General features: G+C 67.5%; 109 protein-coding genes, 3 tRNA genes and 3 pseudogenes (2 of these 115 only partly in view). 43 read left to right on the top strand and 72 right to left on the bottom strand.

The window, feature by feature from the left end:
* The 3 genes in view from ACZYZE_RS02180 to ACZYZE_RS02170 are tightly spaced (at most 40 nt apart) and all read left to right on the top strand, a layout consistent with a single transcriptional unit that may run on beyond the window.
* Positions 1–399, top strand: partial view of a gamma-glutamyl-gamma-aminobutyrate hydrolase family protein gene (locus tag ACZYZE_RS02180; RefSeq protein WP_463905971.1) — the 3' portion only. The gene continues 351 nt to the left of window position 1, outside the view; only the last 399 of its 750 coding nucleotides appear in the window; its start codon lies beyond the left edge, outside the window; it ends in the stop codon at positions 397–399.
* Positions 396–1769: an aldehyde dehydrogenase family protein gene (locus ACZYZE_RS02175; RefSeq protein ID WP_463905969.1), complete on the top strand. Its 1374-nt coding sequence runs from the start codon at positions 396–398 to the stop codon at positions 1767–1769. The genes ACZYZE_RS02180 and ACZYZE_RS02175 overlap by 4 nt, the downstream gene beginning before the upstream one ends.
* 40 nt (positions 1770–1809) lie before the next feature.
* Positions 1810–2592, top strand: coding sequence for a 3-oxoacyl-ACP reductase (locus ACZYZE_RS02170; protein ID WP_463905967.1), 783 nt, complete (start codon positions 1810–1812; stop codon positions 2590–2592).
* A gap of 67 nt (positions 2593–2659) precedes the next feature.
* Here the strand turns inward: ACZYZE_RS02170 and ACZYZE_RS02165 are convergent, their stop codons facing one another.
* Positions 2660–3793: an acyl-CoA dehydrogenase family protein gene (locus tag ACZYZE_RS02165; RefSeq protein ID WP_463906165.1), complete on the bottom strand. Its 1134-nt coding sequence runs from the start codon at positions 3791–3793 to the stop codon at positions 2660–2662.
* Between the two features lie 253 nt (positions 3794–4046).
* Between ACZYZE_RS02165 and ACZYZE_RS02160 the strand changes: the two genes are divergently transcribed.
* From ACZYZE_RS02160 to ACZYZE_RS02150, 3 genes are all read left to right on the top strand, one after another.
* Positions 4047–5798 (top strand): AMP-binding protein, encoded by a 1752-nt coding sequence (locus ACZYZE_RS02160; RefSeq protein ID WP_463905965.1) that lies wholly within the window; start codon positions 4047–4049, stop codon positions 5796–5798.
* Positions 5799–5831: 33 nt separating this feature from the next.
* Positions 5832–6338, top strand: a complete 507-nt coding sequence (locus ACZYZE_RS02155) for a MarR family winged helix-turn-helix transcriptional regulator (RefSeq protein WP_459317764.1) — start codon at positions 5832–5834, stop codon at positions 6336–6338.
* 109 nt (positions 6339–6447) lie between these two features.
* A complete protein-coding gene (locus ACZYZE_RS02150; RefSeq protein WP_463905964.1) occupies positions 6448–7302 on the top strand; it encodes a helix-turn-helix transcriptional regulator in 855 nt (284 codons plus the stop codon).
* Between the two features lie 79 nt (positions 7303–7381).
* Here ACZYZE_RS02150 and ACZYZE_RS02145 read toward each other — a convergent pair whose 3' ends face one another.
* The 5 genes from ACZYZE_RS02145 to ACZYZE_RS02125 form a co-directional block, all read right to left on the bottom strand.
* Positions 7382–8791, bottom strand: coding sequence for an MFS transporter (locus ACZYZE_RS02145; RefSeq protein WP_463905963.1), 1410 nt, complete (start codon positions 8789–8791; stop codon positions 7382–7384).
* Between the two features lie 273 nt (positions 8792–9064).
* Positions 9065–9841, bottom strand: coding sequence for an enoyl-CoA hydratase (locus ACZYZE_RS02140; RefSeq protein ID WP_459317769.1), 777 nt, complete (start codon positions 9839–9841; stop codon positions 9065–9067).
* Positions 9842–9889: 48 nt separating this feature from the next.
* Entirely contained in the window at positions 9890–10837 is a 948-nt protein-coding gene (mmsB, locus tag ACZYZE_RS02135; RefSeq protein WP_463905961.1) for a 3-hydroxyisobutyrate dehydrogenase, read from the bottom strand.
* A complete protein-coding gene (locus ACZYZE_RS02130; protein ID WP_463905959.1) occupies positions 10830–11903 on the bottom strand; it encodes an enoyl-CoA hydratase/isomerase family protein in 1074 nt (357 codons plus the stop codon). The genes mmsB and ACZYZE_RS02130 overlap by 8 nt, the downstream gene beginning before the upstream one ends.
* Positions 11903–13402 carry a CoA-acylating methylmalonate-semialdehyde dehydrogenase gene (locus ACZYZE_RS02125; protein ID WP_459317772.1) on the bottom strand — a complete coding sequence of 500 codons (1500 nt, stop codon included), beginning with the start codon at positions 13400–13402 and terminating at the stop codon, positions 11903–11905. Before ACZYZE_RS02125 ends, ACZYZE_RS02130 begins: the two co-directional genes overlap by 1 nt.
* Positions 13403–13677: 275 nt before the next feature.
* Between ACZYZE_RS02125 and ACZYZE_RS02120 the strand changes: the two genes are divergently transcribed.
* Together ACZYZE_RS02120 and ACZYZE_RS02115 are read left to right on the top strand one after the other, a co-directional pair.
* Positions 13678–14484, top strand: a complete 807-nt coding sequence (locus ACZYZE_RS02120) for an exodeoxyribonuclease III (RefSeq protein WP_463905958.1) — start codon at positions 13678–13680, stop codon at positions 14482–14484.
* A gap of 31 nt (positions 14485–14515) precedes the next feature.
* Complete coding sequence (locus ACZYZE_RS02115) at positions 14516–15430, top strand: DUF8083 family protein (protein ID WP_463905957.1); 915 nt, start codon at positions 14516–14518, stop codon at positions 15428–15430.
* A gap of 2 nt (positions 15431–15432) precedes the next feature.
* Here the strand turns inward: ACZYZE_RS02115 and ACZYZE_RS02110 are convergent, their stop codons facing one another.
* The 12 genes from ACZYZE_RS02110 to ACZYZE_RS02055 form a co-directional block, all read right to left on the bottom strand.
* Positions 15433–16548: a LacI family DNA-binding transcriptional regulator gene (locus tag ACZYZE_RS02110; protein WP_463905955.1), complete on the bottom strand. Its 1116-nt coding sequence runs from the start codon at positions 16546–16548 to the stop codon at positions 15433–15435.
* Positions 16549–16642: 94 nt separating this feature from the next.
* Positions 16643–16897 (bottom strand): hypothetical protein, encoded by a 255-nt coding sequence (locus tag ACZYZE_RS02105; protein WP_459317776.1) that lies wholly within the window; start codon positions 16895–16897, stop codon positions 16643–16645.
* Between the two features lie 10 nt (positions 16898–16907).
* Positions 16908–17795: a carbohydrate ABC transporter permease gene (locus ACZYZE_RS02100; RefSeq protein ID WP_459317777.1), complete on the bottom strand. Its 888-nt coding sequence runs from the start codon at positions 17793–17795 to the stop codon at positions 16908–16910.
* A complete protein-coding gene (locus ACZYZE_RS02095; RefSeq protein WP_459317778.1) occupies positions 17792–18829 on the bottom strand; it encodes a carbohydrate ABC transporter permease in 1038 nt (345 codons plus the stop codon). Before ACZYZE_RS02095 ends, ACZYZE_RS02100 begins: the two co-directional genes overlap by 4 nt.
* Positions 18830–18836: 7 nt before the next feature.
* Positions 18837–20132: an ABC transporter substrate-binding protein gene (locus tag ACZYZE_RS02090; protein WP_463905953.1), complete on the bottom strand. Its 1296-nt coding sequence runs from the start codon at positions 20130–20132 to the stop codon at positions 18837–18839.
* 283 nt (positions 20133–20415) lie between these two features.
* The gene (locus ACZYZE_RS02085) at positions 20416–21027 is read right to left on the bottom strand and encodes a hypothetical protein (protein WP_463905952.1); all 612 of its coding nucleotides are present in this window, start codon (positions 21025–21027) and stop codon (positions 20416–20418) included.
* Entirely contained in the window at positions 21024–21587 is a 564-nt protein-coding gene (locus ACZYZE_RS02080) for a hypothetical protein (protein WP_463905950.1), read from the bottom strand. The genes ACZYZE_RS02085 and ACZYZE_RS02080 overlap by 4 nt, the downstream gene beginning before the upstream one ends.
* Positions 21588–21691: 104 nt before the next feature.
* A complete protein-coding gene (locus tag ACZYZE_RS02075; protein ID WP_459317782.1) occupies positions 21692–22075 on the bottom strand; it encodes a hypothetical protein in 384 nt (127 codons plus the stop codon).
* Complete coding sequence (locus ACZYZE_RS02070; protein ID WP_459317783.1) at positions 22072–22263, bottom strand: hypothetical protein; 192 nt, start codon at positions 22261–22263, stop codon at positions 22072–22074. The genes ACZYZE_RS02075 and ACZYZE_RS02070 overlap by 4 nt, the downstream gene beginning before the upstream one ends.
* Positions 22260–22724 (bottom strand): Asp23/Gls24 family envelope stress response protein, encoded by a 465-nt coding sequence (locus ACZYZE_RS02065; RefSeq protein WP_459317784.1) that lies wholly within the window; start codon positions 22722–22724, stop codon positions 22260–22262. Before ACZYZE_RS02065 ends, ACZYZE_RS02070 begins: the two co-directional genes overlap by 4 nt.
* 116 nt (positions 22725–22840) lie before the next feature.
* Complete coding sequence (locus ACZYZE_RS02060; protein WP_463905948.1) at positions 22841–23377, bottom strand: hypothetical protein; 537 nt, start codon at positions 23375–23377, stop codon at positions 22841–22843.
* Positions 23378–23502: 125 nt separating this feature from the next.
* Positions 23503–23958 (bottom strand): hypothetical protein, encoded by a 456-nt coding sequence (locus ACZYZE_RS02055; protein WP_463905947.1) that lies wholly within the window; start codon positions 23956–23958, stop codon positions 23503–23505.
* Positions 23959–24229: 271 nt separating this feature from the next.
* Between ACZYZE_RS02055 and ACZYZE_RS02050 the strand changes: the two genes are divergently transcribed.
* Positions 24230–25084 (top strand): lipase family alpha/beta hydrolase, encoded by an 855-nt coding sequence (locus ACZYZE_RS02050; RefSeq protein WP_459317787.1) that lies wholly within the window; start codon positions 24230–24232, stop codon positions 25082–25084.
* Between the two features lie 135 nt (positions 25085–25219).
* On the opposite strand, the gene ACZYZE_RS02045 is transcribed toward ACZYZE_RS02050, so the two are convergent.
* From ACZYZE_RS02045 to ACZYZE_RS02025, 5 genes are all read right to left on the bottom strand, one after another.
* Positions 25220–25295 (bottom strand) — tRNA-Phe (locus ACZYZE_RS02045).
* 48 nt (positions 25296–25343) lie between these two features.
* Positions 25344–25417: transfer RNA gene (locus tag ACZYZE_RS02040), tRNA-Asp, on the bottom strand.
* Positions 25418–25513: 96 nt separating this feature from the next.
* A tRNA-Glu gene (locus tag ACZYZE_RS02035) sits at positions 25514–25586 on the bottom strand.
* A gap of 159 nt (positions 25587–25745) precedes the next feature.
* A complete protein-coding gene (locus ACZYZE_RS02030) occupies positions 25746–26384 on the bottom strand; it encodes an FMN-binding negative transcriptional regulator (protein ID WP_463905946.1) in 639 nt (212 codons plus the stop codon).
* A 46-nt stretch (positions 26385–26430) separates the two neighbouring features.
* Positions 26431–27033, bottom strand: coding sequence for a LysE/ArgO family amino acid transporter (locus ACZYZE_RS02025; protein WP_463905944.1), 603 nt, complete (start codon positions 27031–27033; stop codon positions 26431–26433).
* Positions 27034–27102: 69 nt separating this feature from the next.
* Between ACZYZE_RS02025 and ACZYZE_RS02020 the strand changes: the two genes are divergently transcribed.
* From ACZYZE_RS02020 to ACZYZE_RS02010, 3 genes are all read left to right on the top strand, one after another.
* Entirely contained in the window at positions 27103–27984 is an 882-nt protein-coding gene (locus ACZYZE_RS02020) for an ArgP/LysG family DNA-binding transcriptional regulator (protein ID WP_459317790.1), read from the top strand.
* A 98-nt stretch (positions 27985–28082) separates the two neighbouring features.
* Positions 28083–29075, top strand: a complete 993-nt coding sequence (locus tag ACZYZE_RS02015) for a DMT family transporter (RefSeq protein WP_459317791.1) — start codon at positions 28083–28085, stop codon at positions 29073–29075.
* Between the two features lie 21 nt (positions 29076–29096).
* Positions 29097–29558, top strand: a complete 462-nt coding sequence (locus tag ACZYZE_RS02010) for a metallopeptidase family protein (protein ID WP_463905943.1) — start codon at positions 29097–29099, stop codon at positions 29556–29558.
* A 150-nt stretch (positions 29559–29708) separates the two neighbouring features.
* Here ACZYZE_RS02010 and ACZYZE_RS02005 read toward each other — a convergent pair whose 3' ends face one another.
* From ACZYZE_RS02005 to ACZYZE_RS01980, 6 genes are all read right to left on the bottom strand, one after another.
* A complete protein-coding gene (locus tag ACZYZE_RS02005) occupies positions 29709–30488 on the bottom strand; it encodes an ABC transporter permease (protein ID WP_463906163.1) in 780 nt (259 codons plus the stop codon).
* Positions 30489–30591: 103 nt separating this feature from the next.
* Positions 30592–31608, bottom strand: a complete 1017-nt coding sequence (locus tag ACZYZE_RS02000) for an ABC transporter ATP-binding protein (RefSeq protein ID WP_463905941.1) — start codon at positions 31606–31608, stop codon at positions 30592–30594.
* Between the two features lie 19 nt (positions 31609–31627).
* Entirely contained in the window at positions 31628–32776 is a 1149-nt protein-coding gene (locus ACZYZE_RS01995; protein ID WP_463905940.1) for a LolA family protein, read from the bottom strand.
* A gap of 115 nt (positions 32777–32891) precedes the next feature.
* Entirely contained in the window at positions 32892–33644 is a 753-nt protein-coding gene (locus ACZYZE_RS01990) for a hypothetical protein (protein WP_459317795.1), read from the bottom strand.
* 13 nt (positions 33645–33657) lie between these two features.
* Positions 33658–36393 (bottom strand): PEP/pyruvate-binding domain-containing protein, encoded by a 2736-nt coding sequence (locus ACZYZE_RS01985; protein ID WP_463905939.1) that lies wholly within the window; start codon positions 36391–36393, stop codon positions 33658–33660.
* A 51-nt stretch (positions 36394–36444) separates the two neighbouring features.
* Positions 36445–37479 carry a universal stress protein gene (locus ACZYZE_RS01980; RefSeq protein WP_463905938.1) on the bottom strand — a complete coding sequence of 345 codons (1035 nt, stop codon included), beginning with the start codon at positions 37477–37479 and terminating at the stop codon, positions 36445–36447.
* Between the two features lie 493 nt (positions 37480–37972).
* Here ACZYZE_RS01980 and ACZYZE_RS01975 point away from each other — a divergent pair, with 493 nt between their 5' ends.
* Positions 37973–38599, top strand: a complete 627-nt coding sequence (locus ACZYZE_RS01975) for an NAD(P)/FAD-dependent oxidoreductase (protein WP_459317924.1) — start codon at positions 37973–37975, stop codon at positions 38597–38599.
* 77 nt (positions 38600–38676) lie between these two features.
* Here ACZYZE_RS01975 and ACZYZE_RS01970 read toward each other — a convergent pair whose 3' ends face one another.
* Positions 38677–39273, bottom strand: a complete 597-nt coding sequence (locus ACZYZE_RS01970; protein ID WP_463905937.1) for a copper resistance CopC family protein — start codon at positions 39271–39273, stop codon at positions 38677–38679.
* 111 nt (positions 39274–39384) lie between these two features.
* On the opposite strand from ACZYZE_RS01970, the gene ACZYZE_RS01965 reads away from it, so the two are divergent.
* A complete protein-coding gene (locus ACZYZE_RS01965; protein ID WP_463905936.1) occupies positions 39385–40827 on the top strand; it encodes an NCS2 family permease in 1443 nt (480 codons plus the stop codon).
* A 74-nt stretch (positions 40828–40901) separates the two neighbouring features.
* Here ACZYZE_RS01965 and ACZYZE_RS01960 read toward each other — a convergent pair.
* Positions 40902–41183, bottom strand: a pseudogene (locus tag ACZYZE_RS01960) (DUF1540 domain-containing protein); the annotation flags it as partial.
* Positions 41184–41652: 469 nt separating this feature from the next.
* Between ACZYZE_RS01960 and ACZYZE_RS01955 the strand changes: the two are divergent.
* From ACZYZE_RS01955 to ACZYZE_RS01935, 5 genes and pseudogenes are all read left to right on the top strand, one after another.
* On the top strand, positions 41653–44292 hold the full coding sequence (locus ACZYZE_RS01955; protein ID WP_463905934.1) for an AMP-binding protein: 2640 nt from the start codon (positions 41653–41655) through the stop codon (positions 44290–44292).
* A gap of 238 nt (positions 44293–44530) precedes the next feature.
* Positions 44531–44702 (top strand): annotated as a pseudogene (locus ACZYZE_RS01950) (YnfA family protein); the annotation flags it as partial.
* Between the two features lie 99 nt (positions 44703–44801).
* Entirely contained in the window at positions 44802–45113 is a 312-nt protein-coding gene (locus ACZYZE_RS01945; RefSeq protein WP_463906160.1) for a thioredoxin family protein, read from the top strand.
* Between the two features lie 346 nt (positions 45114–45459).
* Entirely contained in the window at positions 45460–46902 is a 1443-nt protein-coding gene (merA, locus tag ACZYZE_RS01940; protein WP_463905933.1) for a mercury(II) reductase, read from the top strand.
* A 1135-nt stretch (positions 46903–48037) separates the two neighbouring features.
* A complete protein-coding gene (locus ACZYZE_RS01935) occupies positions 48038–48205 on the top strand; it encodes a hypothetical protein (protein ID WP_463905931.1) in 168 nt (55 codons plus the stop codon).
* A gap of 271 nt (positions 48206–48476) precedes the next feature.
* Here ACZYZE_RS01935 and ACZYZE_RS01930 read toward each other — a convergent pair whose 3' ends face one another.
* From ACZYZE_RS01930 to ACZYZE_RS01900, 7 genes are all read right to left on the bottom strand, one after another.
* On the bottom strand, positions 48477–49928 hold the full coding sequence (locus ACZYZE_RS01930) for a multicopper oxidase family protein (protein ID WP_463905930.1): 1452 nt from the start codon (positions 49926–49928) through the stop codon (positions 48477–48479).
* Entirely contained in the window at positions 49928–50200 is a 273-nt protein-coding gene (locus ACZYZE_RS01925) for an SHOCT domain-containing protein (protein ID WP_459317804.1), read from the bottom strand. The genes ACZYZE_RS01930 and ACZYZE_RS01925 overlap by 1 nt, the downstream gene beginning before the upstream one ends.
* Before the next feature lie 131 nt (positions 50201–50331).
* A complete protein-coding gene (locus ACZYZE_RS01920) occupies positions 50332–50742 on the bottom strand; it encodes a four-helix bundle copper-binding protein (RefSeq protein ID WP_463905928.1) in 411 nt (136 codons plus the stop codon).
* A gap of 120 nt (positions 50743–50862) precedes the next feature.
* The gene (locus ACZYZE_RS01915) at positions 50863–51327 is read right to left on the bottom strand and encodes a hypothetical protein (protein WP_459317806.1); all 465 of its coding nucleotides are present in this window, start codon (positions 51325–51327) and stop codon (positions 50863–50865) included.
* 7 nt (positions 51328–51334) lie between these two features.
* Positions 51335–52219 (bottom strand): F510_1955 family glycosylhydrolase, encoded by an 885-nt coding sequence (locus ACZYZE_RS01910; RefSeq protein ID WP_463905926.1) that lies wholly within the window; start codon positions 52217–52219, stop codon positions 51335–51337.
* 78 nt (positions 52220–52297) lie between these two features.
* On the bottom strand, positions 52298–52939 hold the full coding sequence (locus tag ACZYZE_RS01905; RefSeq protein ID WP_463905924.1) for a DUF305 domain-containing protein: 642 nt from the start codon (positions 52937–52939) through the stop codon (positions 52298–52300).
* A gap of 135 nt (positions 52940–53074) precedes the next feature.
* The gene (locus ACZYZE_RS01900) at positions 53075–53551 is read right to left on the bottom strand and encodes a hypothetical protein (protein WP_463905923.1); all 477 of its coding nucleotides are present in this window, start codon (positions 53549–53551) and stop codon (positions 53075–53077) included.
* A 204-nt stretch (positions 53552–53755) separates the two neighbouring features.
* Between ACZYZE_RS01900 and ACZYZE_RS01895 the strand changes: the two genes are divergently transcribed.
* Both ACZYZE_RS01895 and ACZYZE_RS01890 read left to right on the top strand, forming a co-directional pair.
* Entirely contained in the window at positions 53756–54214 is a 459-nt protein-coding gene (locus tag ACZYZE_RS01895; RefSeq protein ID WP_463905922.1) for a universal stress protein, read from the top strand.
* A 49-nt stretch (positions 54215–54263) separates the two neighbouring features.
* Positions 54264–54698, top strand: coding sequence for a hypothetical protein (locus ACZYZE_RS01890; RefSeq protein ID WP_463905920.1), 435 nt, complete (start codon positions 54264–54266; stop codon positions 54696–54698).
* A gap of 70 nt (positions 54699–54768) precedes the next feature.
* Here ACZYZE_RS01890 and ACZYZE_RS01885 read toward each other — a convergent pair whose 3' ends face one another.
* On the bottom strand, positions 54769–55113 hold the full coding sequence (locus ACZYZE_RS01885) for a heavy-metal-associated domain-containing protein (RefSeq protein ID WP_463905918.1): 345 nt from the start codon (positions 55111–55113) through the stop codon (positions 54769–54771).
* A 222-nt stretch (positions 55114–55335) separates the two neighbouring features.
* Here ACZYZE_RS01885 and ACZYZE_RS01880 point away from each other — a divergent pair, with 222 nt between their 5' ends.
* The 10 genes from ACZYZE_RS01880 (at position 55336) to hutG (ending at position 64579) form a co-directional block, all read left to right on the top strand.
* Positions 55336–55584, top strand: a complete 249-nt coding sequence (locus ACZYZE_RS01880) for a DUF2933 domain-containing protein (protein ID WP_463905917.1) — start codon at positions 55336–55338, stop codon at positions 55582–55584.
* Positions 55574–56233 (top strand): methyltransferase family protein, encoded by a 660-nt coding sequence (locus tag ACZYZE_RS01875; RefSeq protein WP_463905916.1) that lies wholly within the window; start codon positions 55574–55576, stop codon positions 56231–56233. Before ACZYZE_RS01880 ends, ACZYZE_RS01875 begins: the two co-directional genes overlap by 11 nt.
* A 48-nt stretch (positions 56234–56281) precedes the next feature.
* Positions 56282–57388 carry an ABC transporter permease gene (locus ACZYZE_RS01870; RefSeq protein ID WP_463905915.1) on the top strand — a complete coding sequence of 369 codons (1107 nt, stop codon included), beginning with the start codon at positions 56282–56284 and terminating at the stop codon, positions 57386–57388.
* Positions 57385–58113 carry an ABC transporter ATP-binding protein gene (locus ACZYZE_RS01865; protein ID WP_463905912.1) on the top strand — a complete coding sequence of 243 codons (729 nt, stop codon included), beginning with the start codon at positions 57385–57387 and terminating at the stop codon, positions 58111–58113. The genes ACZYZE_RS01870 and ACZYZE_RS01865 overlap by 4 nt, the downstream gene beginning before the upstream one ends.
* Before the next feature lie 79 nt (positions 58114–58192).
* Entirely contained in the window at positions 58193–58561 is a 369-nt protein-coding gene (locus tag ACZYZE_RS01860) for an LOG family protein (protein WP_463906159.1), read from the top strand.
* Positions 58467–58697 (top strand): LOG family protein, encoded by a 231-nt coding sequence (locus ACZYZE_RS01855; RefSeq protein WP_463905910.1) that lies wholly within the window; start codon positions 58467–58469, stop codon positions 58695–58697. Before ACZYZE_RS01860 ends, ACZYZE_RS01855 begins: the two co-directional genes overlap by 95 nt.
* 148 nt (positions 58698–58845) lie before the next feature.
* Positions 58846–59106: an SHOCT domain-containing protein gene (locus ACZYZE_RS01850; protein ID WP_459317818.1), complete on the top strand. Its 261-nt coding sequence runs from the start codon at positions 58846–58848 to the stop codon at positions 59104–59106.
* A 175-nt stretch (positions 59107–59281) separates the two neighbouring features.
* The gene (locus ACZYZE_RS01845; protein ID WP_463905909.1) at positions 59282–61870 is read left to right on the top strand and encodes a heavy metal translocating P-type ATPase; all 2589 of its coding nucleotides are present in this window, start codon (positions 59282–59284) and stop codon (positions 61868–61870) included.
* Between the two features lie 12 nt (positions 61871–61882).
* Positions 61883–63244: a phenylacetate--CoA ligase family protein gene (locus ACZYZE_RS01840; RefSeq protein ID WP_463905908.1), complete on the top strand. Its 1362-nt coding sequence runs from the start codon at positions 61883–61885 to the stop codon at positions 63242–63244.
* Positions 63245–63619: 375 nt separating this feature from the next.
* Positions 63620–64579 (top strand): formimidoylglutamase, encoded by a 960-nt coding sequence (hutG, locus tag ACZYZE_RS01835; protein WP_463905907.1) that lies wholly within the window; start codon positions 63620–63622, stop codon positions 64577–64579.
* A 6-nt stretch (positions 64580–64585) separates the two neighbouring features.
* Here hutG and ACZYZE_RS01830 read toward each other — a convergent pair whose 3' ends face one another.
* The 18 genes from ACZYZE_RS01830 to ACZYZE_RS01745 all read right to left on the bottom strand — a co-directional run bounded on the left by ACZYZE_RS01830 (position 64586) and on the right by ACZYZE_RS01745 (position 82542).
* On the bottom strand, positions 64586–65461 hold the full coding sequence (locus tag ACZYZE_RS01830) for an HAD family hydrolase (protein ID WP_459317822.1): 876 nt from the start codon (positions 65459–65461) through the stop codon (positions 64586–64588).
* Positions 65458–68133 carry a phosphoribosyltransferase domain-containing protein gene (locus ACZYZE_RS01825; RefSeq protein ID WP_463905904.1) on the bottom strand — a complete coding sequence of 892 codons (2676 nt, stop codon included), beginning with the start codon at positions 68131–68133 and terminating at the stop codon, positions 65458–65460. Before ACZYZE_RS01825 ends, ACZYZE_RS01830 begins: the two co-directional genes overlap by 4 nt.
* A complete protein-coding gene (locus ACZYZE_RS01820) occupies positions 68130–69311 on the bottom strand; it encodes an HpcH/HpaI aldolase/citrate lyase family protein (RefSeq protein WP_459317824.1) in 1182 nt (393 codons plus the stop codon). The genes ACZYZE_RS01825 and ACZYZE_RS01820 overlap by 4 nt, the downstream gene beginning before the upstream one ends.
* Positions 69312–69345: 34 nt before the next feature.
* Positions 69346–69801, bottom strand: a complete 456-nt coding sequence (locus ACZYZE_RS01815) for a hypothetical protein (RefSeq protein ID WP_463905902.1) — start codon at positions 69799–69801, stop codon at positions 69346–69348.
* 406 nt (positions 69802–70207) lie between these two features.
* The gene (locus tag ACZYZE_RS01810) at positions 70208–70750 is read right to left on the bottom strand and encodes a TerD family protein (protein ID WP_459317927.1); all 543 of its coding nucleotides are present in this window, start codon (positions 70748–70750) and stop codon (positions 70208–70210) included.
* Positions 70751–70758: 8 nt separating this feature from the next.
* Entirely contained in the window at positions 70759–71292 is a 534-nt protein-coding gene (locus tag ACZYZE_RS01805; RefSeq protein ID WP_463905901.1) for a hypothetical protein, read from the bottom strand.
* Between the two features lie 34 nt (positions 71293–71326).
* Complete coding sequence (locus ACZYZE_RS01800) at positions 71327–72523, bottom strand: toxic anion resistance protein (RefSeq protein WP_459317827.1); 1197 nt, start codon at positions 72521–72523, stop codon at positions 71327–71329.
* A gap of 33 nt (positions 72524–72556) precedes the next feature.
* The gene (locus ACZYZE_RS01795) at positions 72557–73138 is read right to left on the bottom strand and encodes a TerD family protein (protein WP_459317828.1); all 582 of its coding nucleotides are present in this window, start codon (positions 73136–73138) and stop codon (positions 72557–72559) included.
* 69 nt (positions 73139–73207) lie between these two features.
* Positions 73208–73789: a TerD family protein gene (locus ACZYZE_RS01790; protein ID WP_459317829.1), complete on the bottom strand. Its 582-nt coding sequence runs from the start codon at positions 73787–73789 to the stop codon at positions 73208–73210.
* 33 nt (positions 73790–73822) lie between these two features.
* Positions 73823–74413 (bottom strand): TerD family protein, encoded by a 591-nt coding sequence (locus ACZYZE_RS01785; protein WP_459317830.1) that lies wholly within the window; start codon positions 74411–74413, stop codon positions 73823–73825.
* A 27-nt stretch (positions 74414–74440) separates the two neighbouring features.
* Positions 74441–75577: a DUF475 domain-containing protein gene (locus ACZYZE_RS01780; protein ID WP_463905898.1), complete on the bottom strand. Its 1137-nt coding sequence runs from the start codon at positions 75575–75577 to the stop codon at positions 74441–74443.
* A 311-nt stretch (positions 75578–75888) separates the two neighbouring features.
* Positions 75889–76125, bottom strand: coding sequence for a hypothetical protein (locus ACZYZE_RS01775; RefSeq protein ID WP_459317832.1), 237 nt, complete (start codon positions 76123–76125; stop codon positions 75889–75891).
* A gap of 150 nt (positions 76126–76275) precedes the next feature.
* Complete coding sequence (gene hutH / locus ACZYZE_RS01770; protein ID WP_463905896.1) at positions 76276–77868, bottom strand: histidine ammonia-lyase; 1593 nt, start codon at positions 77866–77868, stop codon at positions 76276–76278.
* Between the two features lie 8 nt (positions 77869–77876).
* Positions 77877–79598, bottom strand: coding sequence for a urocanate hydratase (gene hutU, locus ACZYZE_RS01765; RefSeq protein ID WP_463905895.1), 1722 nt, complete (start codon positions 79596–79598; stop codon positions 77877–77879).
* A 250-nt stretch (positions 79599–79848) separates the two neighbouring features.
* Complete coding sequence (locus ACZYZE_RS01760) at positions 79849–80736, bottom strand: IclR family transcriptional regulator (protein ID WP_463905894.1); 888 nt, start codon at positions 80734–80736, stop codon at positions 79849–79851.
* Between the two features lie 182 nt (positions 80737–80918).
* Positions 80919–81890 carry an NAD(P)-dependent alcohol dehydrogenase gene (locus tag ACZYZE_RS01755; protein ID WP_463905892.1) on the bottom strand — a complete coding sequence of 324 codons (972 nt, stop codon included), beginning with the start codon at positions 81888–81890 and terminating at the stop codon, positions 80919–80921.
* Positions 81887–82120, bottom strand: a complete 234-nt coding sequence (locus ACZYZE_RS01750) for a helix-turn-helix transcriptional regulator (RefSeq protein ID WP_459317837.1) — start codon at positions 82118–82120, stop codon at positions 81887–81889. The genes ACZYZE_RS01755 and ACZYZE_RS01750 overlap by 4 nt, the downstream gene beginning before the upstream one ends.
* Positions 82114–82542, bottom strand: coding sequence for a hypothetical protein (locus tag ACZYZE_RS01745; protein WP_463905891.1), 429 nt, complete (start codon positions 82540–82542; stop codon positions 82114–82116). Before ACZYZE_RS01745 ends, ACZYZE_RS01750 begins: the two co-directional genes overlap by 7 nt.
* Before the next feature lie 122 nt (positions 82543–82664).
* Between ACZYZE_RS01745 and ACZYZE_RS01740 the strand changes: the two genes are divergently transcribed.
* Entirely contained in the window at positions 82665–83318 is a 654-nt protein-coding gene (locus ACZYZE_RS01740; RefSeq protein ID WP_459317839.1) for a LysE family translocator, read from the top strand.
* 235 nt (positions 83319–83553) lie between these two features.
* Positions 83554–83796, top strand: coding sequence for a helix-turn-helix domain-containing protein (locus tag ACZYZE_RS01735; protein ID WP_459317840.1), 243 nt, complete (start codon positions 83554–83556; stop codon positions 83794–83796).
* Between the two features lie 78 nt (positions 83797–83874).
* On the opposite strand, the gene ACZYZE_RS01730 is transcribed toward ACZYZE_RS01735, so the two are convergent.
* Entirely contained in the window at positions 83875–84624 is a 750-nt protein-coding gene (locus tag ACZYZE_RS01730; RefSeq protein ID WP_459317841.1) for a 3-hydroxybutyrate dehydrogenase, read from the bottom strand.
* 139 nt (positions 84625–84763) lie between these two features.
* Here ACZYZE_RS01730 and ACZYZE_RS01725 point away from each other — a divergent pair, with 139 nt between their 5' ends.
* On the top strand, positions 84764–85681 hold the full coding sequence (locus tag ACZYZE_RS01725; protein ID WP_459317842.1) for a LysR family transcriptional regulator: 918 nt from the start codon (positions 84764–84766) through the stop codon (positions 85679–85681).
* A gap of 28 nt (positions 85682–85709) precedes the next feature.
* Here ACZYZE_RS01725 and ACZYZE_RS01720 read toward each other — a convergent pair whose 3' ends face one another.
* The gene (locus ACZYZE_RS01720; protein ID WP_459317843.1) at positions 85710–86630 is read right to left on the bottom strand and encodes a spermidine synthase; all 921 of its coding nucleotides are present in this window, start codon (positions 86628–86630) and stop codon (positions 85710–85712) included.
* A 317-nt stretch (positions 86631–86947) separates the two neighbouring features.
* On the opposite strand from ACZYZE_RS01720, the gene ACZYZE_RS01715 reads away from it, so the two are divergent.
* From ACZYZE_RS01715 to ACZYZE_RS01685, 7 genes and pseudogenes are all read left to right on the top strand, one after another.
* Positions 86948–87853, top strand: coding sequence for a hypothetical protein (locus ACZYZE_RS01715; protein WP_463905888.1), 906 nt, complete (start codon positions 86948–86950; stop codon positions 87851–87853).
* Complete coding sequence (locus ACZYZE_RS01710; RefSeq protein ID WP_463905886.1) at positions 87850–88263, top strand: phage holin family protein; 414 nt, start codon at positions 87850–87852, stop codon at positions 88261–88263. The genes ACZYZE_RS01715 and ACZYZE_RS01710 overlap by 4 nt, the downstream gene beginning before the upstream one ends.
* An 18-nt stretch (positions 88264–88281) precedes the next feature.
* On the top strand, positions 88282–88878 hold the full coding sequence (locus tag ACZYZE_RS01705; protein ID WP_463905884.1) for a DUF3618 domain-containing protein: 597 nt from the start codon (positions 88282–88284) through the stop codon (positions 88876–88878).
* A gap of 83 nt (positions 88879–88961) precedes the next feature.
* The gene (locus ACZYZE_RS01700; RefSeq protein WP_463905882.1) at positions 88962–90071 is read left to right on the top strand and encodes a YihY/virulence factor BrkB family protein; all 1110 of its coding nucleotides are present in this window, start codon (positions 88962–88964) and stop codon (positions 90069–90071) included.
* Between the two features lie 95 nt (positions 90072–90166).
* Positions 90167–90265, top strand: a pseudogene (locus ACZYZE_RS01695) (universal stress protein); the annotation flags it as partial.
* Between the two features lie 441 nt (positions 90266–90706).
* Positions 90707–90856, top strand: coding sequence for a hypothetical protein (locus ACZYZE_RS01690; RefSeq protein ID WP_459317930.1), 150 nt, complete (start codon positions 90707–90709; stop codon positions 90854–90856).
* A gap of 143 nt (positions 90857–90999) precedes the next feature.
* A complete protein-coding gene (locus ACZYZE_RS01685; RefSeq protein WP_459317848.1) occupies positions 91000–92001 on the top strand; it encodes a zinc-dependent alcohol dehydrogenase family protein in 1002 nt (333 codons plus the stop codon).
* Position 92002: 1 nt separating this feature from the next.
* Here ACZYZE_RS01685 and ACZYZE_RS01680 read toward each other — a convergent pair whose 3' ends face one another.
* Together ACZYZE_RS01680 and ACZYZE_RS01675 are read right to left on the bottom strand one after the other, a co-directional pair.
* Positions 92003–95191: an HAD family hydrolase gene (locus ACZYZE_RS01680; RefSeq protein WP_463905880.1), complete on the bottom strand. Its 3189-nt coding sequence runs from the start codon at positions 95189–95191 to the stop codon at positions 92003–92005.
* Between the two features lie 95 nt (positions 95192–95286).
* Positions 95287–96312 carry a polysaccharide deacetylase family protein gene (locus ACZYZE_RS01675; RefSeq protein WP_463905879.1) on the bottom strand — a complete coding sequence of 342 codons (1026 nt, stop codon included), beginning with the start codon at positions 96310–96312 and terminating at the stop codon, positions 95287–95289.
* Between the two features lie 167 nt (positions 96313–96479).
* Between ACZYZE_RS01675 and ACZYZE_RS01670 the strand changes: the two genes are divergently transcribed.
* On the top strand, positions 96480–98393 hold the full coding sequence (locus ACZYZE_RS01670) for a heavy metal translocating P-type ATPase (protein ID WP_463905877.1): 1914 nt from the start codon (positions 96480–96482) through the stop codon (positions 98391–98393).
* Here ACZYZE_RS01670 and ppsA read toward each other — a convergent pair.
* The 7 genes from ppsA to ACZYZE_RS01635 form a co-directional block, all read right to left on the bottom strand.
* A complete protein-coding gene (ppsA, locus tag ACZYZE_RS01665) occupies positions 98341–100743 on the bottom strand; it encodes a phosphoenolpyruvate synthase (RefSeq protein ID WP_459317852.1) in 2403 nt (800 codons plus the stop codon). The two genes, ACZYZE_RS01670 and ppsA, sit on opposite strands and share 53 nt — an antisense overlap.
* Before the next feature lie 96 nt (positions 100744–100839).
* Positions 100840–103473, bottom strand: coding sequence for a cation-translocating P-type ATPase (locus ACZYZE_RS01660; RefSeq protein ID WP_459317853.1), 2634 nt, complete (start codon positions 103471–103473; stop codon positions 100840–100842).
* 152 nt (positions 103474–103625) lie between these two features.
* On the bottom strand, positions 103626–104420 hold the full coding sequence (locus ACZYZE_RS01655; RefSeq protein WP_459317854.1) for a glycosyltransferase family 2 protein: 795 nt from the start codon (positions 104418–104420) through the stop codon (positions 103626–103628).
* 4 nt (positions 104421–104424) lie between these two features.
* Positions 104425–105867, bottom strand: coding sequence for a PIG-L family deacetylase (locus tag ACZYZE_RS01650; protein WP_459317855.1), 1443 nt, complete (start codon positions 105865–105867; stop codon positions 104425–104427).
* Positions 105861–106967, bottom strand: a complete 1107-nt coding sequence (locus ACZYZE_RS01645) for an acyl-CoA dehydrogenase family protein (protein ID WP_459317856.1) — start codon at positions 106965–106967, stop codon at positions 105861–105863. Before ACZYZE_RS01645 ends, ACZYZE_RS01650 begins: the two co-directional genes overlap by 7 nt.
* A gap of 158 nt (positions 106968–107125) precedes the next feature.
* Positions 107126–107803 carry an O-methyltransferase gene (locus tag ACZYZE_RS01640; RefSeq protein ID WP_459317857.1) on the bottom strand — a complete coding sequence of 226 codons (678 nt, stop codon included), beginning with the start codon at positions 107801–107803 and terminating at the stop codon, positions 107126–107128.
* A 54-nt stretch (positions 107804–107857) separates the two neighbouring features.
* Positions 107858–108226: a thiamine-binding protein gene (locus ACZYZE_RS01635; protein WP_459317858.1), complete on the bottom strand. Its 369-nt coding sequence runs from the start codon at positions 108224–108226 to the stop codon at positions 107858–107860.
* A 132-nt stretch (positions 108227–108358) separates the two neighbouring features.
* On the opposite strand from ACZYZE_RS01635, the gene ACZYZE_RS01630 reads away from it, so the two are divergent.
* The gene (locus ACZYZE_RS01630) at positions 108359–108991 is read left to right on the top strand and encodes a TetR/AcrR family transcriptional regulator (protein ID WP_459317859.1); all 633 of its coding nucleotides are present in this window, start codon (positions 108359–108361) and stop codon (positions 108989–108991) included.
* Between the two features lie 80 nt (positions 108992–109071).
* On the opposite strand, the gene ACZYZE_RS01625 is transcribed toward ACZYZE_RS01630, so the two are convergent.
* The 4 genes from ACZYZE_RS01625 to ACZYZE_RS01610 form a co-directional block, all read right to left on the bottom strand.
* Positions 109072–109263 (bottom strand): hypothetical protein, encoded by a 192-nt coding sequence (locus ACZYZE_RS01625; RefSeq protein ID WP_459317860.1) that lies wholly within the window; start codon positions 109261–109263, stop codon positions 109072–109074.
* A 172-nt stretch (positions 109264–109435) separates the two neighbouring features.
* The gene (locus ACZYZE_RS01620; RefSeq protein WP_459317861.1) at positions 109436–109915 is read right to left on the bottom strand and encodes a DUF805 domain-containing protein; all 480 of its coding nucleotides are present in this window, start codon (positions 109913–109915) and stop codon (positions 109436–109438) included.
* A 189-nt stretch (positions 109916–110104) separates the two neighbouring features.
* A complete protein-coding gene (locus ACZYZE_RS01615; RefSeq protein ID WP_459317862.1) occupies positions 110105–110416 on the bottom strand; it encodes an AzlD domain-containing protein in 312 nt (103 codons plus the stop codon).
* Positions 110413–111015, bottom strand: the 3' portion of a protein-coding gene (locus tag ACZYZE_RS01610) for an AzlC family ABC transporter permease (RefSeq protein ID WP_459317863.1). 144 nt of this gene lie beyond the right edge of the window; the window shows 603 of its 747 coding nt (coding positions 145–747); the start codon falls outside the window, past its right edge — the gene reads right to left on this strand; it ends in the stop codon at positions 110413–110415. Before ACZYZE_RS01610 ends, ACZYZE_RS01615 begins: the two co-directional genes overlap by 4 nt.

The raw sequence follows: 111015 nt of genomic DNA, 5'->3' as shown, positions 1-111015 counted from the left end.
CGTGGGGCCCAGATTCTGAATGTTGCCCTCAACGGCAGCCTGAACCAGCACATCCCGGACATCAACCCGGCGGCGAACTATCAGCCAGCGCCGGGAGTGTTTGGTGAGGCCACCTTCACCACCGCGCCCGGCAGCCTGATCCAGTCGCTGCTGGGGGATGCGGCGGTGGCACCCTGCTACCACCACCAAGGCATGGACACCGTCCCGCCGGCGTTGCGCGTCACCGCGTCCTCCGCCGATGGAACCGTCCAGGCCCTGGAAGCTGCCGACGGCTCCGGCTGGGTCCTGGGTGTGCAATTCCATCCGGAACAAAACCCGGCAGACCTGCGGCTGTTCCGCGGCTTCGTAGAGGCCGCCAGTCGTTACCGCGCCAATCGAAATGAGATGTCCACGATATGACCGCAACAACTTTTGACGTCATCAACCCCTCCACCGAGGAGGTCATCGAGACGGTCGCGCTGGCCGGGCTGGCCGAAGTTGATGATGCGATCGCTCGCGCCGCCGGCGCTTTCGAGTCCTGGCGGGCAGTCGCACCCGCAGACCGCTCACTGCTGTTGCGGCGCTTTGCCTCATCGGTTGACGCCGACCTCGAGAACCTGGCCCGGCTCGAAGTCATCAATGCCGGCCACACCATCGGCAACGCCCGCTGGGAAGCGGGCAACGTCCGCGATGTGCTCACCTACTACTCCGCAGCACCGGAGCGTCACTTCGGCAAGCAGATCCCGGTGGCGGGAGGCGTAAACATCACCTTCCACGAGCCCCTCGGCGTCGTGGGGGTCATTGTTCCCTGGAATTTCCCCATGCCGATCGCCGCGTGGGGCTTCGCCCCGGCCCTGGCCGCCGGCAACACGGTGGTGCTCAAGCCCGCCGAGTTGACGCCCTTGACAGCGATCCGTCTGGCTGAGCTGGCCCGTGAGGCCGGCATCCCGGAGGGTGTCTTCCAGGTGGTACCCGGCAAGGGCTCCGTGGTGGGCGAACGCTTCGTTACCCACCCCGCCGTCAGGAAGGTGGTCTTCACCGGATCCACTGGCGTCGGCAAGAAAATCATGGCCGGCTGCGCGGACCAGGTCAAGCGGGTGACACTGGAGCTCGGCGGCAAGAGCGCGAATATCGTGTTCGACGACGCCGATCTGGAACTGGCCGCCGCTGCCGCTCCCGGCGGCGCGTTCGACAATGCCGGGCAGGACTGTTGCTCGCGCTCGCGCATCCTGGTCCAGCGCAACGTCTACGACCGTTTCATGGAACTGCTCGAGCCCGTGGTCAAAGCGCTAACTGTCGGGGACCCGTCCGATGAAGCCACCTCAATGGGACCGTTGATCTCGGCCCAGCAGCGCCGAACGGTGGCCGGTTTTGTGCCGGACAACGCCCCCATCGCCTTCCAGGGGCAGGCTCCTGCGGGTGCCGGGTTCTGGTTCCCGCCCACGGTGCTGACGCCGGATCTGGACTCGCCGTCGTTCACGGAAGAGATCTTCGGCCCGGTGGTGGCCGTGGTGCCGTTCACCGACGAGGCCGATGCGATCCGGATCGCGAACAACACCGAGTATGGGCTCTCCGGCTCCATCTGGACCTCCGGCGTGGACCGCGCGCTGCGCGTAGCCAGGGGAGTTGAGGCCGGAAACCTTTCCGTTAACTCGCACTCGTCCGTTCGGTACTCCACGCCCTTCGGCGGTTTCAAGCAGTCCGGGCTGGGGCGTGAGCTCGGGCCCGACGCCCTCGATTCCTTCACCGAAACCAAGAACGTCTTCATTTCCACGCCGTCCCTGGCCTAAACAATCCCCCGGCTCTCACCGCCGTACATAAGGAGTTCCCATGCAGACAGTAGTATCCAACCGCCTGGCCGGCCGCAGCGCAGTCATCACCGGTGGCGCCAGCGGCATCGGGCTGGCCACCGCCCGCCGGATGGCCGCGGAAGGCGCCAAGGTCGTCATCGCCGACATCGAGCCCACGTCGGGACTCGCCGCGGCAACCGAGGTGGGCGGCCTCTTCGTCAAGGTCGATGTCACGAGCGAAGAGGACGTCCGGAACCTCTACGCCCAGACCAAGGAAACCTACGGCAGTGTTGACATCGCCTTCAACAACGCCGGGATCTCCCCCGCCAACGACGGCTCCATCCTGGACACCGGCATCGATGCCTGGCGCAGGGTCCAGGAGGTGAACCTGACCTCGGTGTACTACTGCTGCAAGTACGCCATCCCCTACATGCAGGAGCAGGGGAAGGGCTCAATCATCAACACCGCTTCCTTCGTGGCAGTCATGGGCGCGGCGACGTCGCAGATTTCCTACAGCGCATCCAAGGGCGGGGTGCTTTCCATGAGCCGGGAACTCGGCGTTGAATTCGCCCGGCAGGGCATCCGGATCAATGCCCTGTGCCCCGGCCCGGTGAACACCCCGTTACTCAAGGAACTGTTTGCCAAGGATCCGGAAAAAGCCGCCCGCCGGCTGGTCCACGTACCGCTGGGCCGCTTCGCGGAACCTGAGGAACTCGCTGCGGCCGTGGCGTTCCTCGCCAGCGACGACGCCTCGTTCATCACCGCCTCCACCTTCCTGGTCGACGGCGGGATTTCCGGCGCGTACGTCACACCGATCGACTGAGCCCGGAGCGCAAGCATGGCGTTGAGGTGCCGGCCGGGATAAAACCCCGGCCGGTACCTCCGTACGTTTACACGAACGCGGACTTCCCGGTCACGGCCCTGGCCACGATCAGCGAATTGATCTCATAGCTGCCCTCATAGGTGTACAGGATTTCGGCGTCTCCGAAGAGCTTGCCCATCTCGTAGTCGCTGCTGATCCCGTTGCCGCCCATGAGGGACCGGCCCATCGCCACCGAGGCCCGCGCCAGCCGGGTGGTGGTGGACTTGGCCATCGCGGCCTGGACCATCTCGAGTTTGCCCTCCGACTGGATCCTGGCCAGCTGCGCCATCAGCGACAGTGAGGCCGAGGCGTTGCCCAGGATCTCGGCCAGCTGCTGCTGGATGAGCTGGAAGCGGGCCAGCTCCTTGCCGAATTGCTTGCGCTCCAGCGAGTAGGAACGCGCGACGTCGAACGCCGCCAGCTGGATGCCGGCAGCCTGCCAGCCCACCCAGGCGCGCGAATCACGGAGCAGCTCGTTGGCCTTGGAGAAGTCCGTGGCTCCGGGGAGCAGGTTGGATTCCGGGATGCGGACCTCGTCGAGCACGATGTCCGCGTTCTGCATGATGCGCAGCCCGATCTTGTTCGCGATCTTCGTGGCGGTGTAGCCGGGCCGGTCCGTCTCGACGATGAAGCCTTTGATCTGCTGGTCCGCGACGTCACGCGCCCAGACCAGGGCGAAGTCCGCTATGGTGCCGGCACCGATCCAGCGCTTGGCGCCGTTGATCACCCACTCGCCGCCCTCCAGCCGCGCCGTTGTGGCCAGCCCGCCGGCGATGTCCGAGCCGTGGTCCGGCTCCGTGAGGGCGAAGGCTCCGATCTGGGTGAAGGCGGTGAGCCCCGGCAACCAGCGCGCCCTGTGCTCGTCCGAGCCGAGCTGGTCGATCATGCCCACGATCAGCTCGTTGTGGATCCCCACGAGGGCAGAGAGGGACACGTCGGCGCGGGCCACCTCGACGTACATGAGGCCCTTGAAGAGCTTGGAGGTGCCGTCGGTCTGCAGCCCCCCGAGGCCGTACTTTCCGAGCTCGGCGAGCAGCCCGAAAGGGAACTCCTCGCGGTTCCAGTAGTCGATCGAGGCCGCACGGATGCGGGACTGGAGGAAGTCCCTGATCTCCTGGTAGCGGATCTGTTCGTCCGGGGGCAGCAGGTCGACGATGTACATCAGATCGGCGTCCGGGAAGGGCGGCTCTGCCGCACGCCCAACCCCGGTGGCGATCTGTCCGCTGGCACGTCCTTGTGGCTGCACGGGCATGTATCCCTTCGTAATGGTCCGCTCAGGAACCGAGTCGGCTCTTCCAAACCCTTGGATGTCCTAGTATATTGCACAGTGATGGGGATCACTAGCTATCTGGTGATTCCCGGGCAACGGCGCCGGGCCCGAAACGGCTGCGCCACCAGACTTCGAAAGGTGCACCATGACAGTCACTGAGGAATTCCGCGCCGCACGCAACCGCCTGCTTGACCTTCGCAAGGACTACGGCGCGGCCCGCAACGAATTCGAGTGGCCGCGCTTTGACGAGTTCAACTTCGCCCTGGACTGGTTTGACCAGATCGCGGCGGACCCGGCCAAGGCCGACAGGCCGGCCCTCGTAATCGTCGAGCAGGACGGCACCGCCACGCGGCGCAGCTTCTCGGACCTCTCGCGCCGCTCGGCCCGGGTGGCAAACTGGCTGCGCGGCCAGGGCGTCCGCCGCGGTGACCGCATGATCATCATGCTCGGCAACCAGGTGGAACTCTGGGAACTTATGCTCGCCGGCATCAAGCTGGGCATCGTCATGATCCCGACCACCACGCTGATGGGTCCGGCGGACCTGAAGGACCGGGTGGAGCGCGGCGGGGCGAACTGGGCCGCCGTCGGGAGCGCCAACATCGCCAAGTTTGCCGAGGTCCCGGGCGACTACACCCTGATCGAGATCGGCGGCAGCGAGGCCGTCAATACGGATGCGCTGCAGTACACCGAGTCCGCCGGCTCCTCCGAGGACTTCACCCCGGACGCCCCGACCCTGGCCGACGAAACCCTGCTGCTCTATTTCACCTCGGGGACCACGTCCAAGGCCAAGCTCGTGGAGCACACGCACACCTCCTACCCGGTGGGGCACCTGTCCACGATGTTCTGGATCGGGATGGAACCGGGCGATGTCCACCTCAACGTGGCCTCGCCGGGCTGGGCCAAGCACGCCTGGTCCAACGTGTTCACCCCGTGGATCGCCGAGGCCTGCGTTTTCATCTACAACTATGAGCGCTTCGACGCCAAGGCCCTTATGGAGCAGATGGACCGCGAATCCGTCACGAGCTTCTGCGCCCCGCCCACGGTCTGGCGCATGCTCATCCAAGCCGACCTGACCCTGCTCAAGACCCCGCCCACCAAGGTGGTGTCCGCCGGCGAACCGCTCAACGCCGAAGTCATCGACCAGGTCCAGCGCGCCTGGGGCCAGACCATCCGCGACGGTTTCGGCCAGACCGAGTCCACCGTGCAGATCGCCAATACCCCCGGCCAGCCGATCAAGATCGGCGCCATGGGCAAACCCCTGCCCGGTTACGACGTTGTCCTCGTGGACCCCGCCACCGGAGCGGAAGGCGACGACGGCGAGCTCTGCCTGCGCCTCGACCCCCGCCCCGTCGGGCTGATGAAGGCCTACTACGGGGATCCCGAGAAGACGGCGGAGGCGTTCCGTGACGGCTATTACCACACGGGTGACATGGCGAGCCGGGACGAGCGCGGCATTATCACCTATGTGGGCCGCGGCGACGACGTCTTCAAATCCTCCGACTACCGGTTGTCCCCGTTCGAACTGGAGAGCGTGCTGATCGAGCACCCTGCAGTGGCCGAGGCCGCCGTCGTCCCCTCCCCCGACCCGGTCAAGCTCTCGGTACCCAAGGCCTTTGTGGTCCTGGCCGCCGGGCACGAGGCGGGCCCGGAACTGGCCGAGGACATCCTGCGCTACTGCCGCGACCGTCTGGCCCCGTTCAAGCGGATCCGCCGGCTGGAATTCGCCGAGCTGCCGAAAACCATCTCGGGCAAGATCCGGCGCGTAGAGCTTCGGCACAGCGAGGAACTGCGCCACGGTGGCGGGACGGTCCCGGCCGGTCTCGGCACGGAGTACTCCGAGGCCGACTTCCCCGGGCTGAGGAGCCCCTCGGTTCCGCAGCCTGAAAAGCTAGGCTGAACCTCATGAAACCTGAACAGAGCTGGGAGTGTTGTGGGAACGCCGCTGCCGCGTGATCCGATTGCCGATGCCCGGCTGAACTGGGAGCGGCACGGCTGGTCCGACGTCGCCGCACCGATGGCCGCCATCACCGCCATCATGCGGACTCAGCAGATCCTGCTTGCCCGGATCGAGGGCGTCCTCAAGCCGTTCGGGCTGACGTTTGCCCGCTACGAACTGCTGGCACTGCTGAGCTTTGCCCGCGGCGGCGCGCTGCCCATGAACAAGGCGAGCGCGCTGCTGCAGGTCCATCCCACCTCGGTGACCAACGCCGTCGACCGGCTCCAGGGCGCGGGGCTGGTGCTGCGATCGCCGCATCCAACGGACGGGCGCACCACCCTGATCGAGCTCACCCCCGAGGGGCGTACGCTTGCTAAAAGGACGACGGCGGTTCTGAACTCGGAGGTCTTCGGCCAGTCCGGCTTCGCGGAACAGGACGTCGACCAGCTGATCGGGATTCTGGGAACCTTCCGACGCAACGCCGGCGACTTCAGCGACTGAGTTCCGGGGCCGGACTTCAGGGACTGATTCGCCCGGCCGAAGCGACTCAACGAGACTGACGGCCCGTCACAATGCGGTGGCGGGCTTCCGCGGCACCAGGAGACGACTCATGCAGCCGAACGCCTATTCCCGCCCCGATGATCGGGAGCTGCTCCGCGCCCAGTTGCGCCTGCTGTCCGGCAGGTTCCGGCCCGCCGTGCTGTTCGCTGGCCTGGCCAGCGGAAATTCGCTCCAGCTGACCGACTTCCTCGGCACCGCGACGTCCAGCCTGCACCAGATGGTGGTGGTTCCGGGGACGGGTCTCGGCGGCCGGGTGTTCACCCAGCGCCGGCCGTTCCTCGTGCCCGACTACATCGCCTCCGAGGGCATCACGCATGAATACGATTTGGCGGTCAGCCGGGAGCGGCTTACCTCGATGGCGGCCGTCCCGGTGGTGGTCCGCGGTGAGCCACGGGCGGTGCTGTACATCGCGAGCCGGGACCGTGCGCCACTGGGCGAAAACGCCCTGCGCGAGGCCATGGACGCGGCCGCGGAGATCGCCGCGGAACTGCTCGTCCGGGACGAAGTGGACCGCCGGGTGTCGATCATCGACGGGGCCCGGGCCGAACCCGCCCTGGTCCTGGACCGGAGCTGGCTGGAGCACGTCAGGGAAGCCCACGCCCAGTTGCGGTCGCTGGCCGGAACGGTAGCCGATCCCCAGCTGGCCCGGCAGTTGGACCTGATTGGCAACCATCTGGCTCCGCCCCCGGCGGACGGTGTTCATCCGGCCGCCAGGCTGGCCCGCCGCGAACTCGATGTGCTGGCGCAGCTTGCCCTGGGCTGCTCGTACCAGGAAACCGCGGACCGGCTGGGCCTGAAAGCCGTGACGGTAAAGAGCTATCTGCAGAACGCCATGGCCAAGCTGTCCGCCCACAACCGGCTTGAGGCGGTGTCCGCGGCGCGGCGCCTGGGCCTCATTCCATAAAGAGGGGCCGCCGGATAACCGGCAGCCCCTCCCCCAATCACGGATCGCTCCGTCTCGAATCCCCGGCTGCCGAATCCCTTTAGTGCCGGGAGACGGGCTCGGTGGTTGCTGTGCCGTCTGCGGCCTCCGCCGCGGTGTGCGGCTTGCCGTCGTCCAGCCCGTGCTTTTCCCGGTTGGGCAGCGCCAGCGTGCACAGCACGCTGAACACGCCGATCCCGGCGAGCAGGTACCCGACGGACCATGCGCCCGATGTGCCGGCCAGCTGGGCGGCCACAAGGGGAACAATGCCGCCGCCGACGACGCCGGCCAGGTTGTAGCCCATTCCGGCGCCGGTGTAGCGGTACCGGGTCTCAAAGAGCTCCGGAAGCAGGGCACCGGCGGGGCCATAGGCGATGGCGAAGATGACCAGGGTGACGGTGAGCCCGACACCGAAGGCGAAGACGGTGTTCGCGCTGAGGATCGGGAAGAGCGCGAGGGACCACGGCACGGCGAGGATGCACGAGGTGGCGATGACCTTCTTGCGTCCGAAGCGGTCCGAGAGGATGCCGGAGGCCATGGTGGCGGCGGCAACAAACAGCGAGGCGACGATGCCGGTACTCAGCACTTCCACCCGGCTCAGGTGCATGCCGGTGGGGCTGGTGGCATAGCTGGTCAGGTAGGCGGTGCCGATGTAGAAGAAGGCGAAAAGGAGCGTCAGGGAGCCGCCGGCGAGCAGGATTTCGCGCGGCTGGCGCTTGATCGACTCAAGGATGGGAAGCCTGGTGGCGGTCCCGGCACCCTTCGTGGCATTCGCAGCGGCATTCTTGAACACGGGGGTTTCCTCGATGCTCAACCTGACCCACAGGCCCACGAGCACCAGCACGGCGCTGAGGATGAACGGCACCCGCCAGCCGATCGTAATGAAGGCCTCGGACTTGTCGCCCAGCGTAAGGTTCGTGATCAGGAATGTTCCGCTGGCCAGGGCGAACGCGAATGACGGGCCAAGCTGCGGGAAGGATCCGAAGAGGCCGCGCTTGCCCTTGGGTGCGTATTCGGCCACGAGGAGCGTGGCACCGGCCCACTCGCCGCCGACGGCCAGGCCCTGGACGAAGCGGAGCACCACCAGCAGGATAGGTGCTGCGACGCCGATGGTGCTGGCATCGGGGATGAATCCGATCATCACGGTAGCGATGCCCATCATAAGCAGCGTGGTGATGAGGGTTTTCTTCCGGCCGATCCGGTCACCGTAGTGGCCGAAGATGATGGCACCGACAGGACGGGCGAAGAAGGCGACGGCGAATGTGCCGAAGGAGGCGATGGTCCCGGCCGCGGCGCCGAGGGCCGGGAAGAAGACCACCGGAAAGACCAGCGCGGCGGCGGTGCCGTAAATGAAGAAGTCGTAGAACTCGATGGTGGTTCCGGCGGCACTCGCGAAGGCAACCTTCCGCAGGGTCTTGCGGCTCGGCGGCGCTTGCAGTCCGGCCGGCGAAGTCGGTGAAACTGAGGTCATGGCAATCTCCCTTGATGTCAACCCTGGTACACGGCTGTGTGACTCACATCACCGTAACGAAAAGCATGGACATCCAACTACCTCCCAAAAGAGGTAGTCCGCAAAAAGCGGTAGTCGCCGGCGCCGTCCCCTCGACGTCGGGAAGAACCACCCCTGGACCTGGGACGCTGACGCGGCGCGTCCTGCCTGGTGACGCGCAAAAGCCCTGGCGCTACTGGCATTGCAGTAGCGCCAGGGCTTTTGCGCGTCACGGGAAGGTTTGCGCGTCCCTGTCTAACGGTGGGTGAAGTCCGGCTGGCGCTTCTCGCTGAAGGCCGCCATGCCTTCCTTCTGGTCCTCGGTGGCGAACAGCGAATGGAATACCCGACGTTCAAAAAGCACACCCTGGGCCAGCCCGGTCTCGAAGGCGGCGTTGACGGCCTCCTTGGCCACCATCGCCACCGGCTTGGACTTGGAGGCGATCACCCCGGCGGCCTTCAGCGCCTCCTCGACCACGTCCGCGGCCGGCACCACCCGGGACACCAGGCCCGAGCGTTCGGCTTCCTCCGCGCCCATAAACCGTCCGGTCAGGATCATGTCCATGGCCTTGGCCTTACCCACCGCCCGGGTGAGGCGCTGCGAGCCGCCCATCCCCGGCAGCACGCCCAGGTTGATTTCCGGCTGGCCGAACTTGGCGTTATCGCCGGCGATGATGAAATCGCACATCATCGCAAGTTCGCAGCCGCCGCCGAGGGCGAAGCCGGACACGGCCGCCACCACGGGGATGCGAAGCCTGGTGAAGTCTTCCCAGCCCCGGAACCAGTCGGCCGCATACATGTCCATGTACCCCTTGGACTGCATTTCCTTGATGTCGGCGCCGGCGGCAAAGGCCTTAGCGGAGCCGGTCACCACCACCGCGCCTATCCCCGGGTCCGTATCCATGGCGGTCACGGCAGCCACGAGTTCGTCCATGGTGGCCTTGTTGAGGGCATTCAGCGCCTCGGGCCGGTTGAGCGTCACGAGGCCTACCCGGCCGCGGCGCTCCACCAGAATGTTCGCGTAGTCAGTCATGCCTGTCCCCTCAGCTGATGTTCGGATGTCTGTGATGTCCGGATGTCCCTAGTGTCCGGACTTGGCACGGATGTCGGTGATGATGCCGGAGAAGTCCCGGCCAGCACCGCCTTCCGCGGCAAAGCTATCGTAAATTTCGGAAGCCAGCGGCCCCAGCCTGGCCGCAACTCCGGTGCTTTCGAGGGCGTTGAGTGCCAGCTTGAGGTCCTTGGCCATCAGGGCTCCCGCGAAGCCGGGCTGGTAGTCCCGGTTGGCGGGGCTCGTGGGGACCGGTCCCGGCACGGGGCAGTTGGTGGTCAGCGCCCAGCACTGTCCGGAGGCCGCCGAGGCCACGTCGAACAGGGCCTGGTGCGTCAGCCCCAGCTTTTCGCCGAGCACAAAGGCCTCGCTCACGGCGATCATCGACACGCCGAGAATCATGTTGTTGCAGATCTTCGCTGCCTGCCCGGCGCCGTGCTCCCCGCAGTGGACCACTCGCCTGCCCATGACCCCGAGCATCGGTTGGACCGCCTCGAAGTCTTCCGGAAGCGCCCCCACCATAAAAGTGAGGGTGCCCGCCTCGGCACCGACGACGCCGCCGGATACCGGCGCATCGACGGCCCGGTGGCCGGCGGCGACGGCAAGGTCGGCAGCCTCGCGGGCCTCGTCCACGTTGATCGTGGAGCAGTCGAGGAAAAGCGTGCCCGGCGACGCAACGTCCAGCAGGCCGGGCTGGCCGCCCGTTCCGCGGTAGGCGTCCAGCAGGTGCTTGCCGCTGGGCAGCATGGTCAGGACGACGGCGGCCCCGGTTACGGCTTCGGCGGCCGCGCCGGCGGTGGCGATGCCGTGCGTGCGGGCGGTCTCCAGCGCCGCGGGCATCAGATCGTAGCCGGTGACCGTGTAGCCGGCCTTGACGAGGTTGACCGCCATTGGGCCGCCCATGTGGCCAAGGCCCAGGAACGCGATGGTGCCCGCCGGGGCGTCAGGCCGGGGTGCTTCAGAGGGTGCTTCAGACATTGTCGTGCTCCTTCGAAAGCTTCAGTTCACGGTCGCCCAGCGGCGCAAAGTAGGACTCGATGTCGTCCCGGCCGACCTCCGCCAGGCTGGCCGGCTGCCAGCGGGGGTTGCGGTCCTTGTCCACCACCTGGGCGCGGATGCCCTCGCGGAAGTCGGGGCCGGCGAGGAAGCGCAGGCCCACCCGGTACTCCTGCTCGAGGGCTTCCTCAAGGCTCAGCCCGCGTACGCGGCGCAGGGATTCCAGTGCCACCTTCACGGCGGTCGGCGACTTGGCCAGGATCGTGTCGGCCGCATCCGCGGCCTCCCCTCCGACGGTCCGGAGCCGGCGCAGGATCTCCCCGGCGTCGTCGCTGGAGTAGCACGCATCAATCCACTCGCTCTGTGCCGCCAGGATGGACGGCGGGGCAGTTTCGGCAAAGCGTGCGACGGCGGCGTCCGCCGGCTCGCTCTCCAGCGCCTCGGCCAGCTCTGCGAGCCGGCCGGACGGCACGAAGAGGTCCGCGAATCCCAGGAACAGCGCGTCGGCGCCGCTCAAGTGCGCCCCGGTCAGGGCGGCGTGGGTGCCGGATTCCCCGGGCGAGAGTGAGAGCAGCAGGGTGCCGCCGACGTCGGGCACCAGCCCGATCGTGGTTTCCGGCATCCCCATCCGGGTGCGTTCGGTGACAATCCTGACCGAACCGTGCGCCGAGATCCCCACACCGCCGCCGAGTACCAGACCGTCCATAAACGCTACATACGGCTTGGGATAGCCCGAGATAAGGGAGTTCAGCCGGTATTCCTCGGCCCAGAAGTCAGCCGTCGCGTCACCGCCGTCGATCATGTCCCGGTAGATGGCCACGATGTCGCCGCCGGCGCACAGCCCCCGCTCGCCGGCGCCGCGGACCAGCACGGCAGCCACGGCGTCGTCGTCGGCCCAGAGCCTGAGCTGCTCCAGCATGGCCGAAGCCATGCCCGCGGTGAGCGCGTTCACGGCCTTGGGCCGGTTGAGCGTGACGACGCCCAGCCGGCCGCGCCGCTCGAACAGTACTTCGGCCGACAGGGCTTCGTCCGAGTGCTCCCCCGCCATCAGCTGCCTTCCGGCATCACGAAGCTGGTGCCGCTGCGGATGCCCGAGGGCCAGCGGGTGGTGACCGTTTTGGTCTTCGTGTAGAAGCGGAACGCGTCGGCTCCGTGCTGGTTGAGGTCGCCGAAGCCGGAGGCCTTCCAGCCGCCGAAGGTGTAGTAGGCGATCGGCACCGGGATGGGAACGTTGATGCCGACCATGCCGACCTGGACCCGGCTGGCGAAGTCGCGGGCGGAGTCGCCGTCGCGCGTAAAGATGGCCACGCCGTTGCCGAACTCGTGCTCGCTGCACAGGCGCAGGGCTTCGTCGTAGTCTTCCGCACGGAGCACGCTCAGCACCGGGCCGAAGATCTCTTCCTTGTAGATCGTCATGTCCTTGGTGACGTTGTCGAAGAGCGTGGGGCCCACCCAGAAGCCGCCCTCGTAGCCCTCGACCTTGAGGCCGCGGCCGTCGGTCAGCAGGCTGGCGCCTTCGTCGATGCCGGCCTGGATGTAGCCTTCGATCCGTTCCTTGGCGGACGCCGCGACGACGGGCCCGAAGTCCGAATCCTTGGCCAGGCTGTGGCCGACCTTGAGGTCCGCGATCCGCTCCTGCAGCTTGGCGACGAGGGCGTCGGCAGTGGCCTTGCCCACCGGGACTGCCACCGAGATGGCCATGCAGCGTTCCCCGGCGGAGCCGAAGCCGGCGCCCATCAGGGCATCCGCAGCCATGTCCAGGTCCGCGTCCGGCATGATCACCATGTGGTTCTTAGCGCCGCCGAAGCACTGGGCGCGCTTGCCGTTTGCGGCGGCCGTGGCGTAGATGTACTGGGCTATGGGGGTGGAGCCGACGAAACCGATCGCCTGGACCCGGGAGTCCTCCAGCAGCGCGTCGACGGCTTCCTTGTCACCGTTGACGACGTTGAATACGCCATCCGGCAGGCCCGCCTCGGTGAAGAGTTCGGCGAGGCGGAGCGGCACGGAGGGGTCCCGCTCGGAGGGCTTAAGGATGAAGGAGTTGCCCGCGGCGAGCGCCGGGCCGGACTTCCAGAGGGGGATCATGGCCGGGAAGTTGAAGGGAGTGATGCCGGCGACGACGCCGAGGGGCTGGCGCATCGAGTGGACGTCGACGCCGGTTCCGGCGCTGTCCGAGAACTCACCCTTGAGCAGGTGCGGGGCACCTGCGGCGAATTCCACGACCTCGACGCCGCGCTGGATGTCACCCTTGGCATCCAGGAAGGTCTTGCCGTGCTCCGAGGACAGCAGGGTGGCGAGTTCGTCCAGGTTCTGGTTGACCAGGTCCACGAACTTGAGCAGGACCCGGCCGCGGCGCTGCGGGTTCATGGCAGCCCAGGCCAGCTGGCCCTTCTCCGCGCTGGCGATCACGTTGCGGACTTCCTCGACGCTGGCCAGCGGGACCCTGGCCTGGACCACTCCGGTGCAGGGATCGTACACATCGCTGAAGCGCCCCGAGGTGCCTTCAACATGCTGTCCGTCGATGTAGTGGCTTAGCTCACGAACCATGGTCGAATGCTCCTTTGCATAGTGATTGCCGCGGTGACGGCCGGACCGTCTGTGACCCACGTCATCTCCCTGCTGAATATACTCGGACTTCCTACTAATTTCCAGAGGGACTCTCTTCGCCGGGCAGTGCAGCACCGCCGCCGGGGGCCACTTTCGGCGCTGGCCCGGCTGGTAGGGGCTTTGCCGACGGCGTGTCCGCGCCAAAGTGCCCCGCGTGGGTGCCAACCTGCGCCGGACAGCTTCTTCCGGCAGCCAAGTTCGGTAAGTTAGGGGGTGTGAAGATTGCTACCTGGAATGTGAACTCGCTCCGTGCCCGTGCCGACCGTGTTGAAGCCTGGCTTCAACGCACCGACTGTGATGTCCTGGCCATCCAGGAAACCAAGTGCAAGGACGACAACTTTCCCTGGGAATTGTTCGAGAGCATGGGCTACGAGGTGGCCCACTTCGGCCTGAGCCAGTGGAACGGCGTGGCAATCGCCTCCCGGGTGGGACTCGACGACGTCGAACGCACGTTCACGGACCAGCCCGTCTTCGGCAAGAACGGCAAGGACGCCGTGCAGGAGGCCCGGGCAATCGGCGCCACGTGCGGCGGCATCCGGGTCTGGAGCCTCTATGTCCCCAACGGCCGGGCGCTCGACGACGAGCACATGCCCTACAAGCTCAGCTGGCTGGACACGCTGAAGTCCCACGCCCAGGACTGGGTCAAGGACGATCCCCGGGCGCAGATCGCACTGATGGGCGACTGGAACATAGCCCCGCGGGACGAGGACGTCTGGGACATCGACTACTTCCGCGCCGAGGGCCTCACCCACGTCAGCGAGCCGGAGCGGGAAGCCTTCCGCGCCTTCGAAACCGCCGGATTCCAGGACGTTGTCCGGCCCCACACCCCGGGCCCCGGTATCTACACCTACTGGGACTACACCCAGCTGCGTTTCCCCAAGAAGGAAGGCATGCGGATCGACTTCGTCCTCGCCTCCCCCGCGCTGGCCGCCCGCGTCACCGGCGCGTCGATCGACCGCGAGGAACGCAAGGGCAAGGGCGCCTCGGACCACGCCCCCGTTGTCGTGGAGCTGGGCGACTGATGACCGACGCCCAGGGAAGCACCGTGATCCGATGACGGGGAACCTCTACCGGGGACAGGCCGGGCTGCCGTTCTCCTCGGCGCTGCGGATCTACGAGCCCCTGGAAGCATTCCCGGCGGACGAGCGGGCGGCGCTGCTCGCGGCCGGCGGCCGGGGCACGTCCCGCGCCGCCGTCGAAAACGAAGAACTGCTTGCCTCTCTGGGCCGCATCACCCGCTCCGGCGGAGATCCGTTTCCCACCGGACGGACCGATCTGGTGCGCGTCGTCGTGGCCCCGCGTGGGGCCGCCGGCACCCCGCCGGCGCCCCCCGCCGGAGCGCCCGCCGCCCCGGCCGACGCCGGGCAGCCGGCGAGACTGTTGTATTGCCCGAGCCAGCTGGTCCTCCGGGCCGGTCTCGCGGCGAATGCCCTGCTGGAAGGAATCCACGGGCCCCTGGCCCAGTTGCTGATCCCCGAGGAGCAGCGGGACCGGCACCAGGGACGCATCAACGAGGTGCGGGCGCACGCCGGACTGGGCCGCGTCCACACCCGGGCGTCCACCTGGGGCATCCCGTTCAGCTGGTTCTGCCTCTTTCAGGAATCGGACCCCACCGAAGTGGTGGAATCAGAGGGACATATCGTCACGGTGCGGATCCGCGCGACGACCGGCGAAGCCCTGGACCGGGTCCGCTTTGCGGTGGCCCATCTTGCCCTCGCCGCGCCGGATCTGGACATGCTCGAGGACCTGACCCAGCTCACGGAATGGCTGGAGCTTTTCCACCCGGAGTCGGCGGTGGAACTGGATTACGGCGCAGTGGCGGACAAGGTCTACCCGGACGATTCCCCACTTGACGTGAGGCTGGGGATTGAGTGCCTCGCCGAAGGCGACATGACCGGTGCGGCCGCCGCCTACCGCAGGCTGGCGTCCCGCTGGATCCCGATCCGGCAGCTCGCCCGCGCTTCCTGACATCAGCCGACGGCGTGTGGCCGGCCGGCAGGCTCCCCGGCGACCTCCTCGCCGGCGAGTGAGTCCGCGGCGCGGGGCGGCGCCGTCGTCCGGCGCACGATCAGCCGGTGCTGCGCGACCGTTGAGCGCACGGCCCCGGCCATGCCGTCGAGTTCGTCCAGCAGCATCTTGGTGCCCAGTTCGGCCTGCTCGTCCGGCCGCTGCCCGACGGTGGTGAGTCCCATAGCTTCGGAAAAATCGTGGTCGTCGATGCCGATCACGGAAAGTTCCTCAGGAACCCGGACGCCGGCCTTACTGGCTTCGAAAATGATCCCCATGGCCATCTCGTCCGAGGCACAGAAGATGGCAGTGGGATTCGGTCCCGGACTGTCCCAGAGCCGGTGGAAGGCCGCCTGGCCGCTCGGGACGGTGAAATCTCCCCATTGGTCCCACTCCGGCCGGACATCCAGCCCGGCTTCCGCCATGACGTCCTGGAAGGCCTTGATCCGGACCCGGGGGACGTCGAAGTTCAGGTCGGTTTCGTCGTCGCCGTGAAGGAGGGCGATGTCCTTGTGTCCGAGGTCGATCAGGTGGCGGACCGCCGTGGAGGCGGCCGCATAGTCGTCAATGCCGATGTATGGGCATTCCTCCACATGGCCGCCGACGACGACGAGCGGGATGTCAATCTTCTGGAGGTGTTCGATTTCCTCATGGGTCAGCGCCATACAGAGGACCAGAAGCGCGTCAATCTGCTTATAGACCATGGTTTTACTGAAGAGCCGCTCGCGGTTGCCGCCGTGGCCGCCCAGATTGAAGAGGGAGAGGTTGTACTGCCGGGCGTGCAGCTCCCGGTCCGCGCCCTCAATGGCCTTGGAGAAAAACCATCGGCTGACGAAGGGCGCCAGCACCCCGATGGTCTTGGTGCGCCCGGTGGCCAGGCCGGAGGCCGAGGATGAGGCCACGTAGCCCATGGTTTCGGCGATGCCCAGGATTTTTTCCCTGGTGGCCGGAGAAACCCGGGGCAAACCGCGGACTGCCCGGGACACGGTGGCCGTGGAGACACCGGCTGCAGCGGCCACGTCCTCGATACTGACGCCCGAGTGGCCTCCCCGCTGAGCCCTGTCTGTTGTCCGTGCCACCGTGTCCCCTTGTCGACTGCCTGCGGCGGCCTGGCGGCCCTCCGCAGCACTGCATTAGTTTGCCTCCCCCGGCAACGAAGCCCTTCTCCGGGTCTCAGGTGCGCCGGGTCGCCGTCCTTTCGGGCAGCCTGCGGCGCAGCCGGATCAATCCGTAGAGTGCCGCCACAGTGGCCAGCAGCCCGAGCGCCCAGCCGAGGGCGGGCTGGGCAGTCACCTCCATCCAGACGGTGACCACCAGCAGCACCAGTGCCCAGAAGCCAATCAGTCCGATGATGATGTCGAAGTCCTCGCCCGAGCGCACGCGCCGGTGCTCGCTGCGCACGATGCCGGAGTTGGGCTTGTTGCTCATGCCCGCACCGTCACTTAACAGCGCCCGCCGTGAGACCCGCGACGATCTTACGTTGGAAGACCAGCACCAGGATCACGAGCGGAATGGTGACGATTGTTCCGGCAGCCATGATGGCCGTGTACGGAATCTGCTGCGGCTGCGCCCCGGCGAAGTTGGCAATAGCCACCGTCACCGGCTGGGTCGCGTCGTTGGAAAGCTGGCTGGCGATCAGGAATTCATTCCAGGAGGAGATGAACGCCAGGATGGCCGTCGTGAAGATCGCCGGCGCCGCCAGCGGCATGATCACCTTGCGGAAGGCCTGCCCCTGGGTGCAACCGTCCACGCGGGCCGCTTCCTCCAACTCCCACGGCATTTCCCGGAAGAAGGACGTCATGGTGTAGACCGTCAGCGGGAGCACAAAGGAGATGTTGGGAATGATCAGTGCCTGGTAGGTGCCGATCCAACCGATGTTGGTGAACAGCTGGAACAGCGGGGTGATGAGGGCGACGCCGGGGAACATGGAGGCTCCCAGGATGAAGCCCAGCACCAGGTACTTGAACCGGAAGTTCAACCGAGCGAGGGCGTAGGCGGCGAAGACACCGATCAACAGCGAGACAACGGTAACCGTGATGCCGATGAACACACTGTTAGCCAGTGCCTGGCCGAACCTATTGCCGAACGAGGTGTCGAAGGCCGTAGCGAAGTTGTCCAGCGTCACGTGGGTGGGCAGGAGCGAGGTGTCGTAGGTGTAGCCCACTTCACGGAAGGCCGTCACCACCATCCAGTAGGCAGGCGCCAGGCACCAGATGAGGATCACGGCGGCGCTGATGTAGGTGCGGCCCTGTGCCCATTTCTCCCGGTTCTGGGCTGTCTTCCGTCCTTTGTCCTGCCTGGCCCGGAGTTCGGTTGCGGCGGTCATTTCTTCCCCTTACCGGTGCCGCCGCTTTGCTCGACGACGTTCGCCCCGAGGAAGCGGACGAAGATGAACGCCACGACAAAGATGATGATGAAGGTGATGGTCGACAGGGCAGCCGCGACGTTAAAGCCTTGCCTGATCTGGTTGATCACCAGGATGGAAAGTGTGGTGGTGTTGTTGGAACCTTCCGTCAGGATGTACGGGAGGTCGAACATCCGCAGCGCATCGAGGGTGCGGAAGAGGATAGCGACCATCAGCGCCGGCTTCACCAGCGGAAGGGTAATCATCCGGAAGCGCTGCCAGGCCGACGCACCGTCAACCTTGGCCGCCTCGTAGACGTCGGCTGGAATCATCTGGAGGCCGGCCAGGATCAGCAGCGCCATGAACGGCGTGGTCTTCCACGTATCCGCAATGATGACCGCCCACTTGGCGGGCCATTCGCTGCCTGTCCACAGGATGGTGGTGTTGAACAGCTTGTTGGCAATGCCCTCGAAGGCGAAGATGAAGAGCCACAGCTGGGCCGTGACCGCAGTGGGGATGGCCCACGGAACCAGAACGGCCGCCCGGACCAGGCTGCGGCCTCTGAAGGTCCGCGCCATGATGATGGCCATCCAAAAGCCGAGAATCGTCTCCAGCGTTACGGTGACAATGGTGAAGAAGAAGGTGGTGCCGGTGGCCGACCAGAACTGCGCGCCGAGGGTGCCCGGCGGGCAGGCCACGGTTCCGCCGCCCGGAGCGGCACACTGCTGGGCAATCCAGTTGACGTAGTTCGAGAAGCCGGCCGGCCCGCCCGCTGTGAAGAGCCCCGTGACGGGGTCAAGTCCGGCGTCCTTCTGGAAGGACATTACGATGGCGCTGATGATCGGGTAGACGATCACAATGGCCAGCGCGATGATGGTCGGCGCGAGCAGCCACGAGGCCCAGCGGCCTTGGCTGGCGATCCTGTTATCCTCCCCGACGCCCTTCGGCGCGTGGTGGATCGGAGTTCCGCCCGACGCCGGCTCCTTGACCGGCGTCGGGCCCAATTCGGTTGCCATGGTTAGGCTACTGTCCCGCGCTAGCGGACTCGATGGACTTCTGCATGTCGGACAGAGCCGCGTCCACGGTCTTTTCGCCCTTGATCGCCGCGTAGGCGTTCTCCTGGATGGCTTTGGTGACGGCCGGGTAGAACGGGGTTACGGGCCGCGGGACGGCGTTCTCGATCGAGGTCTTCAGAACCGGCAGGTACGGAAGCTTGGCCACCAGAGCCTGGTCGTCATACAGCTTGGTCAGCACCGGCGCCAGTGAGCCCTGGGTGGCGAAGAACTTCTGGTTCTCTTCGTTGACGAGGAACTTCACGAAGTCCAGGGCCGTGGCCTTGTTCTTGGAATAGACGCTGATGGCCGCGCTGTGTCCGCCCAGCGAGGAAGCCCCCGGGCCCGACTTGCCGGGAAGGGCAACCATGCCCAGGACGTCCTTGACCTTCGAGGATCCTTCCGTGGTGGCCAGGTTGTAGACGTACGGCCAGTTGCGGTGGAACAGGAGCTTGCCGTCCTGGAATGCCTGGCGGCCCTGCTCCTCCTGGAAGGTGATGCCTTCCTTCGGGATGTTGCCGTCGGCGTAGGCCTTCGCAAGGGCACTCAGGCCCTCCTTGGCGGCCGGGGTGTTCAGGCTCGGCTTGCCGTCCTTGTCCAGCACCGAGCCATCGAAGGAGTTGATGGCCTCCGCGGCGTTGACGGTGAGGCCTTCATACTTGGCGTACTGGCCGGCGAAGCAACCCATGTTGTTGGCCTTGGCGACGGAACACATGCCCATCATCTCGTCCCAGGTCTTGGGAGCCGTGGGGACGAGGTCCTTGCGGTAGTAGAGGATGCCGCCGTCGGACGACACCGGGGCCGCGTAGAGGGCCCCCTTGTAGGAGGCGCTGTCAACCGTCGGCTTCAACATGGCAGCCGTATCAAGGGCCATCTTGTCCTTGAGCGGCTGCAGCCAGCCCTTGGCGGCGAACTCTGCAGTCCACACAACATCAACACTTGCGACGTCGTAGTTGGCGTTCTTGGCCTGGTAATTCTGGACGAGGTCGTCGTGCTGCTGGTCGGCCTGGTCCGTCTGCTCCTTGAACGTCACCTTCTCGTTCGGGTGGGCGGCGTTCCACTTTTCGATCAGCGGGCGGACGACGTTGCTGTTGTCCTTGCCCTGGACGTAGGTGATGGGTCCGCGGCCGTCGAGGCCCTGCGCGGCGTCGCCGCCGGCATTGCCGCCGCCCGTTGTGCCGCCGCCGCCTCCGCCACCACAGGCGGAGAGTGTAAGGGCTAGGACGCCTGCTGTGGCTACGGGAAGTAGGAACTTAGGGGTTTTCATGCTGGAGGCTCCTCGCTGAGTACCGGATAGAAAATCGGCGGTGCAGTTGGTGTGGTGACCATCACACTAGCGACTCGCCGATACGGAATGCAAGCGTTTACATGAAACCTTTATAGAAAGGAGATCGACGGCGTACGGGCCGGTTACCGCGCCGGCCCCCTGCGCCGTGTGCCTGTTCGGCCACGCCGCACGGGATGCGGCGAGATGTTGCCGGAAGCTCACGGCGGCGGGCCATGCCGAGCCTTGCCGGGCTCTGCCTGGCTAGAGCCGGGCGGGCGCCGGGTCAGCGGACCCGCTCGGCCCGGCCGAACCTGGACCGCGCGCCGGCGCCAATATGGATGAGCACGGGAGTGCGTTTCCCGATCACGGCGTCGAGCGCCTCCACGAGGCCGGACACCTCGGCCGCCAGGATGTGCGGGGCCACACCCTGGCGGGGCTGGACCCTGATCCTCAGGGCAGGCTCGCCACGGTATTCGTAGGTCGCCACGGTGGCTCCGGCAAGGTCCTGGCGGTCCGCCAGCGCGGCCCGGAGGGCCTGCTCGGCCACGCCGCTGCCGATCCGGACGTTCCCGGGAACCTCGCCCGGGTCCGCCTCACTGACGAGCAGATTGGCCCGGCCCTTGCCCTGCTGCGCGGCCCACGCCACCATGGCGCCAATCACCGCGAGCAGCACCACGGCCAGCGCAATCCACAGCCAGCTCTCCGTCCGGCCCGGGAAGCGGGTGATTTCAAAGGCATCCCGCCAGTTGCTCCACACCCCGGCGGACCATGCCTGCCACCACCGGCCGACGGCCGGAACACCGGCCAGCAGGATCAGCAGGATTCCGATGGCGAGGAGCTTGACGCCGAGGATGCCGATCAGGATCCGGTTGAGGATTCTGGGGGTGCTGTTCATGCGCCGATCACTCCTGCCGAGGCCACGTTGATCCGGATCTCCGGCATGGGGGACGGCCCCATGCCCCGGAGTTCGTCCTGCACGGCGGCCAACACCGCAGCCTCGTCCAGGGGGATCCCGGAGGTGGGGCGGACGTTCACGACCACCCGCTGCCGGGACACAATCACGGTGATCTGCCCTTGCGTCACGTTGGCGGCCAGCCGCGCCCGGCGTGCCAGCGCGGAGGCGATTACCTCGTCGTCCACCACGACGGCGGCGCGGCGGTCCCAGAGCAGGTGACGGGCCCGGCGTCCGGGCAGGACCGCATTGAGGAAGAAGAACAGGCCGAGCATCACGAGCACCGCGCCGGTAACGCCCAGCAGCAGGGGCGGGACACCCTCGGGGAGCGCCACGATCTGGTCGGCTGCGGTCTGCGGATCCACGAGCCACGGCGACTGCCCGACGGCGCGGACCGCGGTTTCCAGGAGCGCGTAGACGCACAGCGCAATGACCAGGATGGCGGCGATGACGGAGGCCACGGCCCTCGAGGAGCGGGTCTCACGTTTCAGGATCGATTCCATGCTTGGGGCGCCAGCGGCGGAGGCTCCCGAGGCTGCGGCGTCCGGTGGGACCGGGAGTGCGGATTGCCTGGGGTGTTCCGCGGGCCCGCGTTCCGTATGGTGGCTCACCGGACCCGCCCTCCTTCGCTGACGCTGGCTCCGCTGATCCGGATGTCCACCCGGCTCAGCCGGGCACCGCTCAGTTCGGTCACGCGGTGCAGGATTTCAGTCTTGGCAGCCACGGCCCTGTCCCAAATGGGGCCGCCGAAGGCTGCGACCCTTCCCGGATCCCGCAGAACGGCGGTCAGCGAGGGCACGGTGATGGGCGCGACGAGAGACAAGGCCAGCAGGCCGTCGTCGTCGGACCACTCGGCCCGGACTTCCTGCGCCGTCACACCGAGAGCCTCCGCCGCGGCGGCCCGCGCCAGGCTGGTCAGGGCCTGGGTGCTGATGCGGTTGTGTCCGGCCAGTGCGGCGTTGCGGACCACGGCCCCAGCCGAACCGCTCATGAGGAGGAACGCCTGCCTGTGAGGGCGTCGAGCACGCTGCGCAGGTCCAGTTTCCCTTCCGCGGCGCGGCCCAGGAGGGCTCCGATTCCCATGAACAGCAAGGCGCCGAGGAATCCCCAGACACCAAACTGGAAGGACATGAACGCCACAAAGGCGCCTGCTGCGATCCCCACAACGGTCAGATTCACTGGATTGCCTCCCTTGCCGGCCGGGTTTCGCCGGGGGTGCCGGACTTGGCCGGGCCCGGCACGTATACATCATGGATCTCTACGTTGACCTCGATGACCTGGAGTCCGACGAGTTCCTCGACGGCCGAGTACACCGCGGCCCGGATCTGGTCCGCCAGTGCGTGCAGGGGTGTGCCGTAGACCGCCACCAGATCGATATCCACGGCGACCTGGGTTTCGCCCACTTCGGCGCGGACGCCGGCGGCGTGGTCCGAGCTACCGACAGCCTCACGAAACGCCCCGAGGGCGCGTGACGGGCCGGATCCCAGGGAATAGACACCCGGGACTGCGCGGGCGGCGATGCCGGCGACCTTCGCGACGGCGGCTTCCGAAATCACGGTGCGTCCGCCGCTGCCTGCCGGTGCGACGGTGGGCATCTCGGGAACGGAGCCCGCTACGGGCTGGGAATTCTGGTATTCCATGAGGCACTCCCCTTCTCTTTGAGACCACCCTAGCCTCTGCCCCCGACAAGGTGGCGGCTTGGCGCAGGGAACGCCGCAAAGTCCGGTCTCAGGGCGGATCCTTCGGCGCACCTGCGTCAGCAGTTGGCCTGCAGCCAGGCATCGATCGGTGCGATGGACTGATCGAACTCTTCGCTGTTGAACCTGGCGAAGTCCTGCCCGGCATCGTCCGCGATGGACTTCAGCTTGTCGAAGGAGTCCTTGAGCTCGGCGGGCACCTGCCCCTGCATCTTCGCGAGTGCCTCCTTTGCCTTTTCGACGTCGGCGGTGTCCTTGCCGGTGGCCGCGGCCATCGGCAGGACCAGCACGGACAGCACGGTGGCGCTGACCGCTCCACAGGCCTCGGCGATGTTGCCGAAGCCACCCAGCCCGCTGCCCCCGGGCGCACTGGCGCCGCTCCCGGCACTCGGGGCGGCAGCGTCCGGAGCGGCAGTGTCCGGCGTCGCCGTGGGCGCGGGCGGGGCGGAGGCGGACGACGGCGATTGGCTGGCTGGCGATTGGCTGGAAGCCTGGCCAGACTGTGCCGGTCCCGAACACGCGGCCAGTGCCAGTATCAAGACCAAGGCCCCCGCGATCGAGCCCCAACGACGTTTCTGCGACGCGAACTGTCCCATGCCTGCCCCTTCACGGAATTCCGGTGACACCCGGCAGGGTCAGGCTACCGCCGCGGCAACACCGCTGAACAGGGCCGGGGAGCCCGGGTTCGGCGGCGTTCGGCGGCGTTCGGCGGGTATCGGCGCTATTTGCAGTTCGCGGCGAGCCAGCCCTGCACCGGCGCCATGGCGTCCTGGAGCTTCCCGCTGGAGAAGACCGTCTGGTCCTTCACCCCGGCAATGGCCGTCTGGCTGAGCGTGGCGAAGTCGGCCTTGACGGTGTCCGGGACCATTTCCGCCGTGCGGGCCAGTTCCGCCTTGGCCTGCTCCAGTTCAGCCGTTTTGCCTTGGGCTGCAGAGAGCGGCAGGAGGGTGGCACCGGCGGCCTGCTCGGAGATTTTGGCGCACGCAGCGGCCGCCGTCGGGAATTCTCCGTACGGGCCGGAGGACTTGCTCGGAGTCGCCTCCGCGGACGACGGAGCGGAAGTGGCCGCCGCGGAGGAAGGCGTGCTGCCGGCCTCCGGCGCCGAGCAGGCGGTAAGGGCCAGGGAGGCGAGGAGGGCGGTGACGGTCAATGGGCGTGCAATATTCTTCAGGATCACGTTTTAGGAATCACTTTTCGGTTGAGATTGCACCGCCGGCCCGTTCAGGCTGCTGGCGGCCTTGGCGTTCTTTCCCCAGCGTGCGAGTCTAGCCCGGTTGGCTCCCACGCCCCACTCGGAGTTCCGGGCCAGCAGGGGAAGACCTCGGCCCAGGAGCCGCCGAGCGGGGATGGACAGCAGAAGTTACCAGTGGGTAATATAGGGGGTCTGATTGTGACCTGGTTCATAGCACCGCAAAATACGGACCCACTGCCCATCAAAGGAGATGCCCGTGTCAGCGCCTAAGAAAACCCTCATGGGGGCCGTTCTGGCCCTGTTGCTGTCCGGCCTGACGGCCACTTCCCCCGCTTCCGCCGGCACCGTGGATGTCTCCCCGCCCGGCGCCAACGACTGGTCCTGCAAGCCCTCCGCCGAGCACCCCTACCCTGTGGTCCTGGTACCCGGGACGTTTGAGAGCATGGCCAAGAACTGGGCCTTGATGTCTCCGTACCTGAAAGACCTCGGCTACTGCGTGTTCGCCCTGAACTACGGCACCACCAACGGAGTGGACGCCACAGGCCCCATCGACGGCTCGGCCGGAGAGCTTGCTCCGTTCGTGGACGGCGTACTGGCGGCCACAGGCGCCAAGAAGGTCGACCTTGTGGGGCATAGCCAGGGCGGGATGATGCCGCGCTACTACATGGGCTTCCTTGGGGGCGCCAAAAAGGTCAACCACCTCGTGGGAATCGCCCCCTCTAACCACGGGACGCAGACCCTGATCGTTCCGCCGCCGGGGGCACTCGATCCTGCGGTGGGCACCGCCGGCGGCGCGTGCCAGGCGTGTCTTGACCAGCAGGCGGACTCGGCATTCCTGACGGAACTGAACTCCATCGGCGACACAGTCCGCGGACCGTCCTACACAGTCATCTCCACCCGGTATGACGAGGTCGTGACACCGTACCAGAGCCAGTTCCTGGCCGGGGATGCCAGCCAGGTCACCAACGTCACTATCCAGGACAAATGTCCACTGGACACGATCGAACACGACCAGGCGCCCAACGACCCCGTGGTCCAGCAGTGGGTTGCCAACGCCCTCGCCCAGGAGGCAGCCCCGGCACAGCGCACCTTCCAGCCCGCCTGCCTCTAAGCACGTCTGCCTGGCTCCTGGCCGAATAACTGGCTGCTTCGTTACCGCCCTATGGCCCGCCATAAGGACAGTTACGGAGCAGCCGGTGGCGTTAAAGAAGAAAAGCACCAGTTCCGAAGAACTGATGCTTCCCAGTGGTGGCTCCGACCGGCGTCGATCCGGTGACCTTTCGATTTTCAGTCGAACGCTCTACCAACTGAGCTACAGAGCCTAGGTGACGTGTCACCATGACAGCCGGAATTTCTTCTGGCAATCAGAGCGACCCTGACGGGACTTGAACCCGCGACCTCCGCCGTGACAGGGCGGCGCGCTAACCAACTGCGCTACAGGGCCTTGCTATTTTCTTGCTTCTCTGCAGTATCGCTACCGCAAATTTTCAAGGCCTTTAGCCTACCAGACTTTCACATCCGGACTGACCAGTTCCCTGCGTACCCCCAACGGGATTCGAACCCGTGCCGCCGCCGTGAAAGGGCGGTGTCCTAGGCCGCTAGACGATGGGGGCCAGAACGCCATCCGGTTAAAACCACTGAAAAAGGGGCAAAAACTAAGGGCCTAAGCCGTTCATTTTTGTCCTTTCGAGTTCCTCCGAACTGGACTATAAAACTATAAGGGCAGACCCCCGAATTATCCAAAATCGGCGGTCGCCACTTTTCGGGTGCGCTCAGGTCCCCCGGATCGAGTTCCGCTGCGCCCGCTCCACGTCGCCCGCCGAAGCCAGGTCGCCTGTGGCCCGCAAACCCGTGATGACGCCGCCGGTGTCGGCCGCCGAGCGGTTCTGGCTGAGCTTCTGTTTCGCCTCCACCCGCGTGATGACAAGTTCGACGCCGACAATCGCCCGGAGCTGGCCGGCGACGAAGCGGGCGGGTGCGTCATCGACGGTCCAGGGCCGGTCCGAAGATGCTTCATGCAGCGTGGTAAGCCGCCGGACCAGGTCTTCAACCCAGGCCGGGTCGTCGTGGATGACGAGCCTGCCGTAAACGTGCGCGGTGGTGTAGTTCCACGTTGGGACAACCCGGCCGTGTTCGGCCTTGGACGGGTACCAGGACGGGGAAACGTAGGCGTCGGAGCGCTGGATAATGGCAAGGGAGTCGCCCAATGCCGGCAGCAGCCACTGTTCATTGTTGCGGGCAACATGGCCCAGCAGCGCTCCGTGCTCGCCCACCTTCGGGTCATGGACGAACGGCAGCAGGGTGGCGAGCAGTCCGCGCTCGGTCGACGTCACCAGGTTGGCCGCCCCGGGGTTCGACAGTAGATCCCTGACGGTGTCCTGGTCTGCGGCGAAATGTGAAGGGACGTACATGGGTGGGGTTCCTTTTCAGAGCTGTTGTGCGGGACGGCTGACTATCTCAGGCTACGAGCATGATGGCGAGGGTAACCATAACCAGGGCAATTCCGCCGTCGAGCACACGCCAGCTGCCGGGCCGGGCGAACACCGGCGCGAGGAACCGGGCTCCGGTGCCGAGGGCGGCGAACCACGCCATGCTGCCGAGTCCCGCGCCGGCGGCAAACCACCACCGCCCGTCCGGGCCGTGGGTGCCGGCCAGGGACCCCAGCAGCAGGACGGTGTCCAGGTAGACGTGGGGGTTCAGCCAGGTCAGCGCCAGGCAGGTCCCCAGGGCGGCCGCCCACGTCCCCTTGTGACCGACGGCCAGCTGGGCCGCCTGTGTTCCGCGGATGGCCCGCCAGGCAGCCATCCCTCCGTACGCCAGGAGGAAGGCGGCCCCCGCCCAGCGCACCAGCTCGAGAACGCCGGGCGCCCGCTCTATGAGGACGCCCACCCCGGCCACGCCCAGCACAATCAGCACAAGGTCCGATACGGCGCACACGGCAACAACCAGGAGCACGTGGGAGCGCTGGACGCCCTGGCGGAGCACGAAGGCGTTCTGCGCACCGATGGCGACGATGAGGGACAGCCCGCTTGCCAGGCCCGAAACGAGAGAGAGGATCACACAAGCCACGCTAACGGGCGCGGCTACATGAAACCAGTTAACTATTCTTGGCCAACCTAAGATGGGCTAATGATCGATATCCATCCTGACCAGGCCCGGACCCTGGCTGCCATCATGGCGCACGGAAGCTTTGAGGCCGCCGCCAGCCACCTCTCGATCACGGCGTCGGCGGTGAGCCAGCGCGTCCGCGCCCTCGAGGTCGCCGTCGGCCGGCCGGTGCTGAAACGGACCCGTCCTGTCGAGCTCACCGCGTCCGGCCACGCGGTGGTGCGCTTCGCCCGGCAGCTGGACATGCTCTCCGCCGATCTGGCCGGGGAGCTGCAGCCCGGCGCTCCGCCAGCCAGCGTCCGGCTCTGCCTGGTCATCAACAGCGATTCCCTGCACACCTGGGCGCTGCCCGGCCTGGCCGCGGTGGCGGGCACGGTCCAGCTGGAGATACTGCGCGAGGATCAGGACTACTCACTGGAACTCCTCCGCAGCGGGGCTGCAGCCGCTGCCATCACCACCACGGCGAAGGCGGCTCCGGGCTGCTCCTCCCGGCGCCTGGGTATTATGCGCTACCTGCCGGTCTGCACACCGGACTTCGCCGCCCGGTGGTTTCCCGGCGGGGCGACGGCGGACACGCTCGCCATCGCCCCTGTCATCGTCTTCGACCGCAAGGACGACCTGCAGGACCGCTACCTGCGGAGGGTGAGCCGCAAAGCCCTCCAGCCGCCACGGCACTACGTCCCGGCTGCCCACGAGTTCGGCGAAGCCATCCGCTGGGGAATGGGGTGGGGACTACTCCCCGAAATTGAGGTCGCGGACGAGCTGAAACGCCGTACGCTGGCCTCGCTGGACCCGGCAGCGCACGTGGATGTGCCGCTCCACTGGCAGCAGTGGCGGCACGGATCGGCCGCCCTGGATGAGGTCGCGGCGGCCATCCAGGCAGCCGCCCGCCCGCTCCTGTGAGCCCGCCGGGGACGGGCGCACCGCGGCTGGCAGGAACTCGACTAGACGTGACCGATTTCCGCCAGTCCCCGGGCCGTTGCACGGGTTAGATTGGCAGCATGGCAACAACCGCCCAGACAGGCTCCCCCCGACCGGACAGCACGCACCCGGACGGCACCCACGAAGTGCCGCTTCACGCTCCGGCCCCGCTCCCCGCACAACAGACCCTTCAGCCCGGCCAGATCAGCCGGATCGGCATCGCCGCCGTCATCGTCACCGTGGTCCTCTGGGCTTCCGCATTCGTGGGGATCCGGGCCGTGGGCCCCAGCTTCTCCCCCGGCTCCCTGACCCTCGGGCGGCTGGCGATTGCCGCCGTCGTGCTGGGCCTGGTGGTGCTGCCCAAGCTCCTAAGGAACAGCAACTTCCCCCGGGGCCGCGAATGGTGGCCCATCCTGGCGTACGGCGTTATGTGGTTCGGCGGCTACAACGTCGCGCTGAACGCCGCCGAACACCTCCTCGACGCCGGCACCGCTGCCCTCTTGATCAACGTCAACCCGATCCTGATCGCCATCATGGCCGGGGCGATCCTCAAGGAGGGCTTCCCGCGCTGGCTGATCATCGGCAGTCTTGTGGCGTTCGGCGGGGTTGCGGTGATCGCGCTCGGTTCGGGCCAGCGCTCGACGGCGGACGCCGCCGGGGTGTTGCTGTGCCTGCTGGCGGCGGCCCTCGCGGCGGTCAGCGTGATTGTGCAGAAGCCGGTGCTGCGGAAGTTCCCCGCGGCCCAGGCCACGTGGTTCGGGATCATGGTGGGCGCCGTCTGTTGCCTGCCCTTCAGCGGCCAGCTGATCACCGAATTGCAGGCGGCGCCGCTGCCGGCCACCCTGGGACTCGTCTACCTCGGCGTCTTCCCCACCGCGGTGGCCTTCACCACCTGGGCCTACGCGCTCTCAATGATCGACGCCGGCCGGCTCGCCGCCACCACGTACCTGGTGCCGGGCACCACAATCCTGATCTCCTGGCTGGTGCTGGGCGAGATCCCGACCGTCTGGGGCCTGGTCGGCGGCGCGATCTGCCTCGTGGGCGTGGCCCTGACCCGGCGCCGGTCCCGCTAGTTTCGGCGCTACAGTTCAGCTATGTCCCCTTCGCTGCCGCCCGGCCTGCCCATCGTCCCCGATGACCCGGACAGCCCGGACGGTGGCGGGAACGGCGCCGGCCATACTCATGCCCCGTTCCCGATGTCGGAATCCGATTTCGACGCCGCGGTGAGCGACGCCCTGGACCGGATCCCGCCGGAACTCGCCAAGACCATGAACAATGTGGCCATCTTCATCGAGGACGACTACACACCGCAGCCCGGCGAGGACCCGGACACCGTGCTTCTGGGACTCTACGAAGGGGTGCCGCTGACCGAGCGGGACTCGTGGTGGGACGCCGGCTCCCTGCCGGACCGCATCACCATCTACCGCCGGCCGATCCTGGAAATCTGCGAATCCCGCGAGGACGTCATCGAGGAAGTCACCGTCACGGTGGTCCACGAGATCGCGCACCACTTCGGCATCAGCGACAACCGCCTGCATGAGCTCGGCTGGGGCTAACCGTGTAGGCATGGGACACGGCCACAGCCACTCACACGGCATCCCGGGCTCTGCCACTGGCACTGCACCGCAAGCGCCTGGTCGCCGTCCTGGCCGCCCTCCCCGCCGTCGTGCTGGTCCAGGTCATTGGTGCGGTGGCCGCCCTGGCGCCTAGGAGAGCACGTCTTTGGTGACGAACCTGCTGTAGGCGAGCGCCCCGAACACGGCGACGTAGCCTCCCTGCAACACGGCGTTGGTAACGAATGATTCCCAGGCGACGGGCTGGCGGAGCAGATCGGCGAAGTCCAGCCAGTAGTGGCTGAACAGCCAGGGGTGCAGCCAGTCCAGCTGCGGCAGGGCGTCGAGGACCTGCGAGACGACCGACAGCACCACGGTGGACGCCATCGCCCCCACCGGAACATCCGTAAGCGTGGACAGAAACAGCCCGATCGCCGAGAGCCCCATCAGGGAGACGGCGAGATACGCCGCAATCAGCAGCAGCCGCAGCAGCGCCTCGCCCGCCCCGATCGCGTCACCGGAAAGCAGCGTCACCGGCCCCACCGGGAAGAGCGCCGCACCGATGGCGGCGCCGGCCAGGGCCACCACGAGCGGGGCCACGACGGCGAACATCACCGCTCCGGCGTACTTCACGAGCAGGAGCCGGACCCGGCCCGCGGGCGCCGCCAGCAGGTACCGGAGGGTTCCCAGCCCGGCCTCGCCGGCCACGGTGTCGCCCGCCACCACGCCCACTGTCAGCGGCAGGAACAGCGGAACGGAGACGAGCATCGCGGTGACGCCGACAAACAACCCGTTCTGGGTGATCCGGTCCAGGAACGCCGGGCCTCGTCCCGCCGGCACCGCCGAGGACACCCTCACCGCCACGGCAATCAGGATCGGAATGGCCGCCAGCGCACCAAGCATGGCCCAGGTCCTGCGGCGGCGGAAGAGCATCCCGAGTTCGGAGGCGAGCAGCCCCCGCCCCCAGTGGTGCGGCCGCGCGACGGGGCGGCCGGCCGGTCCGGGGGACGATTCGGCGGCGCGCCCACGGGAGGTGTCACTGGACAACGTCGAAGCCTTCCCCCGTGAGCGCCACGAAGCGCTCCTCCAGGCTGGCCTGCTCCGTCGCGAAGCCCCGGATCCGGACGCCGGCAGCCACGAGGGCGGCAACCACATCCTCGGATGCCACGCCGCCGCCGTTGGACGTCGCGGGGAGAGGCGCAATCAGCACTTCGCCGGCGCTCAGGGGCCCTGCGGCGCCGGAACCTGCGGCAGATCCGTTGCCGGAAGCGCCGTCGACCGTAAGGCCCAAACCGGCCAGCACCCGGGCCGCGGCGCCCGGGTCGGGCGTCAGCACGCGGATCCGCGCCTGCCCGGCCTGGCGCAGCTCCGCGAGGGTCCCCTGGGCCACCAGCCGGCCGGCGCTCATGATGGCCGCATGGGTGCAGATTTGTTCCACCTCGGCCAGCAGATGGCTGGACACAAACACGGTGGCGCCGTCGGCCGCGAGCGAGCGCACCAGGCTGCGGACCTCCCGGGTGCCCTGCGGATCCAGGCCGTTGGTGGGCTCGTCGAGGACCAGGAGCTCGCGGGGTGCCAGCAGGGCGTTGGCGATGCCGAGCCGCTGCTTCATGCCCAGCGAGTAGGCCCGGACCTTCTTGTCCGCGGCGTGCGTCAGCCCCACGCGTTCCAGCGCCGACCGGACGCGCGCCTTCCGCGTGGCGGCGGGGACCAGCGGGTCCGCGGCGTCGAAGCGCTGCAGGTTGGCGGCGCCGGAGAGGAACGGGTAGAACGCGGGGCCTTCGACGAGGGCACCCACCCGCGGCAGGACCTCGTGCAGCTGCCGTGGCATCTCCTGGCCCAGGAGCCGCACGGAACCGCCGGTGGCCGCGGCGAGACCGAGCATCAGCCGGATGGTTGTGGTCTTGCCCGAGCCGTTGGGGCCCAGGAACCCGAAAACGGAGCCCTTCGGCACGGCCAGGTCCACGCCGTCGACGGCCAGCTGACGGCCGAAGCGTTTACTGAGATTTGTGGTCTCGATGCTCAGTTCCGTGGCCGGAGCGACGGCGGTCACTCGGCGGTCACCGGGCGGGTCACCGCGGTGCGGCTGCGGCCTGGAGCCGCTCCAGGGGGACGGCGCCGGCGAAGATGCGCCCGTCGTCGAGGATCAGCACATTCAGCAGCGAGGTGGACACCAGCCGCCCGCCCGGGACGGCAACCGCGGCCTGTTCGAACAAGGACGCGGCTCCGGACGCCGGCCCGCCTGGCAGCGAGGGATCAGGCTCCAGCGGGTTCCCCGCCGCGGGGCCGGGAGCCTGGTCCGTTGCCTGGCCGGGCATCGCCACGGTCCCTGCCGGGAAGCCGATCACGGATTCCCAGCCGGTGCCGGTGACGCTGGGCCGCGCCGCGTCCTTCGCCTCGGGTGACATGCCCGACGGCGGTGTGGCGGCATGGGCCTTGTGCTCCGGAACAGGAATCTCCTTCACGGTGGCCCCGGGCGGCGGGGTGAACTCAAAGATGGAGGAATCGGGGGCCTCGAGTTTGAGGCTCGTGAATGCCACCTTGAAGGCGGGATCCGATTGTCCGCGGGCGTTCAGTTCGACGCCGAGCGGCAGCCCGCTGGCGCCGTCGACGGAGATCGCGATGGAGGCCACCAGTGTGGCCGTGGATTTGGGGGTGAGGACGAGGTTGTACGCGGCCCGTCCGGCCACTTGGACGTCCGCACCCACCCTCACGTCGGTGGAGGCGTCGAGTTTGGCAAGCAGTTTGGCGGCCAGGTCCCCGGGTGTGGGAATGGTACCGGGACCGGGCAGGTCCCCGGCAGCGTGGCGCTGACCCGCATCGGCCGGAAGCTGCGCGTGGGCCGCGGTGTTGTCTTTGGAATTGTAGAACCAGAGCTCATTGCCGTGCCGGACGGCATTCCGTTCCGCCATCCTGTCCATGACCTGCACCCGGGCGTTCTCGGGGCCGTCGAGGTAGACCCGGGCGGTGTGCGGACCCGTCAGCAGTTCCAGCCAGGCGGTGTCGGAGGAGACCCCGCCCGGTCCGGTCTTCGGCAGCGGCGGCAGGCCGATAGCGGAGGTCTGCTCCAGGCTTCCGGAAAGGGCCTTCTCGTTATGCTGGGCGATCATCAGCAGCACCTGCTGCGGGGTCTTGGCCGGCAGCGGATCCCCGGCGCTCGCCGGAAGCGGGCCCACCAGCACCCCGGCGGCGATCACAGCGGGGACGGCCGCAGCGGGCATCCAGCGCAACCATTTGCGCGTCACAGGGACCGCGCTCCAACTTTGCAGCTCATGGTTCAACAGTACGCCTGCCTGGTGCCGGCAACACCTCCTCCGGGCGATTGATCCGGGCCGGCTATGGCAGCACCGACAGGGTCAGCTCCACAGCACCGAGCAGCAGTGCGAGAACGGACGTGCCCAGCCCGGCGATGAGCAGCAGCCCCGGATGGGCCAGCCCCATCAGCACCCGCCGCAGCCGGGGCCTGCCGCGGAGGAATTTCTTAGGCACGCGGGCGCCCGCCGGGTCCTGTTTCCAGCCGCGCAGCCGGCGGAGGAACCAGGCGCAGCGGATGATGAAGGCGAGCCACAGCACCGACACCACGAGCGGAATCGCGGCCACCAGCAACTGGAAGCCTAAGGAGGTGACCTCCCGTTCCGAAGCCTGTTCGTTGGTCCCCACCAGCGACTGGATGGTGGTGGAGATGGAGGCGCTCATGACCACGGACACGCCCCAGACGAGGAACGCCGCCGTCAGGGCGAGGAAGCGGACGAAGAAGTGGCCCAGCACCGAGTCCCGCGGCGGCTTAAGGTACCTTCGGGGCGTCGCGTGCAGCAGGGTGAGCGTCGCCAGCAGGGTGGGCAGCGCAGCCATTCCGACCAGCACGTACCAGGACCAGCCCGCGAGGTCGACGAATTCGTCGGCCATGATCAGGGCCGCCCAGAATCCGGTCCAGGCCCAGCCTGCGGTGAGCGGGTGCCGCACCAGCCAGCCGGGGAGCCAGGCGTCGTCGTTCCCTGCCGGCGGCAGCGGCGCGCGTTGTGCGGCTACCGGCGCGGCGTCCTCAGTCCCGCCCGGCGTCGGCGCGCCCGTGCCGTGCTGATCGCTCATGGCCCCACTCTAGCTAGGCCGGCGGCCCGGCGTCGGGCGTCACGGTGCCGGCGGCCCCGTCGACCGTGATGTTGTTTCCGGTGGCGATCCTGGAGGTGGCGTCGGGCACGCCCACGACGGCGGGAATCCCGTATTCGCGGGCGACGACGGCGCCGTGGGAGTTGGGTCCGCCCATCTCCATCACGAGTCCGCCGGCGGTCAGGAACAGCGGCGTCCAGCCCGGATCAGTGGACGGCGCCACCAGGATCTCGCCGGGTTCCAGCTGCGCCCCCTGCGGGTCCATGATGACACGGGCCCGGGCGGTGACTGTTCCGGCCGATGCCGGGGTGCCGGTGAGGACACCCGTACCGGCCCCTCCGGTAACGCCGGAACCGGTGTTCAGCGCTTCGGGCTCGGTGCCGTCCGAGAGCAGCACCCGGGGAATGTGCCGGCGGCCCAGTTCCTCTTCATAGGCGGTGCGGCGCTGCGCCACGACGCCGTGCAGCTTTGCGCCGTTCAGACCTGCCCGGGCTTCGATCAGGTCCAGGAAATAGACGTCACCGGCGTCGTCGATACATCCCGTCGCGGCCAGCTCGGTTCCGACGGCGGCGAGCTGCTCGCGTACCGAGGCCAGGGCCTCCACGATGTGGTACTTCGGCAGTTCGCGCAGCCCGGCAAACAGCCGTGTCCGTTTCAGCGCGGCCCGCACCAGGGCGGCGCGAAGCCGGCTCCGCTCCCCCGCCGCGGCGATGAGGCTGCGCACACTCTCCTCGGCTTCCCGTGCCGCCTTGCTGAACTGCCGGTCGGGGGCCAGGGCGGGATCTTCCAGCCGCAGATAGTTGGCCAGGACGCCGAGGATATGCGCCGGGTCATCGGACCAGCGGGGCATCCCGACGTCGATTTCGGCCACGGCCCGGTGGCCGTAGCGGTCAAGGAAGCCGGCGAGCCCGGACTGCACGACGGCGGGAAGCCCGCGGTCCCGGTAGCGGCGGACCAGCTCCGGCAGCGGCTCATCGGCGAACACCGCGGCGGATCCGGCGTCGTCCCGGACCGCGGAGGCGAGCCGCCAGAGCGCCAGGTCCATTTCGGTGGTCACATTGTTGGGCAGCCCCCGCAGTACCGCCTGCAGCTCGCCGGGTTCAGTGCGGCGGCCCAGGAGTTTGCCGGCGGCGGCCAGCAGGGCGAAGCCCAGGGCTGGCAGCGGAAGCACGTTAGGTACCACGGGGAAGAGCTCCTGGCCGAGGATGCGCTCGGCGTGGTCAAGCCGCTGGACCGGGGTGGAGCCGGCCGGCACCACGAGGGCGGCCCGGAACCGCTCACCGAACCGCTCAAGGTGACGGAGGGCCGCCTCCGGGCGGAAGAGCGCGCGCAGCAGCGACTCCGGGACCCTGGCACGGGCCGCCACGGGAGCGACGTGCCGCAGCACCCGGAACGGGGACTTGATGGTGACCGAGAACCGGGGATCCTCGAAAAGCCTGCGCAGCACCACGGCGGAGCGGGACTCCATAACGTCGAAGACGCGTGGGACGATCGCGCGGCCCGCGGAGCTGCGGACCACGGGGGTCAGGTCGAAGAACAGGCGCTGGCCGGCCTGGAGATACGGTGAGGGCCCGTCACGGGGTTCGGGAACCTCGAAGTGGGCCGCCCGGGCCACCGACGAGGCGATCAGCCGGAAGCCGGCCAGCCCCATCGGGGTCAGCGGGCGGGTCAGGCCCTGGGCGAGGCTGAAGCACAGGTAGACACGCAGCCCTTCCTTGGCCGGCGGCTTGTCCGGCTGCGGGTACAGGGTGGTGACTGGGCGGGACTGGGTCAGCCACGGCACCCCATCGCCGTCGATAGCCCATTCGAGGTCCTGCGGCGAGCCGAAGTGCACTTCGGCACGCCGGCCCAATAATTCGAGCGCGGCAAGCTCGGCGTCGTCCAGGCAGGGGGCGGATCCGCCCGCGGGCTGCTCGATCCGCTCCGTTCCCCCGCCGGGCAACGGCCGGATGGACAGGCCTTTGCTGCCGATCCGGCGTTCGAGGATCCGCTGGCTGGCGCTGTCGACAACGAAGTGGTCCGGATTGACGGCCCCGGAAACCACTGCCTCGCCGAGTCCGGGGCTGGCGTCGATGACGGCCTCGTGCCGCCTTCCGGTCACCGGGTTCGCCGTGAACAGGACCCCGGCGACGGCGGCATCCACCATGCGCTGGACCACCACCGCCAGGGACACAGTCGAGGGGCTGATGCCGTGGGTTGCCCGGTAGCTCACGGCCCGGTCGGTCCACAGCGACGCCCAGCACTGCCGGACGGCGGCCAGCACGCCTTCCGAGCCGACGACATTCAGGTACGTGTCCTGCTGCCCGGCGAAACTGGCGAGCGGCAGATCCTCGGCGGTTGCCGAGGACCGCACCGCCACGGGGACGTCGGCGCCGAGCGCCGTATAGGCGCTCCGGACGGCATCGGCGATGTCGGCGGGGACGGCGGCGGCCAGGACCAGGTCACGGGCGCTGCCGGCGAGACCCGCGAGCGCGGGCAGCTCGTCGGCGGCCGTCGCGGAAAGGGCCGCGTGGATGGCCTCCAGCCCCGCGGACGCCATGGCCCGCCGATAGGCGTCGGTGGTCAGGCAGAATCCGGCGGGAACCGGCAGCCCGGCCCGTAGCAGTTCACCCAGGTTGGCCGCCTTGCCGCCCGCCCGGGGGAGCATGTCCTTGTTCAGCAGCTCCAGCACGAGTACCAGCGCGGGCAGTGATGCGTGACCCGGCGTGTCCGTGCTGCGGAACTGTTCCATCGGCAGGCCTCCCTTCGGCGCGGAAGGACGGGTCTGGGCGTCCCGGTGCGCCTAGTCGCCGAGGATGGGGCCGAAGCTGGCCCGGTCCGCCAGCCGGGGATCGTCCCTGTCCGGGACCACCATGACGGGGCCCTTCGCGTGGTGCAGGATGCCGTCCGTGGTGGAGCCCAGCATCATTCCGGCGAAGCCGCCGCGGCCGCGGGTTCCCACGACCAGCAACTCCACATGCCGGCTGGCCTCGACGAGGATGTCGACGGGAGAGCCGTCCACAAGCTGCGTCTCGACCGTCAGCCGCGGGAAGTGGCTCCGCGTCCAGGCCAGGCCGGCGTCGAGCTGGATTTTAATGTCGGCGAACAATGCCTCGCGGTCCATCGGGGCGGGTACCCAGGCCAGCGAACCGCTGTACTGGGGCACGGCACAGACGAGCCGGAGCGGCGCCGAGAGCCGTTCCGCCTGGGCCGCCGCCTCCAGGACTGCCACCCGGGCCTGCTCGGAACCGTCCACTCCCACGACCACAACGTTCTCGACCGGCACATGGCCGGTCTTTGCCTGCTCGGCCCTGACGTGCTTGTCATCCGTGGTTTCGCCCAGGCGGTCCGCACAAATCAGCGGCACGGTGACCGTCGGGCACTTGGCGTGGGCCGGCAGCGCGCTGCTGACCGAGCCCAGCAGCCTGCCCACGAATCCGCCGCGGCCGCGGGTGCCGAAGACCAGGAGCTCTGCGGTTTCGCTCATTTCCAGCAGGACACCGGAAGCATCGCCGTTTTCGACGGAGGCATCGACGTCGATGTTGTAGCCGGCGACCTTGTTCACGGCGTGCTTCAGGATGGCCTCCGCGCCTTCGCGGATCACCGAATCGTCCACGGTGGCGTAGCCGCCGTCGAGCCCTGAAGCGGCGAAGATGGGAACCGAATAGGCCGTCACAATGTGCAGCGGGCGACGGCGGCGTTCGGCTTCGCGGGCCGCCCACACCAGGGCGCACTGGCTGTGGTCCGAGCCGTCCACACCAACCACGATCCCCCGGGGAGCCACGGACTCGCCGTCGGGCTCCGCTGCCGGATCCGGATGCACCTGTTCTCGGCCCATGGGGTCCGCCTCCTCGCGATTCTTGCCTGATGTTGCGGCTATTCTGCCAGAGGTGCCCGTGTACAGGGTCCTCGGCCGGCATCCACCGGCCACGTTCCCCGGAATCGGCCTACAAAACCCCTGGTTTTCCCCACTATTCTCGGTTTGGCGGGAACTGGCAAGCGGCATCCCGGGCGGCCCGCGCCGGCGCCCGGGCCAGGGTTTTACCCAGTGTTTACATTGCGTTTGATGAGCGTTGAAAGGCACGGGATGACGGCGTTGTGAGCCCCTTGCCCCCGGCGGAAACCCCGGGAATCCGCTGCTCAAGCAACGTTTCGTTGGCTCTATCCAAGGCGGCGAATCTTAGGTAGTCTTCGAGGCATTGCTGAACCGAGACCCGTCTTTCAGTACGAAGCTCCGCAATGGGGCTACGTTGGGACCGGGCAAACGGATCGCCTTCGGGGTATGGCCCCGAGGTTGGCATCATTCGAGGAAGGACCCTGCAGTGTCGAGCATGCCGCTAGCCGGGGGTATCGAACGGACCACCGCCATCGTCATCGGCACGGGGCTCTCGGGCCTGGCCGTTGCCAGCGAACTGCAGCGCCGCGGCGTGGACTCCATCATTGTGGACGGACTGGATCTGCTGGGCGCCGGCCACCCGGCCAACACCTCCTCGCTCCAGCGCTGTGACGCGGCCGACGCCGCCACCCTCAGGGAGCGCAACGAAATCCTGCGGCACCTGCGGAACTACGCCAGCAGCCACAAGCTCGATGTCCGCAACAACGTCCGGGCGCAGCGGCTGGATCACCTCGAGGCCGGCGTCAGCGGCCCCACACAGCGGTGGGCCGTGCGCACCCCCGGCGGGGTCCTGCTGGCGGACCACCTCGTCCTGACCCGCTGCGCCCACAGCCAGCTGCGCCGGATGCTCTCCGAACTGGGCCTGGCCGCCGGGCAAAACCTGATGGCAGCCATGCACGCGCTCGGGATGTACCTCGTGGGGGTCGGCGACCTCATCACCCCCACGCCCAAGGAAGTTCTCCGCCAGGCGAAGGTAGTGGGCCAGGCGATCTCGGCCAAAGTCCACCCCGACGGCGTGCCCTCAGTCCTGGCCGGGAGATTCGCCCTGGCGGCGCCGGCCTGACAGCCCTACTGCAACGCGGGGTCAGTTACGGCCCATCAAAGGGCGCCGGATGGGCGCGAAGTGACCCCGTATTGCTTCTATTCAGCTTCGGGGCCGTTCTGATCGGGGCCGCCGAGGCGCCGCTTAGCCATCAGGCCCAGGACGACCACGATGCCCACGGCCGTCCCGACAAAGATCACGATGCTCCAGGGGAACGGCTCGGACGCGTTCGCCGAGCGCTCCGGCGTCGACGTGATGCCCGGCTGGGCGGTGCCCAGCGTGGGGACAGTTGCCCCCGCCGTCGAGCCGGCCACCCCGGCCGTGGCGGTAAAGGTGAAGCTGCCCTCGATCGGGTGGGAGTCGGAGCTGACCACGCGCCATACCACGGTGAACACCCCGGCGGGGGCGCCGGACTTGAGCTTCTGGGAGGCGACGCTGTCCACGATCTCGACGCCGCCGTCGGCCCAGTTGGTTCCGGCCGCGTCGTTGACGAGGATCTGCGAGCCCAGGGCCAGCGGGGCCTTGTTGAAGGTCACCGAAACCTTCTCCGGCGGCGTTGGCACCGTGGCGCCGGCTGCCGGGCTGCTGGACTCGGAGGCGTCGTGGGCGGAGGCCGGGGCCACGGCACCGAGCACGGCGGCGGCGAGGATGAGGGCACCCAGCAGGGCGCTCAGAAGCTGTCGGATGAGGCGCATGGAAAAGGCTACTCCTAGTGTTGGCTTGCTTACAGACTAGGCGAAATGGGCCGGCGGCCCCGGTAGCGCCCAATAGGATTCAAGTAACCACCCACGTCTCCCGGAGGACCAATGCTCAAGCAGGGCTCTGCACTCGACCGGTATTTCAGGATTTCCGAGCGGGGGTCGAACGTCTCGCGCGAGATCCGTGGCGGCTTCGCGACGTTCTTCGCCATGAGCTACATCGTGGTGCTGAACCCGCTGATCCTCTCCGGCCCCGATTCCTCCGGCAATACCCTCGGATTCCCCGCCGTCGCCGCCGTCACGGCCTTCGTGGCCGGCATCCTGACCATCCTGATGGGAGCCTGGGCCAAGCACCCGTTCGCGCTGGCGACCGGCCTCGGCGTCAACGCCTTCGTCGCCGTCACGGTGGCCACCAATCCCGGACTGACCTGGCCGGACATGATGGGCCTCGTTGTACTCTCGGGCATCACCATGCTGATCCTGGTCCTCACGGGCTTCCGGACCGCCGTCTTCAAGGCCGTCCCGGCAGGGCTGAAGACCGCGATCGTGGTGGGCATCGGCTTGTTCATCGCCCTGATCGGACTCGTCAACGCCGGCTTTGTCCGGCGCATCCCGGATGTCGCCGGGACCACCGTCCCGGTCGGCCTGGGCTTCGACGGCAAACTCCTTGGCTGGCCCACCCTCGTGTTTGTGTTCGGGCTGATCCTGACCATCGCCCTCGTGGTCCGCAAGGTCAAGGGCGCGATCCTGATCGGCATCGTCGCCTCGACCATCCTGTCCGTGATCCTGGAATTCACGCTGCACATCGGTCCCAGCTTCGACGGCAAGACCTACAACCCGCAGGGCTGGTCCCTCGTGGCCCCCAAGTTCTCCGAATGGGCGGCCCCGGACCTGTCCCTGATCGGCAAGGCCAACCCCTTCGGCGCTTTTGAACACCTCGGCTTCGTGGCCGCCACCCTGCTGGCGTTCGTGATCCTGTTGAGCATCTTCTTCGACGCCATGGGCACCATGGTGGGCCTGGCCACCGAGGCCGGCACCATCGACAAGGACGGCAACATCCCCAACGTCGACCGTGTGCTCCAGATTGACGCACTCGGCGCGATCATCGGCGGCGGCGCCTCGGTCTCCTCGAACCAGATTTACGTCGAATCCGGGGCCGGCATCGGCGAGGGCGCACGCACCGGCCTGGCCTCGATCGTCACCGGCCTGCTGTTCCTGGTGGCCATGTTCTTCACCCCGCTGATCAACCTCGTGCCGTTCGAGGCCGTGGCACCTGCCCTCGTCATCGTCGGCTTCATGATGGTCTCCCAGGTGGGCAAGATCGACTGGCAGGACTGGGGCATCGCGATCCCGGCGTTCCTGACATTCACCCTGATGCCGTTCACCTACTCGATCGCCAACGGCCTCGGCGCCGGCTTCATCACCTTCGTCCTGATCCGCACCTTCCAGGGCCGCGCCCGCGAGGTGCACCCGCTGATGTGGGCCGTCGCCGCGGCGTTCCTGCTGTTCTTCGCGATCGGCCCGATCGAGGCCGCCCTGGGGATGCACTGACCCTTTCGGTCCCGGTCGCCGGCAGAGATGGCACTTCTGTCGTTTTCAGAAGTCGACTGCACAGGCGCGGACCCCTATCTGTGTGCGTAAGTGAGGCAATCGGCGTTGTCAGCGCCCGGGCCGACCTGCACTTCGGCTGCCTGGCACATCAGGTGGTCGTTGTGGATGCATTCGGAGCGCTGGCGGGCCCCGACGTCGGCCAGGACCTTGGGCAGGCCGCCGTGGGTGCCGGTGTCGATGAAGGTAGAGCAGGAGGCATGATCTTCAGTTCCGCCGACGGTGATTGCCGCGGCGTTGCAGGCTGAATGGTCGTTGAAGGAGCAATTGGTTACGCTGCAGTCGGCTACGTGCGTCGTCGTGGGAAGATCCTCCGTGGTTCGGCTGCCCGGGCGGGCGGCTCCTTACGGCCGCGGTAGGCCAGTCCGGCGCAATCAAAAAGACCCAATTGTGTGCCCTAATTTCCCGGATCTTGTGGGCGCAGCTTCATCACGGGCCGGCCGTGCCCAGTGCCCGGTTGTTGGCGTGTGTGTCATATTGCCGATGGAGCAGGAGATCGCTACCCGGACGTGGTGTTGCTTATCTGCCGGGGGGCGAAACCTGTCCGACAGGGGTGCCGTTGCTCGTCCCTTTGCTGATGCTGTCCCCGATCAGAGTCTGGAACCACGACTAGCAGCCGTTCCCCTTATCTCAGGCGAACCTGCAGACTGGGGCCAAAAATACCCGTCAGACCGGGGCCAAAAAAGGTTGACTTACTCAGGCGCTCCATGCCGGAGCAAGGTGTACATCCATTTGAGTTAGGTTAGGTTTACCTATATTGTGCAGGGCGTGACTGTACAACCGGAGCTGGCCCGGGTCCCGTTCGCCGCCACGCTGGCTGGCTTCGGAGACCGCATCGCCATCAGGACCAAAGACCAATCAGTGAGCTACGGCGAACTGGCAGGCCGCGTTGAGAACATGGCCCGAACCTTCGGATCCGCCCGGCGGCTGATTGGCCTTGAGGTGGAGAACACCCTAGCGTCCCTGGTGGTCTACCTCGCCGCCCTTTCATCCGGGAATCCGCTCCTAATCCTTCCTGCAGGCGGTGGTTCAGCGGCGAACACGCTCCTGGACGCGTACGATCCGGACATCGTGGTCCGTGCGTCGGACGGTAAGGCGGTTTTGGACGTGCGGCGGGAGGAAGCCCGGCACGAACTGCACCCGGAGCTGGCGCTGCTGCTGAGCACCTCAGGATCAACCGGTTCGCCCAAACTCGTTCGACTGTCCGGTGATTCCGTGCAGGCCAATGCCTCAGCGATCGCCCAGTACCTGCAACTGCACTCCGGCGACAGGGCAGCCACCACCCTTCCCCTCTCTTACTGCTATGGGATGAGTGTTGTCAACAGCCATCTGCTGGTGGGAGCGTCCCTGGTCCTGACGGATTTGTCCGTGGTGGACCCGTGTTTCTGGGAGATGGCCCGCGCCGGGAAAGTCACATCCTTTGCCGCCGTTCCCTACACCTTTGATCTGCTCGACCAGGTGGGATTTGAGCACATGGAGCTACCCAGCCTGCGCTACATTACCCAAGCCGGCGGGCGGCTCGATCCGGACCGGGTACGTTTCTGCGCGGAACTGGGCCGGCGGCAGGGCTGGGACCTGTTTGTCATGTACGGCCAGACCGAGGCCACGGCTCGCATGGCGTACCTTCCCCCGGACCTGGCGGCCGAGTATCCGCACACCATTGGCGTGGCCGTGCCCGGTGGGTCCTTCCGGCTGGAGCCCGTCCCCGGGCTGGATGAGAGTGAGCTCGTGTACTCCGGGCCGAATGTCATGCTGGGGTATGCCGAACAGCCCGAAGACCTTGCACTGGGACGGGTCACCAGGGAGCTTTACACCGGCGACCTGGCCCGTTGTGGATCCAGTGGCCTCTACGAAATCGTCGGCAGGCGCAGCCGCTTCGCAAAGATCGTTGGTCTGCGGGTAGACCTGGACCAGGTGGAACGGCTGCTTGCCGACCTTGGCCTCACCGCTGTAGTTGCAGGCTCGGACACCGCAGTAGTCGCGGCGGTGGAAGGCAACAACGACCTCAATCTGGTGGCCAAGGCCCTTGCCCAAGACCTGGGCCTCCCGCGCGCCGCAGTCAAGCTCCGGACTGTGCAGGAGATTCCACGCCTGGCAAACGGAAAGCCTGATTATCCTGCTGTCCTGGCCTTGGCAAGCCCCGACGGCGACCGCGCCAGCTGCACGGATCCCGCACGCGAGCAGGGAGAACACCCGACTGACGTGCGGAGAATCTTCGCAGAGGTCCTTGAACAGGAAGACATCGCTGACACGGACACCTTCGTTTCCCTAGGTGGCGACTCACTTTCCTACGTCGCAGCATCGGTCCGGCTGGAGCGGGCGCTCGGATACATCCCGCAGGGCTGGCACCTGATGCCCGTCTGCGAACTTGCGCCTGCCCCTCACCGCCCCCAGACTCCGGGGGCGGCCGCTGTGGCAGGTGAGTCCGCAGGCAGCCCGGCCGGACGGGCTGCACGCATCTCACGCAACTGGTACCGGCGGATGTTCGCCCCAATGGAAACAGGCATTGTGCTCCGCGCCGTGGCCATCATCTTCATCGTCTCCACCCACATCGGCTTCTTCCACTGGGAAGGCACCGCCCATGTACTCATCGCCGTCGCCGGCTACAACTTCGCCCGCTTCCAGCTCTCAGGCACTCGCCGTGCCCGGCTCCGGCGGCAACTGCGCAGCGTTGCCCGGGTCGTCGTACCCAGCGTCGCGGTCATCGGCTTCGCCTTCGCGGTCACGGATACCTATGCGTGGGCCAATGTTTTCCTGCTGAACCCCCTGCTGGGTCCAGAAGGATGGACCGACTATTCCCGATTCTGGTTTATTGAGATCCTGGTCCATATCCTGCTGGGTCTCGCCGTCCTGCTGGCGATTCCAGCCGCTGACCGCGCCCAGCGAAGGTGGCCGTGGGCCTTCGCCCTGGCATTGATCGCCGTTGACCTGCCGTTGCTCTTCGACCTTGTCGACAGCCGCTATCCCGGGCAGGGCCCCGTCCTGTGGCTGTTCGGTCTGGGCTGGGCCGCAGCCGCGTCGCGGGCACTGTGGCAGCGGGCCACCGTAGCGGCCATTGCCCTGTTCACCATCCCGCAGTCTTTCGACGACCCCTACCGCACCGGAACAATCCTGGCCGGGTTCCTCATCCTGCTCTGGGCGGCCACCCTGCCCATCCCGCGCGGACTCCACCGGCTCACCGCCCTGCTCGCAAGCGCCTCCCTGTATATATATGTCACCCACTGGCTGGTTTACCCGCTCGTCAACCCGGCCGAGAAGGGCCTGGCCGTCGCCGCGTCCCTGGCAGCGGGAGTCCTCTACTGGGCCGTGAGCACCAGGGCAATGGGATGGGCAGAACGCCGGCTAGGCCGTTTGTCTCAGTTCTCGTGGCGAAGGCGAAACTCGCGCCCTCGAATCCATCCGCAGTAAGCGGGTTTCTCGTCCTGGCTTCGCTCATACGTGAGGCCCGGCCAACCCGTCCCGACCTGTCCAATGAAGGAGCCCTATACGGCCACACGCCTTTTCGATCGCCGGCAGTGGCCCACTTCCCAGGAACTGAGATGCCTTCGGTGCCGGGCTCGGTGTCGCTGAAGTCCCCGGCGCAGACAACCTCGCCGCCCGAATCGTCCCGCACGAATTGGACGCCACGCACTGACATGATGAATGCGTGACCATTGCAAAAACGATCCTGCTGTTCGTACTGGCAGCCGCCGCAGAAATTGGTGGGGCGTGGCTCGTGTGGCAGGCGGTCCGCGAAGGCAAGGAATGGTGGTGGGCCGCGCTCGGGGTCGTTGGCTCTGGGGATCTACGGCTTCGCCGCGACCTTGCAGCCTGACGCTCGACGGCGAAAAGCTCATCCTCAACAGCGAGGAAGACTTCCGCCAGAAACTAACCGACGCCGCAAAATAGGCCGAGACCCGGACAGGAACAATGACCGTATGAGAATAGAACTGCTCCACATCGATGACTGCCCCAACACAGAAAAAGCGCTAGAACAGGTCGAAGCTGCCTTGGCCGTCCTGGGGCGCGAAGACGTCCCGGTCCATCTGCGGCGCATAAAGTCTTCTGCAGATACCGCCGGGACCGGATTTGACGGCTCGCCTACGATCACAGCAGACGGGGCCGATATCTTCCCCGGCGGCGCGCCAAGCAGTGATATCGCATGCCGGATCTACCGCACGCCCGGTGGTCATGCGGGTGCGCCGACGGTTGATCAAGTAATGGAAGCGCTCACGAACCATGGCCTCTGACACGTACTGTCGGTGTTCCTGCTGCGGGCGGACAATGCAGCGCAGGAAGCTCCATGCCCTCGGCGCCGAACCCGCCTACATTTGCCGGAGATGCGGACTCTGGGTCGCACTACGGCGTCGGACTCAAACCTGAGCCACCCAACTCGACGGTGGCCGATAGCCCAGTGCAGAGGACTTATGACAATCCGTGCAGACGACTTCTGAAAATGACAACGGGGCCGGAAGAGCGGAGTCAGCCTGTTGACCTTCCCCCGCGCTGGAAGGTGCAGACTTGGGGCAGAACCATACACGAGGCACTGTTGCGGGTATTTCGGGACGTAGCTGCTGTAAGACTTTGGAGGATTTCATGTCCGAGCCAACACCTGATTTTGATCTGGCCGTCATCGGATCGGGCGGCGGAGCATTCGCGGCCGCGATCCGGGCGACCAACCTCGGCAAACGCGTCCTGATGATCGAGCGTTCCACCGTCGGCGGCACGTGCGTGAACACCGGCTGCGTGCCGTCCAAGGCACTCCTGGCCGCGGCAGAGGCCAGGCATGTTGCCCTGGACGCGTCCGGCCGGTTCCCCGGCATCAGCACCTCAGCCGGGCCGGTGGACATTGCCGGGCTGATCGGTGGGAAGCGTTCCCTGGTGGAGACGATGCGTTCGGATAAGTACGTGGACCTGATCGCGGACTATGGCTGGGAGTTGCGCCAGGGCAATGCCGTGTTCGCCGGCACCCAGGACGATCCCGTCCTGGAAATCACCGGACAGGACGGGACGCGGGAATCCGTAAGGGCCGCGCACTATCTGGTGGCCACTGGGTCGGCTCCGTGGGCGCCCCCGATCGACGGGTTGCAGGACACGGGCTACCTGAGCTCCACCACGGCGATGGAACTGGAGGAGGTCCCTGACTCGCTGCTGGTCCTCGGTGGAGGGTATGTGGCCCTGGAACAGGCCCAGCTCTTCGCCCGGCTCGGGTCCAAGGTCACCATGCTGGTCCGCTCCCGGCTGGCCTCGGCCGAGGAACCCGATGCTTCGCGCGCCCTGATGGGCGTCTTCGCCGACGAAGGTATCCGCGTCGTCCGCCGCGCGGCCGTGTCCTCCGTGCGCAGGGACCCGTCCACCGGCGGGATCGTCGCGACCGCGGCCGTCTCCGGCGGGCAGGAGGAATTCCGGGCCGCCAGGCTGCTGGTCGCCACCGGACGCCGGCCGGTCACGGAGGGCCTGAACCTGGCCGCGGTCGGCGTCAAGACCGGGGACGGCGGCGAGATCCTGGTCAACAGCCGACTGGCCAGCTCCAACGAACGGATCTGGGCCGCCGGGGACGTGACCGGGCACCGCGAATTCGTCTACGTCGCAGCCGCCCACGGCTCCCTGGTGGCGGAGAACGCCTTCAACAACGCCGGCCGCGAGGTCGACTACCGGCACCTGCCCCGGGTCACCTTCACCAGCCCGGCCCTGGCCGCGGTCGGGATGACCGACAAGGAAGCCAACGAGACCGGCATCCGGTGCGAGTGCCGGGTCCTGCCTCTGGAATACGTCCCCCGGGCCCTGGTGAACAGGGACACCCGCGGCTTCATCAAGATCGTCGCCGACGCCGACACCGGGCGGATTGTGGGAATCACTGCAGTCGCGCAGGACGCCGGGGACCTGGCCGCGGCCGGGGTCTACATCCTGGAAGCCGGGATGACGGTGGAGCAGGTGGCGAACCTGTGGAGCCCCTACCTGACCATGGCCGAGGGGATCAAGATCGCGGCCCAGTCCTTCACCACGGATGTCTCCAAACTCTCCTGTTGCGCATCCTGACCCCTGCCTCCTCCACACCGGAACAAAGACCCGCCATGAACCACTAACTTCATCCAACTCACCGACCGCCTGACCTCACCGGACAGCGGCATCGACCTTGCACTCTCGTTGCTCATGTTTGGATGAGCAGTGCCGACGACTTCTGACATTCCGTGCAGACGTCTTCTGAAACTGACACTTCGTCGAGCCAATTTTCCGCGGCAGGACGTCGCGCCACTTCGATGAGGCATCGACCCCGGGATTCCCGATTCGATGTTTTCTCGGAATCCTTCGTCTATGAGAACACCCACTGGCAGCTGCGAGGGCGGTAGCGGTCATGGGGGAGCGCCAAACCCGCCAGGCCCCGGCTGTCGGGGAAGGGTCGGTGCGGGCCCGCAGTCCAGTATGATGGCGTCAATTGAGCAGAGGGGGCGCATGTGGGCGGGCTTGCTGACGGCTCTAACCTGCGTCGATCAGGTCTGTCGCTGCGAGTTGTCGCCGCTGTGATCACGATGGTTCTGGTGGTTGCCTGCTCTGCGGTGACCTGTCTGGCCGGGATGCACGCGGGCGCAGGAGTAGACGCCAGAAGTCAATCGCACGCTTTAGCCAGTGCCGACCATTTGCCACACGAACATGCGTTTGATACCTCAGCTCCAGATCTTGTGAGCAGTGAAAGGCCGGCCGGGCCCGGGTCAGACACCGCAAATGTCCACGTCGATCCAGCGGAGTCGTAACCTGCCGGTGCCGAAGGGTGCGCGCACAACATTTACGATCCTCGAGACGGAGCTCCAGTCCGCAGTGCAGCCCCGGACGCGCTAATTGTGCCCGCGGCCTCTGGCGGAATCGTCCGTGACAGCTATGGGCAGGGTCGACTCGCCGGAGTTCAAGATGCCGTGCCCGTTGGCCTTTCGCTCGTTCAACTTTCGATCAGCCGGACGTAAAAGCAGCGCACTGGAAGCCGCCCTATTCCGGCCGGCTGGCCTGCACCTGCGTTGACCTTCCCGCGGCTCTGTCGAGTCGTCCGTTGTTCCTTGCTCCCGCTAAGCACCCGGAGCCTGCGGGAGACCGGTGATTCCGCTTCCACTGCTTCAAGCCCCCTCTCAGATCATGCACGCCACGCGCTGAGTTCGCGTGGGTCTACGGAAAGTCCCTTGTCATGACCAAAACGCAATCCCTCGTTGTCGCCACCGACGGCTTCCATTCCATCTCCGACGCGATGATGGCCCTCCAGAGAATGCTCGATGACTCACTCGCCGATACCTTGAGTCTGCTGGAAGAGGAGGCAGCAGACTTTGGTCTATTGAGTCGGGTACGCACGCCGTGACTTCAGTTCCGGCCGACAATCCAAGTGCCCCTTCGCAGCCTGTCCACCCAGTGATGGTCCAATACGTTGCTTCTGCGGTCGTCTTGATCACGTACCAGGAAAGCGGGGAGGCTTAACGGCCCGAACGCCCTCGCGGCACCAAGCAACCAGATGACCGACATCCCATGATGCGCTAGATGCGCTCGGGGCGGACCGCCTGGAGACCATAGCCGACTACCGATACCGCTGGACTTCCCTCAGTCTTCAGCACATGCCGCGCTGATGCGACTTCTCACCGGACTTCGATAGCGCCCATCATGCCGAGGTCTTCGTGATCCAGGATGTGGCAGTGGTACACGGAGCGTCCGCGGAAGTCTTTGAAAGCCACCCTGACTTTGACACGGCCGTTTGCGGGTACGTTCACCACGTCCTGCCAGATGGCGGTGTTCGTTCCTTGGCCGTGTTGCTCGATGATTTGCATCGGCCAGACGTGCAGGTGAAACGGGTGGTCCATGGGGCTGGTGTTGGTCAGCGTCCATTCCTCCACATTCCCGGCCGCTACCGTGGTGTCTGTTCTGGCCTCGTTGAATTCCCTGCCATTGATGGTGAAACGCATCATGCCCATGCCGGCGGCCAGGACGATCTGCCGGCGTGCCGCGACGGGGGCCGACCGCAGGTCTCCCAGCCCCTTCTGGGTGGGCACGGCCGTCAGGGCTGCGACCGGTTCGCCGGATACGCGGAGGGTGGCCAGTGCGGCGCCGTCCGGCTGGTCTGCAGGGTTACGTGCTCCGGATCCCGGGCCCATCATTCCCGGCATGCTTCCCCGGTTCTGGGAGAACGCCCGCAACACGGAGTCCCCGGTCGTTGTGGTAACGAGGAGGTCTGCCCGGTTTCCGGGAGTGAGCAGCAGTTCATCCACGCTCTCGGGTGTAGGGAGGCGGCCGGAGTCCATGCCGAGGAGCTGCAGCTGCTGCCCGTCGAGCCGTAAACGGAGATAACGGGACACGCACGTGTTGACGATGCGCCACCTTTCGCGTTGTCCTGGGCGGGCGCTGATTCGCGGGTTGCTTTGACCGTTGACCAGGATTAGTTCACCCTCCCGGCCCATCATTTGTTCCATCGCCGCGACTTCCGGGATGTTCCCCAGGCCGTCCAGGGTGGTGTCCGAAATGACCAGGACCCGTTCCGCACTCGACTCGATGGGTTCAGGGTCCTCGACGATAATCGCTCCGAAGAGCCCGGCGAAGATCTGATCGGCGACCATGCCGTGGTGGTGGGGGTGGTACCAGTACACGCCGGGGGGATGGTCCCCGGGAAGTTTGTATTCGTAGTCGAAGGTGCCGCCGGGGTCGACCGAGACGAAGACATTGTCCCCGTTGCCCTCGGGGGAAACGTGGAGGCCGTGCACGTGCAGGTTGGTGGCCTGCTGGGTCAGGTTGTTGACGAGCCCGATCTTCAGGACGTCGCCGGCGCGTACGCGAAGCGTCGGGCCGGGGATGCCGCCGTTGTAGCCTAGGGCTGCGGCCGGCCGGCCGGCCAGCAGTATCTGTCCGGGTGCGGCTTTGAGCCGTACCTGCAGCATGCCGTTGGTGCTCCGTTCCTCCGGAGGCTGGGTCAGATCGCTTCCCGTAACGGGAGGTTCCCGCGAGGTCAGGGTCCAGATCAGCCCGGCACCGCCGGCCACTGTCCCCGCAATGCCGAGCCCGCCCAGCAACAGCGACTGGCGGCGGCTGATGGGCTGCACTACGGGCCCTCACCGAGCACATTGAGGTGTTCGCGGTACTGGTCCGCGGTAAGTTCTCCTCTCGCAAAGCGCTCGTCGAGGATCTGGCGGGCCCTGCTCCCTCCTATAGGCGGCGGGCCGCCTGGCCCCGAGGAGCCCGGGGGCCCGTATCCACCACGGACGCCGCCGCCAAAGACCCTGACCGCCAGCAGCACCAGTAGCGCAACCCCGACGAGCAGCAGAGGAACCCAGAGCCACATCCACCCCATGCTTTGTCCGTAACCCCACATCATGATCGGCGCCTTTCGCTTCAGAGAGTTACTCCGAGTCTTCGCGCGGCGTCGACTGCGAGGTAGAGTCCGAGGTCCCGGTCTGCCCGGGCCGGGGCTCGACGCAGAAGCGGCGGCGCAAGGCCGCCCGGTACTCAGGCCGAGGCAACCAGGAGGGAGGCGCAGGCCGCCTCACACCGGCGGCAGGCCTCGGCACAGATCCTGCAGTGCTCGTGCACACCGGCGCGTCTCTCGCACTCATCGGCGCAGGCGGCACAGGCGGTCCGGCAGGCCTCCAGGATGGCGCGGCTGATACCCGCGTTGGACGCTGTTTGGCGGGTCAGGACGGCGCCGGTGGCGACGCAGATGTCCGCGCAGTCCACGTCCGTCCGGATGCATGAGACAAGGTCGGCGACCATGTCTTCGGCCAGGCACGCGTCAGCGCAAGCTGTGCAGGTCAGGGCGCACTGAAAGCACGCGGCGATGCATTCGGCCAGCGTTGTTTTCTCTGCACTTTCTGCCGCCGGCGGGTGGACGTCGAGCATGGCAGTGATGTGGCGGGTCATGACGCAGCTCCTGCCACAGGGTGATGGGGCGGCCGGCCTGCCCGGCCGTCATGCCCCACCCTAAACCCGTGATGCTCACGCATGCAGCCCTCTCCCAGGACGGTGACCAGGGTCCGCCTGTCAGCAAGGGACCAGTCTGGCCAGCACGATGATGAGACCCAGGAGGAACAATAGAATGCGGAGGAATGCGCCGGTGTATTCGGCGGCCTTGACTTGGGCAGCTTCTGCAGGCTTCGGAAGGTCGTAGAGAGACGTGCCGAGCCGCAGCTGGTAGCGCAGGACCTCCTGGCGGAAGATGGACCACACGGCGGCGACGACCATCATGGCAAAGCCGAGTTCCACAGTGATGCCGCTGCTACCGCGGGACGAGCTTCCGATGCCATACGCGGCCGCCACATCCAGGCCGACGGCAGCGAGCACAATGCAGCCGCTGAGTTCCCAACGGCGCACTCCGGTCTGCTTGACCGGTGTGGTCTCCCGCTGCGGACGGGCACCCTGCCGGCCAGGGCGGTTCGAGGCAATCCAGAGCGCGATGGCGGCGGAAACGATGGAGCCCCCGAACAGGACCATGAACGGGTCACGCATCGCGTGGTCAGGAGGCGTCGTCGGGACGGAATGTGACGCCGCCGTCGGTGGAGACGATGAGCCCGCTGGCAGTGGCGGCCCAGATGGACGGGTTTGCCTCCGGGCCCTTAACTGCTGCCACAGCCTGGACCGTGTCCTGGATTTTTCCCTTTCGGGTCCAGGTCGCGCCGGCGTCCGCGGAGGTGTGGACGGTCCCGTCGGGTTCGATTCCGACCGCCTCGGCGGGGCTGGCGAAAGCGGCGAACTGGACCACTGGTCCGGAGTCCACCGTGGTCCAGGTCTTGCCGCCGTCCATTGAGCGGCGGATCCCTTGGGGCGTGGTTGCCAGGACAGTGTCGCTGGTGGGGTTCCCGGCGAGGGCGGCCGGGACGAAATCCGCGGTCACGGTGTTCCAGGTTTTCCCGTCCGGGCTGGTGCGCAGTGCGCCGTCGAAGCCGACGATTCCGGATTTGGTCGCGGTGAGCGCGTGGAAGTCGGATTCGCCCTGGCGGGAGAGCTTTTCCCAGGTTTTACCGGCGTCAGTGGATCTGATCAGGCCGAGCGGGTTGGCCATGTCGGAGCCTTCTCCGGGGTGGCCGGAAGCGTAGAGGACGCCGTGGTCGGTGCCGCCGGTGAAACCCATCAGGTCGTTGGTGGCGCCGATTTTGGCAGCGGGCTGTTTCGTGATGTCGAACAGGCCATCGTGGGTGGCCAGGAGCACCTGGCCGGTGGTGCTGCTGACGCTGAGCCCGTGAACGTGGGCGTCCGGCAGGGGGCTGTTGCCGGTGCTGCCTGCGGAGGAGGGGCCCGCCGGTACGGAGGACGGGCTGCATGCTGACAGGGCAAGGATGAGGCTGGCGCCGGCTGCCAGAACAGCTGTGGCGCGGACCCGGGGGCGGGAGGGATTGGGCATGGTGGCTCCAGGGATTCAGGTGGGGCATGGCAGGGGATGGGCGCCGGCCCGTGGGGGGCCGGCGCCGGAGGACACCGGTCAGAGGGTGGCCAGCAGGTCCTGCATTTCCTTGATTTCGGCTTCCTGGGCGGTCACGATGTCTTTGCTGAGTTTGATCGCGTCGGCGTTCTTACCCTGGGACATTTCGGTCTGGGCCATCATGATGGCGCCTTGGTGGTGGGCAACCATCTGCGTCAGGAAGAGCCTGGCCGCTTCGGTGCCCTGGGCGGCCTCGAGCTGTTTCATGTCGCCCGCGCCCATCATGCCGTCCATGGTGTGACCGGCCCCCATGGTCGCGGATTCGTTCCAGGTCTTGAGCCAGCCGGTCATCGTTTCGATCTCCGGTGCCTGGGCTGCTTTGATCCGGGTGGCAAGGTCGGTGACCGATGCGGGGATGTCCTTCTTCTGGAGCATCATCTCGCTCATTTCCACGGCCTGTTGGTGGTGCGGAATCATTCCCTGGACGAACATGGTGTCGGCCTCGTTGTGTTCGGTAGCGGCGGCCGGTGCACTGCTGGACATCATCCCGGGGCCCTGGCCCATTCCCGGCATCGAGCTGGCGGAGGAAGCCGGGCTGCTGGAGGTGGCGGACGGTGCGGAGGGGCCGGTTGAGCAGCCGGCGAGGGCGAGTGCCGCGGCGATGGCGGTCGCGGAAAGGGTCAGAAACTTCGTGTTCATCATGGCTGTTTAAGTCCTTCAAGACATCAGGGGCGCGTGTGCGCCAAGGGGGGGGTGTGCATCAGCGATGCGCCCGGCTCAGAGGAGGAGAGTCAGGCAGGGACGGGCGCCGGTCAGGTCACAGCGCGGGGCTCCGTTCTACGTTCGGCTGATGCAGAGCTCGCCCGGTGAAGGACTGCCGGGAAGATAGGACCACCGCGCGCTGATTGTGCTCTGCGTCCCTGTGTTGGTGTTCCGGGCGATGATTCCGGTGCCCGGCAGCGGTGCGGCCAGGGATCCGGTCTTCGCCGACGGGGTGCAGGCCGCAGTCATGGACTGCATGCTGGTGCAGTTGTCCGAGTCCGTGCACGTTACGGTCCGGGCCCCCGCTTCGTCCTGTACTGCGGGCATGTCCGGTGCAGAGGATGGTCCGGGAGGATGTTCACCCGCGTGGGCGGCGGGGGATGAGTCGTGATGGGCGCTGACGGTTGCGCCCGCCGTGGCCGGGGAGTGCATGGCGTGGGTGGCGGTCATGACGTGCATGCCGAAAATCCCGGCGATAAGGGCCAGGACCGCGGTAAAAAGGCCCGCACGGCGAAGGAACGCGATCGCGGCGGCGTGTGCCGGTGCGGTCATGACGGTCCTCCCTTCTGTTGCGGGCTATCTGTTTCAAGGCTACCGGCCCTGCGGCAGGGCACTTACACATACAACGATCCTGCACCGGATTCCGTTTCTGCCGCCGACCGGTGCACGTGGTCGGGACGTTCGATCTTGCGGGTAAAACCCTGCGGGGACAACACTTAGGGCAACAGGTGCAGGACCTGGCGAAGGGCGGTGCTCATGGGCGGCGACGGAGAATTCAGTATCGCGGCCGGCGTGGCCGGCGTGGACGGTTGGGCACGGTCGCGCCTCGCCCTGAAATGGGCAGGCACGGAGGCCCGGCTGCGCAACGGCCAGATCAGGGCCGTGACCGCATTTGAGTTCCCGCCCCCAACCGTCGGCATGGAAGACCTGGTCTGGGACCCGGACGTCTTCCCGAAGACCGCACGCCACCTCCAGAACGAAGCACTGAAGCGCGTGGACAGCGAAGGCGTGACGGTGACCAGGGACGTTGTCCAAGGTAACGCGGCCACCGTGCTCCTGCGGGCTGCCGAGACTGACCTGCTGGTTGTGGGTTCCCGCGGTCTCGGCGGGTTTATCGGCTTACTGCTCGGCTCCGTGTTCACCCAGGTCCTCCATCACTCGCCCTGCCCGGTACTCGTGGTCCGGAACCGGTCCCGGACCGCCGGCGAAGAATGAGTTGTCCGTTGACACGCAAGGGGAACCCACCCGGCGAAAGCAGCGGGCCGTGACCGGTGACCACTCCCCCCACCGGCATCCGACGATCGGCCCCGGCGGCGGGACCGCTCCGGGGCCGACCGTCCGCGGCAGGCTCCACGCGCTGTGGCACACGGTGGTCGCAGCGGTGGGCCTGATCATGGGCCTCCTTCCACACGTCCTGCACCACATCGGGCTGCTCGCCGGAACCGCCCTCGTGGCCGGATCCGGAGGAACCGCACTGTTCGGGGCACTCGGGCTTCTGGCATCCATCCCCATGCTCGTCCGCCTCTACCGCCGGTTCGGCAGCTGGATCGCACCGGCGCTGGGACTGCTCGTCTTCGCAGCCATGTTCTCCCTGTCAGCGTTTGTCATCGGCCCGGCCATCAGCGGCACCGGAGCAGACGTGACCCCGGGCCCGGCACCCACCCCGGGCCACACAAGCGAGCACACCGGAGGCCACTGAACACCCAGGAAATCCCTAGACGCCCGGGAGCCATGGTCCTCACCGGAGCCAAGGGGCCGTGGTGGAAGCGCTACTTCGCGCCGGTCAGGGCGTAGCCGGAGGAGCGCACGGCCTCAGTTAGCGCCGCCTGGTCTGCAGTGCCGGTGACACTGAGGCGCGACGTGCCGCCCGGGACCAGGTCCACGGCCGCTGACTGGACCCCGGATACCCGGGACACGGCCTTTTCGACGGTCTGGACGCAGTGCCCGCAGGTCAGCCCTTCCAAGGCGTACTGCGCGCCGGACGTCTGAGCCTCCGACGTTCCGGCGGCCGGAGCCGCAGCCTGCGTTTCGGCCGCGGGGGCGCAGCAGCTGCAGCCGTGCTCTGCGCTGGAGGCCAGGGGGAGTTGGGTTCGTGTTTCGGTTGTTCCGCACATGTCAGTTTTCCTTCGAAGCGAGGGATAAATGGGGCTGTTGTGGTTGAACGGCTGTAGCGGCCTGGGGCCCGGACAAACCACGTCACTGACAACACTCAAAGGATACCCCCTGGGGGTATGGGTTGCAAGAGTCAGTTGCGCCACAGGGCGGCGCCGCCCGCCGCCCCACACCGGGGCCGTCAGGCTCTACTGCATCAGCCGGACCGGGGCGATACTCAGGGTATGAGTAGTCTTCCCGAACCGCAGCATTTCCCGCCGGGGCGGCCGTCCCGGCCGTGGACGCAGGCCCTGCTCTTCGTCCTCATTGCCGCAGCCACCGTGTACCTGATCTCCAACCACTGGCTGCACATCCTTGATGCCCTGCCGTACCTGGGCGTGATCCTCATGATGGGTATGCACCTGTTCATGCACGGCGGCCACGGGGGCGCCAGCCGGCCCGGGGTCGGGGGAGGAGACGGACATGTCCACTGATTATGGATACAACCTGTGGTGGCTGGTGATCATCAATTCGGCGGTGTTCATCATCTTCGCCTTTAGTTTCGTCCGGCCCAGGACGAAACTGGACTGGCGGGCACTGGGCGGATTTTCCGCGTTCATCGTGGCGCTGTTCACCGAGATGTACGGCTTCCCGCTGACGATCTACCTGCTCTCGGGATGGCTGGGGAATCGCATACCCGGCCTGGACCTCCTGAACCACAACTCCGGTCATTTGTGGCAGGACCTGACGGGCTGGCAAGGGGATCCGCACCTGAGCCCGCTGCACCTGGTCAGCAACGTGCTGATCGCGGCAGGATTCATACTGCTCTACCGGTCCTGGCAGGTCCTCTTCGCGGCCCAAAGGGACCGACGTCTCGCCATCACGGGACCCTACGGCACGGTGCGGCATCCCCAGTACGCCGGTTTCCTGACGATCATGGCCGGGTTCCTGCTGCAATGGCCCACGCTGCTGACCCTGCTCATGTTCCCGGTCCTGGTCATCGTGTACCTGCGCCTGGCCCGGAAAGAGGAGGGTCTGATGGACGCCGAGTTCGGCGCAGCCTACGCCGCTTACCGCCGGCGGGTCCCGGGATTCGTCCCCCGGTTCGGACGCCGCCCCGCCGGCACCGGGCAGAAACTGTAGGGGGCCTGTAATGGCCGGGCGGGCGGATGCGGCGGAGGGGGCGGCTCCATGCTGTTCCTGGCGGTAAAGAACCTGTTCCAGGAAAAGACCCGGCTGCTGATCAGCGTCGGCGGGGTCGCGTTCAGCGTGCTGCTGATCATGAGCATCCAGGGCCTGTACCAGGGCTGGAGCAACAAGATCGGCGAATACATCCGCACCGTGCCGGCTGACTACTGGATCACCCAGACCGGCGCGACGGACATGTTCCACACCCCGTCCGTGCTGCCCCTGACCGTCCGGGATTTCCTCAACGGTGTCGAAGGGGTCGCCAGCGCCAAACCGTTCAGCGGCCGCCGCGTCGCGTTCGCGCACAACGGCAAGGACATCAACCTGTACGTCATCGCCGATGACACGGAGAACAGCGTCGGGGCCCCGGCACGGGTGATCGAGGGCAAAGCCGTCCCGGACAAGGGCGAGATCATCATCGACCGGGTGGTCGGACGCAGCGAGAACATCCGGATCGGGGACACCATCCCTGTCGCCGGCAGGACGCTGAAAGTTTCCGGCTATTCCGAGGGCGGATATATCCTCAGCTTCTCCTTCGCGTTCGCCACCAAGGAAGACGCCGAAAGCATCCTCCAGCTTCCCGGAGCCACGAACTTCTTCCTCGTCACGGTCAAAGACGGCACCAACGCAGGCGGCGTCGCGTCCCGGATCGAAGCCGACCCGGCGGTGGATGCCATCACCAAGGACAGGTTCGTGGAAAACAACACGAACATCGTCCGGGACACGTTCCTGCCCATCATCCTGGTCCTGCTGCTGATCGGGATCGCCGTGGGCATGACCGTCATCGGCCTGACCATCTTCACCTCGACCATTGAAAAAGCCCGCGAATACGGCGTCCTAAAGGCTATCGGGGTGAGCAACCGCCAGCTCTACACCGTCGTGGTGGAGCAGGCCGTCACCGCAGCCGTGCTTGGGTACCTTGCCGGGGCGGGCCTGGCCCTTGCCGTCAGCGCTGCCGCGGGAAACTATGTCCCGGAGTTCATCACTGAAATCCGCTGGTTCGATGCGGCCTGGATTTTCGCGGTCACCATGGCCATGGCCGTGGTGACCTCGCTGCTGCCGGTCCGCCGGCTGGCCCGCATCGACCCGGCGGAAGTGTTCCGCGCATGAGCGTCGTCTCGGTCGAAGACGTGTCCAAGACCTTCGGGACCGGGCACACCGCGGTGACCGCCGTGGACAACGTCTCCCTCAGCGTTGATGCCGGGGACATTGTGCTCGTGATGGGACCCTCCGGGTCTGGCAAGACAACCCTGCTGTCCATGATCGGAACCCTCATGACCCCCACGACAGGCCGGATCCTCATCTCTGGGCAGGACACCACCAGCCTTGCACCCGCGCAGCTGTCCCGGCTGCGGCTGAAAGAATTCGGTTTCGTCTTCCAGACCTTCAACCTGCTTTCGGCACTGACCGCGGAGGAAAACGTCATGATGCCCCTGATCACGGCAGGGGTACCCCGCAAACGCGCCAGGGCCAAAGCCCGGACGGCGCTGGAGCAACTCCAGCTCGGACACCGGCTGCGGAACCTGCCCCGGGACCTCTCCGGCGGGGAGAAACAACGCGTGGCCATCGCCCGGTCCCTGGCCAACGACCCCCGGCTGATCCTCGAGGACGAGCCCACCGCCAACCTGGACGCGAAGACCGGCCAGGACGTGACCTTGCTCCTGTGTGAAACGGCCTGCCGGGAAAACATGGCCGTCATCATCGTCAGCCATGACCAGCGGCTCCGGACCGCCGCCAAAAGGGTCATCACCATCGAAGACGGACGACTCACAGCCGAAGAAGCCGGGGAACACAACCTGAACTGCCGCATGCACCCCGGAGCGGCACCGGCATGAAGATGACGGACGAAGAGCTGCTCGCGGCGCTGGCTGACCCGGGCGAAGACCCTGCCCGGATGGAACGGATCAGCACCGAATCAACGCCGGATTCCACCTGCTCTCGGGCCGACTGGGCAAGGCAGTCGCTGTCTTCGGATCCGCATGCCCCGGCCCCGAGGATCCCCACTACACCGCGGCCCGGACCCTGGGGGCGCGGTTCGCCGACGCCGGGTTCGCGGTCATCACCGGCGGAGGCCCGGGCCTGATGGAAGCGGCCAACCGCGGTGCCACGGAAGCCGGATGCACCTCCGTCGGCCTCGGCATCGCCCTGGGGCGCGAGCAGTCGCTGAATCCCCTACGTCGATGTAGCCATGACCTTCCGGTACTTCTTCGCCCGGAAACTCATGTTCATCCGGTACGCCTCGGCATTCGTCGTCCTTCCCGGCGGATTCGGCACCCTGGATGAACTCTTTGAAGCCCTGACACTCGTCCGGACCGGAAAAATCCACGAATTCCCCGTGGTCCTGATCGGCACCGAACACTGGGCCGGGCTCATGACCTGGATCCGTGACCGGCTCCAGGACCAGGCGTCATCGTCCTGATCCTGACCTCGCTCTGGCTTGTGCTCCGCCGACCCCGCCGCGCGACAGGGAAGGGCGGGGGGACCAAAGACTCTGACGCCGCGCACCGCGCGGGACGATAGTGAACCCCAGGGGCACTGGTACGCCCGTGGGCACGGAGGGAACAGCGATGATGTATTGGGACGGGAACATGGGCGTCTGGGGGTACATCCTGATGGGCGTGAGCTTTGTGCTGTTCTGGGGCGCCATCATCACTGCCATCATCCTCTTCGCCCGCTCCATGGGAGTGGGCAGCCGGCGGTACGAGGGCGGCGCACCCGGTGCGGGCGTCGCCGAAAGTCTGCTCGCGGAACGGTTTGCCCGCGGTGAAATCGACGAGAGCGAGTACACCGCCCGCCTCACCGTGCTCCGGCGCGGCCGCGCAGGATGACCTGTCGGGCTGTCCGCCAGCTCCGGCCCGCAACCTTGACGGATACCCCTAGGGGGTATATGTTCGGGTTAACCGGAAAACGATGTCGCGGGCGAGAGCCTCTACGCAGTGAAGGTCCGGCAGTGGGCGCACCGCGCCGCTGTCCTCCTCGGAGACTTCTGCGAAAGGACGCGCCATGACCACTGACCCGAAGCCCGCAGGGGGGACAGCGACCACGCATCTGAAACGCACCGTCGTGGAGGTCCGCGGCCTGCATTGGGCCACCTCCAAAGCGGTCGTGGAACACGTCCTGCTGCAGCGGCCCGGAGTCGCCGCCGTCGATGCGAACCCGGTCGCCCAGACCGCGACCGTGAGCTATGACCCGTCCGTGACCTCCGTGGAGCAGATCTCCGGATGGATCCGGGACTGCGGATACCACTGCCGGGGCGAATCGGTCCCCGACCACGTTTGCTCCCCGATGGACGAAGCAGTGAGCACCGCTGGCAAGACCGGAACCGGCCATCCGTCCGAGCACGTCCACCCCGCCGGGACCGCACAACCGATGGAGCATGTGCACCCGACGGAGCCGGATCACCACGGAATGCACCCCGGTCATGCGCCGGAAACGGCGGAAACCCACCCCGGCCATGCCCATCCTCCGGCGGACAGCCATGCCGGCCACGGCCCGGGCCCGCACGGTGCGATGCCCCGGACCCCGCAGGACATGATGGGCCACGGCGGACACCACGGCGGAATGTCGATGGATGACATGGTCAAGGACATGCGCAACCGGTTCCTGGTCGCGGCAATCCTGTCGGTGGGTGTGACACTGTGGTCCCCGATGGGCCGGGACATGCTCGGCTTCACAGCGCCGACCCCGTTCGGGCTCCGGGATGACGTCATGGCCCTGATCCTGTCCCTTCCGGTCATCTTCTACTCGGCCTGGATCTTCTTCGACGGCGCCTACCGGGCGCTGAAGGCACGAACGCTGGACATGATGGTCCTTGTCGCGATCGCTGTGGGCACCGGATGGCTTTACAGCGTCTGGATCACCTTCACCGGCGGCGGTGAAGTGTTCTACGAAGCCGCCACCGTCCTGACCTCCTTCGTGCTCTTGGGCCACTGGTTCGAAATGCGCGCACGGGGCGGGGCGAACGAGGCCATCCGCACGCTGCTCGAGCTGGCACCGCCGGTCGCGGTCGTGATCCGCGACGGCGAGACGGTCGAGATCCCCACCTCAGGAGTCCAGACCGGGGACCTGCTGCTGATCCGGCCGGGATCGAAAATCCCCGTTGACGGGGAAGTTGAGGACGGCCAGTCAGAGGTCGATGAGTCCATGGTCACGGGCGAGAGCCTACCGGTGACCAAGACCAACGGCTCGGAAGTCATCGGCGCCTCGATCAACACCACCGGCACCATGCGGGTCCGGGCCACCAAAGTCGGTGCCGACACCGCCCTGGCCCAAATCGTGGCCCTCGTCCAGGAAGCCCAGAACTCCAAGGCACCAGGCCAGCGGTTGGCCGACCGGGCCGCATTCTGGCTCGTCCTGGTCGCCCTGATCGGCGGAACCCTGACGTTCGCCGCCTGGCTCGCCCTCGGCGCCGGAATCCAGACGGCCCTGCTGTTCGCGATCACCGTTGTCGTGATCACCTGCCCCGATGCCCTGGGCCTTGCCACGCCGACGGCGATCATGGTGGGCACCGGCCTCGGCGCCAAACGCGGCGTCCTGTTCAAGAACGCCACCGCCCTGGAAGTCTCCGCCCGGATCGACACCGTCGTGATGGACAAAACCGGCACCCTGACCAAGGGCGAACCGGAAGTCACCGACGTCGTCGTCGAAGGAATCGACCACAACGAACTCCTGGCCCTGGCCGCCGCGGTGGAGCACGAATCCGAACACCCGCTCGCAGCGGCCGTCGTCCGGCACGCCCGGGAACAGGGTGCACCCGTCCTGGCGGCCTCGGATTTCCTCAATGTTCCCGGGCACGGGGCCGGCGCTACCGTGGACGGGCGCCGGGTGCTGGTCGGCAACCGCAAACTCATGGCCAACGAAGGCATCGACCTGGGCCCGCTGGCCGCGGTCCGCGATGAACTGGCCGACACCGGACGGACCGCCGTCCTCGTCGCCGTCGACGGCAAGGCCGCGGCGGTGATCGCTTTGGCGGACGCCGCGAGGGAAACCGCGGCCGCCGCGGTCGCGGCCCTGCACGAGGCCGGGATCGAGGTTGTCATGCTCACCGGAGACAACGAAGCGACCGCCCGGAGGATAGCCGGCCAGCTGGGCATCGACACCGTCATCGCCGAGGTGCTCCCAGGAGACAAATCGGCCAAGGTAGCCCAGCTTCAACGGACAGGGAAAAAGGTCGCCATGGTCGGCGACGGCGTCAACGACGCCCCGGCCCTGGCCCAGGCCGACCTCGGCATCGCGATCGGCGCCGGCACCGATGTGGCCATCGAAACAGCCGACCTCGTCCTGATGCGCTCGGACCCGCTGGATGTGCCGATCGCCCTGCGGATCGGCAAAGGCACCCTGCGCAAGATGCGCCAGAACCTGGGCTGGGCCGTGGGGTACAACGCGATAGCCCTGCCGATCGCGGCAGGGGTCTTCGCCTTCGCAGGCCTTGTCCTCAGCCCGGAGATCGCGGCCCTGTCCATGTCCGGGTCCAGCTTCCTGGTCGCCGTCAACGCCCTGCTGCTCAAGAGGCTCAGGCTGCCCCGGCCCGAAACACCCGAGGCCACCACCGCGCGTGCTGACCGGCCGCTGGCCCCGGCCGGGACCCGCTAGGCGACCACCGCCATGGACCTCCGCCTCATCTCCCGGGTGCTGTTCCTGCGGGCCGCGTGGCGGAGACGGGACAACTGGGACGCCGCCAGGATCGCTTCCCATCAGGACCAAGCCCTGCACGAGCTGCGCCGCGCGACCTACGCAGGTTCTGAGTTCTACCGGCGCCATCACGCCGGCCTGCACGATGCCCCGCTGGACCAGCTACCGGCCGTGACGAAAGCGGACTTGATGGAGCACTTCGACGAAGCCGTCACCACACCGGGCCTGAGGCTGGCGGATCTGGAAAACCACCTTCTGTCCCTGACGCAAAGCGGGAGAGACCCGGGCCTGGCGTGGAAGGGCCGGTGGTGGGCTGCGGCAACGGCCGGAACTACCGGCCGGCGCGGAACCTTCATCTGGAACCGTTCCGAATGGGCGACCGTCCTGGCCTCCTACGCCCGAGCAAACGACTGGGCCGGGATCTCCGCCGGGCTGACCCGGCCACTGAAAATGGCACTGGTGAGTTCCCGCGTCCCCACACACCAGTCCGCCGTCGTCGGAGCGTCCCTGCGCTCCGGACTCGTCCCCACCCTCCGCCTGGACGTCACCGCACCCCTGGACGAGACGGTCGCCGCACTGAACCGGTTCCAGCCCAGGATCCTCGTCGGCTACGCCTCAGCACTGAAACCCCTCGCGGCAGAGCAGCGCGCCGGACGGCTGCACATCTCACCGCAAGGCGTGATGTCCGCCTCCGAAGTGCTCACCCCACACACCGCCTCGGAGCTGGAGACGGCATGGGGAAGTGCCCCCTTCGATGTCTACGCCGCCACCGAAACGGCCGGGATAGCCTCCCCCTGCACCTACCGGAACCGCCATGTCTACGAGGACCTGCTGATCATCGAACCCGTGGACCAGAACGGAAACCCCGTGCCGCCGGGGACAACGGGGGCCAAGCTCCTCGTCACCGTCCTGTTCTCCCGCACCCTTCCGCTGATCCGCTACGAAATGTCCGACACCGTCAGGTTGGGCGGACGGGGCTGCCCCTGCGGGCGCTCCTTCACCATTCTCGAGGACATCGAAGGGCGCGTCGAAGACGTCCTGCAGCTGCCAGGCAAAGCAGGCAATGTAAATGTCCACCCGATCGTGTTCCACCATGTCCTCGACCAAGCTGCCACCGCAGGCTGGCAGGTCATCCAGGAGGCCTCCGGACTGCGGGTCCTCCTGGCGGGCCTCGCACCTGGAGCCTCCATCCAAGGGGTTTCGACTTCCGTAGCGTGCGCGCTCAAAGAAGTCGGTGTAGTAGATACCCCGGTGGACGTACACGTTGTTGAACGCGTCGAACGGACCGCTTTGGGAAAGGCACCCTTCGTGCGGGGTTTAATGGGCCGGCGATGACAAGTTGGTCCTCCTTAAACAAACCCCGAGCGGGCTATTCGGCGAGGCGCCGGGGCGGGTCCCGGCCAGGTCCCTGGAGACGGTGACCATCCAAACGGTGAAGTCGTTGTGCCGGATGTCCAGTTCCATAGCCTTCCGAAAAGGCGCTATGACCGTCCGGTGGCGTTCACGGAATTGCCTAGGTTCGAGTGCAGGCGACTTCTGAAATGCGGTGCAGACGACTTCTGAAAATGACAATTTCGCGGCAGTGTTGTCGAGACAAACACTGCCGCGAAATGCCATCTCGGCGGTGTTTAAGGGACAGGTTCCGGGATTTCGGACAGCACGACGGCGGCGCTGCTGGTTTTCGCGTCCCGCCTGCGGTGAGCTTGGGGTATGGTTTCTCACTCACCCGCCGTTGATGTCCCGCCGCAGCCCTGGACCGGGCGGTACGACGGCGACGGCGCCGAGCACCGCCGCTGGTGGCAGGCCGTCACCCCGTACACTCCGCGCGCCGCCCCGGTCGCATCCGCGGCCGCCCGCCCCGCCGTCATCCTCGGCTTCGGCAGCGACGCCGGCGTGCGGCGCAACAAGGGCCGCACCGGTGCCGCCGCCGCCCCCGCCGCCATCCGGGCAGCGCTAGGCCCGCTCGCCTTCCATCTGGGCCGGGACGTGCACGACGCCGGTGATGTCACCGTTGCCGGGGATGCCCTGGAGGCCGGCCAGGCGCGCGCCGGACTCGCCATCACCAGCCTGCTCGACGCCGGGCAGCTTCCGGTGGTGCTGGGCGGCGGCCATGAGACCGCGTTCGCCAGCTACCTGGGCGTGGCAGGATCAGCTGCGGTCCGTGCGGGCCTGAGCGTAGGCGTGCTGAACCTGGACGCCCACTTCGACCTCCGCGACGAGGCCGTGCCCAGCTCGGGTACCCCGTTCCTGCAGATGGCCCGGGCGGAAGCCGCCGCGGGCCGCGAACTGAAGTACGCCGTCGTCGGGATCTCCGAACCAAACAACACCCGGGCGCTGTTCCGTACGGCAGCGGGACTGGGCGTGGACTACCTGCTGGACGAGGACTGCTCGGCGGCGGCCGCGCACACCTTTGTGGCGGCGTTCCTGGCCCAGGTGGACACGCTGTACCTGACCATCGACCTGGACGTGCTGCCGGCGTCGGTGGCGCCGGGTGTGAGCGCCCCGGCGGCGTATGGTGTGCCGCTGCCGGTGATCAGCGCCGTGTGCCGCCAGGTGGCCGCGAGCGGGAAGCTCCTGCACCTTGACGTGGCCGAGCTGAACCCGGAGTTCGACGTCGACAACCGCACCGCCAAGGTGGCCGCCCGCCTTATCACAACGCTGCTGGGCTAGGCGGCCTCAGACACGCTGCCCGGCCGGCGCACCGGCAAACCGCTCCGCGCCGGATGCCTGCGCCAGGACGTCGTCCACGAACCGCAGGATCTCCTCCCCGGCCAGGATCCCGGAAGCCGAGGTGACCGTGAGGTTCGGCCTGGTGAAGGCGTCGCTGTCGAGTTCGCCGTGCGCGGGCCGGATTGCGATGTCCGCGAGTTCAAGGATGCCGGCATCGAGCCGCGAGTCGCCGGCCGCGACGAGCAGACCTGTTCCGCTCCGCCGCCGGATCTCGTCCACGGCGGCTTCCTTGGTGATGGGGGCCGGCACGCAGTAGAGCTTGCGTCCTTGCAGGGACGTGATCCAGCCGCGGGACCGGCACCAGGCGGCGAGTTCCTCGAGGTACGCGTCGGGCAGCGCCTGCCGGTCAACGATCGAATACACGAAGAAGTCTTCGGCGGTCCGGACCCGCAGGACCGCTGGAACCGCCGCGCTGCCCGTCAGATGGTCCAGCACTTCCCGCAAGGGCGCGCAATCCGCCCCCAGGGACCGCTGGATGTGGCGGGACCACTCGGGGTCCGGCTCACCGTCGTGCAGCAGCACCGCGCCGTTCGTCGTCACGGCGTAGCCCCGGCCGAAGCCCGGCAGCCGCACCCGGGCGAACTGTGCCTGCGTGCGGGTGGTGACGGGCACAAAGACGCTCCGCTCCACGATCCCTTCCAGCAGCTCTTCGGCGGCCCGGGTCATGAAGGACAGCGGCGCCGCGTCGTAGACCTCGGCGACCACCATCCGGGGCGCCACATGGTCCGCTCCGGCGAGAGCCATGGAATTCGCCGAGTAGATCAGGGTGCGGTCCAGGTCGCTGGCAACCATGACCGGCGCGGTGCCCGGGTGGCGGCTCATACGTCCACCACGGCCCTGCCATCGGCGCCGGTCGCTCCCGGTGTGTGGAGAGGGTGGATCAGGCCCACGCAGCTGTAGGCCAGCCCCGGAACCTCCAGCACCTCGACCCCGCGCTGAGCTGCCAGGTGAAGGACGTGCGCGAGCTCGGGGACCGCCTCAGGGCGCACCAGCACCTTCCACGGCACGCGCCGCAGCAGGACCCTGGTGGTTTCGCCGACTCCCGGTTTGACCAGGTTGACGTTGTTGATGCCGAAACTCCTGCTGATGTCCTCCACGGCGGCCCATCCCGACCAGTCCGCCTCCGGCAGACCGCCGACCTCCGAGGGGGCGTGCGCCGCGGCAGCCTTGACCTCGTCCCGCACCCCGGAAAACTGCGCCGCGACCGCGTCCAGGAAGCCGTTGGAGACATCGCTGCCGGCCAGTTCCGAGTAGAACTTGGCGCCGTGGAAATCGCCGGGACCGATCAGTGCCTTGTTGAAGACGGTACGTGAGACGAGGCCGGAGACGGTCGAGTTCAGGCAGGCCGAGGGGACCAGATAGTCCTCCCGGGTACCGAAGATCCGCACACAGTGCCCCGGGTCCGCGAGGACGGCCAGGTCCGGCCGGAAGGCCTGCCCGTCGGTCTTTTGGAAAAGCCCGACGGCGGCCTGCAGCTCACGGGCAATCGCGCCCTTGCCGGTCCAGCCGTCCACGAACATGATTTGATCCGGGCGGTGGTGAGCGGCGAGGTAGCCGAGCGCGGTCTGGTCGATGCCGAGTCCACGCACGATGCTGATGGCATAGTGCGGCAGCTCCAGGCCGTGGACCTCCCATGCCCAGCGCTTCATCAGGATCCCCACCGGCGTTCCGGCCCGTGCCAGGGACACCAGGACAGGGGCGTTGCCGCGCAGTTTCAGGACCTGCTCCGTCAGGGTGCCGACTGCCCGGGCGATCCGGGCGGCCGAGCTCCCGAGCGCGGCCTGGAACAGCGCGCCGTACTCGGGCGATGGTTCGAACTCCTGCGGCAGCGATTCGGCGTAACTGGCTTTTCCGGATTGGATGGCGGCTTCACGTTCGGCCTTCGGCGCCTCCAGCTGCGCAAAACTCAGGTCTTTTAGCAGCCATTGCACGTCTCCCGGCGCGTAGGATCCGAAGGCGGGGCCGAGCAACGGCGTGGGGAACGGCGCCTGGCGCGGAAGCAGCACCAGCTGGACGTTGGCACCGCTACCCGCGACTGCCTCCACGATCCTGCCGGGAGCCAGCAGCTGGGCCTCCGGGGTGCCGGGCTCGGCCATGATCACTACCGTGTCGAATAGTCCCCCGGCGTGCGCGAAGTTGTAGGCAAACCGTGGCCCGGGTCCGTCCGGGGCATCATCGTCGCTGCCAAAGGCAATCGCCGACCGGATGGCGTAGCCCGGCTCGTCGAGGACCGCGATCGGCGACCTGGTGCTGGTCGAATAGCGGATGTCCGTGTCCGGGCACAGCTCCTGCAGCCGGGCAGCGACCGCCAGCGGGAGCGCCATGAACTCTTCGGTGGCCAGGACCAGGACCCGGGCTCCCGCCGCGGCGTTGTTGCGGCCGGGTGCACCGGGAAATGCGCCCAGGGTTGCGGCGAGGGCGTCGGCGATCTCCGCCGCCTGCCGCGGATCGGGGCGCCCGGCAACGCCGAAGCGGGCGCTGCGGACGGGCGGCACGACGCCGGCCAGGTCCAGCAGCCGGATTTGACCCCGGTCCGGACCGGCTGGATCCGGCAGCGGGAGGCTGCTGATCAGTTCCGCGGCGTCCGCGGCGAGTGTTCCCGGCAACTGGATGCTTCCCTGTGCCAGTGCCACGGCGCCGATCCTGGCGCCGATTTCGAGCGCCAGTGCGTCCAGTTCGTTCCGGTCCGCGCCGGAGCGCAGGTCAACGAGGGACGCCACGACATACCGGCGGTGCGGGGCCGTGCGGTGGAGTTCGCGGATGGTGTTGATGATGGTGGCGCCGGTGCTCAGCTCGTCATCGACCAGGACCACCGTTTCGGCCAGGTCCAGTGCGGCGCGGCTCGTGGGCAGTAACTGATGGGAGGTGGCGTGGGAATGCATCTCTTCGAACGCCCCGTACGGCGCTACCCCGTCGCTGCCCTGCCGGGTGGAGTGAATGTAGTAGGTCCCCAGGTGCCCGGCCACCAACTGTCCCAGCCCGGTGGCGGTTTCCGCGTAGCCGATGGTTACGACGCCGGCAAGTTCGGTGTGCTGTCCCGCGAGCAACGCGCAGACGTCTGCCACGGCGGACGCCCTGGCCTGCCGCTCCTCCGGGTACGCCGGATCCGCCGGGCTGTTACCGCCGTCCTGGCCGGCGTCCGCGGCCAGCAGCCGCCCAAGCCCGTCTGCGGCCTCGTCGATGACGGCCGTGAGCGATCCGGCGGCCGACGCGTGCCCGTCCCGGTCTGCGGCGGCGGAGCCCTGGAGTTCCCTCCGGATGAGGAGGGCAAGGAGCCAGCCGGCCGACGTCGTGATGCCTGGTTCGGTGGGGACGTGCTTGGCGAGAACCCGGGAGACGAGAAGATGGGCGCGCTTGGGATTGTTCCGCAGTGCCAGGCCGACGAGGGCTTTCACCGGCAACACACTGTGTCCGGGGTTCGAGGCGACGCCGACGCCGAGGGTATCGCGGACGTAGCTTCCGCTCCAGGGCGCCTCCGTACGGACTGCCTTCATCGCATGCTCGCTTCCAGTAGTTCGACAAAACTCACGCCGGGGCGGGCGACGCCGAACGCCCGGGCCCGCAGCAGGGTGCGCTCCGCCCAGGCGCGGTGCGGCTTCAACTCGTTCATCTTGTTTCCATAGGACGACGCTTTTACGCCTCCCCCCGCACTCCCGGCAATATCCAGGGCATCGAGGTATTCCTCATGGCTCACGACGCACATCGAATGCACTACGGGGACGTGGGTGGGGTGAATGACCGTTTTGCCGAGCAGCCCGTTGGCCAGGTCCAGCTCGATCTCGCGAATCAGGCCGTCCAGGTTGCCCATCAGGATGCGCTGGCGGAGCTCGCCTTCGTTGACGGCCTCGAACGGTGTGGACCGCAATTGCGTCCTCAGGACCCGCTCGGTGTTGACGAAGTGTTCCCACACGGGTCCGGAAATGACCCAGCCGTCCTGCGGGCGGCCGAAGATATTCACCACGTCGCCGATAATGTTGGCGACAACCTTGACGTTGTAGATGGTCAGGTCGCGGGAACGCCGCAGCCCGAAGGCGCCGGACATGTCCGTGGCACCGATCCGGACGCACAGCACCAGCTCGCGGAACTCTTCGATGAGGGCCAGGTTGTCCGTCAGCACCCGGACCCGCGACTCGAGATGGGTTGTCGACAGGTCCTCGATGATGGGCATGGCCTGCAGCGCCTGTGCCTCCGAAGCGCCGCCGCGGCCGGCCTCCTCGTTGAGCCGCTGCAGCGCCTCCATAAAGGCGCGTCCCCGCCCCGTTTCGTTCTCGAACTTGGGCAGGACGAAGCCGTAGACAACTCCCAGCGAGGCACCGGCCCGGCGTCCGACGTCGAGCAGCTGTTCGGGGGTGCGGCACCGGATGAAGATCAGTGGCAGCCCGCCCGGCTCGTCCAGGGAAAGCTCCGCCAGCGCCGTGAGCAGGTTCTCCTCTGCCGCGGGCACTTCATCATCCGGCACGGCGTCCTCAAGGCAGATGACGATACTCAGGCACCCGGCCCCGGCCTGCTTCCGGATGCCCGGCGCGAGGCCGCTCCGGGTGGCCGGCGAGTAGAGGGTGGCGCCCAGGGCCACGGCGAGCAGTGCCGGGTCCGAGGTGCGGTGAAGGACCTCGGGGCGCAGATGGAAAAGCCGATCCTTGACGGATTCAGCCAGGGCTCTGAAGTGCTGCATCTTCCCCTAATTGTTAGCTGTGGTGTGCTGCCGGTCAGCGCAGGATTACCCGTTGGTCCAGTGGAATCGTCATCGTGAACCCAAAGGTGGCCCAGATGGCCGCGTCGGAGGCATCTGCCGGGACGAACTCGGCGCGAACCTCAAGGACCGCACCGATCCGCACGACATACAGAACGCTCCGCAGGCCGCCGTCGTTCCGGGCAGCGACCGCGGCGGCGGCGCCGTCGAAGACTCCGATGGTCAACGGTGTCTCTCCGGCGATGAACAGGGCGCGGCGCAGCAGCCGGACGTGGCGCAGGGACACGATGCCGGACAGGTCCTGGATACCGGCCAGTGGCCGGTTCCCGGGGGTGCTGACCGGAGTGCCGGCCTTGTGACCGTCCGCGTGGTGGGCACCCGTGGTGAGGTTCTGGTCCTCCCAGGCCACCGAGCGGGCTCCGGCCACCAGGAGCGAGCCAATCGCGGATTGCCTGGCGTTCAGGCGCACCACCGGGTTTGCTTCCCCCAACTCNTCAGGCGCACCACCGGGTTTGCTTCCCCCAACTCGCGGAGGCTGCCAAAGGCCGGGGCCGGGAACAGCCGCTCCGCGGCCGCCGGAGCGGGGCGGGGCGCCGGGCCGGGCCGGGCCGCCGCGGGGCCGCCGGTCGACGGGGTGTGTGCCGGGCCGGCGCCGAGCGTGAGTCCCGCGGAACCTGTCGGGCCGGCGGGGCCGGAAACCCTCGGGCCGCCGCCGAGTGTGAGTCCCGCGGAAACGGTCGGACTGGTCTGTCCGGGGTCCAGGGGCAGGGCTGTGCTGGCAGGCGCGTGCGGTGTGGTTTCCGGCTGCTTCACGGCTTTCCGGCGACGGCTGAGGTAGTCAATATCGGTCCGCACCGGGCTTCGGTTCAACGTCATGGTCAGAGCTTCAACTTGAAGTCTGCGGCAACGGCGGCGAGACCGGCCTCATAGCCTTGACCGAGGGCCCGGAACTTCCAGCCCCCGGCATGCCGGTACAGCTCTCCGAGAATCATGGCGTTGATCTTGTCCAGGTTCCCGCGCGGCACGCTGAAGCGCAGCAGTTCCCGGTCCTGCTCATTCGCGACCCGCAGGTAGGCGTTCTTGACGGCGCCGAACGTGCCGGGCCCCCGGACATCCGGATCCACGTAGAGCAGCACCGCGATCTTGCTGACCGCCTCGGGCACCCGGTGGAGGTCGACGTCGATCTGTTCCCGGTCTTCCGTTCCGGCGAAGGCGATGCTGCCTTCGGGGCTGGCGATCTGGTTGAAGAAGACGAGGTGGTCATCCGAAATGGCGCGCCCGTCCGGCCCGCACATAATCACCATCGGAACCAGCTCGGCTTGCGGCCCGCGGCTGGGCACCATTTCCCAGCCGATTCCGAGCAGTACTTTCCCGAGTCCGGGGTTCTCTGCGGTGAGGGCGGCGTTGCTGCCCGCGACCATCGAAGCCACTAGTTTCCTTCCAAGCGAAGACCGTCAACATCAAATTTGTCCCTGAGGAACTGACCGTGAACCGCCAGCTCCGTGATGGCCCCCGTGCGGACCTGGTTGTCCAGGTTCCTGACGGTTGAATAGAGCATGTCGAGCTGCTCCAGCAACACCGTGGTGTCCTTGGAATCCTCGTCCCGAGACGAAGCGGCCAGCATCAAATATGCGCGCAGCGGGGACGGCAAATAATCGGTGATGACGGCGTTCAGGAGGACGCGCTGCTCGGTGGACGCCCCTGATCCCCCGATATAGCCGATCAGGGCGCGGAGGATGTCGGCCAGCGCCAGCAGTTGTGAGACCACAACGGTGGGCAGGTCCGCGCCCTTGCCCAGGGCCATCCGGCGCAGCTCTTCGAGCGCCGCCCCGGTGGCTGCCAGCTCGCCGTCAGCCGGATCGACGGCGACGGGAAGTTCGGCACCGGAGTCGGCAGCGGCGTCGGCAGCAGAGCGGTTACCCGCTCCGCTGCCGAACAGCGAGCCTAAGAATTTTGCGACCATAGCCCGTAAGCCTATTGCTCAGGGCCGGAGGCCGCTAATTTCCCTCCTGCTGGCGCACCCGATCCAGGTAGGGCCGTGCGCGTTCCAGCCCTGTTTCGAGGGCGTGAACGGTGCCCTCCATGCTCTTGTTGGCTTGCGAGCGGAAGGTGTCGATTGCGTCCATGGTCTGGAAGACGTTGTCGAACGCTTTCTGCAGGGTTTCCACGCTGACGCCGGAGCTGGCCGCCTGCTGGTGGATCCGTGCGGTCTGATCCTTGAGCATCTCGGAAGTCTTGAGGATCATGTTGTTCGTGGTGGTGTTGATGGCGTCGATCTGATCGAGCACCATCTTCTGGTTGGCGAGGGCCTGGGCCACGATCACGGCGGTCCGCAGCGCGGAGATCGTCGTGGTGCGTGCCCGCTCCACGCCCTTGATCAGTTCGGTGTTGTTCTTGCGGATCATGTCGATGGCCAGGTAGCCCTGTACCGATACGGCCAGCTGCGTCAGGATGTCCTGGTGGCGCTGACGGATCGGGTACAGCACATCGGCGTCGAGTTTGCCCGCTTCCTCGATCTGGCCCGACATCTTCATCTCGTCGATCCTGGTTGCCGTAGCCCCGTCCAGGGCCTTCGCGAACACCGCGTACTCACTGAGCCCCTGCATGGTTTCCCACAGCTGGGTCTTTTCCTGGGCGAGTGAGGCGTTGTCCTTGAGCAGCGAATCCTGCCCGGCCATCAGGGATTTGATGATCTTGTCCAGCTGCGTCTGGGCTGATTCGTACTTCTGGAAGTACTTGGCCAGTTTGTTGCCGCCCGGAATGATCCCCAGGATCTTCCGGCCGACGCCCAAATCGGCCGCGTTCGGGGTGAGATCTTCCACGGTGGACCGAAGCTCGCCGAGGGTGGAGGCGACCTGCACCTGGGCGCTACTGCCGGACTTCTTCGCCCCGGCCAACGATGTGGACGACCGCTCCAGCAGCCGGCTCGAGGTGTCGGCGGAGGACACCAGCTGCTGGCCCGCCAGCCGGTTGATTCCGTCGATCTTGCTGGAGTACTCCGGGCTGTGCGGGTTCATGGCAGCGACTTCGCTGACGAACGCTCGTGCCTGCGCGTTGATCTCCTGCTGGCGTTCAGCCGGAACCGGAACCATCCCCGGGGCGTCGTCGATCTTGACGATGTCCACGGATTCCGGCGCGTTCAGTACCAGCGGCGTCGGTGACGACGTCTCGGGCGGTGTGAGTTGCATGCTCATTGTTGCGTCTCTCTTTTCTCTGGTCGCTGCGTCTTAGCCGAGCTGGACACCGTAGTCCGCGGCGATGCCGGCCAGTCCGGTGGCGTATCCCTGGCCGACGGCCTTGAACTTCCATTCGCCGTTGTGCCGGTAGAGCTCCGAGAAGATCATGCAGGTCTCCGGCGCCGCATCCTCACTGAGGTCGTAGCGCACGACTTCCGCGTCAGTCTCCTGGTTCACGATTCGGCAATAGGCGGCGCGCACCTGGCCGAAGTTCTGGCGGCGGGTCTCTGCCTGGTCAATCGAGACCACGAAGACGATTCGCTCAACATCTGCGCCCACTGCCGAGAGCTCGACGGCGACCACTTCGTCGTCGCCGTCGCCCTCGCCGGAACGGTTGTCGCCCTTGTGGACCACCGAACCGTCGGCTGCAGCCGGCTGGTTGTAGAAAATGAAATCCGCGGAACTGCGGACCTTTCCATCTGCGCCGAGCAAGAGCGCCGAGGCATCCAGGTCGAACGCATCGCCGGTTGTTGTACGGGGATCCCAGCCCAGCCCGACGAGAACCTTGTTCAGCCCCGGATCCGTCTTGGTGAGCGAGAGGTTACTGCCTTTGGTAAGGGTCAAGCCAGCCATGATTGTTCTCCTAGTTCAGTCAGGTGGGGTGGTGAAGCGGTGGCCGGGTTCCCCCGGCCCACCGGGCTTCTAGTCCAGTGCGATGCCGAAGTCCGTGGCGACACCACGGAGGCCTGAGGCATAGCCCTGGCCCACGGCACGGAACTTCCACTCGCCGTTGTGGCGGTAGATTTCCGCGAAAATCATGCACGTTTCGGCTGCCGCATCCTCGGTGAGGTCGTAGCGGACCACTTCGTTGGCGGTCTCCTCGTTCACAACCCGGCAGAACGCGTCGCGGACCTGGCCGAAGTTCTGGCGGCGGGCCTCCGCCTGGTCGATCGATACGACGATCACGATCTTCTCGACGTCGGGTGCGACGGCGTCGAGGTCGATCAGGACCTGTTCGTCGTCGCCGTCGCCTTCGCCGGTACGGTTGTCTCCCTGGTGCACGACGGCGCCGTCAGCTGAAGACAACTGGTTGTAGAAGATGAAGTCGTCGTTGGAGCGGACCTTGCCGTCCGCCCTGACCAGGAGCGCCGAGGCGTCGAGGTCGAACTGTTCGCCCGCGGTGGTCCGCGGATCCCAGCCGAGGCCGATCATGGCCCTGCGGAGCCCCGGATCAGCCTTCGTCAGGGACAGGTTGCTGCCTTTGCTCAGGGTCAGGCTAGACATGTGTTCCTCCTTGGGTGGGCTGCGAAGACTGATTTAGAGCACGGAAGCGGCGGCGCCGAGAACCTCGGCAGCGGTGCGGCCGTTGGCCGGAGTGCCGATCGCCTGGAAGCTCCAGGCGTTGCCGGTCCGCGAAAGCTTCGACATGACCATTGCCGTGTTCGAGCCCGCCTCGGTGAGGGAGTAGCGGGCGACTTCCGGGCTGCCCGCTACCGAGTCGTCGATGACCCGGCAGAACGCGTTCTTGACCATGTCAAAGGTCTGCTGGCTGTAGCTCGTGATGACAAACACGACGTGCTTGACCGCCGGCGAGACCGCGGGCAGGTTCACCATCATGGTCTCGTCGTCGCCGTCCCCGGCACCGGTGAGGTTGTCGCCGGTGTGGCGGATGGCGCCGTCCTTGCTGGTGAGCTGGTTGAAGAAGACCGTGTCCAGGTGCTTGCCTTCCCCGTCAAACATGATGGCCGAGGCATCCAGATCGATCTCAACCGTCTTCGTTCCGCCGAAGAACCCCTTCTTGGCCGGGACTGCCGAGTCCCACCCCAGGCCCAGGCGAACGTTCGTGAGGGACTCGCCGTTCTGCTTCGTGAGCGACAGCGACTGGCCTTTTTGCAAACTCAAACCCATTGACTTACTCGCATTTCCTAGTGGTGGCTATTGCTTTGTGCTGGCTACTGACGAGCCGTTCGCATCCGCTGGCTCGAGTGTTTTTTCCTGCCCGGCGGCACGGTTCCGCCTGTTGCGCAGGATCGATCCCGCAAAGGCGGCGCCGATGAAGACCACGCCGATGAGGCCGGTGATGATTTCGTTGATAGGGACCACGATGGTGATCAGCAGGATGACTGCCAGGGCGCCAATGGCCCAGTGCGCGCCGTGGTCCAGATACTCGAATTCGTCCAGCGTTCCCTGACGGACCAGGAAGACGGTCAGGGAGCGGACGAACATGGCGCCAATGAAGCCGAGTCCGAGGGCGATGATGATGGGGTCGGAGGTGATGGCGAAGGCCCCGATGACCCCGTCGAAGGAGAACGAGGCGTCGATGACTTCCAGGTAGAGGAAGAGCATAAAGGCAGCCTTGCCGGCCAGCTTGGCGGAACCGGAGGGGCCTGAGTGGACCACGAGGTCCGCGTCCGCAGCGTCGATGTCGCCGTCTTGATCGACGTCGAAGAGGTTTCCCAGGCCGTTCACCAGGAAGTAGGTGATCATGCCGAGCAGGCCCGAGAGCAGGACGATTCCCTGCTTCTCACCGGACACTGCGCCGGCGATGGCCAGTGCCGCCATTCCGGCGATGAGGGATGCGCCCTCGAGCTTGCCCAGCCGGGCCAGCGGGATTTCGAGGAACTTGATCCACTTGATCTCACGGTGGGCGAGGATGAAGTCCAGGAAGAGCATCAGGAGGAACATTCCGCCGAAGGCCGCAATCTGAGGATGGGCTTCGTGCAGCAGGTAGCCGTAGCTGCCGGGAGCGCCGGGATCGCCCTTTTCCATGGCCAGGGTGACCGCTTCAATGGGGTTCAGGCCGGCTGTGACTCCCACGATGAGGAGCGGGAACAGGATGCGCATGCCGAAGACCGCGATGATGATGCCCACGCTGAGGAACATCTTCTGCCAGAACGGGTTCATCCGCTCGAGGATTCGTGCGTTGACCACGGCATTGTCAAAACTCAGGCTGACTTCAAGAATGCCCAGGATGATGCAGAGGATAAGCGCTTCGGGTCCGCCGTAAAGAAAGGCGACCACCAATGCAATGATGGTGACCGCGAACGACCAACCGAATGTCTTGAGAACCACGCTGGAACAACTCCTGGAACTACTGGTCCTGACCAGTCAAGGACGGCAGGACGGCTAAAAACATCCCGGAAGTTATCCCCAGGACTTCGTGCCAACATCATATCGGCAGGGTGCGACTCTGTGCAGCCCCGTCTCCCCACCTTCTCACAACGACCGTGACCCGGTCCAAGTTCCGTCCGCCCTGCCTTGACGGCGGCCGCCAGGCCTTCGCGGCGAACGAAAAGCCGTACCCTGCCCCGCCAAACGCTGATGGCCAGGCGGAGGAAATAGTTCCTTCGCCTGGCCATCAGCGTCACGAGCAGGCTACGCGGCTAACTCCGCCGCACCTGCACGCCGTCGGATTTCAAAAAGAGCTGGGTCTCGGACGGGACCGCCGGGACCAGCCAGAGCACGTTGCCGCTCACTGAGACTTCTTCGACCTCACCGGCCGCCAGAACCTGTGCGTGCTTGAGGATTTCGACCCGATCGCCGGCCTTGAGGCTTCCCCAGTCGGAAACCGTGGCGGCGGATACCAGGCGCCTGGACATAACCGTCCCGCGTGCTTTCATGAACTTCTACCCCTTTGTATATGTTCTATGTCACAACTTCGTTGGTGTGACTTCCCATTAGTACTACAATTTCCGGGCCCCCGCTGGCCGTGTTGCCTACTATTTCGGGGGCGCCGGAAATTGGTCATCCAAACTGCATTTTGTTTCCTTTCAGGCGAGATTTCCGACGGCGGATTCGGCCGCCGCCCGGACCTTGCCCGAGGCGACGAGGAGGTCCGCCGCCTCCAGCTCCGGGGAGAGGAACCTGTCGGTTCCCGGACCGTCGACGACGTCGCGCAGTGCCGCGATCACCGCGGTGCCTGCCGGCCCCGGCACGAGTTCGCCGCCGGAGAGCTGGGTGCGGATGTCCAGCGCCCTCGCCGAGGTCACGAGCTCGATCGCCAGGACGCGGCGCAGGTTCTCCACGGAGCGGCGGAGCTTGCGGGCCGCGTGCCAGCCCATGGAGACGTGATCCTCCTGCATCGCGGAGCTTGGAATCGAGTCCACCGACGCCGGGACGGCCAGCCGCTTGTTGTCCGAGACCAGGCCGGCCTGGGTGTACTGGGCGATCATGAGGCCGGAATCGACGCCGGGGTCAGCGGCCAGGAAGGCCGGCAGCCCGTGCGAGCGGGCCGGGTCCAGCATCCGGTCGGTCCGCCGCTCGGCGATGGAACTCAGGTCCGCGACGGCGATGGCCAGGAAGTCCAGCACGTAGGCCACCGGGGCGCCGTGGAAGTTGCCGTTGGAGCTGACCCGGCCGTCCGGCAGGACCACCGGATTGTCGATCGCGGCGGCCAGTTCGCGGGAGGCGACCATGGCGGCGTGGTCCACGGTGTCGCGGACGGCGCCGGCCACCTGGGGTGCGCAGCGCAGCGAGTAGGCGTCCTGGACCTTGGTGTCGTTGACACGGTGCGAGGCGACAATCGGGGAGTTGGAGAGCACCCGCAGCATGTTGTCTGCGGAGGAGGCCTGGCCCGGGTGCGGCCGCAGCGCGGCGTGAAGTTCGGGCAGGAACACCTGGTCGGTGCCGAGCAGCGCCTCGACGCTAAGCGCGGCGGTGATATCCGCCGTCGTGAGCAACTGGCGGATGTCCGCGATGGCCATGAGCAGCATGCCCAGCATGCCTTCGGTGCCGTTGACGAGCGCCAGGCCTTCCTTCTCGGCCAGGGTCACGGGGTCGATCCCGTGCCCGGCGAGAAGTTCCGCGACGGTGCGGGTGCCCTTGGCGCCGCACAGCTCACCGTCGGGGCCCATCGCCTCGCCTTCGCCCATGAGGACCAGGGCGCAGTGGGACAGCGGGGCGAGGTCCCCCGAGCAGCCGAGCGAGCCGAATTCGCGGACCACCGGGGTGATGCCGGCGTTGAGGACGTCCACCATGGTCTGCAGCACTACGGGGCGGACACCGGTCCGGCCGGAGGCGAGGGTCTTGGCGCGCAGGAACATGATGCCGCGGACCACTTCCCGTTCCACAGCCGGGCCCATGCCGGCGGCGTGGCTGCGGATCAGGGACTTCTGCAGCTGGGTGCGCAGCTCGTTGGGGATGTGCCGGTTGGCCAGCGCCCCGAAGCCGGTGGAGATGCCGTAGGCCGGGACCTCGCTGTGGGCGAGGTCGTCGATGTGGGCGCGGACCCTGGCGACGGCGTCGAGCGCGTCCTGGGAGATGGTCACGTGGGCGTCGTGGCGGGCGACGGCGACGACGTCCTCGGGGGTGACGCCGCTGGAGCCGAGGGTGACGGTGAGCGGTGAGTGGGTGGTTATCGTCATGATGATTCCTACTTCTTTTCTGCGGCGGAGTCTGCAGTCACGGGGGCCATCGGGATGCGGACGCCGCGTTCCTGGGCGACCTCGACGGCGCGGTCGTAGCCGGCGTCGACGTGGCGGATGACGCCCATGCCGGGGTCGTTGGTGAGCAGGCGTTCGAGTTTCTGCGCTGCGAGGTCGGTGCCGTCGGCGACGGAGACCTGGCCGGCGTGGATGGAGCGGCCGATGCCGACGCCGCCGCCGTGGTGGATGGAGACCCAGGTGGCGCCGGAGGCGGTGTTGAGCAGGGCGTTGAGCAACGGCCAGTCGGCCACGGCGTCGGAGCCGTCGGCCATGGCCTCGGTCTCACGGTAGGGGGAGGCCACGGAGCCGGAGTCGAGGTGGTCGCGGCCGATCACGAGGGGGGCCTTGACTTTGCCCTCCTTGACGAGCTGGTTGAACAGCAGCCCGGCCTTGGCGCGGTCGCCGTAGCCCAGCCAGCAGATCCGCGCCGGCAGGCCCTCGAACTCGACGCGCTCGGCGGCGGCGTCGAGCCAGCGGTGCAGGTGCTTGTTCTCCGGGAAGAGGTCTTTAACGGCGGCATCGGTGACGGCGATGTCCTCGGGGTCGCCGGAGAGCGCCACCCAGCGGAACGGGCCGAGGCCCTCGCAGAACAGCGGGCGGATATAGGCCGGGACGAAGCCGGGGAATTCGAAGGCGCGGTTGTAGCCGCCCTTGCGGGCCTCGTCGCGGATGGAGTTGCCGTAGTCGAAGACCTCGGCGCCGGCATCCTGGAATTCGACCATGGCCGCCACGTGCCTGGCCATCGAGGCCTGGGCCTTTTTGGTGAATCCCTCCGGGTCAGCGGCTGCCTCGCGGTGCCATTCCTCAATGGTGACGCCTTCGGGGAGGTAGCTCAGCGGGTCATGGGCGGAGGTCTGGTCCGTGACGATGTCCACGGTGAGCTCGCCGGCGTTGTGGCGGCGCAGGATCTCGGGGAAGACTTCGGCGGCGTTGCCGACGTAGCCCACAGACCAGCCGCGGCGCTCCTCCTTGGCGGCCAGGACTTTGGCGATGGCGGCGTCGAGGTCGGTTTCGACCTCGTCGAGGTAACGCTTGCCGAGCCGCCTCCGGAGGTGGCTCTCGTCGACGTCGACAACCAGGCAGGCGCCGTCGTTCAGGGTGACGGCGAGTGGCTGGGCGCCGCCCATGCCGCCGCAGCCGCCGGTGAGGGTCAGGGTGCCGGCGAGGGTGCCGTCCTCGTCCCCGGTGAGCTTGCGGGCGATCGCGGCGAAGGTCTCGAAGGTGCCCTGCAGGATGCCCTGGGTGCCGATGTAGATCCACGACCCGGCGGTCATCTGGCCGTACATCATCAGGCCCTCGGCCTCGAGCCGGCGGAACTCGGGCCAGTTGGCCCAGTCGCCGACGAGGTTGGAGTTTGCCAGCAGCACCCGCGGTGCCCATTCGTTGGTGCGGAACACGCCCACCGGCTTGCCGGACTGGACCAGGAGGGTCTCGTCTTTTTCCATGGTTTCCAGGGTGCGGGTGATGGCGTCGAACGCGGCCCAACTGCGGACGGCGCGGCCGGTGCCGCCGTAGACCACCAGGTCATCGGGGCGTTCGGCGACCTCGGGGTCCAGGTTGTTCATGAGCATGCGCAGCGGGGCTTCGGTCTGCCAGCTCTTGGCGGTGAGCGTGGTGCCGCGGGCTGCTTTGACCGGGCGGGCACCGGTGGTGAAATCGGCGGGTGCCATGACGGGCTCCTTTGTGTCTTGGATTCTTCGTGGAATGAGGTTCTGTATCAACTAAAGCCTGTCCGCAACCGCGGAAACAGTGGCTACGGAAGGGTGCTGTCCGGTATTCCAGACGTATCCTTCTTTCCCCAACTGGCTCGCCGCGTTCCCCCAAGTAGCTCGCAGCAGGGGCCGTTTTGACGGCCCAAAACGGCCCCTGCTGCTACCCAGTCGGGCGGGGGCGGCGGGGGCGGGTGTTAGGGCACGCTCATCAGGCGGAGGGGCGGCCGTGGATCCGGATGGAGAGCTCGTCCGCGACCTTCTGCACCCGCGCGGCCAGCGCCGGCCACTCCTCCGCGGGCAGTTTGTCCTCGAGGAAGGTCACGGCGACGGCGGCCGTCGGCCAGCCCACGTGGTCCGTGACGGCGGCCGCGATCGAGCCGAAGCCGGGCGTCACCTCACCGTGTTCGGTGGCGTACCCGCGCTGACGGACCTGGTCCAGGTGCGAGGACAGCGCGGAGTACTTCATGATGGGCGATTCGGTCTGGTGCCGGGCGCTGAACGCGGCGGCATTCGGGTACAGGGCGCGGACCTGCGACTTGGGCAGCGCGGCGAGGATCGCCCGTCCGCTCGCGGTGAGGTGGCTGGGCAGCCGGACCCCGACGTCTGTCACCAGTGACGGGCGGTTCTTGGCCCGCTCCTCCACGATGTAGAGCACGTCGCGGCCGTGCAGCACGGCCAGGTGGGCACTTTCGCCGATCACGTCGACGAGCGAGGCGAGCATTGGCCGGCCCAGCCGGGACAGGGGTTCCTGCCGCGAATAGGCGGAACTGAGCTCGAAGGCGCTGATGCCCAGGCCATAGCGCTGCTCCTCATGCAGGTGCAGCACAAAGCCGTTGGCCTCCATCACGCCAAGCAGGTGGTAGACGCTGGAACGCGGCAGGCCCAGCGCCGTGGCAATGTTCGACGCCGCCATCGGCCCGCGCTTGGAGGCCAGCAGTTTGAGGATGCGCAGTGTGTGCTCTGCCGCCGGAACCTTCGACGTCGCCTTCGCGGCAGCGGCCCTGGCGGCCGGCCTGGCGGCTGGGGCGCCCGGGGCCAGCGGTGCGGGCGGGCCGGCCTCGGCGGTGGCGTTCAGTCTGGTGGTGCTCGTTGGCATGGGTCCTCTTCGAAATCGGGGCATGTCCGGTATCCCGTACTTAAGCATGCGCCCGCCCGGCGTCCCTGGACGGCCCGCTGCGGCAGCGCGTGTCTGGAATCCCGGACACTGCGGCCGGGATTCCGCCGCAGGACCTTCCCCCCCCGCCAGTCCAGGGCGGGCAGTAGCAGAGGAAGCCGGGCTCACACCGTGACGACCACCTTGCCGCGGGCCCGGCCTTCGTGCATGTACCGGATGGCCGCAGCCGCGTCGCCCAGCGCATAGCTCTTGTCGATGACCGGCGACACCGTGCCGGCTTCGATGAGTTCGGTCAGGTACCTGAGGTCTTTCGCGCGCTCGACGGCGATGAGCCCCTTGAGCTTCTGGCTCACAAACAGGGACAGAATGGGTGCGCGCAGTGAGCGTCCGAAGCCGCCGGTCCAGCGCCCGCCGCCTTCGCCGCCGACGATCACGAGGGTCCCGTGCGGCGTGAGCGCACGCCGCAGTACCGGGAGCGGGCGGTTGCCGGCGGTGTCGAGAATGAGGTCATACCGCCTCGAGCCGTCGGCGAAGTCGTCATGCTTGTAGTCAATGACGTGATCGGCGCCGATCGAGCGGACCAGATCCGTCTTCGCGGTACTGCACACCCCGGTGACCTTCGCACCGAACGCTTTGGCGAGCTGCACGGCGTAGGCGCCGACGCCTCCGGCCGCGCCAATGATCAGGACTTCCTGCCCGGGCCGGACCTGCCCGCTGTCGCGGAGTCCCTGGAGTGCCGTGACGGCCGAGATCGGGACGGCGGCTGCCTGCGCGAAACTGAGGTTCGCCGGCTTCAGCGCCAGCTTTCCCTCCTTCGCGCAGACATATTCTGCAAAGGACCCTTCGCAGGTGCCGAAGACTTCATCGCCGGGCCGGAATCCGACGACGTTCCGGCCCACCGCTTCCACCTCACCGGCGACCTCCCGGCCGCGGATGCCGTTCTTGGGCGCCTTGAGCCCGAAGCCGACGGCTCGGGTCAGGTACGGCAGCCCTGTCATGAGGTGCCAGACACCCTGGTCGACGCCGGCAGCGCGGACCCTGATGAGCACGTCGTCGTCGGCGGGCACCGGCTTGTCGACGTCGCGCAGCTCCAGTACATCCGCAGAGCCGTAAACGTCTTGAACGATCGCTTTCATGGTGCTTCTCCTTCAGAATCCGGGTAGTGGAACACATCATCGAGGGGAACCCTGAGGACATGGGCAATCTGGAATGCCAGCTCAAGTGAGGGCGAGTAGCGGCCCTGTTCGATCGCGATGACGGTCTGTCGGGTGACGCCGATCCGCTCGGCCAGCTCCGCCTGGGTGAGCTCGCCGCGCTCAGACCGCAGCCGACGGATCGAGTTGGTGACCCTGGTCGGTTTCACCATGACTGGAAGCCCCTGCGGTAGGCCACGATCTTGGCGACGGAGCCCAGGATTGCCGAGAGGAAGAAGGCCAGGTAGATGGCATTGGCGATCCAGAAGTGGTCCACCTCAGCCATCGCCAACACCAGGCCCGCCACTCCCCCGATGACGAGGAAGGACTGGCCGATGTACTCGCCGAAGCGGTAGATCTCCTTGTCACGCTGGTCCTTCGTCCCGGCCTCCCTGGCCGAGAACGTCCGAATCACGGTGTGCAGCACGATGGATCCCGCGATCGATCCGCCGACAGTCCACAGCAGCGGCGCCATGTAGGGAACCTCCGCCAGAGGCATGGAACCGGACAGGCCCAGGACGACGGCGAGGTACACCGCGTACGCGGCGACCGCCACCACCCCCATGATCCAGGCGCTCTTTTCCTCGAAGGACATTTCGTCTCCCATGTAAAACAAAGCCGACATCACTAATGTAAAGAAACTTTGACATTATGTCAATCGTTTTTCTGCGCGGAAATCACAGTCTGCAATCGGTCGGGCCGGGGCTAAGATCAGGCATGGTCCCTGCCGCCAACCTGCTGGCCTTTGCCCTCGTGGCCCTCCTGCTGATCGCCGTCCCGGGGCCGAGTGTGCTCTTCGTGATCGGACGGACGCTGGCCCTGGGACGCAAGGGCGGGCTGCTCAGCGTTCTCGGCAACGCACTGGGCGAGCTGGTGCAGATCGCCGCGGTGGCGCTGGGCGTGGGCGTGGTGCTTGCCCAGTCCATCGCGCTGTTCAGCGTGGTCAAGTACGCCGGTGCGGCCTACCTCGTCTACCTCGGCATCCAGGCGATCCGGCACCGCGGCAAAGGTCCGACGGCGGCGGACCCCACACGTTCGGCGTCGACCTTCCGGATCCTCCGGGAAGGCTTTATCGTGGGCGCCACGAACCCCAAGTCGATTGTCTTCTTTGTGGCCGTGCTCCCGCAGTTTGTCGACTACGCCGCGGGCGCCATTTCGCTGCAGCTGGCAACGCTCGGGGCGCTGTTCCTGTTGATCGCCCTGGTCTCGGACAGCGGCTGGGCCCTGGTCGCCGGCACGGCCCGCCGCTGGTTCGCCAGCTCGCCCGGGAGGGTCGCGGCCCTCGGCACCACGGGCGGCGTCATGATGATCGGCCTGGGCGGCACGCTGGCCCTCGTGGGCAATGCCCCGGAACTCCAGCCGGACAAGTAGGCCCTGCAGGTAGTACACGGCTGTGGCCCAAGTGGTGAGCGGTGTAACAGGGGTAGAAGTTACGCGTGTTACGAACGAGGCAGAAGCTTACAGTGGGTTTCACGGCGGTACCGGACCAGCCGGAGATTTGGCTGGGGAGCCCTCCGAAGCTGGTCCGGACCGCCCGAAGTTCGTTTGCCGCCGGAGCCGCGGCCCGGCCGCCCGGCTTGCCGCACCATGAAGGAGCCGCATTGCCATGTCAGCAGCCCCGATGTCCCCGCACTACCTGACGATCGCCGAGGTGGCCGCAGCGATGCGGGTGTCGAAAATGACCGTATACCGGCTGGTCAATTCGCACGCCATCGCCGCCGTGCGGGTCGGCCGCTCGTTCCGGGTTCCCGAGGAAGCCGTCGCCGACTACATCAGCCGGGCCACCGAGCCGGCCATACCCGCCCCTGAGCCTGAGGCGCCGGAACCGAACGCCCAGGATTCCCCTTAACCGCACCGTGGCGGGACGTCGCGCCCTAGTCCGGAGGATGCGGCGCAACATCCCACCCCGGCGGATGAGGGGTTCGGGCTAGCGTGCGGACCAGCCGCCGTCCATGGTGTAGCTGGCGCCGGTGACCATGCCGGCGTCGTCCGAGGCGAGCCAGGCAACGAGGGAGGCCACTTCCTCCGGCTCGACGAGCCGCTTCACGGCGGCCTCTGTCAGCATGATGGTCGCCAGAACCTCGGACTCGGGGATGCCGTGGACCTTGGCCTGATCGGCAATCTGCGACTCGACCAGCGGTGTCCGGACGTACCCCGGGTTGATGCAGTTGGACGTGACGCCGTGCGCGCCGCCTTCCAGCGCGGTCACCTTGCTCAGCCCTTCCAGCCCGTGCTTGGCGGAGACGTAGGCGCTCTTGAACGGCGAGGCGCGCAGGCCATGCACCGAAGACAGGTTGATGATCCGGCCGAAGTTGTTCGCGTACATGTGCGGCAACGCGGCCCGAATCAGCAGGAAGGGCGCCTCGAGCATAAGCGTGATGAGGCGGCGGAAGTCGGCCGGATCGAAGTCCTCGATCGGGCTGATCCGCTGGATTCCGGCGTTGTTGACGAGGATGTCGCAGTCCAGGCTGACGGACTGGAGTGCCTCGACGTCGAGCAGGTTGACCGCCCAGGAGGTGCCGCCCACCTCGTCGGCGAGGGCAGCGGCCGCGGCTTCATCCACATCCGCGATCACCACCTTGGCACCGCGTGCGGCCAGGGCCCGGACGCTGGCGGCACCGATCCCGCCGGCTCCGCCGGTCACCAGGGCCTTGCGGCCGTTCAAGCTGCTCTCCATGTCTGCACTCCTCAGTTCGCGGTCTTAACGGCCCAGGCGAGGCATGATGCACAGCACTGAGCAGCTTCAATGAGTATTGCCGCACAAAGTGGGCGATTCAATGGTCAAACCAGCACCCGGTATGTGCAGAATTGCAGATATGAATGCAAACCCCGACGACCTGCTGGTACTGCTGGCGGTCTCCCGCTCCGCAAAGTTCACGACGGCGGCCCAGACTTTGGGACTCAACCACACCACCGTTTCCCGGCGGATTGCGGCCCTGGAGAAGGCCCTGGGCGGCCGTGTGCTCTCGCGCGCCTCGGGAGGATGGGAGCTCACCGATCTTGGCGCTGAAGCGGTGCAGGTTGCAGAACGGGTGGAAGCGGCCATCAGGACCCTCGAGGAGCCGGGCCGGACTCCGGACCCCATCACCGGCGTCGTCCGGATGACTGCAACGGACGCCTTCAGCGCCTACATTGCCGCCCCCGCCGTGGCCCGCGTGCGCCGCGACCATCCGGGGCTCAGCGTCGAGATCATCACCGTGACGCGCCGGGCGCTCCAGCAGCGTTCCGGGCTGGACATCGAGGTGGTGGTCGGCGAGCCGCAGGTGCACCGGGCGGCGGCCGCCCGGCTCGGCGAGTACATGCTGGGAATGTATGCCTCGCGCGACTATCTGGCCGAGTACGGCACCCCCGCGACGGTGGAAGAGCTGACGGCCCATTCGCTGGTCTACTTTGTGGATTCCATGCTCCAGGTGGACGACCTCGACGCTCCTCGGAGGCTCGTTCCGACCATGCGGGACGGGCTGAGCTCCACCAACGTCTTTGTCCATGTGGAGGCCACCCGCGCCGGCGCGGGGATCGGGTTCCTGCCGTGCTTCGCGGCGGACCTGCACCCGGACCTTGTCCGGCTGCTGCCCGGGGATTTCGCCGAAAAGTTGCCTTACTGGATGGTGCTGCGGCCCGATTCGATGCGCCGACCGGCCGTGGCGGCGGTGGTGCAGGCACTGCGCGAACAGACCGCGGCCCACCGCGAAGCGCTGATGGGCCGGGGAGGAACTGCAGCAGCTGCTCAGTAAGCGCCGTTTTCGGGCCGCAGGATGGCCGTTAAGCAGCAGTCGACGGCGGCGGGCCCACAGATGGCGGATCGCGGCGGACCGGGGCCCCGGCCGCGAAGGCCCGGACCTTGGCGTCGTTCCAGATGTGGGCGGGCACCGCGCCGCCGAGCAGCCGCCGCGCCAGCTGCGGGTCATCGTCGAACGGCAGGTCGCTGCCGGCCATGACCATGTTCCCGTAGCGCCGGCCCTTGAGCATGGCGGGATCGGCGATGATCACCGTGTGCTCGAAGGTAACCGCGATGGTGGCCGCGTCCTCCCGGGCGTTCTTGAGGTCCGGAGCGTCGCCGGAGTTCACCACGTAGATCCCGCCGGGGGCCAGCACCCGCTTGGCGTGCTCGTTGAATTCCTGGGTGGTCAGCGGACGCGGGGTCACGGATCCGGCGAAGACGTCGCGGATGATGAGGTCGCGGGTGTGCGGCGTGAGGTTTTCGGTGACGTCGCGGGCCTCTCCCACGCGCAGGCGCATCAGCGGCGCCTTGGGTAGATCGAACCAGCCGCGGACGTACTCCGCGAGCTTGCCGTCCAGTTCCACCACCACCTGGCGGGCTTCCGGATAGGCGGCATGGAAGTACCGGGCCAGTGAGCATGCTCCCCCGCCGAGGTGAAGGGCGCGCAGCTTCGGTTTGGTTTCCCGGGACCAGCGCGATTCCGCCAGCGCGGAGATCCAACGCATGTACTCGAAGTCGAGGAACAGCGGATCCGCGAGGTCGATGTGCGAGCTCATCACGCCGTTGATCCGCAGCAGCCAGCCCGTGGAGTTGTCCTGGTCCGCGATCAGCTCGCAGTCGCCGGTGTCGATGTAGTAGATGCCCTCGACCGGGCCGTCCGGGCGGGTGCCTTTCGGCACCTCGATCACTCCCGGCGTCGTGTTTCCGGTGCTCCGGCCGGCCGTCCTGCCCCGCTTGGCCATCAGCCGTCCACCGTTTTGCTCATCTTTCAACCCTAGTTGACCGGCAGCGGCGGTCCCGCCGGCTCGGTCTCCTGCCGGTCGTGTGCTTGACTGGCCCGGTTTTGGCCTCTCGCGCCGCTTGGCTGCGGGCGTGGGCGAGCCGCTGCTGCGCAAAACCGGGCCACTTCAGTGGCCGCCCGGAATGCCCCGACACATTCTGCCTCTGAGAAGAAATAAACCAAGGGTACTTACTAGTTTATAGTAATCATGCTTACTATTTGTATCCCAGGATTGCTGGTTTGTGATCAGCAGCCGATCTTCTTGGAAAGAGAGCGAAGATGACAGAAAACCAATGGCCCCAGGACGGCAGCCTCGGCACCCCGACGGCGGCCCAGCAAACAGACCCCCGGCAGGATTCGACCGTCCCGCCCTCGGCTGTCACGGCGCCGAGCCCCAACGAAGGATCCACCAAGAAGGACGCGGCCAAGGAGCAGGCCGGTGAGGTCACCGCCCAGGCCGCCGATTCGGCCCAGAACGTGGCACAGACGGCCAAGGCCGAGGCGGCCAATGTCGCCGCGGAGGTGAAGACCAACACCCGGGATCTGCTGCACCAGGCCAAGTCCGACCTCACAGCACAGGCGGGTACCCAGCAGCACAAAGTCGCCGAGGGCCTGCGCTCCGTTTCGACCGAACTGCACACGATGGCCGCCGCCTCCGATCAGCCCGGCGTCGCTAGCGACCTGGTGCGCCAGGCCGCCGACCAGTCCTCCGCAGTGGCGTCCTGGCTCGACGGCCGGGATCCCGGTTCGCTGCTGACCGAAGTCAAGACCTTTGCCCGCCAGCGTCCCGGCACCTTCCTGATGCTGGCCGCCGGTGCAGGCATCCTCGCCGGGCGGCTGAGTCGGAGCCTCAGCGCCGGCGCCCCGGAGCCCACGGGCAGCGCACCGACGGGTCCCGGAGCCGGCACGCCCGCGGCCGGCGGTGCAAATGTAAACCGGATGCCGGATACAGGATTGGCGGTTCCGCCGCCCCCGGTACAACTGCCGGCCCCGGAAACCACCACGGCGGGCTTCGCGGACACCTACCCGCCGAACGCACACCACCCGGAGCCGGGCTCCGAGCCCCTCGATGAGAGCCCGCGCGAGGGCATCCGGCAGGACGGCTGGGCTTCAGAACCTGTGGTTAGGGATCCGCTTCGAACTGATCCCCTGCGCGAAGATCCCTTTGACGGTGGCCGTCGATGAGCAGCGAAATACCTCCTACCGCCGCCCATGCCAAGGCGGATACCACGTCCCTCGGCGACCTCCTGGGCGACGTCACGCGGGACATGTCCACCCTGATGCGCCAGGAAGTCGAGCTGGCCAAGGTGGAACTCAAGCAGTCCGCCACACGGGCCGGCAAGGGCAGCGGAATGCTCGCCGGCGCCGGGGTCGCGGGCCACTTTGTGCTCCTGTTCCTGTCCTTGGCGCTTTGGTGGGCGCTGGGGACCCTGATGGGACTGGCCTGGTCCGGCGTCGTCGTGGCCGTCATTTGGGGCATCATTGCCGCCGTCCTGGCCTCGATCGGCCGCAATGAACTCAAGTCGGTCAAGGGCCTGCCCCAGACCGCCGAGACCCTGCAGGAAATCCCTCCCGCGCTTAAACCCAACTCCTAGATCCAGCGAGGAACCACGATGAGTGAAAACCCGGATGACATCCGAGCAGATATCGAAGCAACCCGCGCGCGGCTCGGCAGCAATGTCGACGCAGTGGCGGACAAGGTCACGCCGTCGCACATTGTGCAGCGGCAAAGTGACAAGGTCAAAGATGCCGTTTTCGGAGTGAAGGAGAAAGTCATGGGGGCAGCCGACCACGCTCCGGGCAACGTGCACTCCGCCACCGGGAGTGGCGGCGCGCATTTGGGTAATGCGGGCTCCGCGATCGGGGACGCCCCGACGCAGGTGAAAACGAAGACCCAGGGCAACCCGCTCGCCGCAGGACTGATCGCCTTCGGCGCCGGCCTTTTGGTCTCCTCCCTGATTCCCGCCAGCCAGAAGGAGCGCGAAACCGCGGATGCCCTGAAGACCGCGGCCGAACCGCTCACTGCGGAACTGACTGAGGCTGCCAAGAACGTCGCCGAGGGACTCAGGGAACCCGCGCAGGCGGCCATGGAGAACGTCAAGGCCACGGCCGGCGACGCCGCCGAGCATGTCAAGGCCGAAGGCCAGGGCGCCGTGGCGGAGGTCAAGGACTCGGCTGCGGACGCGAAGGACCACGTCCAGCAGGCGTAGCCCTCCTCTGAAGTCGGCCGGCTGCCCGCGCTGAGGCGCTGGGCGGCCGGCCGCTGCGATTAGCCCCACGAAGGGAGATTTTCATGGCCAAGAACCTTGGCAAGGCAGAAAATGGCACCATGACCGAAGCCGAAACGCATGAGAGCAGCACGGCCAAGGCCCGCAGAGCTCCGGCCCCGGACGATTCCCGGAAGCCGGGCAGCCCCACCGATGTCACCAAAGCCTCATGGAAGTACATCGCCCAGAAGACCCTGCGGGAATTCACGAAGGACCAGTGCCCGGACCTGGCCGCCGCCCTGACCTACTACTCGGTACTCTCCCTCTTCCCGGCAATTCTGGCGCTGGTGTCCTTGCTGGGAATCTTCGGGCAGGCCGGGAAGACCACCTCGGCGCTCCTTGAGATTGTCCAGGGCATCGCACCTGGCTCCACGATCGACTTCATCCGGCAACCGATTGAAGAGTTGACCAGCTCTTCCACCGCCGGGTTCGCCCTGGTCATCGGCATCCTGACCGCCCTGTGGTCCGCCTCCGGCTATGTGGGGGCCTTCGGCCGGGCCATGAACCGGGTCTACGAAATCGACGAGGGCCGGCCCTTCGTCAAGCTCCGGGGCACTATGCTCGCGGTCACCGTCGTGACCGTGCTGATCGTCGCCGTGCTCGCCGCCATGCTGGTCCTTACCGGTCCGGTAGCCGAGGCCGTGGGTAACGTGGTCGGGCTCGGCGGTGCGTTCCTGGCCGTCTGGACTATCGCCAAGTGGCCGGTGATCCTGTTGCTCATCATTGCGGCGATCGCCATCCTCTACTACGCCACCCCCAATGTGAAGCAGCCCAGGTTCCGCTGGCTGAGCATGGGCGCCTTCATTGCCCTGGTGATCTTCCTTCTGGCTTCCCTTGGATTCGGCTTGTACGTGGCCAATTTCAGCAGCTACAACAAGACCTACGGCGCGATTGGCGGCGTCATCGTGATGCTGCTGTGGCTCTGGATCCTGAACATGTCCCTGCTGTTCGGCGCCGAGTTCGACGCCGAGACGGAGCGCGGCCGCCAGTTGCAGGCCGGCATCGAGGCTGAAGAAACCATCCAGCTGCCACCTCGGGACACCAAGCAGAGCGAGAAGCTTCAGGCGCGGGAGGAAGAAGACATCCGCCGCGGAGGCGAACTGCGCGAGCAGCGCGGAGGCGCTGAACAGGACTAGGCTGCGGGACCTCCGCCCCTAACCGGATCGGCGGCATTGAGCTCTACTGGGCGGGTACGGCTGGGGCAGATGCGGCCGCCGAGCAGGGAGGAAGCATGGCACCCGCTGCAGGTCATGAACGCACCACAGTGGCAGTGGGCCATGACGGGTCCGCGACCGCCCGGCAGGCAGTCCGGTGGGCAGCCGGGTACGCCGCCGCCGCACAGTCACCGCTTCTCGTTGTCCATGCCTGGGTCTGGCCCGTGTTCACCAAGAACCTCGGCCCGGTGAAGGGTGCGGACGGCAGCGGCATTCGGCGGAGGCGATCCTGGCGGAAGGCATCGAGCTGGCGCGCGGCGCCTACGCCGCAGCAGCCACCGGGCCCCCTGGCGGCAAACCCGGAACGAACGATGTCGAAGGCGTCATCGAGGCCGGTCTCCCCGCCCAGTTTCTGCGGGACGCGGCCCGGGACGCCCGCCTTCTCGTCGTCGGCAGCCGCGGGATCGGCGGCGTGCTGGGCCAGCTGGCGGGCTCCGTCTGCCTGGACCTGGCCGGCTCGCCGGGGTGCTTGGCACCCCCTGCAGCTCGTCCATGTTGACCGGGAGGGCAACCGTGAGGAACATGGGCGTCATGCCCCGCTCCACGGTCAGGAACTGTTGGACCATACCCTCGACGAGGCCCGTAACCTTGCCCCGGACCTGGCCATCTCCGGCATGCTGCGGGAAGGCCGGAACGCGCCCAAGGAGCTGCTGGCGGCTGCCGGCGGCTGCTGGCGACGCCGAGGCGCTCGTGATCGGAACGCATAACCGCGAGGGCAGCCCCGGCAACACGGTCTCGGCCGTCCTGCACAAGGCGCGCTGCAATGTGTTGACTACGCGCTGATCCCGCCGCAAAAAAACCACCGCCTTCAGAGGGGAGCTGGAGGTTCTAAGAAGAGGAGGATGGCCCCGTGCGAGCCTGGCGGGTTGCACAGCCGGGACCGATCAGCACCGGCCCCCTGGTAGCCGTCGAGTGCCCGGACCCCCGGCCGGGCCCCGGCGAGGTGCTGTTGCGGGTCCGGGTGTGTGGCGTGTGCCGGACCGACCTGCACCTGGCCGAGGGCGACCTCCCACCGAAGCACCCCGGGATCATCCCCGGCCATGAAGTTGTGGGCGAAGTGCTCAGATGCGGGACCCGGGCCACAAGGTTCTCCCGCGGGGAGCGGGTGGGCGTCGCCTGGCTGGGCGGCACCTGTGCCTCCTGCCGCTTCTGTCTGCGCGGTGAGGAGAACCTCTGCCTGGCCCCCACGTTTACCGGCTGGGACCGCGACGGCGGCTACGCCGAGCTGATCACCGTTGCGGAAAACTTCGCGTACCGGATTCCCGATCTCTTCTCGGACGAGGAGGCCGCGCCCCTGCTGTGCGCGGGCATCATCGGCTACCGGGCCCTGAGCCGTGCGGAGCTGCCCATCGGCGGCCGGCTGGGGATCTACGGTTTCGGCGGCTCCGCGCATCTGGCAGCCCAGATCGCGCTCTACCGGGGCGCCCAGGTGTACGTTATGACCCGGTCCGTGGAGGCCCAGCGCCTCGCCCTCGAACTGGGCGCCACGTTCGCCGGCGGCGCCGACGAGGCACCGCCGGAGCTGCTCGATTCCGCCATCCTGTTCGCTCCCGCGGGCGGCCTGGTACCCGTGGCACTGCGGGCCCTGGACCGCGGCGGGACGCTCGCCGTCGCCGGTATCCACCTCAGCGACATCCCGCCGTTGAACTACGCCGACGAGCTCTTCCAAGAACGCCAGCTCCGCAGCGTCACGGCCAACACCCGGACCGACGGCGAGGAGTTCTTCCGGATTGCCGCGGAGATGCCGATCCGCCCGACGACGGTGCCCTACCCCTTCGAAGCCGCGGACCGGGCGCTGCTGGACCTCGCGGGCGACCGGATCACGGGCGCCGCCGTGCTGCACCTGCCCTGATTCAGCTATCCTGGCGCCGGAACTCGTGGACCTGGCCGGCACGCAGCAACACCCGCTGAGCACCCACCCGCACCAGCACCGGGGCGGCGTCGCCCGGGGCGGCGGATACCCGCAGCCGGTCGGTCTCGAGGTGTACAGCCAGCAACTGGTCGCGGTAGCGGACGTGGAAGTCCACCCGGCTGAGCTCCGCCGGCAGCCGCGGCGCGAAATCGAGGGCGTCGCGGGTGATCCGCAGCCCCGCGAAGCTGCGCTGGACGACGTCGATCGTCCCGGCCATGGCGCCAAGATGGATGCCTGAGCTGGTGGTGCCGCCCTGGGTGTCGTCGAGGTCCGCGTCGAGGGCCTCCCGGAAGGTGGCCCAGGCCTGCTCGGGATCGCGCTGCGCCAGCACGGAGGCGTGGGCGACCCGGCTCAGGGTGGAGCCGTGCGCCGTCCGGGCCAGGTAGAAGTCCACCGTGGCGGCCATCTGTGCGGAGGTGACGGTGTAGCCCATCCGGCCCAGGAAGTTGCGGAGCTGGTCCTCGCCCAGGACGTACAACAGCATCAGGACGTCGGCCTGTTTGGCCAGCTGGTAGTTGTTGGCGCTGTCGCCTTCCGCCTCGAGGATGAGGTCCAGCCGTTCGATGTTCCCGTAGCGCCGGCGGTAGCCCTTCCAGTCGAGTTCGCGGAGCCGGCCATAGCCGTCGAACTGGCTGATGATGCCGTCGCCGTGGAACGGGACGAACATTCGCCGGCTGAGGTGCTCCCACGCAGCAATTTCGGCGGCCGTGACGCGCAGTCGGTCGCGCAGTTCCTCCATGTCGAACCCCTGGACGGAGTGCATGATCCAGACCGACTGGTCGAACAACCAGGCGGCCATGACGTTGGTATAGGCGTTGTCATTCAGTCCGCCGCCCGGGTTGTCCGGAGTGCCCGTGTGGTATTCGTCCGGGCCCATCACACCTTTGAGATGGAAGCGCCCGTCCGCCGGATCGTAGTCCGCCATCGAGGCGAACAGCCGGGCGACGTCGACGATGATTTCCGCGCCGTGCTCCGTCAGCCAGCCGCGGTCCTGCGTCGCCTCGAAGTACTGCCAGGCGTTGTAGGCGACGGCCAGGCCGACGTGCCGCTGGAGGTGGGAATAGTCCGGCATCCAGTGGCCGGATCGCTCGTTGAACAGGAGCCTGGGCGTTTGTTCCGTGCCGTCGCTGCCGCTCTGCCAGGGGAATAACGCGCCCTGCAGCCCGGCCGCCCTGGCCGCATCCCGGGCGGTTCCGAGCCGCCGCCAGCGGTAGTCGATCAGTTCCCGGGCGACGGAGGGAAGCCGGGAATTGAGCAGGGGCAGGACGAAGAGTTCGTCCCAGAAGATGTGTCCCCGGTAGCCCTCGCCGTGCAGGCCGCGGGCGGGCACCCCGGCGTCCAGTTCGGCCGTGTGGGTGGTGAGGGTCTGCAGCAGGTGGAACACGTGCAGGTTCAGGATGAGCTGTGCCTGCGAACTGGCGTCGGACTCGATGATGAAGGGCTCCAGCAGGAGGCCCCACGCGGCCTCATGCTCCGCCAGCAGTGTCTCGAACCCGCCGGCCGACCGGGCCAGGACGGCCTGGGCGGTGGTCCCGGGCGAGGAAATGGCGTGGTCTCGGGAGCTGGCCACTCCCACTGTCTTGGTGACGGTGACCGGAACACCCGCACTGCAGGGTACATCGAAGCGGTGACCGTGCAGCCCCCCGAGTTGTTCAGGGTGGCCCGGCCCCCTAGCTGGGGTCCCGGGCTGGCCGTCGGGAGCGGACACGTGTGTCCGGAGCGCGAGGGCGATCCCGATCCCGCTCTGGTTCGTTCGGACGTCCACCGTGAGGCCGGCGATGCCAGGGCCGCCGCCGTAGGAGGTCACCGTCACGGACGTCAGATGCCTCGTGGCCAGCTTTCGGTCCCCGGGTACATTCGAATTGGTGACGTCGGTGTTGCAGCCGCTGCGGATGCTCGCCGTGCCGCTCCAGCCGACGGCCGTAAGGGTGGTTTCCAGAGCGGCGAGGTGCGGCTCCGCCATTGACACGAACCGGCGCTGCTGCAGCTGAAGCTGCCGGCCGTCGTCGTCCTCCAACAACGCCTCGCGGGTCAGCACGGCGCGCTTGAGGTCCAGGGTGCGCCGCTCGCTGCGGAGCACCAGGCCGCCCCCGGACCACCAGTCTCCGTCCCCGATCCGGATGTCCAGCGGCAGCCAGTCCGGGATGTTGACCATGTGCTCGTCTACCGTTTCCTGCCCCAGGACCACGCTGCGAAGGCTGTTGTAGACCCCCGCAAGGTAGCTGCCGGGATAGTGAATCTCGCCGGCGCGGTGTTCTGGGGCGGCTCCGCGGGTCGCCATGTATCCGTTGCCCAGGGTGGTGAGGGCCTCCCTGTGGCCTTCGTGGGCCGGATCGAAGCCCTCGTAGACCAGCATCCACGGGTGCGTGATGACCAGGCCGATGTCCAGTTGGCTGACGTCTTCCACTACGACGTCGGCGCCCGCGGCCTCCAGCGGTTTCCGGTGTCCCGCCCGGTCGATGCCGACGACCAGTCCGAAACCGCCTCGCCGTCCGGCCTCCACACCGCTGATGGCCTCCTCGATCACCATCGCCCGGGCCGGCGGGATCTGCAGCCGGTGGACGGCTTCCAGGAGCAGAGCAGGGCCCGGCTTCCCCGCGAGGCCGTGCTGCAGGGCCGTCTGCCCGTCAATGATGTGGTCGAAGGTGCCGTCAAGGCCTGCGGCGGCCACCACCGCGCCGGCGTTCCTGGCGGAGGTCGCCAGTACCACGGGAATCCGCCCGGCCTTCAATCTGCGGAGCAGTTCCACGGTGCCGGGGAACGCCCGGACCGGGTTGCCGCTGAGCAGCTTCTCGAAGAGTTCGTTCATCCGTGCCGCGAGTCCGAACGCGGTCCACTCGCCGGAACCGTCCGACGGCGATCCGGCAGGGATGCGGGCGCCGCGCGAGCGGAAGAAGGTGATGACCGCGTCCTCCCAGGTCCGGCCCGCCACGAAGATGGCGAAGTCGTCGGCGGTGAAGGGGTCCCGGCGGGTCTCCGGGGGTAGCCGCGGGTCCTGGAGGACCTCATCGAACAGCTGATTCCATGCAGCTGCGCGGTGCTCCACGGTGTCCGTCACCACGCCGTCGAGTTCAAAGATCACGGCATCGACGGGCGCCAGCGCGGCTGCAAGGGTGGGCGACTCCGTCATGCCTCAGTGGTATCAGTCATCCGGCCCGTGCGACAGTGGCCTTTGCCCTCAGGCACTCCACATCCCGGGTGCGGGCCCGGCCGGCTGGCCGCCGGCTATCCCAGCAGCGCATCAAGGGTGGTGAAGCCGTAGCCGGCCTGGCGGACCCGGTTGATGACCTGGAGCAGGGCATCGGCGTCGAGGGTGGTCCCGTCGTCGGGGTTGGAGCCGATGTGCATCAGCACGATCTCCCCCGGCTGAAGCCGGGCGAGCACACGGTCCGCCACGATCTGCGCCGTGATCCCTCCACTGCTGCCCTTCCAGCCCAGGGAGTCCACGGTCCATCGGACCGGCAGGTAGCCAAGGCTGTTCACCGTGGCGATAGTCCGGGCGTCGCGATCGCCGAGGGGGAAGCGGAAAAGTGGCCGGGGATCCCCGCCGGCGGCCTGGATGGCCTGCTGGGCTCCGGCGAGCTGGTTCCCGATCGCCGCGTCAGGGAGTCCGGTGAACCCCGGATGCGTCATCGAGTGGTTACCCACCCGGTGGCCGCCTGCCACGATCGCGGCGACTCCCGTCGGGTTGGCGCTGGCCCAGTTGCCGGTCAGGAAGAACGTTCCGCGGACCCCGGTGGCGGCCAGCGTCTGCAGGATGCTGGGCAGCCCAGCCGAGTTCGCTCCGGCGTCGAACGTCAGTGCGACCACGGCCCCGGCGCCGGGGATCACCTCGAGGTCGCGTCCGGCGAGCGCGGCGGGGAACGGCGCCTCGGGCGGAACCGGATCGGGGGCCGGCGGCGCGGGGACCGGAGGTTCGGGAGCGGGTGCGGGGGCCGGAGGCTTGGGAGCGGGCCCGGGGACTGGAGGTTCGGGGGCGGGGGCGGGAGGCGCCGGCGCGGCGGGAACCGTTTCACTGGGCGCGGGGACCGGAGTCTTCGACGGCGCCGGACTGGGCGTCGAAGCCGGCGTCGAACCCGGGGTCGGACTACCCGGCGGGCTGGCGGCGGTGACCGTAGGCGACCCCGTCGGACCGGCCGACGGGGGTCCCGCGGAGAAGACGACCGCCAGCACCACCGCGGCGGCCAGCACCACCACCGCTACCCCCACTGCCACCAGGCGGCGCCGGTCGCCGGCAAAGATCGGCCACATGCTTCACTGTGGCACCACCGGCCGCTTCCGGGCTAGGGCTAAAAGTCCCGTCGGTGCCTGCCGGGGCCCGCCGCCCGGGCTAAGCCAGTCCCCGCGCCACCGTCCGCGATGCGGCTGCGCAGTAGGATGCAGGTAGTCGAAGACGCTGAAGCTAAGGCAGGATATCCGTGAAAATTGTGCTCCGGTATCCGCTCGTTGCGGGCACGCTTTGTGCCCTGTTGGCGGTCGTCATTCTGTTGTTGTCCGGGCAGCCGCTCATTGCGCAGATCGCCGCCAGCTTCTACGCCCTGGCCGTGGCCGCCTACCTCGCCGTCGGTATGGTCCGAAGGCTGCTGGGCGGCCAATGGGGCATCGACATCCTGGCGGTCACCGCGATCGTCAGCACCGTCCTCGTGGGCGAGTTCATCGCCTCCATGATCATTGTCCTGATGATGGCCGGCGGCACAGCCCTCGAGGACTACGCCGCCGGCCGGGCCAAGAAAGAACTGACATCCCTGTTGGAACGCGTCCCGCAGACGGCCCACCGGGAACGCGGCGGCACCCCCGCCGCCGGAACCCACGCAGACGGCCAATACGAGGATGTTGCTGCCACCGACGTCCGGATCGGCGACATCCTGCTGGTGAGACCCGGTGAAGTGGTGCCGCTGGACGGCGTTATGCTCTCCGAGTCCGGCAGCTTCGACGAATCTTCGCTCACCGGGGAGAGCCTTCCGGTGGAGCGGGTGGCCGGCGATCCGCTGATGAGCGGCTCCCTCAACGGCGAGGCCGCGGTCCGGATGGAGGTGTCGGCCCGGATGGAGGATTCGCAGTACAGCCGGATTGTCGCCCTCGTCAGGGAAGCCTCTGAGAGCAAGGCCCCCATGGTCCGGCTGGCCGACCGGTACGCGGTTCCATTCACCCTGCTCGCCTACGCGCTCGGTGCCGCCGGCTGGATCATCAGCGGAAGCCCGGCACGCTTCGCCGAGGTGCTGGTCGTCGCCACCCCCTGCCCGCTGCTGATCGCCGCCCCGGTGGCGTTCCTCGGCGGGATGAGCCGCGCCGCCCGCGCCGGCATCATCGTCAAGTACGCGGGTGTGCTGGAACAGCTGAGCCGGATCAAGACGGTCGCCTTCGACAAGACCGGCACCCTTACCTACGGCCGCCCCGCCCTCGTCGGCGTCCGGACCGCGGGAGGCCTGCCGGAGGACGAGGTCCTCAGGCTGGCGGCCTCCGCCGAACAATATTCCTCCCATGTGCTCGCTGCCTCGGTGATGGACGCTGCGCGGAACCGCGGGCTGGTCTTCGAAACCGCAACGGAGGCCACCGAATTCGCCACTCACGGCGTCCGCGCGCGCTTGGACGGCCGCGACGTGGTGGTCGGCAAGCCCAAGTTCGTCGCGGAGTCGGCCGCCGGCGTCGAGGAAACGAAGCTGGTCAGCGGCGAGCTCGCGATCTACGTGGGTGTGGGCGGAGATTTCGCCGGCGCCCTCGTGATGAGCGACCCGATCCGCAAGGAGGCCCGCCGCACCCTCGCCGAGCTCGAGGAACTGGGCGTCACCCGGACAGTCATGCTGACCGGCGACGCGCTCGCCACCGCCGAGCACATCGCGGACGAGGCCGGGCTGACCGATGTACGCGCCGAGTGCCTGCCGCCGGACAAAGTCGAAGCCGTCCGGTCCCTGCCCCTCCGCCCGGTCATGATGGTGGGCGACGGCGTCAACGACGCCCCCGTGCTGGCGGTCGCCGACGTCGGGATTGCCATGGGCGCCCGGGGTTCCACGGCGGCCGGCGAGTCGGCCGACGTCGTGATCATCCTCGACGACCTGTCCAAGGTGGCCTCCGCCGTGCGGATCGGCCAGCGCACGGTGCAGGTGGCGCTGCAGAGCATCTGGATCGGCATCGCTCTCAGCGTGGCACTGATGGTGGCCGCGGCGGCCGGGTATGTCCCGGCAGTCGCCGGCGCCCTGTCCCAGGAACTCGTGGATCTGGCCACGATCCTCAATGCGCTCCGTGCACTCAGCGCCGGAAGGAAAGGGCCGGCCGGAAGCGTTACTCCGCCGATGCCTGCTTCTCGGCTTCCGCGATCCGCGGAACGGTCCTGAGATAGCTGTCCGGATTCAGCGAGATCGAATCGATGCCCTCGCCGACCAGGAACGCCGCGAACTCCGGGTGGTTGCTGGGCCCCTGGCCACAGATGCCGATCTTGATCCCGGCGGCGTGGGCCTTGCGGATGGCCTCGCTGATCATCACCGTGACGGCTTCGTCCCGCTCATCAAAGAGCGAGGCCAGCTGCGCCGAATCCCGGTCCACACCCAGGACCAGCTGGGTGAGGTCATTGGAGCCGATGGAGAAGCCGTCGAAGCGTGTGGCGAACTTCCCGGCCAGGACGACGTTGGACGGGATCTCGCACATCATGTAGACCTGCAGACCGTTCTCGCCGCGGACCAAGCCGTTCTCCGCCATCACGGCGAGCACCTTGTCCGCTTCCTGCGGGGTCCGGCAGAACGGCACCATCACGATGATATTGGTGAAGCCGAGTCCCTCCCGGACCCGCTTGAGGGCCGCGCATTCGAGGGCGAATCCCTCGCGGTACTTCTCGTCGTAGTAGCGCGAGGCGCCGCGGAAGCCGAGCATCGGGTTCTCCTCCGGCTCCTCGAAAGAGGCGCCGCCGATCAGGTGCGCGTACTCGTTGCTCTTGAAGTCGCTGAGCCTGACGATCACGGGCCGGGGATGGTAGGCTGCCGCGATCTTGGCGATCCCGAGCGCCAGCGCGTCCACGAAGTACGCCTTCGGGTCCGCATAGCCCCGCGTCAGCTCGCGGATCTGCTCGGTTTCCTGTGGGTCCTTGACGCGCTCCGGGTGCACGAGCGCCATCGGGTGGACCCGGATCAGGGCGCTGATGATGAACTCCATCCTGGCGAGCCCGACGCCGTCGGCGGGCAGCCGCCACCACTGGAAGGCGGCCGCGGGGCTGGCGATGTTGACCATGACCAAGGTGCGCGTCCCGGGAAGTTCGCCGAGATCCACATCTTCGGTCTCGAACGCGAGGCTTCCCTCGTAAACCCGGCCCTCATCGCCTTCGGCGCAGGAAATCGTCACGGCCCGGCCCTCGGCCAGGACGGTCGTGGCATTTCCGGTGCCGACGACGGCGGGGACTCCGAGTTCGCGGCTCACGATCGCCGCGTGGCTCGTGGGACCGCCGTGGTCGGTGACGATCCCGGCCGCCCGCTTCATGATGGGAACCCAGTCCGGGTCGGTCATTTCGGTGACCAGAATGGCGCCGTCGCGGAAATTCTCGATGTCCGAGGAGCTCCGGATCACGCACGCCGTGCCCTGCGCAATCGAGTCGCCGATCGCGGACCCGCTCGCCAGCACCGTGCCCGTCTCCAGCAGGTGGTGGAGGGTGAACCGGGACCCCGTCTTCTGCGACTGGACGGTTTCGGGCCGGGCCTGGACCATGAACAGTTCCCCGGTCACACCGTCCCTGGCCCACTCCATGTCCATTGGGCGTTCGTAATGGTTCTCGACGCTCACGGCCCAGCGGGCCAACGCGAGGATTTCGGCGTCGTCCAGGACAAAGGCGCGCCGTTCCGCCTCCGAGGTGTTGACCATCCGCGTGCGGGCGTTGCCGCCCCGGCTGTAGACCATCTTCCGGTCCTTGGAGCCGAGGGTCTTCTCGATGATCGGGGCGAACTTCTGCTCTTCGCCGGGTGCCGCCAGAAGCGGTTTGAACACGACGTACTTGTCCGGGTTGATGGTGCCCTGGACCACGGTTTCGCCCAGGCCCCAGGCGGCGCTGATCACGGCCACGCGGGGGAAGCCGGAATCGGTATCGATCGAGAACATCACGCCGGACGCTCCGACGTCGGACCGCACCATCCGCTGCACGCCGATGGAGAGCGCGACGTCGAGGTGGTCGAAGCCTTTGACCTCTCGGTAGCTGATGGCCCGGTCCGTGAAGAGCGAGGCATAGCAGCGGCGGCAGGCGTCAAGGAGTTCCCGCTCCCCGGCGACGTTCAGGAAGGTCTCCTGCTGGCCGGCGAAGCTTGCGTCCGGCAGATCCTCGGCCGTCGCGCTGCTGCGGACGGCCACGGACAGCTTCTGCAGACCGGCGCGGTCCCCCAGTTCCCGGTAACGGGAGCGGATGGATTCGGCGATGTCTTCGGGGAATTCGCTGTCCAGGAACAGTTCCCGGACGGCTTCCCCGGTGGCGCGAAGCGTGGTCTCGCCTGCGCGGTAGCTTTGGATCCGGGCGCGCATGGCAGCCTCGATCCCGTTCACCTCGATGAACCTGCGGTAGGCCGCTGCCGTGGTGGCGAATCCGTCAGGGACGCGCACCCCCTTGGCCTTGAGCGACCGGATGAGCTCGCCTAGCGAGGCGTTCTTGCCGCCCACGCGCGGGACGTCGCCCATACTGATCTCTTCAAACCACATCACCGGGGATTCAGCCATGGTGCAGCTCCTGTGCTTTCGGCAATGGAAATGAACGCGCTGGACACGGCCGTCCGGCGCCTCTGCACCCATCCTGTGGCGGTGGGCCTCCCGATGTCAGAGTCTTTGGACCTTTGTGGCTGTTGTGGCTTTACCTGCCCTGCGGTGTCTCGCGATCTTGTACAGCCAGTCCGCGAGGAGCACCGCGGGGATCGCTGCCACCGCCACGGCCAGGCCGCCGGGCGACGGCGGCGCATGGCCGAGCAGCCCCGCCACCGGCCCGACGAACAGGAAAACCGCCAGCAGCCCCAGTTCGGCCAGCACGGCCCAGAGCAGCAGCCGGTTGGAGAACCAGCCAAGCTTCCAGGGCGGGGAGGTAGCGCTGCGGCAGGCGAAGGCGTTGGCGAGCTGGGCCAGCACAACTGTGGTGAAGGCCGCCCCCGAGGCCGCCATCAGGACATCCGCAACCGGCAGTTCCGCCCCGGGCGTCCAGCCAGCACCGAGCAGCACGGCCGTGTACGCCGTCATTTCCATCAGGGCTTCAACCGGCCCCAGCAGCCCGAACACCCGGAACATCAGGGCCCGGTCCATCAGGTGCCTGCGCTCCGGCGGGCGCTTTAATGCCCCTTTGCTGGGGGCTTCGCTGCCCAGGGCCAGGGCCGGCAGTAGATCGGTTCCGATATCCAGGGCGAGGATCTGGAGCACGCTGAGTGCCAGCGGGAAGCGCCCGCCGGACATGGCCCAGAACACAAACGGGGTCAGCTCCGCGACGTTGTCCGTCAAGTGGTAGGTGAGGAACCGCCGGATGTTGGCGTAGGTGGCACGGCCCTGCTCCACGGCGGCGATGATGGTGGCGAAGTCGTCATCCAGCAGCACCAGATCCGCCGCTTCCCTGGCCACGTCGGTGCCGCTCAAGCCCATGGCAACACCGATATCGGCCTGCTGGAGTGCCGGGCCGTCGTTCACGCCGTCCCCGGTCATGGCCACGACGTGGCCGCGGCCCTGCAGCAACCGGGCCACCCGCAGCTTTTGCTCCGGCGAGACGCGGCTGACCACGACGCCGTCGCGGTCCAACAGGGCCGCGAGGACGGCGTCGTCCGCCGGCAGCTCATGACCCTGCAGCACCAGCTCCGGGGAGCCGAGCAAGCCGGTTTCCCGGGCGATGGCGGCGGCCGTGAAGGCATGGTCGCCGGTGACCATGGCCACCTTGATGCCGGCCCCGCGGGCCGCCTCGAGGGCGAGCCGCACCTCGGCGCGGGGCGGGTCGTGCAGGCCGATCAGCCCCAGCAGCGTCAGCCCGCTCTCGACATCCTCCAGCTTGAAGGCGGCGCCCGGCAGACCGGGCAGGTGCCGCTCGGCTACGGCCAGCACCCGCAGGCCGCGGGAGGCCATCTGGTCGACCATCCCGAGGGCGCCGTCGCCGGCGCCGCACAGGGGGATGACCGACTCCGGGGCGCCCTTCACGAAGAGGGTGGTGCCGACGATTGCCGATTCCCTCCGTCGTCGCGGGTCGAACGCGTAGCGGTGCGACACAGTGGGCTCCTCCGGGTGCGGCCCGGGCCCCGCCAGCCGGGCTGCCAGCGCGTCAATAGCCGCCTCCATCGGGTCCCCCTCAGCAATCCACCGGCCCTCGTACAGCACGGACCGGCCCACCGAGGCCGCCAGCGCGGCGGCGCCCAGATGCTGTGCAGGCCCGGCGCCGTCCCCGGTGATCTGGGCTTCAGGCCCGTAGCCCTCGCCGGTGATCCTGAGCAGCCCGGATGGCGTCCAGACCTCGACGGCGTTCATCCGGTTCTGGGTCAGGGTGCCGGTCTTGTCCGTGCAGATGAAGGTGGTGGAGCCGAGGGTTTCCACGGCCTGCAGGTTGCGCACCAGGGCATTCCGTTGGGCCATCCGCTGGGCGCCGACGGCCAGCGAGAGCGTGACCGTGGGGAGCAGGCCTTCGGGCACGAGCGCCACGGCGACGCCGATGGCGAACAGGAAGGCATCCCGCCACGAGATGCCGACCAGCAGCGAGAGCACGAAGAACAGGGCGCCGATAGCCAGGGCCATTGCGGCGGTGATGCGGACGATTCGTTGCAGTTCCAGGGCCAGCGGGCTGGGTGGCGCCTCGACTTTGCCGGTCAGGGCCGCGATCTCGGCGAGCCGGGTCGTCCCGCCCGTGGCCGCGACGATGCCCTCCGCCTGGCCGTTGACGAGGAAGGTGCCGCCGTAGACCGTGCCGCCCGGGACTTTGGCGAGGGCCTCGCTTTCCCCCGTGAGCATTGACTCGTCCACCGAGCAGCTCGCGGTCAGGACCAGCCGCAGGTCCGCCGGGACCCGGTCGCCCGCGGCCAGCACGACGGCGTCGCCCGGCACCAGCTCGGTGGTGTGGACCTTGACGACGCGGTTGTCCCGGCGGACCGAGACCATGGCGGGGAGCAGGTCGTGGAGCTTGGCCGCGGCATGCTGGGCCCGTTCCTGCTGGATGTAGGCGAACACGCCGTTGACCAGGATCACCACGATGATTGCAATCCCGAGTTGCGGCATGCCTGCCACGAACGCCAGCACCCCGGCGCACCACAGCAGGATCGCGAAGAAGTGGGTCAGCTCGGCGAGCAGCTTCCGCCAGCGGGGTACCGTTCCGGTCTCGGGCAACCTGTTCGCCCCGAATTGGGTGAGTCTCCGGGCCGCCTCGGCGGAGCTCAGGCCCGCAACGCCCGGGGGCGCGGCGGCCCCGGCCCCTCCTGCCGGAGCCTCCGGAGTCACCATTGCCTTCCGCGTCTTACGGGCGGCACGGTATCCCCGCCCGGCTCAGGGAGTTCATGGATCGAGCGTGCTCCGCCGCGGACGCCGCCCGTTAGGGCCAAAGGTCACGGCGGCGCGAAACCTCAGGCGTCGAGCCGTCTACAGTCAGCCGCGGGTCAGTCGACTGCCGGAGGCCTGTTCCGTCCGAGTGTCCGGAGGTAGGCGCCGAAGCCATGCGGTGCCCGGGAGTGGATCCGGCCCGAGGTCAGGACACGCATGCTGTCCGTCGCCGTCACGGTGAAAGCGCGGCTGCGGAGGCTCTGCACCAGGGTCCGGTCCTCCTGCGAGGAGAGCTCCGGAAAGCCCCCGGCAGCGAGGTAGGCCGAGGCCCGTACGCCGAAGTTGGCGCCATATATATGCGGGTGGTCTTCTTCGAAGGGGTGGCGCTCCAGCCAGCGCTGCCGCAGTTCCGGGTCCATCCCTTCGGAGTCCGGCTCCACGGATCCCAGCACGGCGTCGGCCCCGGCTTCGGCGAACTCCAACTGGCGGACCAGCCAGTTCTCCGGGACCTGCGAATCGGCGTCGGTGTTGGCCAGCCAGATCCGTCCGGCCCATGGCGGTGGTGTCCACCGCCTGCCCGGCGGCCGCTGGCGGGTTACCCCGATTCCCGCGGCACGGATGCCGGTAGCCCTGCTGGCGCCCGCGTTGCGGAAGCGGACTTCGACGGCGCGGAAACGCCGGTCCGCGGCGACATAGCGGGCCGCGATGCCGGCGGAGCCGTCGGTGCAACTGTCCAGTACGACGGTCACACCCACGTCGACGTCGGGCCGGAGCCGGTGCAGGGCATCGGCGGCGCGCTGAACCGCCAGCAGTGCACGGCTGAGATGCTCGTCTTCGTTGTGGGCAGGCACAACGACGGCTACCCGGTCGATGGCGTGCCCGCGGGGCAGTGGAAGGGCGTGTGCGGCCATCCACTTACCGTCCCGGTTCCGAAGCAGCAGTCTCCGGACAAGCACCGTCCGTCGCAGCGGTCCCGGGCGCGATCAGGACCTCCAGAATGAAGTCGCGTTCCCGGTACAGTCCTGCGTCGGCCCAGCCGAGTTGGCGGCGTGCGGCGGTGTGCACAGCGTCGCCGTCGAGCTCCCAGCCGGCGATGGGGTGGCGCCAGTGGCACAGGGCCAGGGTGCCGCCGGGCAGGAGTGCGGCCTCAACACGCTCGAACAGCTCGGCCACCTCGCCGGGCGCGAGGTAGTAGCCCACCTCGGAGACCACGATCAGGTCGAATCGGCCATCCGGCCAGTCCTGCGGGACGGTGAGGTGGCGGGTCCGGGCTGCGGGCAGGTGCTCGAGGCGCCGGGCGGCATGGGCCAGCGCGGCGCTGCTCGCGTCGACGGCCAGGAAGCTGGTACAGCGTTGCGCAAGTTCCCTGCTGAGCGTCCCGATCGAACAGCCGATCTCTAGTCCCGCCGTGTAGTTCAGGCCGGGAAGAGCTGCGAGGGTGAGGGCGCGTTTGCGCTGTTCGTACCAGCTGGTGGTGTACTGCCACGGGTCGTCGTTTCCGGTGTGGACAGCATCGAAAACGCCTTCCGCGTCGACGGCGGCGTAGGAGCCACCGCCGCCACCGGTGTCACCGGCGGCCGGACGCTTCCATGCGAACGTCTCGAACGGCCGTTCGAAGTGCTCCAGAAACGCCGGTGGAAGCAGCACCTCGTCCCCGGTCTGGCCGGACAGGGCCCGGACCTGCGAGGTGTGGGAGGCCATGGCCGCCGTCTTGGCCTGCCGCTCGGCAGGATCCAGGGGCAGGCGCAGCCAGGACTGCCAGGTCTGGTCCGTGGTGTCCGCCCAGAGCCAGTACCAGATGGGGTACTCCAGCAGTCCGTGGCCGCCCGCGCCGGCTGCGTTGGCGGCCGCGGAGCCGAGTGCCTCGTGGTCCGTGTGGCCGTCGTGCCGGTAGGGGGCCACGAGCGTGATCTTCTCCGCCGGCAGTCCTGATTCGGCCGTCATGTCAGCGATGGCGCGCTGCAGGGCTGCGTGCACCTCGGGCCGGTGCTCCGAGAGCTTGCCGTCCGGCAGGGCGAGGAAGCGCCAGTCAGGATCCGGGAGCAAGTGCGCCAGCGCGCCGCCGAATTCCCGGAGCCGGACGGCGGCGAGCTGTCCCGGCGTCGTGGTGGGCGAGTCCGGGTGGGAGGCCTCCCCCGCCGTGCACAACAGCACCGTGACTCGGGCGCCGAGCCGTCGTAGCCGGGCCATCAGCCCGCCGGCGCCGAGGGATTCGTCGTCCGGGTGGGCGGCCAGGACGATAAACGCCTGGCCTGCGAGCTCCCCGGCGTCGAGGGGCAGTTCCGGGAGCGCGGCCAGTCCGGTGACTGCCCAGGCGTCCTCGCTGGTTCCGGTGTCCTGGTGGGTGAAGCTCACCATGGGTGGTCCCCTTTGAGCGTGAGGGCACCGAGCTGGGCGTCGTCGCGCATGCCGTGGTGCTGGCGGATATACAGGGAGAGGTCAGCCATGCGCTTTCCGTAGACCGGATCGAACGCGAGCGGGCCGGGCCCAAGGTTCTGGCTGACCAGCGTCTGGATGCGTTCGACGGCGGCGGCGACGTTGCCGCGGACCCGCAGGGCTTCGCTCCAGGCACCGGCGCCCGAGAGTCCCCCGGCGTCGATTCCTGCGGCGGTCCGGGCGAGGTGCCCGGCCAGGGCGGTGAGGGTACGGTCGATCTCGCCGAGGTGGGCGAGCGCGAGCTGGTCCGGTTCGCGGCCGCCGTCGGCCGCCTCGATCAGGGATTCCTTGAAGCCGCGGGCCACCGCGACGGCGCCGCCCAGCCAGCAGGCGGCCACGCCCATGCCGCCCCAGGCGAAGCCGGGCCGGCGGTAGTACCAGCCGGCGTCGGCCAGGGGCACGGCGGGAACGGCATCGAAGTGCACGGTGCCGCTGGGGATTTCCCGGAGCCCCCGGCTGGTCCATTCCGGATCCGCGAAGTTCACCCCATGGGCATGGAGATCGACGGCGAAAGCAGCCCGGCCGCCGTCGGCCAGGCGGGCGGTCACGACGGCGTGGTCAAGTTGGGCGGCCAGGGAGCACCAGGGTTTGGCACCGTGCAGCAGGAAACAGCCGTCCGCCGGTTTGGCCTCGAGCCGCAGGCCGGCGGCTTCGGCGGCGAATACCCCCCAGGTGCCGTCGAACTGGACGCCGCCAAAGTCCGGGAAGCCAGAGCCTTCCACCGCCGCGCGGCCGGCTGCCTGGGTGAGGATCGCCGAGGCGTCCAGATGCGGTTCAATGGCCCGGCCGGCGGCTACGTCGACGGCCGTAATCGAGGCCAGGATCTCCCACAGGAAGGCCGTGCGGCCCTCGCCGGGTTTCGGGGCAGCCTCTTCCGCGGCCTTAGCCAGCTCCAGCAAGGCCGGGACGTCACCGACGGCCGTCCGGGCCGCGTCCAGCAGGGGGCTGAGACCGGCCAGGTCCTCCGGCGCAGAACTGATCCGCACGGCTAGGGGCCGTTGGGAATCGGGAGTCCGGTTCATTCGGTGGCCTGTTCTCCTTCGAAGTGTGTCTGGTGCGATTGGCGTCCATGCCGGCCGGGCTGCTGGTCAGTAATTTCGGGCCGCTCAGTAAATCTAAGCACACTTAGCACTTTCGAAATTCCGGCGGCAGTTCCAGCGCGATGCGAGGCCCACCACAGCTACTTCACGAGCGCCAGGGCGAAGCCGTCCCAGCCTTTGGAGCCCACGGTCTGGATCACCGTCCCGTCCAGGCGCGGGTCCTCCCCCAGCATCTGCAGAGCCGTGATGATGCCGGGGGCGTTGACCGGATCGAGCGAGGGCTCCAGCACGGCCCCTTCCCAGACCACGTTGTCCATCACCACGGCGGTGCCGGGCCGGCCGAGGCGGATGGCCCAGTCGAGGTACTGCGGGTTGTTTTCCTTGTCCGCGTCGATGAAGACGAAGTCGAAGGGTGCGGCTCCTTCGGATTCAAGGGCGCGGAGCGTCTCCAGCGCGGCACCGACCCGGATCTCCACGAGGTGGCCCAGACCGGCGGAGTCGATGTTGGCGCGTGCCACTTCGGCGTGTTTGGGGAGGTATTCGCAGGTGACCAGGCGGCCGCCGTCGGGCAGTCCCTGGGCCATCCAGATGGTGCTGAAGCCGGCCAGCGTCCCAATCTCCAGCACGCGGCGGGCGCCGGAGACCTGGACCAGCAGCTTCAGCAGCTTGCCCGCGTTGGGTGACACTTCGATCGGCGGCATGCCGGCGTCGAGGGCGGTGGTCACGGCGCGTTTCAGGGAACGGTCCGGCCGGACCACGACGTCGGACAGGAAGTCCTCGACGGCGATCCAGCGGGCCGTGGGCTGATGCTCGATCATGCCCACCAGTCTCCCAGTTGCCCGGCCCCGGCGGTAGCGTCCGGCCGCCGAATCCTAGTCCCGGGCCGGTGTCCGGGTGCCGCCGATGACCTGTTCCAGCCGGTCCAGCTTGCCGGTGAGTTCTCCCGAGTACCCCGGGCGGATGTCCGCCTTGATCACGAGCGAGACCCGGCTGCCGTAGCGCCCCACGGCCTCGGTGGCCTGCCTTACCACCGCGAAGACCTCATCCCATTCGCCCTCGATCGTGGTGAACATCGAATCGGTGTGGTTCGGCAGCCCGGACTCGCGGACGATCCGGACCGCCTCGGCGACGGCGTCGTGGACCGAGGCCTCGTCCGCCGGGATGGACCCGGAGCTGGCGGCGGGATCTTCGGCTGTGTGTGCGGGCCGGCCTGAGGGTGCGACAGAAAATGCGAGCAACATGGCACCAGTCTGTCACGCACCGCCGCGGCGGACGGGCCCGGAAACGCTCCCGATCGGGCCCGGGAACCGTCACATAGGGCCCTACGGCCCAATAACAGCTTTGCCCAAGCTCTGCGTTGCTACCCTTGGCAAATGAACCGGGCAGTAGAAGGCAGGCCGCTCCGCGCCGACGCCGCGCGCAATGTGGACAAGATCATTACCGCTGCCCGCCAGTGCTTCCGCGAGCACGGGCCGGAAGTGCCGCTGCAGACCATCGCCGTCACTGCCGGTGTGGGCCCGGCCACGCTGTTCCGGAACTTCGCGGACAAGGAAGAGCTGGTCCTCGCCGCCTTGCACCGGCAGCTCGGGCTGCTGGTGGATCCGGTCATCGAGGAGGCACTCGCCAACCCGGATGCCGCCGACGGACTCTTCACCGTGATCGAAGCGCTGATGGGCGTCGCCAGCGAGGAGGCCAACCTGCTCGGTGCCGTCGCCGGCCGGCGCGGACTGCTCACCGGCATCACCGGTGACCTGATTGAATCCGTGGCCGTGCTGCTGGGCCGCGGGCAGGGCCAGGGAACCCTGCGCAGCGATATTTCGATGACGGATCTGATCCGTCTTCTGGCCATGCTGATCGGCGTGGTGGACACGATGGAGGCCGGTTCGGACGCGTGGCGCCGTCCGGTTGCCCTGGTGGAGGATGCCATCCGTACGGAACGGCCGCACCGGCCGCTGCCGCCGCAGGCGCCGCTGCCGGGCATCGCGTTCGACGCCGTGCTCGGCTAGCCTGTGATCCCCCACGTACCCGGGCGCTGAAGACCGGCCCGGCCGGAGCGGCCACGAACAGGCGCCCCGGATCCTGAGCATCAGTCCTCCGCGGGCTTGTCTTTGGCCTCCCGGAGGTGGTGTTGCAGCTTCTCCTCGGCCTCGCGCCGGCGGCGTGCCATCTCGCGCAGTTCCCGGGTGGACTCGGCCCCCGGCGGAACGAAGGGTTCGTGCGGTTTGGGACGCTGCCCTTTCCCCCCGGCGGCGCTCGCCCCATCGTCTTTGTCGCTCATTACCGAATGCTCCCACGGGGTCCCGGCGGCAAGTAGGGACTAAAGACCGTTACGGGCCGGTACGACGGCGGCAAGCGGCGGCCGGACACGCCGGCGGCTGCGTGGCGGCGCGGGGTCCTGACAGAAAAGCAGAAGGCCGCCGGCTCGTCGCCGGCGGCCTTCTGGTTGGCACTTAGGCGACCGGCAGGTCGAAGCGCTGGCCTTCCGGCTTGGACGGGAGCAGCATAAAGACGAGCAGCGCCAGTCCGCCGGCGAACGGCACCAGCCCGATGAGGATCATCCAGCCGCTGAAGTTCACGTCGTGCAGGCGACGGACAACGAGTGCCAGGGACGGGACGATGACCGCCAGGCCCCAGACGATGAGCAGGATGACACCGACGACGGCGCCGGGACCCGGCACGGTTGCGCCGTTGGCGTCCACGGTTGCGCCGGCAGCGCCGGCCGCAGTTGTGATGATGTTCAGCGCGATGGATACAATTCCGGAGACCAGGGCCCACCACCAGTATTCGCTGCGGCTGGCACGGCCTGTGAACGTCGTGTACTTCTTGAAGAACCGCTTCGCGGCCTCACCGATCGATGCACCGTAGTACGGGGCCCAAAGCGGGACGGCGCCGGCGGGTACTTCCTTTTGATCCTGCTGTGCGTAAGACATGTGGGATTTCCTTCGTTCGCGGGTGTGATGTCGATTCATCGTAGGGCCGCGGCCAGCTGTCAGGTTGTCCGGCAGATGAATTCCCGGCGGCGGGTCGGTATGCGTCGCCCGCCAGCACCGCCAACCCCGCAAAGTCCAGAGCTGCCAGCGGGGCCGCGGCGCCGCTGACAGCCTGGAACCGTGGGGTATCTAGCCCCAGCCCAGCAGCCGCAGCCCGGCAGCCGCGCCCGCTCCGGCAAGGACCACAACCAGAAAGGGTGCCCGGAACAGGAGCGCGACGCCGGCCGCGGCCAACGCGCCCAGCCGGGCGTCGAGCGCCAGCGTCTGGCCCGAGGCCACCGTGTTCACGATCGCCAGGGAAGCCAGCAGCCCGATGGTCATGGTGCCGGCGATCCTGGACATCCGGGGATCGCGGAGCACACCGGCCGGGACCAGATAGCCCAGCAGCTTCCAGGCGTAAGCCAGCAGGCAGGACAGCAGCAGCCACATCCACAGAGTCACGGCGTGGCTCCGCCGGGGCGGGAGGAGTGGGAGTGTTGCCCTGCATAGGGATCCACATCCGGTTCCAGACCTTCGTCACTGCGGCCATGGCTGAACCAGCCGATTCCTGCCGCGACGACCGCGGCCACAAGGATCGGCACCCCGGCGGGCACGAACGGCACCGCCAGTGCGGTGACCAGGGCGCAGACGACGGCGATAGCCACGGGTTCGCGGCCCTTGAGCCTGGGCCAGAGCAGGCCCAGGAACGCCGCCACCGCGGCGCCGTCGAGCCCCCACTGTCTGGGGTCCCCCAGGGCCGCTCCGGCCAGCGCGCCGACGGCGGTAAACAGGTTCCAGAGGACAAAAATGCCGATTCCTGCCGTCCAGAAACCGCGCTTCTGCTCCAGCGGATCCGTCTGCCCGGTGCTTGTCGCGGTGGACTCGTCGATCGTCACGTGGGCTGCGGCGAACCGGAGCCAGCCGCGGGGCTGCAGCAGGGCGTTGATCTGCATCCCGTAGATTCCGTTGCGCATGCCCAGCAGGGTGGCCGCGCCCATCGCGGCAACACCGGAACCTCCCCCCGCCACCACCCCGATGAACGCGAACTGCGATCCGCCGCT

Source organism: Pseudarthrobacter woesei, assembly GCF_055412745.1.
Note: the sequence above shows the minus strand (reverse complement) of the source record. Positions and strands in the feature narration are given on the sequence as shown.

Coding starts and splice junctions, on each gene's coding strand:
- ACZYZE_RS01675 (WP_463905879.1), bottom strand. CDS start 96,312: ATGTGGCCGATCTTTGCCGGCGACCGGCGCCGCCTGGTGGCAGTGGGG.
- ACZYZE_RS01635 (WP_459317858.1), bottom strand. CDS start 108,226: ATGTTGCTCGCATTTTCTGTCGCACCCTCAGGCCGGCCCGCACACACA.
- ACZYZE_RS02140 (WP_459317769.1), bottom strand. CDS start 9,841: ATGACTGACTACGCGAACATTCTGGTGGAGCGCCGCGGCCGGGTAGGC.
- ACZYZE_RS01900 (WP_463905923.1), bottom strand. CDS start 53,551: ATGACCGCACCGGCACACGCCGCCGCGATCGCGTTCCTTCGCCGTGCG.
- ACZYZE_RS01875 (WP_463905916.1), top strand. CDS start 55,574: ATGTCCACTGATTATGGATACAACCTGTGGTGGCTGGTGATCATCAAT.
- merA (WP_463905933.1), top strand. CDS start 45,460: ATGTCCGAGCCAACACCTGATTTTGATCTGGCCGTCATCGGATCGGGC.
- ACZYZE_RS02075 (WP_459317782.1), bottom strand. CDS start 22,075: ATGAGCGGTTCGGCTGGGGCCGTGGTCCGCAACGCCGCACTGGCCGGA.
- ACZYZE_RS01750 (WP_459317837.1), bottom strand. CDS start 82,120: ATGGTGAAACCGACCAGGGTCACCAACTCGATCCGTCGGCTGCGGTCT.
- ACZYZE_RS02150 (WP_463905964.1), top strand. CDS start 6,448: ATGCAGCCGAACGCCTATTCCCGCCCCGATGATCGGGAGCTGCTCCGC.
- ACZYZE_RS01895 (WP_463905922.1), top strand. CDS start 53,756: ATGGGCGGCGACGGAGAATTCAGTATCGCGGCCGGCGTGGCCGGCGTG.
- ACZYZE_RS02125 (WP_459317772.1), bottom strand. CDS start 13,402: ATGGTTCGTGAGCTAAGCCACTACATCGACGGACAGCATGTTGAAGGC.
- ACZYZE_RS02175 (WP_463905969.1), top strand. CDS start 396: ATGACCGCAACAACTTTTGACGTCATCAACCCCTCCACCGAGGAGGTC.
- ACZYZE_RS01805 (WP_463905901.1), bottom strand. CDS start 71,292: ATGGTCGCAAAATTCTTAGGCTCGCTGTTCGGCAGCGGAGCGGGTAAC.
- ACZYZE_RS02100 (WP_459317777.1), bottom strand. CDS start 17,795: ATGACCGCCGCAACCGAACTCCGGGCCAGGCAGGACAAAGGACGGAAG.
- ACZYZE_RS01995 (WP_463905940.1), bottom strand. CDS start 32,776: ATGCCCGCTGCGGCCGTCCCCGCTGTGATCGCCGCCGGGGTGCTGGTG.
- ACZYZE_RS01925 (WP_459317804.1), bottom strand. CDS start 50,200: ATGATGTGGGGTTACGGACAAAGCATGGGGTGGATGTGGCTCTGGGTT.
- ACZYZE_RS01885 (WP_463905918.1), bottom strand. CDS start 55,113: ATGTGCGGAACAACCGAAACACGAACCCAACTCCCCCTGGCCTCCAGC.
- ACZYZE_RS02165 (WP_463906165.1), bottom strand. CDS start 3,793: ATGTACATCGTCGACCTGCTGCCCCCGGACGAACAGATCCGCTACCAG.
- ACZYZE_RS01855 (WP_463905910.1), top strand. CDS start 58,467: ATGACCTTCCGGTACTTCTTCGCCCGGAAACTCATGTTCATCCGGTAC.
- ACZYZE_RS02090 (WP_463905953.1), bottom strand. CDS start 20,132: ATGAAAACCCCTAAGTTCCTACTTCCCGTAGCCACAGCAGGCGTCCTA.
- ACZYZE_RS01640 (WP_459317857.1), bottom strand. CDS start 107,803: ATGATCGAGCATCAGCCCACGGCCCGCTGGATCGCCGTCGAGGACTTC.
- ACZYZE_RS01915 (WP_459317806.1), bottom strand. CDS start 51,327: ATGCGTGACCCGTTCATGGTCCTGTTCGGGGGCTCCATCGTTTCCGCC.
- ACZYZE_RS01865 (WP_463905912.1), top strand. CDS start 57,385: ATGAGCGTCGTCTCGGTCGAAGACGTGTCCAAGACCTTCGGGACCGGG.
- ACZYZE_RS02095 (WP_459317778.1), bottom strand. CDS start 18,829: ATGGCAACCGAATTGGGCCCGACGCCGGTCAAGGAGCCGGCGTCGGGC.
- ACZYZE_RS01820 (WP_459317824.1), bottom strand. CDS start 69,311: ATGCAGCACTTCAGAGCCCTGGCTGAATCCGTCAAGGATCGGCTTTTC.
- ACZYZE_RS01870 (WP_463905915.1), top strand. CDS start 56,282: ATGCTGTTCCTGGCGGTAAAGAACCTGTTCCAGGAAAAGACCCGGCTG.
- ACZYZE_RS01880 (WP_463905917.1), top strand. CDS start 55,336: ATGAGTAGTCTTCCCGAACCGCAGCATTTCCCGCCGGGGCGGCCGTCC.
- ACZYZE_RS01785 (WP_459317830.1), bottom strand. CDS start 74,413: ATGGGTTTGAGTTTGCAAAAAGGCCAGTCGCTGTCGCTCACGAAGCAG.
- ACZYZE_RS01740 (WP_459317839.1), top strand. CDS start 82,665: ATGGTCCCTGCCGCCAACCTGCTGGCCTTTGCCCTCGTGGCCCTCCTG.
- ACZYZE_RS01945 (WP_463906160.1), top strand. CDS start 44,802: ATGAGAATAGAACTGCTCCACATCGATGACTGCCCCAACACAGAAAAA.
- ACZYZE_RS01630 (WP_459317859.1), top strand. CDS start 108,359: ATGAACCGGGCAGTAGAAGGCAGGCCGCTCCGCGCCGACGCCGCGCGC.
- ACZYZE_RS01905 (WP_463905924.1), bottom strand. CDS start 52,939: ATGATGAACACGAAGTTTCTGACCCTTTCCGCGACCGCCATCGCCGCG.
- ACZYZE_RS01980 (WP_463905938.1), bottom strand. CDS start 37,479: ATGGGCCGAGAACAGGTGCATCCGGATCCGGCAGCGGAGCCCGACGGC.
- ACZYZE_RS02105 (WP_459317776.1), bottom strand. CDS start 16,897: ATGAGCAACAAGCCCAACTCCGGCATCGTGCGCAGCGAGCACCGGCGC.
- ACZYZE_RS01680 (WP_463905880.1), bottom strand. CDS start 95,191: ATGACGGAGTCGCCCACCCTTGCAGCCGCGCTGGCGCCCGTCGATGCC.
- hutG (WP_463905907.1), top strand. CDS start 63,620: ATGGTTTCTCACTCACCCGCCGTTGATGTCCCGCCGCAGCCCTGGACC.
- ACZYZE_RS02170 (WP_463905967.1), top strand. CDS start 1,810: ATGCAGACAGTAGTATCCAACCGCCTGGCCGGCCGCAGCGCAGTCATC.
- mmsB (WP_463905961.1), bottom strand. CDS start 10,837: ATGTCTGAAGCACCCTCTGAAGCACCCCGGCCTGACGCCCCGGCGGGC.
- ACZYZE_RS01970 (WP_463905937.1), bottom strand. CDS start 39,273: ATGCGCCTCATCCGACAGCTTCTGAGCGCCCTGCTGGGTGCCCTCATC.
- ACZYZE_RS01730 (WP_459317841.1), bottom strand. CDS start 84,624: ATGGAGAGCAGCTTGAACGGCCGCAAGGCCCTGGTGACCGGCGGAGCC.
- ACZYZE_RS01755 (WP_463905892.1), bottom strand. CDS start 81,890: ATGAAAGCGATCGTTCAAGACGTTTACGGCTCTGCGGATGTACTGGAG.
- ACZYZE_RS02115 (WP_463905957.1), top strand. CDS start 14,516: ATGACGGGGAACCTCTACCGGGGACAGGCCGGGCTGCCGTTCTCCTCG.
- ACZYZE_RS01760 (WP_463905894.1), bottom strand. CDS start 80,736: ATGCCAACGAGCACCACCAGACTGAACGCCACCGCCGAGGCCGGCCCG.
- ACZYZE_RS02005 (WP_463906163.1), bottom strand. CDS start 30,488: ATGCTCTTCCGCCGCCGCAGGACCTGGGCCATGCTTGGTGCGCTGGCG.
- ACZYZE_RS01990 (WP_459317795.1), bottom strand. CDS start 33,644: ATGAGCGATCAGCACGGCACGGGCGCGCCGACGCCGGGCGGGACTGAG.
- ACZYZE_RS01800 (WP_459317827.1), bottom strand. CDS start 72,523: ATGAGCATGCAACTCACACCGCCCGAGACGTCGTCACCGACGCCGCTG.
- ACZYZE_RS01625 (WP_459317860.1), bottom strand. CDS start 109,263: ATGAGCGACAAAGACGATGGGGCGAGCGCCGCCGGGGGGAAAGGGCAG.
- ACZYZE_RS01645 (WP_459317856.1), bottom strand. CDS start 106,967: ATGAACCGGACTCCCGATTCCCAACGGCCCCTAGCCGTGCGGATCAGT.
- ACZYZE_RS01705 (WP_463905884.1), top strand. CDS start 88,282: ATGAGTGAAAACCCGGATGACATCCGAGCAGATATCGAAGCAACCCGC.
- ACZYZE_RS01650 (WP_459317855.1), bottom strand. CDS start 105,867: ATGGTGAGCTTCACCCACCAGGACACCGGAACCAGCGAGGACGCCTGG.
- hutH (WP_463905896.1), bottom strand. CDS start 77,868: ATGACGATAACCACCCACTCACCGCTCACCGTCACCCTCGGCTCCAGC.
- hutU (WP_463905895.1), bottom strand. CDS start 79,598: ATGGCACCCGCCGATTTCACCACCGGTGCCCGCCCGGTCAAAGCAGCC.
- ACZYZE_RS02030 (WP_463905946.1), bottom strand. CDS start 26,384: ATGTACGTCCCTTCACATTTCGCCGCAGACCAGGACACCGTCAGGGAT.
- ACZYZE_RS01845 (WP_463905909.1), top strand. CDS start 59,282: ATGACCACTGACCCGAAGCCCGCAGGGGGGACAGCGACCACGCATCTG.
- ACZYZE_RS01830 (WP_459317822.1), bottom strand. CDS start 65,461: ATGAGCCGCCACCCGGGCACCGCGCCGGTCATGGTTGCCAGCGACCTG.
- ACZYZE_RS01910 (WP_463905926.1), bottom strand. CDS start 52,219: ATGCCCAATCCCTCCCGCCCCCGGGTCCGCGCCACAGCTGTTCTGGCA.
- ACZYZE_RS02060 (WP_463905948.1), bottom strand. CDS start 23,377: ATGGGACAGTTCGCGTCGCAGAAACGTCGTTGGGGCTCGATCGCGGGG.
- ACZYZE_RS01655 (WP_459317854.1), bottom strand. CDS start 104,420: ATGGCCGCACACGCCCTTCCACTGCCCCGCGGGCACGCCATCGACCGG.
- ACZYZE_RS01850 (WP_459317818.1), top strand. CDS start 58,846: ATGATGTATTGGGACGGGAACATGGGCGTCTGGGGGTACATCCTGATG.
- ACZYZE_RS02080 (WP_463905950.1), bottom strand. CDS start 21,587: ATGGAATCGATCCTGAAACGTGAGACCCGCTCCTCGAGGGCCGTGGCC.
- ACZYZE_RS01620 (WP_459317861.1), bottom strand. CDS start 109,915: ATGTCTTACGCACAGCAGGATCAAAAGGAAGTACCCGCCGGCGCCGTC.
- ACZYZE_RS01965 (WP_463905936.1), top strand. CDS start 39,385: ATGCTCAAGCAGGGCTCTGCACTCGACCGGTATTTCAGGATTTCCGAG.
- ACZYZE_RS01700 (WP_463905882.1), top strand. CDS start 88,962: ATGGCCAAGAACCTTGGCAAGGCAGAAAATGGCACCATGACCGAAGCC.
- ACZYZE_RS01775 (WP_459317832.1), bottom strand. CDS start 76,125: ATGAAAGCACGCGGGACGGTTATGTCCAGGCGCCTGGTATCCGCCGCC.
- ppsA (WP_459317852.1), bottom strand. CDS start 100,743: ATGGCTGAATCCCCGGTGATGTGGTTTGAAGAGATCAGTATGGGCGAC.
- ACZYZE_RS01660 (WP_459317853.1), bottom strand. CDS start 103,473: ATGGTGACTCCGGAGGCTCCGGCAGGAGGGGCCGGGGCCGCCGCGCCC.
- ACZYZE_RS01810 (WP_459317927.1), bottom strand. CDS start 70,750: ATGGTCGCGGGCAGCAACGCCGCCCTCACCGCAGAGAACCCCGGACTC.
- ACZYZE_RS01745 (WP_463905891.1), bottom strand. CDS start 82,542: ATGTCCTTCGAGGAAAAGAGCGCCTGGATCATGGGGGTGGTGGCGGTC.
- ACZYZE_RS01975 (WP_459317924.1), top strand. CDS start 37,973: ATGCCGCTAGCCGGGGGTATCGAACGGACCACCGCCATCGTCATCGGC.
- ACZYZE_RS02020 (WP_459317790.1), top strand. CDS start 27,103: ATGATCGATATCCATCCTGACCAGGCCCGGACCCTGGCTGCCATCATG.
- ACZYZE_RS02065 (WP_459317784.1), bottom strand. CDS start 22,724: ATGGAATACCAGAATTCCCAGCCCGTAGCGGGCTCCGTTCCCGAGATG.
- ACZYZE_RS02010 (WP_463905943.1), top strand. CDS start 29,097: ATGTCCCCTTCGCTGCCGCCCGGCCTGCCCATCGTCCCCGATGACCCG.
- ACZYZE_RS01935 (WP_463905931.1), top strand. CDS start 48,038: ATGACCAAAACGCAATCCCTCGTTGTCGCCACCGACGGCTTCCATTCC.
- ACZYZE_RS01735 (WP_459317840.1), top strand. CDS start 83,554: ATGTCAGCAGCCCCGATGTCCCCGCACTACCTGACGATCGCCGAGGTG.
- ACZYZE_RS02130 (WP_463905959.1), bottom strand. CDS start 11,903: ATGGCGGGGGAGCACTCGGACGAAGCCCTGTCGGCCGAAGTACTGTTC.
- ACZYZE_RS01720 (WP_459317843.1), bottom strand. CDS start 86,630: ATGGCCAAGCGGGGCAGGACGGCCGGCCGGAGCACCGGAAACACGACG.
- ACZYZE_RS01790 (WP_459317829.1), bottom strand. CDS start 73,789: ATGTCTAGCCTGACCCTGAGCAAAGGCAGCAACCTGTCCCTGACGAAG.
- ACZYZE_RS01795 (WP_459317828.1), bottom strand. CDS start 73,138: ATGGCTGGCTTGACCCTTACCAAAGGCAGTAACCTCTCGCTCACCAAG.
- ACZYZE_RS01710 (WP_463905886.1), top strand. CDS start 87,850: ATGAGCAGCGAAATACCTCCTACCGCCGCCCATGCCAAGGCGGATACC.
- ACZYZE_RS02015 (WP_459317791.1), top strand. CDS start 28,083: ATGGCAACAACCGCCCAGACAGGCTCCCCCCGACCGGACAGCACGCAC.
- ACZYZE_RS01825 (WP_463905904.1), bottom strand. CDS start 68,133: ATGAAGGCAGTCCGTACGGAGGCGCCCTGGAGCGGAAGCTACGTCCGC.
- ACZYZE_RS01725 (WP_459317842.1), top strand. CDS start 84,764: ATGAATGCAAACCCCGACGACCTGCTGGTACTGCTGGCGGTCTCCCGC.
- ACZYZE_RS01840 (WP_463905908.1), top strand. CDS start 61,883: ATGGACCTCCGCCTCATCTCCCGGGTGCTGTTCCTGCGGGCCGCGTGG.
- ACZYZE_RS02145 (WP_463905963.1), bottom strand. CDS start 8,791: ATGACCTCAGTTTCACCGACTTCGCCGGCCGGACTGCAAGCGCCGCCG.
- ACZYZE_RS02085 (WP_463905952.1), bottom strand. CDS start 21,027: ATGAACAGCACCCCCAGAATCCTCAACCGGATCCTGATCGGCATCCTC.
- ACZYZE_RS02160 (WP_463905965.1), top strand. CDS start 4,047: ATGACAGTCACTGAGGAATTCCGCGCCGCACGCAACCGCCTGCTTGAC.
- ACZYZE_RS01920 (WP_463905928.1), bottom strand. CDS start 50,742: ATGACCCGCCACATCACTGCCATGCTCGACGTCCACCCGCCGGCGGCA.
- ACZYZE_RS01985 (WP_463905939.1), bottom strand. CDS start 36,393: ATGGAACAGTTCCGCAGCACGGACACGCCGGGTCACGCATCACTGCCC.
- ACZYZE_RS01715 (WP_463905888.1), top strand. CDS start 86,948: ATGACAGAAAACCAATGGCCCCAGGACGGCAGCCTCGGCACCCCGACG.